Source organism: Paenibacillus tianmuensis, from assembly GCF_900100345.1.
GTDB classification, from domain to species: domain Bacteria; phylum Bacillota; class Bacilli; order Paenibacillales; family NBRC-103111; genus Paenibacillus_G; species Paenibacillus_G tianmuensis.
In genome coordinates, this window is sequence record NZ_FMTT01000005.1 from 64,184 (window position 1) to 179,526 (window position 115,343).

Genomic DNA, 115,343 nt, shown 5'->3' on the forward strand with positions numbered 1-115,343 from the left:
TCGCGCGGCATGAGACGCTGCGCACCGGCTTTGAAATGGTGAACGGCGAAGCGGTGCAGCGGGTTTACCCGCAAGCGGACTTTGCCGTGGAGCATGTGAAGGCGAGCGAAGAGGAAGCGGGAGAGGTTGTACGTCAATTCGTCCGCGCGTTCGATCTGTCGAAGCCGCCGCTGCTGCGGGTAGGTTTGATCGAGCTGGCGGAAGAGCGTCATATCCTGATGTTCGACATGCATCACATCGTTTCCGACGGCGTCTCGATGGACGTTCTGGTGGAAGAGTTCAGCCGATTGTACGGCCGGGAAGAGCTGGAGCCGCTGCGGATTCAGTACAAGGATTATGCGGCATGGCAGCAGTCCGAAGGGCAACAGGAGCTGCTGAAGCGGCAGGAAGCGTACTGGCTGGATCAGTTCCAAGGGGAGCTGCCGGTGCTGGAAATGCCGACGGATTATGCGCGTCCGGCGATGCAGAGCTACGAAGGACATGCGCTTCAATTTTTCATAGATGAGCAGAAGAGCGAAGGCCTGAAGCGGCTCGCGGCTGAAAGCGGATCGACGCTGTACATGGTGCTGCTTGCGGCGTATACGATCCTGCTGCACAAATATACAGGTCAGCAGGACCTGATTGTAGGGACGCCGATTGCGGGAAGAAACCATGGCGATGTGCAGCCGCTGATCGGCATGTTCGTCAATACGCTGGTGATCCGCAGCTATCCTTCCGGGGAGAAGACGTTCCTGGATTATTTGAAAGAGGTCAAGGAAACGACCTTGGGCGCGTACGAGCACCAGAACTATCCGTTCGAAGAGCTGGTGGACAAAGTACAGGTTGCCCGTGACTTAAGCCGCAACCCGCTCTTTGACACGATGTTTACTTTGCAAAACACGGAAAACAAGGAGATCCGACTCCCGGGACTTCAGTTAACTCCATATCCGAGTGAGGAAATCGTATCCCAATTTGACCTGAGCTTGGACGTGGCGGAAATCGGCGGCGGTCTGGCGTACATCCTTGAGTATGCGACTGCCTTGTATAAAAGGGAGACGGTCGAACGGCTAGCGAAGCACTTCGAACAGCTGCTCGAAGCGATCGTGAACGATCCGGGCGCTAAGATTGCGGCGTTTGGCCTGCTGACCGCGGAAGAGAAGGAGCACATTCAGCATGCGTTCAATCCGGCGCTGCCTGAGCTGCCGCCGGAGGAGACGTTCCACCGGTTGTTCGAAGAGCAGGCAGCGCGCACCCCGGAAGCGACGGCGGTCATGTATGAGGACAAGCAGCTGACGTACGGGGAGCTGAACGAGCGGGCGAACCGGCTGGCTTGCACGCTGCGCGAGGGCGGCATCGGCAGAGAATCGATCGTCGGCATTTTGGCCGACCGTTCGGTGGACCTGCTGGTCGGCGTCATGGCGGTCTGGAAGGCGGGGGGCGCATATGTGCCGCTCGATCCGGAGTATCCGTCCGATCGCATCCGGTTCATGCTGGAGGACAGCGGGGCTACGGTGCTGCTGACGCAAACCCATCTGCAGGACCGGGCCCAAACGTGGCTGGAAGAAGACTCAGCGCTGCAAAGCGTGCGCTGCCTGTGCCTTGATGACGAGCAGTCGTACAGCGGAGACGGAGCGAACGGGCCTGACACGAGCGAGCCGCACGATCTGGCGTACGTGATCTACACGTCAGGCACGACGGGACGGCCGAAAGGCGTCATGATCGAGCACCGCAGCCTAGTCAATACGGCAGCGGCCTATCGCCGGGAATACCGGCTGGATCAGTTCCCGGTGCGGCTGCTGCAATTGGCGAGCTTCTCCTTCGACGTGTTCGTCGGGGATATCGCCCGGACGCTGTACAACGGCGGAACGATGGTCATTTGCCCGAAGGACGACCGCATCGACCCGACTCGTCTGTATGGCTGGATTCGCGATCGGCAGATTACGATCTTCGAATCGACGCCTGCGCTGATCGTGCCGTTCATGGAGTATGTAGCGGAGCAAGGCTTGGATATGAGCTGGATGGAGACGCTGATTACAAGCTCGGACAGCTGCGGCGTGACGGACTACCGGCTGCTGCAGGAGCGGTACGGCTCGCAGTTTAGAATCATCAACGCATACGGGGTAACGGAGGCGGCGATCGATTCAAGCTTCTACGACGAGCCGCTGAGCAAGCTGCCGGAGGCGGGGAACGTGCCGATCGGCAAGGCATGGCTGAACGCCCGGTTCTACATTGTGGATGCTCACTTGAACCTGGTACCGGTAGGAGTATTGGGCGAGCTGTGTATCGGCGGCGGCGGCGTAGCGCGGGGGTATTTGAACCGTCCGGAGCTGAACGAAGAGAAGTTTGTCGACAGCCCGTTCGTTCCCGGAGAGCGGCTGTACCGCACGGGCGACCTGGCGCGCTGGATGGAAGACGGCAACGTGGACTTCATCGGCCGGATCGATTGCCAGCGGAAGGAAGCGGTCGTCGTCATCCGGGAGGACGGCAACGGACAAAAGGCGCTGTGCGCATACTTCACGGCGGACGAGGAGCTGCAAGCAAGCGGGCTGCGAAGCGCGATGGCACAGGAGCTGCCGGGGTACATGATTCCGTCGTACTTCGTGCAGCTGGAGCGATTGCCGCTGACACCGAACGGGAAGATCGACCGCAAGGCGCTGCCAGCGCCGGAAGGTGGCGCAAGCGGGTCGGAGTACACCGCGCCACGCACACCGCTGGAAGCGAAGCTGGTCCGTATATGGCAGGAAGTGCTGGCAGTTACAACCGTCGGGGTGAAGGACAACTTTTTCGATCTCGGTGGACATTCGCTGCGCGCAACGACGCTTGTCAGCAAGGTGCACAAGGAGCTGAACGTCGATCTGCCGCTGCGGGACGTGTTCCGCTGCGCTACGATTGAAGAGATGGCCCAAGCGATTGCCCAGATGGAGCAACAGGAGCACGTATCCATTCCGCTGCTTGAAGAACGCGATTATTACATGTTGTCCTCCGTACAAAGACGACTCTTCATCCAGCACCAGATGGAAGGTGCGGAGCTGAGCTACAACATGTCGGGAATGATGGTGCTTTCCGGGGCGTTGGACCGGAAACGGTTCGAAGAGGCGTTCCGTGGGCTGATTGCTCGCCATGAAACGTTGCGTACCGGATTCGAAATGGTGAACGGCGAACCGATGCAGCGGGTCTACCCGGAAGTGGATTTTGCGTTGGAGTATATGCAAGCGAGCGAAGAGGAAGCGGAAAAGGTGGCCGGGCGATTCGTCCGCGTCTTTGATCTGGAGCATCCTCCGCTGCTGCGGGTCGGTCTGATCGAGGTGATACGGGAACGGCACATTTTGATGTTTGATATCCACCACATCATTTCCGACGGCGTATCCACGGGCATTTTAATCGAAGAGCTGCTCCGTTTGTACAGCGGAGAGGAGCTGCCGCCTCTGCGCATTCAATATAAGGACTACGCCGCATGGCAGCAGTCCGAAGCGCGGGGTGAACGAATGAAGCGGCAAGAAGCCTATTGGTTGAACCTGTTGGATGGCGAGCTTCCTACGTTGGAGCTGCCAACCGATTTTGCCAGACCGGCCGTTCGCAGCTATGAGGGAGACGCGCTCGAATTCAGGATTGACAAGCAAAGAACCGAGGGGCTGCAGCGAATTGCAGAGGATACCGGATCGACGATCTATATGGTGCTGCTGGCGGTTTACTCGATCCTGCTGCATAAGTACTCGGGACAAGAAGACATCATCGTCGGCACGCCGATTTCAGGCAGAACCCACGCCGATATGGAACCGCTGATCGGGATGTTCGTCAACACGCTGGCGATCCGCAATTATCCGGCCGGAGAGAAGCCGTTCCTGTCTTATCTGGAGGAAATGAAGGAAACATTGCTGGGAGCTTACGAAAACCAAGACTATCCGTTCGAGGAACTGGTGGAAAAAGTAAGGGGAACCCGGGACTTAAGCCGCCATCCGTTATTTGACACGATGTTTGTCATGGAAACCAAGGAAGAGCGGGTTAACCGCTTCGGCGAGCTAAGCATCGAGCCTTTTATTCAAACGGAGACGGTGGCCAAATTCGATTTGACTCTGGAGCTTACGTTGGAAGACGAAGACATTCAAGGTCGTTTTGAATATTGCACCAAGCTGTTTGCCCGAAATATGATTGACAATTACGCCCAGGATTTACTGGAAATCATCTCCCGAATTTGCGAGCAGCCTTCTATCCTGCTGAAAGACATTTCATTAAGCGGTCATTCGGAGCAAGGAGAGGACTTGGTAGAAGCAATCGATTTTGTATTCTGACACGGACCGGCCGGAGTGTAGGTTAGCAGTCCATAGCATACACTCCGCCGGACTCGCTTTTACCGAATAGAGAGGAGAGAAGCAGGTGGCTTTTGAAAAGGAATCCTTATTTTGGAACGAAACATTCGGGGGTGAAGATTATACGCTAACGCTGCTGCCTTATAGTAAAACCCCGATCCATTCTACGCCCGACATTCAGTCGGTTTCCGGCTCTTTGTCGGCTGACGTAGGGCAGCGAATCTTAAAGATGAGCAAGGGTACCCCTTTGGCCGCATACATGATTTTATTGGCAGGAGTCCAATCCTTGCTTTATAAATATACCAACGAAAAAAATATATTGCTGGGCATGCCGGTCATCAAGAAACCGAATGAGTCGCGGCGGCCTATTAACCATGCGGTCGTTCTCAAGAATACGATCCATGCCGAGACTACCTTTAAATCCCTGTTAAACGAATTGAAATCGTCGGTTACGGATGCGATCCAGCATCAGAATATACCGTTCCTCAAAATGACGGAAAAGCTCCAGCTGCAGTATGCGGACGGGGTTCCTATCGTGAACACGCTTGTTTCATTGAACGAGCTGCATACCGTGGATATCGGCCACAACGTGGCATACGATTGTTTATTTCAATTCGGACTGGAAAACGATTCGATTCATTACCGATTGATCTATAACGAACATCTGTATAGCGCCGAGTTTATGAACCGGGCCGCCAACCATTTGGATCATTTGTTCTCCTCTTTGTTATCCCAGCCTGAGCTTGAGCTCTGGAAAGCGGACATGTTGACGGAGTCTGAGAAGCAGCAGCTTCATGCTTTCAACGATACGGATGCGGACTATGAACGGGAGAAGACGATCCATCGGCTAATCGAAGAGCAGGTGGAGCGTACCCCGGATCATGTGGCCGTGGTGTTCGGAAACGAGCGGTTGACGTACCGGGAATTGAACGAGCGGGCGAACCGGCTGGCGCGGACGCTTAGAGCCGAGGGCGTAGTGAAAGACAAGTTCGTCGGCATCATGACCGAGCGTTCGCTCGAAATGGTCGTAGGCATTTTCGGTACGTTAAAAGCCGGGGGCGCGTATTTGCCGATCGATCCGGAGTATCCGGAGGAGCGCATCAGCTATTTGCTGGAAGATTCGGGAGCGCAGCTGCTGTTGACGCAGCGCCGTTTGCAGGAGAAAGTGCCGTTTGCCGGGAAAGTGATCGCGCTGGATGACGAAGAAGCCTACAGCGAGGACGGCTCGAATCTGGAGCCGGTCACCGGGCCGAACGATCTCGCCTATGTGATCTACACGTCCGGAACGACGGGCAAGCCCAAAGGGGTTATGGTGGAGCATCACGGGCTGTGCAGTTTGAAGATGATGTTTAAGGAAACGCTGCAAATGACCGGGCAGGACAGAGTGATCCAATTCGCCAGTTTGTCATTCGATGCGTCGTGCTGGGAAATGTTCCAGACGTTATTTTTCGGCGCAGCTTTATATATCCCGACGGCCGAGACGATTCTGGATCAACATTTGTTTGAAAGCTTTATGAACGACCATGGCATTACGACGGCTACTTTGCCGCCGACGTATGCGGCCTACTTGACCCCGGAGCGTATGCCGAGCTTGAAAAGGCTGATCTCGGCCGGCTCCGCAGCCTCCTTGGAGCTTATTCAGCAGTGGAAAGACAAGGTGAAGTATTTCAACGCGTACGGTCCGACCGAGGATTCGATTTGCACGTCCATCTGGACAGCTTCCAAGAACGATAACATCGCCTTGGTTTCCATCGGTCGTCCTATTCATAATCATAAGATCTATATTGTAGATTCGCATCATCAATTGCTGCCTGTGGGTGTAGCCGGAGAATTGTGCATCGGGGGCGTAGGATTGGCCCGAGGGTACTTGAACCGTCTCGAATTGACAGCGGAGAAATTCACGGACAATCCGTTCGTGCCGGGCGAGCGGATGTACAAGACAGGCGACTTGGCAAGATGGCTGCCGGACGGCAATATCGAATATTTGGGCCGCATCGACCATCAAGTGAAAATTCGCGGTTATCGGATCGAGATCGGCGAGATTGAAGAGCAGCTCTTGAAGCTCCCGTCCGTTCAGGAAGCGATCGTGGTGGCGCGTGAGGATGCCGCCGGACAATATCAGCTGTGCGCGTACTTTGTGGCGGAGACGCCGCTGGCGGTCGGCGAGCTGAGGGGAGCCTTGTCGCAAAAGCTGCCGGGCTACATGATCCCGGCGCACTTCGTGCAGCTTCCGCGGATGCCGCTGACGCCGAATGGGAAGATCGACCGCAAGGCGCTGCCTGCGCCGGAAGGCCATGCGCTTGGAGGACGGGAATATGTAGCGCCCCGCTCCGAGACGGAGAAAGCTCTTGCCGCCGTATGGCAGTCGGTGCTCAGTGCCGAGCGTGTCGGGGTGACGGATCATTTCTTCGAGCTTGGCGGCGATTCCATCAAGTCGATTCAGGTGTCGTCCCGGCTGCATCAAGCCGGATACAAGCTGGAAATCAAAGATTTATTTAAATATCCGACCATTGCACAGCTCAGTCTGCACGTCCAGCCGATTGCCCGCACGGTGAATCAGGGCGAGGTGACCGGCGAGACCGTACTGACTCCGATCCAACGCTGGTTCTTCGAGCAGCAATTTGCCGACCCGCATCACTTCAATCAATCCGTCATGCTGTACCGGAAGCAAGGGTTCGACGAAGCGGCCATTCGCAAGGTGCTGCGGAAGATTACGGAGCATCACGATGCGCTGCGGATGGTATTCCGCAAGGGAGAAAACGGTTATGCGGCATGGAACCGGGGAATCGGGGAAGGCGAGTTGTACAGCTTTGAGGTGATTGACTTCAAGGGCTTGTCGGCGTACGGCCAAGCGGTCGAAGCTAAAGCGAACGAGATCCAGAGCAGCATCGATCTGGAGAAGGGGCCTTTTGTGAAAGCGGGCTTGTTCCAATGTGCGGACGGCGATCATTTGCTCATCGCAGTTCACCATGGCGTTGTGGACGGGGTATCGTGGCGGATTTTGATGGAAGATATTGCGCTCGGTTTCGAGCAAGCCGAGAAGGGAGAAGAGATTCGCTTTCCGGCGAAGACGGATGCTTACCGCACTTGGTCCGAACAGCTTGCTGCCTATGCGCAAGGTCCGGTCATGGAGAACGAGCGGGCCTATTGGCAGCGTATTACACAAACGCCGGTGCTGCCGCTGCCGAAAGATAGGCAGGCGGACGAATCCCTGCAGCTCGACAGCGAATTGATGATCGTACAGTTAAGCCGGGGGGAAACGGAGCAGTTATTGAAGCGGGTTCACCGGGCGTATAATACCGAGATGAACGACATCCTGTTAACGGCGCTGGGGATGGCTGTGCAGAAATGGAGCGGCTACGACCGCGTGCTGGTGAATTTGGAAGGCCACGGACGGGAGTCCATCTTGACCGATATCGACATCACGCGCACGGTGGGCTGGTTTACGAGCAAGTACCCGGTGGTGCTTGAGCCCGAGCGGGACAAAGATTTATCGTACCAAATCAAGAAGGTCAAAGAGAACCTGCGCCAAATCCCGAACAAGGGGATCGGATACAGCGTATGCCGGTATATGTCCGGGAATGCGGACGATTTCGATTGGGGCGCCGAACCGGAAATCAACTTTAACTATTTGGGGCAGTTTGATCAGGATTTGGAAAATAACGACATGGGCATATCGCCTTATCCGAGCGGCTTGCAGGCAAGCGACCGGCAAGCGCGCAGCTTCGTGTTGGACATGAACGGCATGGTGTTGGACGGCTCGCTGTCGCTTGAATTGAGCTACAGCCGGAAGGAATACCGCAGAGAGACGATGGAGCAATTGGCCTTATGGCTGCAGGAAAGTCTGCAGGAACTTATTGCTCATTGCGCGGCGAAAGAGCGGCCCGAATTGACGCCAAGTGACGTTCAGTACAAGGGATTAAGCGTGACCGATCTGGAGCAGATTGTGGAACAGACACGGCACAGCGGGGAGATCGAAAACATCTATACGCTCACGCCGATGCAGAAAGGGATGTGGTTCCACAGCGCGATGGACCGGCAGGCGGGCGCGTATTTCGAACAAGCGCGGTTTATGCTGCTGGGGGCGCTCGATGTCGACTTATTTTCCAAAAGCTGGGCGGAGTTGGCTGCGCGTCACGTGGTATTGCGGACAAACTTCTACAGCGGCTGGAAGGGGGAACCGCTGCAGATCGTGTACCGGGACAAGCCGGTCGGATTCGAATATGAAGATTTGCGTCATCTGCCGATAGACGAGAAGGCGGCGTACACGGAGAAGAAGGCGAAAGAAGACAAGCTTCGGGGATTCGATTTGGAGCGGGATGCGCTGGTCCGGGTAACAGTAATGCGTACGGAAGACGAAAAGTACCGCGTGCTCTGGAGTTTCCAGCACATTTTGATGGACGGCTGGTGCTTGCCGCAGCTTATGCAAGAATTGTTCGGGACGTACGCCGCTTATGTCGGGAACAAGCACCCGGAACGGGCAGCGGTATCGGCCTACAGCCAATACATCGAGTGGCTGGATAAGCAGGACGATGATGCGGCGGCACGCTATTGGTCCGAGTACTTGTCAGGGTATGAAGGCCAGACGGCCCTGCCGCTAAGGAAGACGGACTTGCCAAACGGAGGGTATGTTCCGGACCATGTCGTTTGCGAATTGGGCAAGAGCTTGACCGAGCGGATGGACCGAGTGGCGAAACAGCATCAGGTGACGATGAACACCTTGCTGCAGGCGGCGTGGGGCGTTATTTTGCAGAAGTATAACGGAACCGGCGATGTCGTATTCGGCAGCGTCGTATCGGGAAGACCTGCGGAAATTCCCGGAATCGAAGAAATGATTGGGTTGTTTATTAACACGATACCAGTTCGCGTCGCTTGCGAAGCGGGAACGGGCTTTGCCGACGTCATGGAAAGACTGCAGGAGCAGGCGCTGGAATCCGGCCGTTACGACTACTATCCGCTGTACGAGATTCAGGCCCGGAGCGCGCAGAAACAGGATCTGATCAACCACATTATCGCATTCGAGAACTACCCGATGGACGAGCAGATGGAGCAAGCGGGAGGCGCCGACAGCGGCGGTCTGGCGATCGCGGATGTGGACATGGCGGAACAAACGAACTACGACTTCAACGTGACGGTCGTTCCCGGAGAAGAAATGGAGATTCGTTTCGACTATAATGCCAACGTGTTTGATCGGTCGACCATACAGCGGTTGAAGGGACATCTGGTTTATGTGCTCGAACAAATCGTGGCGAATCCCCGAATTGCGGTGGAAGACCTGGAGCTGACGACGGCCGAAGAAAGCACCGAGATCATCGAACGGTTCAATGACACGACGACCGAGTTTCCGCGGGAGAAGACGCTTCATCAGCTGTTCGAAGAACAAGCGGAACGGATTCCGGATGCGGTGGCGGTTGTGTTTGAGCACAGGCAATGGACCTACCGCGAGCTGAACGAAAGGGTGAACCGGCTGGCACGGACGCTGCGGGCAAGCGGAGTGGACAAGGAACGTGTGGTGGGCATTATGGCGGAGCGCTCCTTGGACATGATTGTGGGCATTATGGCGGTTCTAAAAGCCGGGGGAGCTTATGTGCCGATCGATGCGGAGTACCCGGAGGAGCGCATCCGGTACATGATCGAGGATTCCGAAGCGCAAGTGATGCTGGTACAGCGCCACATGCAAGAACGGGTCCCGGTTCAACGCCTTATGGTCATCTTGGATGACGAGGCGTCTTATCACGCCGACGGATCGAAAGTGGGGCGGAGCAACGGGGCGACCGATTTGGCGTGCGTCATTTACACATCGGGAACGACCGGCAAGCCGAAAGGGAATTTGGTGACGCACTGCAATATCGTCCGAATCGTGCGGAATACGAATTACATTGACATTACCGATCAGGACCGGGTATTGCAAATGTCCAGCTATTCGTTCGACGGGGCGGTCTTCGATATTTTCGGAGCGCTAACCAACGGAGCGAGGCTTGTCCTTATCCCGCGGGAGATGATGCTGGAAATCGGGAAGCTGGCGGAATTGATCGAACGGCAGCAAATTACGGTCGCGCTGATTACAACGGCTTTCTTCAACGTTCTCGTGGATGTCAATGTCGATTGTTTGCGTCACATGCGGGCCGTTTTATTCGGAGGAGAGCGCGTTTCGGTCAGCCATGTTCGGAGAGCTCTTCAGCATATCGGGCCGGGAAAAATCATCCATGCTTATGGCCCGTCGGAGAGCACGGTCTATGCGACCTATTTCAACGTGAACGAACTGGCGGAGGATGCCGTCAACGTTCCGATCGGACGGCCGATCAGCAACACGGCGACCTATATCGTAAGCAGCAAAAACAAGCTGCAGCCGATCGGCGTGGCCGGGGAGCTTTGTGTCGCCGGCGAGGGATTGGTCCGAGGCTACTTAAACCGTCCGGAGCTGACGGCGGAGAAGTTTGTGGACAACCCTTTCGTGCCGGGGGAACGGATGTACCGGACAGGAGATTTGGCAAGATGGCTGCCGGATGGAACGATCGAATATGTCGGGCGGATGGACGATCAGGTGAAAATCCGCGGCTTCCGGATCGAGCTTGGCGAAGTGGAAGCGCACCTGTTGAAGGTGGAGGTTATCCAAAAAGCGACGGTCGTTGTCCGGGAAACCGCCAGCGGCGAAAAGCAGCTGTGCGCTTACTTCGTCGCGGACAGAGAGCTTCAAGCGCATGAAGTGCGAAGCGCGCTTGCTCAAGAGCTGCCGGCCTACATGATTCCGTCGTACTTTGTCCAACTGGAGCAGATGCCGCTAACGAATAACGGAAAGGTTGACCGAAGAGCGCTGCCCGCGCCGGAGGAAAGCTTGCATACGGAAGCGGAACACACTGCGCCAAGAACGCCGTTGGAATCAGAGCTATCCGATATATGGAAAAGCGTTCTTGGGCTTGAAAAGGTTGGCGTGACGGATAATTTCTTCGATGTCGGGGGACATTCCTTGCGCGCAACGACGCTTGTCAGCAAGATGCACAAAGAGTTGAACGTCGATTTCCCGCTGCGCGACGTATTCCGCTACCCGACGATTGAAGAGATGGCACAGGAGATTGCCCGGATGGAGGAAGGAGCATTTTCAGCCATACCGGTGGCGGAGGAAAGAGAACATTACCCGCTGTCGTCCGCACAGAAGCGGCTCTTCATCCTGCATCAGCTGGAAGGAGCGGAACAAAGCTACAACATGCCGGGCGCGATGCTACTCGAAGGGGCGTTGGAACGCGAACGGTTCGAAGAGGTGTTCCGCGGGCTGATCGCGCGGCATGAGACGCTGCGCACCGGCTTTGAAATGGTGAACGGCGAAGCGGTGCAGCGGGTTTACCCGCAAGCGGACTTTGCCGTGGAGCATATGAAGGCGAGCGAAGAGGAAGCGGGAGAGGTTGTACGCCAATTCGTCCGCGCGTTCGATCTGTCGAAGCCGCCGCTGCTGCGGGTAGGTTTGGTCGAGCTGGCGGAAGAGCGTCATATCCTGATGTTCGACATGCATCACATCGTCTCCGACGGCGTTTCGATGGACGTCCTGGTGGAAGAGTTCGTCCGCTTGTATGACGGAGAGACGCTGGAGCCGCTGCGGATTCAGTACAAGGATTATGCGGCATGGCAGCAGTCCGAAGCGCAGCAGGAGCAGCTGAAGCGGCAGGAAGCGTACTGGCTGGATCAGTTCCAAGGAGAGCTGCCGGTGCTGGAAATGCCGACGGATTATGCGCGTCCGGCGATGCAGAGCTATGAAGGACATTCGATTGAATTTTTCATAGATGATCAAACGAGCGAAGGTCTGAAACGGCTCGCGGCCGAAAGCGGAGCGACGCTGTATATGGTGCTGCTTGCGGCGTATACGATTCTGCTGCACAAGTATACGGGTCAGCAGGACGTAGTTGTAGGGACGCCGATTGCGGGAAGAAACCATGGCGATGTGCAGCCGTTGATCGGGATGTTCGTCAACACGCTGGCCATCCGCAGTTACCCGGCTGGCGAGAAGACGTTCCAGGACTATTTGGAAGAGGTCAAGGAAACAACCTTGGGCGCATACGAGCACCAGAACTATCCGTTCGAAGAGCTGGTGGAGAAAGTGCAGGTTGCCCGCGATTTAAGCCGCAATCCGCTCTTTGACACGATGTTTTCATTGCAAAACATGGAAAATAAAGAGTTTCAGCTTGAGGGACTTCGGCTGGCGCCGTATCCGAGCGACTATGCCATGGCGAAATTCGACTTGAGCTTGGACATGTCGGAAGACGGCGGCGGTCTGGAGTGCAGCCTCGAATATGCGACTGCCTTGTACAAGAGGGAGACGGTCGAACGGCTGGCGAAGCACTTCGGGCAATTGCTTGAAGTGATCGTTCACGAGCCGGGGGCTACAATTGCAGCGCTGGATATGTTGACTGTGGCTGAAAAGGAACAAATTCAGCATGCGTTCAACCCGGCGATGCCTGAGCTGCCGCCGGAGAAGACGTTCCACCGGTTGTTCGAAGAGCAGGCGGCGCGCACTCCGGAAGCGATAGCGGTCGTGTACGAGGACACGCAGCTGATGTATGGGGAGCTGAACGAGCGGGCGAACCGGTTGGTTTGCACGCTGCGTGAGGGCGGCATCGGCAGAGAATCGATCGTCGGCATTTTGGCAGACCGTTCGGTGGACCTGCTGGTCGGCGTCATGGCGGTCTGGAAAGCGGGAGGCGCGTATGTGCCGCTCGATCCGGAGTATCCGTCCGATCGCATCCGGTTCATGCTGGAGGACAGCGGAGCCACGGTGCTGCTGACGCAAACCCATCTGCAGGAACGAGCCCAAGCGTGGCTGGCGGAAGATTCGGCGCTGCAAAGCGTGCGCTGCCTGTGCCTCGACGACGAGCAGTCGTACAGCGGAGACGGAGCGAACGGGCCTGACGCGAGCGAGCCGCACGATCTGGCGTACGTGATCTACACGTCGGGCACGACGGGACGGCCGAAAGGCGTCATGATCGAGCACCGCAGCCTGGTCAATACGGCAGCGGCCTATCGCCGGGAATACCGGCTGGATCAGTTCCCGGTGCGGCTGCTGCAACTGGCAAGCTTCTCCTTCGACGTGTTCGTCGGGGATATCGCGCGGACGCTGTACAACGGCGGAACGATGGTCATTTGCCCGAAGGACGACCGCATCGATCCGACTCGTCTGTATGGCTGGATTCGCGATCGGCAGATTACGATCTTCGAATCGACGCCTGCGCTGATCGTGCCGTTCATGGAATATGTAGCGGAGCAAGGCTTGGATATGAGCTCAATGGAGCTGCTGATCACAAGCTCGGACAGCTGCAGCGTGACGGACTACCGGCTGCTGCAGGAGCGCTACGGCTCGCAGTTTAGAATCATCAACGCGTACGGGGTCACGGAAGCGGCGATCGATTCGAGCTTCTACGACGAGCCGCTGAGCAAGCTGCCGGAGGCAGGGAACGTGCCGATCGGCAAGGCATGGCTGAACGCCCGGTTCTACATTGTGGATGCTCACCTTAATCCGGTACCGGTAGGAGTATTGGGCGAGCTGTGCATCGGAGGCGTCGGCGTAGCGCGGGGGTATTTGAACCGTCCGGAGCTGAACGAAGAGAAGTTTGTCGACAGCCCGTTCGTTCCCGGAGAGCGGTTGTACCGCACGGGGGACTTGGCGCGCTGGATGGAAGACGGCAACGTGGACTTCATCGGGCGGATCGACAACCAGGCGAAAATTCGGGGGTACCGGATCGAGCTCGGCGAGGTCGAAACGCAGCTGCTGAAAGCGGACGGCGTCAAGGAAGCGGTCGTCGTCATCCGGGAGGACGGGAACGGACAAAAGGCGCTGTGCGCGTACTTCACGGCGGATGAGGAGCTGCAAGCAAACGGGCTGCGAAGCGCGATGGCGCAGGAGCTGCCGGGCTACATGATTCCGTCGTATTTCGTGCAGCTGGAGCGATTGCCGCTGACGCCGAACGGGAAGATCGACCGCAAGGCGCTGCCTGCGCCGGAAGGAGGCGCGAGCGGGTCGGAGTATACCGCGCCACGCACACCGCTGGAAGCGAAGCTGGTCCGTATATGGCAGGAAGTGCTGGGAGTTGCAAGCGTCGGCGTGAAGGACAACTTCTTCGATCTCGGAGGACACTCGCTGCGCGCGACAACGCTTGTAAGCAAGGTGCACAAGGAGATGAACGTCGATCTGCCGCTGCGGGACGTGTTCCGCTACGCTACGATTGAGGAGATGGCTCAAGCGATTGCCCGGATGGAAGAAGGGGCGTTTTCAGCGATACCGGTGGCGGAGGAGAGGGAGTACTACCTGCTATCTTCCGCACAGAAGCGGCTTTTCATCCTGCACCAGCTGGAAGGAGCGGAACAAAGCTACAACATGCCGGGCGCGATGCTGCTCGAAGGGGCGTTGGAGCGCGAACGGTTCGAAGAGGCGTTCCGCGGGCTGATCGCGCGTCATGAAACGCTGCGCACCGGCTTTGAGATGGTGAACGGCGAAGCGGTACAGTGGATCTATCCGTCGGTGGATTTTGCCGTGGAGTATGTGCAAGCGAGCGAGGAAGCCGCCGGGAAAGTGGTAGAGGACTTCGTCCGCGCGTTCGATCTGGCGAAGCCGCCGCTGCTGCGGGTAGGTCTGGTTGAGCTGGCGGAAGAACGCTATATTCTGATGTTCGACATGCACCACATCGTCTCCGACGGTGTCTCGATGGACGTTCTAGTCGAAGAGTTCGTCCACTTGTACGACGGAGAAGAATTGGAGCCGCTGCGGATTCAGTACAAGGATTACGCGGCATGGCAGCAGTCCGAAGCGCAGCAGGAGCAGTTGAAGCGGCAGGAAGCGTATTGGCTGGAACAGTTCCAAGGGGAACTGCCGGTGCTGGAAATGCCAACGGATTTTGCGCGTCCGGCCATGCAGAGCTATGAAGGGCATACGCTTCACTTCTTCATGGATGCGCAGAAGAGCGAAGGTCTGAAGCGGCTCGCGGCCGAAAGCGGAGCGACGCTGTATATGGTGCTGCTTGCGGCGTATACGATTCTGCTGCATAAATATACGGGTCAGCAAGACGTGGTTGTAGGAACACCTATTGCGGGAAGGAACCATAGCGATGTGCAGCCGCTGATCGGGATGTTTATCAACACGCTGGCGATCCGTAGTTATCCGGATGGCGAGAAGACGTTCCTAGCGTATCTGGAAGAAGTGAAGGAAACGATGTTCGGCGCTTACGAGCACCAGAACTATCCGTTTGAAGAGCTGGTGGACAAAGCGCAGGTTACCCGTGATTTAAGCCGCAATCCGCTCTTTGACACGATGTTTACCTTGCAGAACACGGAAAGCAAAGATTTTGAGCTTGAAGGGCTCCGGTTGGCTCCGTATCCGAGCGAATATGGGATGGCGAAATTTGATCTGAGCTTGGATGTGATCGAAGAAAACGACGGTCTGGAGTACAGCCTTGAATATGCAACTGCTTTGTACAAAAGGGAGACGGTGGAACGGCTGGCGAAGCACTTCGAACAACTGCTCGAAGCGATCGTGAACGATCCGGGGGCGACAATTGCAGCGCTGGAACTGTTGTCTGCGGAAGAAAAGGAGCAGCTTCACGCATTCAACCCCGCGGTATCCGAGCTGCCGCCGGAGAAGACGTTCCGCCGGCTGTTCGAAGAGCAGGCGGCGCGCACGCCGGAAGCGACGGCAGTCGTGTACGAGGACAAGCAGTTGACGTACGGGGAGCTGAACGAACAAGCGAACCGACTGGCTTGCACGCTGCGCGAGGGCGGCATCGGCAGAGAATCGATCGTTGGCATTCTAGCCGACCGTTCGGTGGACCTGCTGGTCGGCGTCATGGCGGTCTGGAAAGCAGGGGGCGCGTACGTGCCGCTCGATCCGGAATATCCGTCGGATCGCATCCGGTTCATGCTGGAGGATAGCGGGGCTACGGTGCTGCTGACGCAAACCCATCTGCAGGACCACGCCCAAGCGTGGCTGGAAGAAGACTCAGCGCTGCAAAGCGTGCGCTGCCTGTGCCTCGACGACGAGAAGTCGTACAGCGGAGACGGAGCGAACGGGCCCGACGCGAGCGAGCCGCACGATCTGGCGTACGTGATCTACACGTCGGGGACGACGGGACGGCCGAAAGGCGTCATGATCGAGCACCGCAGCCTGGTTAATACGGCAGCGGCTTACCGCAGGGAGTACCGGCTGGATCAGTTCCCGGTGCGGCTGCTGCAATTGGCGAGCTTCTCCTTCGACGTGTTCGTCGGGGATATCGCCCGGACGCTGTACAACGGCGGAACGATGGTCATTTGCCCGAAGGACGACCGCATCGATCCGACTCGTCTGTATGGCTGGATACGCGACCGGCAGATTACGATCTTCGAATCGACGCCTGCGCTGATCGTGCCATTCATGGAATATGTAGCGGAGCAAGGCTTGGATATGAGCTCGATGGAGCTGCTGATCACAAGCTCGGACAGCTGCAGCGTGACGGACTACCGGCTGCTGCAGGAGCGCTACGGCTCGCAGTTTAGAATCATCAACGCGTACGGGGTCACGGAGGCGGCGATCGATTCGAGCTTCTACGACGAGCCGCTGAGCAAGCTGCCGGAGGCAGGGAACGTGCCGATCGGCAAGGCATGGCTGAACGCCCGGTTCTACATTGTGGATGCTCACCTGAACCCGGTACCGGTAGGTGTGCTGGGCGAGCTGTGCATCGGCGGCGTCGGTCGGAGCTGAACGAAGAGAAGTTTGTCGACAGCCCGTTCGTTCCCGGAGAGCGGCTGTACCGCACGGGCGACTTGGCGCGCTGGATGGAAGACGGCAACGTGGACTTCATCGGGCGGATCGACAACCAGGCGAAAATTCGGGGGTACCGGATCGAGCTCGGCGAGGTCGAAACGCAGCTGCTGAAAGCGGACGGCGTCAAGGAAGCGGTCGTCGTCATCCGGGAGGACGGCAACGGACAAAAGGCGCTGTGCGCGTACTTCACGGCGGACGAGGAGCTGCAAGCAAGCGGGCTGCGAAGCGCGATGGCACAGGAGCTGCCGGGCTACATGATTCCGTCGTACTTCGTGCAGCTGGAGCGATTGCCGCTGACACCGAACGGGAAGATCGACCGCAAGGCGCTGCCGGCGCCGGAAGGAGGCGCGAGCGGGTCGGAGTATACCGCGCCACGCACACCGCTGGAAGCGAAGCTGGTCCGTATTTGGCAAGAAGTGCTGGGAGCTGTAACTGTCGGCGTGAAGGACAACTTCTTCGATCTCGGCGGACACTCGCTGCGCGCAACGACGCTTGTCAGCAAGGTGCACAAGGAGTTGCACGTCGATCTGCCGCTGCGGGACGTGTTCCGCTACGCTACGGTGGAAGAGATGGCCCAGGCGATTGCCCGGATGGAAGAGGGGGCGTTTTCAGCGATACCGGTGGCGGAGGAGAGGGTGTATTACCCGTTATCTTCCGCGCAGAAGCGGCTCTTCATCCAGCATCAGCTGGAAGGGGCGGATCAGCTGTACAACATGCCGGAAATTATGCGGCTGGAAGGGCCGGTGGATCTCGACCGCTTCCAAGAAGCTTTCTGGAAGCTGATCGCGCGTCATGAGACGCTGCGTACCAGCTTTGCGATGGTGCATGGCGAGCCTGTCCAGCAGGTGCACGACGAAGTCGAATTTGCCGTGGAGTACAGCAAGGCCGCTCAAGAAGAGGCCGCGGACATCGTTCGCCGTTTCGTCCGCGCGTTTGATTTGAAGACAGCGCCTTTGATTCGCGTAGAATTAGTTGAATTGGAGCAGGGCGTTCACATTCTGATGTTCGACATGCATCACATTGTCTCTGACGGCGTTTCGATGGCCATTTTGGTGGAAGAGTTTACCGAGCTCTATGCAGGCGAGGAGCTGCCGCCTCTGCGGATTCAGTACAAGGATTATGCCGTATGGCAGCAATCCGAAGCGTACAGGGAGCGGACAAGTCGGCAGGAGGCGTATTGGCTGCAGAAGCTGGAAGGCGACCTTCCTACGGTGGATTTGCCTACCGACTACGAGCGTCCCGCGACCCGGAGCTTCGACGGAGCGCACATCGAGTTCGAGGTCGACGCCGCTCTTACGAAGCAGTTGAACGAGCTGGCGGCCAAGCACGACAGCACGCTGTACATGGTTCTGTTGTCGGCCTATACCGTGCTGCTTTCCAAGTACAGCGGGCAAGAAGACATCATTGTCGGAATGCCGGTTGCTGGAAGAACGCATGCTGACTTAGAGCCGATCCTTGGGATGTTTGTCAATACGCTCGCGATCCGCAACAATCCGGCAGGAGACAAAACGTTCCTCTCCTACTTGGCGGAAGTCAAAGAGTCGGCTTTGGGGGCGTTTGAGCATCAAGACTATCCTTTCGAAGAACTCGTAGAACGGTTGAATGTCAAGCGGGACCCAAGCCGCAATCCGATATTCGACACGATGTTCGACTTGCAAAATATTGAGGAGCGCGAACCCGGTTTCGAAGCGTTGAAGCTGACTCCGTACGATCTTGACGAGGCGGAAGAAGCGAAATTCGATCTCACCTTGTTCATGTCCGAAGACAACGGAGTGCTCAACGGAGGCTTCCATTATTGCGCCAAATTGTTCAAAGCGGCGATGATCCAGACCATGGCTCAAGATTTACTGCTGGTGCTGGCTCAAATTTGCGAAGATCCCCACATCCAATTGAGCGGGGTCCAATTAAATAAACAAGCGGCAAGCCATAAGAACAAGAGCTCGATCGACAGCATTGAATTTGCATTCTAGACAAAGCTCTGCAAGGAACAGCTTGTTCATGCCTGAAAAAGAGTGTATGTCCGAATTCGTTCGCGACATACACTCCGGGCATGTTGTCATCACATCTTAGGGGAGGGGTACGAATGAAATCCTTGTTTGCAAAGGAAGAAATGTATTGGAACGAAAAGTTCGATGTCGAAGACAGCATGAGCTTCCTGCCCTACAGCAGCTCCTCCATGAAAATCAGCAGTGCGGATCTTTCGACAGCGCCCAACGTGATTCAGCGTACGCTGCCGAAGGAGCTGTCCGATCGCATCGGACGCCTCGCCAATGGATCGGATATGGCCGTTTTTATGATCGTATTGGCAGGGGTCAGCGCTCTGCTCTATGCCTATACCAAGAAAGAGAACGTGCTGGTAGGCATCCCCGCATCGGCGCTGAACGACGAGAATCCGCCGATTCAAGATGTTCTGCTTATTAAAAATAACATCCGCCGCGAAAGCACGTTTAAATCGCTGCTGGGCCAAATTAAAATGTCGGTCGGCGAAGCTTTGGAACATCAGCATATTCCGTTCAGAAAAATGGTTCATTCCATGAATTTCGAATATACTCCCGATGGTGTGCCTGTCGTGAACACATTGGTTTCCTTTAAAAAAATACACGGGTCTGATTTTGCAAAAGCCGTATCGGCCGATACCGTATTTGATTTTGATGCGGACCATGATTCCATCCGGTTGAGCGTAAGTTTTGACGGCAACCGATACGATCAACATTTCATGGCCGCGGCGGTCGATCATCTTGTGCGGCTGCTGTCCGTCGTCTTGTTTCAACCGGAGCTTGAGCTCGGCGCCGTGGACATGTTGTCGGAGTCCGAAAAGCATCAGCTGCTGTATGGGTTCAACGATACCGAGACGGAATACTCGCGGGATAAAACGATCCATCAACTGATTGAGGAGCAGGCGGAACGGGTTCCGGACGCGGTGGCGGTTGTTTTTGAGCAGGAGCGGCTCACCTACTCCGAGCTGAACGAGCGGGCGAACCGGCTGGCCCGGACACTGCGGGCTGATGGCGTGCAGCCGGATCAATTGGTAGGCCTGATGGTCGGGCGTTCGCTGGAGATCGTCGTCGGCATTCTGGGAATCTTGAAAGCCGGAGGCGCGTACGTGCCGATTGATCCGGAATATCCGGAGGAACGCATCCGCTATTTGCTGGAAGATTCGGGAGCGCGGCTGCTCTTGACGCAGCGGCACTTGCTGGAGCACGTATCGTTTGCCGGGAAAGCGATCGCGTTGGACGACGAGGCGGCCTACAGTGAGAATGGCTCGAATCTGGAGCCGGTCACCGGGCCGAATAATCTGGCTTATGTGATCTACACGTCGGGAACGACGGGTAAGCCCAAAGGGGTATTGGTAGAGCACCGTGGGCTGTGCAGCTTGAAAATGATGTTTGGGGAAACGCTGCAAATAAGCGAGCGGGACAGCGTGGTCCAATTCGCCAGCTTGTCGTTCGATGCGTCGTGCTGGGAAATTTTCAAAGCGCTATTCTTTGGCGCGGCTTTATATATTCCGACGGCCGAGACGATTCTGGACTATCGATTGTTCGAGAACTTCATGAACGAGAACGGGATTACGGCAACGATCCTGCCGCCGACGTATGCGGCCTATTTGAACCCCGATCGGATGCCGAGCCTCCAAAAGCTGATTACCGGAGGCTCTGCCGTTTCGGTCGAATTCGTTCAGCAGTGGAAAGACAAAGTGCAGTATTTTAACGCCTACGGTCCGACGGAAGCTTCGATCGTGACTTCGGTTTGGACGGCTTCAACGGGGGCTGTCGACCGGAAGTCGATTCCGATCGGCCGTCCGATTCAGAATCACCGGATTCATATCGTAGATTCGCATCAACAGTTGCTGCCGGTCGGTGTGCCGGGGGAGCTGTGCATCGCCGGGGTAGGATTGGCTCGCGGCTATTTGAACCGTCCGGAGCTGACCGCAGAGAAGTTTGTGGACAATCCGTTCGCGTCGGGCGAGCGGATGTACCGGACCGGCGACTTGGCAAGATGGCTGCCGGACGGCAACATCGAATATATGGGCCGCATCGATCATCAAGTGAAAATCCGCGGCTACCGGATCGAAATTGGCGAGGTCGAAGAGCAGCTTTTGAAGATCGCGTCCGTTCGAGAAGCGATCGTTATCGCGCGTGAAGACGCAAACGGACAAAATCAGCTGTGCGCCTACTTCGTGGCGCAGGCGAAGCTGAAGGCGACTGAATTGAAGGAAGCCATGGCGAGAGAGCTGCCGGGGTACATGATTCCGTCGCACCTTGTGCAGCTGGAGCGGATGCCGTTAACGCCGAATGGTAAAATCGACCGCAAGGCGCTGCCGGCTCCGGAAGCAAGTCATTACGAAACGGAATACGTTGCGCCGCGTACGCTGCTTGAAATGAAGCTGGTCCAAATTTGGCAGGAAGTGCTCGGTTTAGATAAGATAGGAATAAAGGACGATTTCTTCGAGCTCGGCGGAAACTCGATCAGCCTGATGCGGTTGATTCAACGAATCTACGACGAAACGGGAAGAGAAATTCCGCTGCATAAAGGATACCAGGATGTAACCGTCGAAGCGATGACGCTTGAGAATTGGGAATCCGGCTTTGAACAGGACGGCCATCATTTCATGCAGCTGAATAAGCATGGGGCGACAAACGTGTTCTGCTTTCCTCCGGGAAGCGGATTCGGCATAGGCTATCGCGGGTTAGCGGACAAGCTGGAGAACCGGTACGCGGTGTACGGGATTGATTTCATTGACGATTCCGATCGCTACGAGGACATGCTGAATCGTTATGTGGACGAGGTCATCCGCATTCAGGGTGAGGGGCCTTATGTGTTCCTCGGGTACTGCTTCGGCGGGAATTTGATGTTCGAAGTAGCCAAAACGATGGAAAAGAGAGGATACGAAGTATCGGATCTGATCATGGTAGATTCTTGGATTAAGGAAACCCTGACACCGACGGATACGACGGAAAACGAGCTGCAAGAAACAATGGAGGATTTGTCGGAAACGGAAAAAGAACTGCTGGACAACCCCTTGATTCGAGAGCGTGTCCAGCAAAAGGTGCGTGCGACCTTGACATACGAAGCGCAATTGATCAACACAGGCGCCGTTCAGGCGAACATTCACGAGTTAATCGCGGAAGACAGCGATGCTTTCCGAATGGAGCACCAGCTGCCGTTATGGCGCGGAGCCGCGGGGCAAGCTTACGCGGAATATAAGCTCGCAGGCGCTCACGAAAAATTGCTGGAACCCGAATGCATTGATGGAACGTCGCTTGTCATTCATCGCATCCTCGATCAAATCATGGAACAGAACGACGCATCCCGAAAGGTGCTGCATGGAGGCTGAGCGGCGCCCGCATGCTTTGAAGGGGGATAACACGGTGGCGCAAAAAGGAAATCAGGTATTCGCTCTATGGACAGCATTCCGTTGGTTATTATCATTTGTAAACAATCACAGGGGCTGGATGATCGTTGGAATCGCCTCTGCCATGGCCGCGGCCGTGATCGAGGTGTGGACGGGCAGCTTGATCGAGCAATTGACAACCCACGCCGAGAGTGGGGCGGGGGCGATCGTCACGAAAATCCTCTATACCGTTTTTTTCGTCATTTTGATCGGGGTGCCCGCCAAATTTTTTATGGTTTACGGTGTGGAGCGGAGCAGCGCCTTCGCTGTAAGAGATATTCGCAACCATGTGATGAGCCATGTAGGGAAGCTACCTATTCATTACATTGAAAAACAACATTCTGGCGACGTGCTTTCGCGGTTAAGCAATGACATTCAGCTCATCCATCAATTCATGATCCGGGATTTGGCGCAATGGTTTTATCATCCGCTGCTGTTTATCGGCTGTTTCATTTATTTAATATGGATTCAATGGGAGCTTATGCTGTACAGCTTGCTGCTGTTTCCCCTTTCTTTGCTGGTTTCGCAATGGATCGGGAAGCAGCTGCAGCAGCTGACGGAAGAAGCTCAGGCGAATATGGGACGGATGAACGTCAATTTGCAGGATACGCTCGGGGGAATGCCGATCGTTAAGAGCTATTTATTGTCGGGAATGATGTTCCGCTCTTATCAAAGGCTGCTGCAATTGACGGCGCAAAAAAAGCTGGCCGTGAAAAAGAGGGAGGCTTGGGTAAACCCTCTCTTGTCTACGCTGATGCTTAGCCCGATCATCTTTGCCGTAAGCTACGGAAGCTATTTGATTTCCAAAGGCTTGCTCGGTACGGGGGAATTAATCGCTTTCCTTTATTTGTTGAATTTATGTTTGGAGCCGCTTGATCACATTCCCGAGATGATTACGCATACGTTTGAAATGACCGGCGCTTTAAAACGGGTCTCGGCGATTCTGGAGCAGCCTGTCGAGAACCAAGAAGGGCATTCCATTCCGCTGACAAGCGCCCCGCCCATTGCGTTCGATAACGTTTCTTTTGCTTACGAAGGCAGTCCCCCCATTCTGCGGAACCTAATCTTTACGGTGCCGGAAGGGGCAACGATCGCTTTAGTCGGAGCAAGCGGCGGAGGAAAGAGCACGGTTTTTAAGCTGTTATGCGGCTTTTACCCTTTGGCTGCGGAGCAAGGGACGATAAAAGTATTCGGTCAATCGATCAACGGCTGCAATCCGGACAGACTGCGCTCCCATTTGTCCGTCGTTACCCAAGATTCGTATTTGTTCAGCGGCACCGTAGCCGAGAATATCTCCTACGGCTGGGAGCATGCGTCGATGGATGAGGTGATCGAGGCGGCAAAAGCGGCTCATGCGCATCCATTTATTATGGAGCTTCCCGAAGGATACCAAACGCACGTCGGGGAGCGGGGCGGATTTCTTTCCGGGGGACAGCGTCAGCGGATTGCCATTGCGCGCGCCCTGCTTAAGAACGCCCCGATTCTGCTGTTGGACGAGCCCACATCCGCATTGGACCCCGAGTCTGAAGGCTCTGTTCAGGAGGCGCTGACCGTGCTCATGAAACAAAGAACGACCATCGTTATCGCTCACCGGTTGTCGACCGTCCAGAACGCGGATGAAATCTGGGTCATGGAGCAGGGGGAAATTGTTGAGGCGGGCAGCCATGCCGAGTTATTGGAAAAGAAGGGATTATACGCTCAATCGTACTACCAGGAGTTTACCGATCTTGCGAAGCGCAAGGAGGCGGTTTATACGTGAAGACAGGCGGATTAATCTCATATGTTAAAGAGCTCGTGTACTTGATGAGGTTCATGAACCGAAGACGCAAAACGAAATACTACATCGGTCTGAGCGTAACGGCGATCACCCAATCGTTATTTCTCGTATCTTTTAGTTTTGTCGTCGAAAGTCTGGTTACTTTTGCCGAGTCCCGGGATACTTCGCTTCTGTTCAAAGCCTTTTATATTTTGGGCGGCGCCTTGCTGCTGGAAAACGTCGTTTCTCCTTGGTTTACTTACATGTATCAACGAAGCGTAGAGTTTACGGTACTTGAAATCCGGGAGAGGCTTTATCATAAGGTTTGCCGGCTTCGGGCGAAATATTTGGAGCAGACGCATAATGGTGATTTGCTCTCGCGGGTCAATAATGATGTAACTACCGTAGAGACGACGTACTCCACCATTTATTTCGTGATGCTGACGCAAATCATTTTCAGCATCGGCTCCATCGTGGCGATGCTGTCCGTTCATTGGCAGTTTGCCTGCGCCTCGCTAACGATCCTGCTGCTGTCCTTTTCGATCAGCATCCGGTTTGTCCGGCAAATTCGGAAGCTGTACGAACAATCGCTGCAAGGGCTGGCTAACATGACGGGAAAGTTTCTGGACTTTATCGGTGGCATTCAACTGGTCAAATTGTTCCAAATCCGTCCGATCTACGCTCAATATCGAGGCCTGAATGAGCAAGTGGCGCAGATTGCGGCGCAAACGGCCAAAAAAAGCGGGATGCTGGCTGCTGTGAACCATTTTGTCAGCTACGTTACGTTTTGCGGGATTATCGTCGTCGGCAGCTTGTTATATGCCTATGGCCTGATTGGAATGGGAAGCGTTGCGGCGCTAGCTGTGCTGCAAATCAACTTGACCCATGCCATCATGAATTTCGGTACCGTGCTGTCGCTCGCACAAAATTCGTTGGCCGGCGCGCACCGGGTTCAAGAAATATTAGAGGAAGAAGAAGAGCCGGAGCGGCTCGGCTCTCCGGTGAGCGAACTCGTTTCGGAGGCGATGGTGGAATTCCGGGACGTGGAGTTTTCTTATCAGGCGGATAAGCGGGTTCTGCACAAGCTTTCCCTCCAGGTTTATAAGGGCCAAGTCGCGGCAATCGTCGGGGCGAGCGGTAGCGGCAAGAGCACCTTGATCAAATTGCTGCTGGGCTTTTATCCGATCGACCGCGGAGAGATTTTGCTGCAAGGCAAGCCGTTCGGGCACTATACGCTGGAAGAGATCCGCGGCCAAATCGCCTATGTGCCGCAAGACGCCTTTCTATTCAGCGGAACGATCGAAGACAACATTCGTTACGGGAATCCGCAGGCGACAACGGAAGAAGTTATGGAGGCTGCCAAAGCTGCTTATGCCCATCATTTTATTCAGGAGCTGCCCGAGCGGTACAACACCCAAGTAGGGGAGCGGGGAGCATCGTTATCGGGCGGGCAAAGACAGCGTATTGCGATTGCCAGGGCGATCCTGAAAAATGCGCCGATCCTGCTGCTGGACGAGGCAACGTCGGCGCTCGATAACGAGTCGGAATATTGGGTGCAGCGAGCCCTGAACGAGTTGATGAAAGGACGTACGACCATTCTGATTGCCCATCGCCTGAGCACCGTGGAGAAAGCGGATTTCATTACGGTCATGAATCAAGGGACGATCGTGGAGCAGGGCACGCATCAGAATTTGCTTGAGCGCGAAGGCCACTACGCGAGGTTATACGGATAGCTGGCGGGGATAGGCACCGGTCAATTCCCGGCAACCAGCCGAAATGCAAAAACAGGCAGAAAGCCGCTAACGGCTGCTGCCTGTTTTTTTATGCGCTGATGCGCGGCTTACGTTTTATTTACCCTGCTTCACTTCGTTCAAGAGCGAGAGGTCGAGGAATTTGCTCAGGTCCAGCGCCTCTTTCTTCACGTCCTTGATATAGCCGGCCTCGATGGAGACGCGGGCCATTTCTTCGATCGCTTCCTTGCTGACGTCCGTCGTCAGATTCAGGTGGGAAATCGCCGCTTTAATCAAAGCGAGATCCATTCCTTTTCCGCTGAGCGTTTTCAACTGGTTGTTGATCAGTTCATATGCTTTGTCCGGATTTTTCTTGATAAAGTCGATCGCGTCTGTATTGGCTTGAATGGCTCCCTTCGCCAGCTCGCGGTTGTCTTTCAGGAACTTGTCGCCGGCAACGAGAATCGTGAGCGGATAATTGCCGTTATTCGGTGGAATTTGATCCCACGGCGCGATTACTTTGCCGATGCCTTCTTGTTCCATCTGCGTGCCCCACGGCTCCGGAATGAGCGTCGCGTCGATTTCTTTTTGGCGCATCGCCACGAGCGTATCGGCCGGGGCGCGGGCGATGATCTGTACGCCGCTCTTGTCGGTCGTTACGTTCAGATTGTTCTGCTTCAGCAGCAGGCGGAGCGAAATTTCGTTCGTGCTGCCTTTCGTCGGGATGGCGACGGTTTTGCCGACCAAATCCTTGACGCCGTTGATGCCGGAATCTTTGCCGGCTACAAGCACGGCGCCTCCGTTATTCGAACCGGAAATGACGCGGAAGTTTTTGCTTTTCAGGAACTGGTTCGTCGAAGGTCCGGGACCGACGAAGCCCAGGTCGATCTGATCGGTAGCCAGCGCAGTGGAGAAGTCGGATCCGTTGTCGAACGGCGTCACCTCGATCTTGACGTTCTCGCCCCAATATTTCTTGAACAAGCCCTGCTCCAGAGCGACATAGCCCGGCGCGTGGGTAACGTTCTTGAAGATGCCGAGCCGTACCGTTTTGGCTGCGGCCGGTTTGTTCGCTCCCGTGCCCCCGGCTCCGTCTTTCGGCGCTTCCGTTTTGCTTCCGCAGGCGGAAAGCGCAAGCGATGCGGTCAGAACGACCGCCAATAATGCAGACCACTTTTTCATCGTGCCGTTTCTCTCCTTTGTTTAGCACCGACCGTTTGGCCGTGCTGCCCCCGATTGATTATTTTTTGCCGCTGATCAGGCCGTAGCGCAGCAATAGTTTATCCTCAAGCCGCTTGAAGCAAAAATGGTCGGACATCGTGCCGAGCACGGCGATGATGATCACGATGCAGAGCATGAGCGCCGTATCCGCGAGATTGCGGCCGTCCTGCAGCAGCTGTCCGAGGCCGACGCCTTTGGCGATCAGCTCGCCCGCGACAAGCGCCCGCCACGCAAAAGCCCAGGCGACACGAACGCCGGTAATCAAATGAGGGAACGCCGCGGGGACCATAATTTGATAAAACATGCGCATGCCGTCGCCGGTTCCCATCGTTTGCGCGGCCTTGATATAAATGGAAGGGATGTTTTTGATCCCGGTCCGGCTGGCCATCGCCATCGTCCATGTGGCGCCTAGCGTGGTGATGAATATAACCGAGAAATCGTTCATGCCGAACCAGATGATGGCAAAAGGCAGCCAAGCAATACTCGGAATCGTCTGCAGCGCCACAACCAGAAAGCCGATCGTGTCGTCGATCAGGCGGTACCGGGCGAACAGGAAGCCGAGCACCGTGCCGATCAGGATCGAGACGGCGAACGCGAGCAGCAGCCGTTTCAGGCTTTGAAACGTCGCTTCAAGCAGTTGGCCGTGAACGAAGCCGTCGTAGAACGCTTGAACCGTCTGGGTGACGGAAGGGAACTTCCAGCCCCAGTCGAATATTCTAAATCCCGCTTCCCACGCTATCAAGAGCAGAACCAGGAAGAGGCCTCTTCTTAATGCTGTACTCATCGCCCATCTCCTCCTTTACCACTTTTTCCAGCTCGTCGGCCAGCGCATCCATAATGCTGGCTTCCACGTGATGCAGGACGGAGTCGGCGTAATCGCGCGGACGCGCCGCTTGAACGGCGAATTCCTTCTTGATCTTCCCGGGGCGGGTCGACATGACCAGCACGCGGTCCGACAAGATGACGGCTTCGCGGATGTTATGCGTAATGAACAGGATCGTTTTGCGCGTCCTCATCCAAATTTCTTCAAGCTCCTTGTGCAAAATGAGCCGCGTCTGTTCATCCAGTGCCGCAAAAGGCTCATCCATCAGCAAAATTTCCGGGTCCATCGCGAGCGCGCGGGCAATGGCCGCCCGCTGTTTCATGCCGCCCGACAGCTCGTGAGGATAGCGGTCCGCGAATTTGCTCAAATGCACCGCTTTGATCTGCTCCATCGCCAGCGCTTCGCGTTCCTTTTTGCCGATGCCCTTTTGCTTAAGTCCGAACGCGACGTTATCCAGTACCGTCAGCCACGGGAACAAGGCATGTTCCTGAAAGACGACGACGCGGTCGGACCCTGGCGCATTGCAGGGTTTGCCGTTCACCGTAATGGTTCCCTGTTCCGCTTGCTCCAGGCCGGCGACCAGATTGAGCAGCGTAGATTTACCGCATCCCGACGGGCCGAGCAGCGAGACGAATTCGCCCTTGCGGATCGTCAGGGAAGCGTTGTCAATGGCGGTAAAGCTGCCGCCGGTACGCTGATGGAACGTCTTGCTGACGTCTTTGATTTCAATCAATGGGTTCACTCTCCTCGAAGAGACATGAGAAAACGCATAATCAACTATACCAACTTATTTTATAGGAATTAGGTGTATTGTCAACTATAAATTTTGCAGGATTTTGCGGTCTTTTGTCGAATGGTAGAAGCAGACCACATTTTTCCTATTTTATAGAAAGGTATGGGTGTGAGATGAAGCGAATGAAGCGAGTCATGGTGCTTGCCGCGGTCATTAGCGGAGCGTTCGCCGCCGGCGTTTACGCCGAGGACGTTTTGCAGCGGGTAGACGCTTACCTGCGTCCCGATTTCAACCTCGTGCTGGACGGGGAGTCCGTCAAGCTGTCGGAATCGCCGCTGGTGTACAAGGACAAGAGCTACCTGCCGCTGGCCGATTTGACCCGGCTGCTTGGCGCCAACCTGCTCTGGCGGGAAGATACGAAGACGATTTACATCAACAGCCGGATCAATCCCGAGCAGAAGACGGAGGATTCAAATCAGGAATACGAATCGATCGAACTGTCCGACCCGTACTCGATCCGACTCAAATATCTTGGGGCCGAGTACCCGATGCTGCTCACGTACAACAAGAAGAACTTGTCCGCCTATGTCCCGTATTACCGGGAAGTCGACGTCAAACGGATGGGCATCGAGATGAGCGGCTTGAAGAAAGCGCGCGAGCGCCTGACCGGTGTGGTATACATCAGTGAGCAGGAGCTGAAGAAGCGCTGGCGGCAAAACCCGGAGCAAGTGTACGCCACCAATGGCGACAATTACATCATCAACGGGGAAGTCAGTCCGAAAAAGATCGAAACGCTGCGGACGTACATCAAAAATTCGCAGATGCTCAAGTATGGGGAAATGGTGTTCTATCAAAAAGCGGTGATCCTCGACAAGCGCGGGGAAGAGGACGAATACGACTATTTGTACCACGAAACCGTGCAGATCCCTATCGCTCCGAACAGCACTCCGCCCCCGAATGGAGGCATGGTCAAGCGGTTTATGCTGGGTCGTCTGAAGCTGACGAGAGACATCGCTTCCTCCGAGCTCAGGTACACGGTCAACATGGGCGACCGCATCGATTTGCAGGAGGAAGCTAATAAACGGGGCATTCGTTAGTCTTGTTGTTTCCAATAGAGAATGGCAATTTGCGTCCGGTCCCTCAGGCCGAGCTTGCTCAAAATCTCCGATATGTAATTTTTGATCGTCCCTTCGCTCAGGAACAATTCCTGGGCGATTTCTTTATTGGATAGTCCTTCTGCGATTTTCTCGACCACTTGCTTCTCCGTAGGGGTCAGGCCGTACGATTCGAACCTCGCGAAAGGGTCCTTACGGCTCTGCGTCACTTGTTCTAAAGCCGCCCCCGCTTGCGCGGAAGACTGGGGATGAATCCAGCTCGTCAGCTTGCGGGCAATATCCGGGTGGATGAGCCAGTTGCCTTGGTGGACCGTTTTAATGCCATGCACGATCCCATCCGGCGAAATATTTTTGAGCAGGTAGCCGCTTGCGCCATTGCGCAGCGCCTCGATAATATATTCGTCGTCGTCGAAGGTCGTCAAAATGAGCACGCGGGTATCGGGCGACGCCCGCTTGATGTTCAGCGTGCCTTCAACCCCGGAGCCGTTAGGCATGCGGATATCCATCAGCACGACATCGGCGGTTTGTCCGTCGGTAAAAAAGCGGTGGGCTTCGTTTCCGTCTCCGCACGCTCCCACAACGCGTAATTCCGGATCCAACTCCAAAATCATTTTCATGCTTTCGCGGATAAACGGGTCGTCGTCAACAATCAATACTCGAATCATCATCAGGTTTACCCGCCTCCTCATGGTTAAATCTTTGGTCGGTGTCCCTTACGAGCTGGGCGTCGGCACGCGGGTCGTGACGGCGAACCGGCCGTCGGTTTCGATGCGCAGCTCTCCGCCTACCAGTTGCGTCCGTTCCTCCATGCCGCTGAGACCGATTCCTTTGGTCATACTGGTCAAATCCGGCAGCGTCCCGTTATTGGAAACAGTCATGGAGACGTTGGACGCAGCGAAGCTCAGCTCGATGAGCACCTCGGTAGCCTGTCCGTGACGAAGGGCGTTGGTCACGGCTTCTTGAGCATTCCGGTAAAGCACGATTTCAAGACTCGGATAGAGCGGGCGCGGCATGCCGGCGATTTCGTAGCGAATTTGAAGCTGCGGATCGGCTGCGAAGTCCTCGATCAGCCGGGTTAGCGAGAAGCTCTGCTCCTCCTCCGCCGGCGGCTTCATCCGCCGGACTGTCCGCCTTAGCGTATCCATCGCTTCCGTCAGTTGATCCCGGACGATCCGGGCCATCTCCATGCCTTTCTCCGGCTGCCCGGGCGAAATCCGGATGATCGCTTCCAGCATCATTTTCAGCCGGATCAGCTTATGTCCGAGATCGTCGTGAATTTCGTGCGAGATGCGGGTCCGCTCCTCCGTCTGGGCCAACTGTTCCACCTTGCCGGCGTATTCGACAAGTCTTCTGCGGGCGGCATCGAGCTCATAGGCTTTGCTTCGCAATTCGTCGTACACCTGCTCCAGCTCCCGCTTCCGGTCGCCGGTTTCCGACCAACCGTACAGCAGCAGCGCTCCGGTGGCAAGCAGCAGATTGGCCGTGAGCTTCAGCTCCATGTTGGGATGCTCGGTCAGCGCAACATTTAAAAGAAGAGCCTGCAGCGCAAGCAGAAACCAACGCAGTCCCGAGCGCTCCTTCAGCATATAAGCCGTCAATGTGGAGTAGTGGCAAGCGAACATCATTCCTTCCATTTGCAGACTGAGCCAAGTGACGAACAGCATTTCGGCCGCAGCCGCCAAGTTCTGTGCCCGCCCCGGCAGCCACGAGCGGCTTATTTCCGCAACGGCAAGCAGGACCAGCGTATAGAAAGCGAGCTGTCCGCTTTGTTCGAGCGGCAGCATGTATGCCGTGCTGACGGCGGGAAAAAGAATCAGTATGTATCGGAGCAGTAACAGCATCCCTTATGCGCCTCCATATGCGATTATAACATAAGGTGGACCTTCATGACTTTCGTCATTTCCAACAAATGACGAAAGCGACCTGTTTTCGCACCTTGAAGGGCGGTACAATATAATCAAAGCATATCACCTTACAAGGAGCGTACGACCGTGTCATTTATCGAGATCAAAGATGTCGTCAAACGGTATGGCGGCAACATTTCCGTGGATCATTTGAGTTTAAGCATCCGGCAGGGGGAAATATTCGGTCTGCTCGGACCGAACGGCGCCGGGAAAAGCACCACAATCAAAATGCTCTGCGGGCTGCTCAAAATCGATCAAGGGGTAATGCGGATCGATGGTATTTCCGTTGCTGCCAATCCGCTGGAGATCAAGCGAAGGATCGGACTCGTGCCGCAGGAGCTCGCGATCTACGAAAACTTGACGGCGCGGGAAAACGTCACGTTTTTCGGCAAGCTGTACGGTCTGCGGGGGGAGCTGCTGCGCGAGCGGGTGCAGGAAGCGCTGGAATTCGTAGGACTATCGGACCGTCAGGGCGAGAAGTCCGGCGCTTACTCGGGAGGGATGAAACGGCGGCTAAACATCGCGTGTGCGATCATGCACCGGCCGAAGCTCATCATCATGGACGAGCCGACGGTCGGGATCGACCCGCAATCCCGCAATCATATTCTCGATTCGGTCCGCAAGCTGAATCAGATGGGCTCGACCGTCATTTATACGAGCCATCATATGGAAGAGGTTGCCGCGATCAGCACGCGGGTCGGGATTATCGATCACGGCCACTTGATCGCCTGCGGCACACAGGAGGATTTGCGGGCGCTCGTCTCCTCGGATGAGAAGCTGATCGTCAAAGTCGCGGAGGTCAAGGATGAGGCCGTGGCCGAGCTGCAGGCGCACCCGCGCATCCGGCAAGTGGCGAGGGACGACCGGACGCTCGAAATCTATCTGCCTTCCTCACCCAATTCGCTGCAGGACATTTTGTTTATTTTATCGAAGCATCAGGTCGTTATTCAATCGCTAACCCGCTTGGAACCGGACCTGGAGGCGCTGTTCCTGTGCTTGACCGGACGGACGCTTCGGGACTAGGGGGAGAGGATATGCGCATTTTATGGACCGTAGCCGGTTACCAGCTTCTGCAGTTTAGCCGCACCAAAGGGGTAATACTCGTTTTGTTTCTGCTGCCGCTGTTGCTCATCTTCATTCTGGGCACAGCGCTATCGGAGGAGATTAAAACGGGGGATGTTAAGCTGAGCCTCGTGAAGGTCGCCATGGTGAATCAGGGTCAGAGCCTGTGGAACGAGCGGCTCAAAGCCTATTTGGACTATCCGAAAACCAGGGAAATCCTCCAGGTGCAGGAATTGCCCAGCCGCGAAGAAGCGGTGCGCGCGCTTCAAGAGGGAAGAGCCGAATACGGGCTGATCGTGCCCGCGGGGTTCGGGGAAGCTTTGCTGCACGGACAACCCGCTTCATGGGAGCTTATTGCGGGGAAAGACCTGGGGAAGAACCTGATCGCCGAAACGGCGCTGGAAAGCTATCTTGCCTATGCGAACAGCGTGCAGGCCGCTGTCCTGACTTTGGGGCCGCAGGCCGCAAAGGCTATGCTGGCGGATGCATCCGGCTATGCCGGCGCTTCGGAATCGTTCGTCGCGACGGGCAAGCTGGGAAACAAGGGCAAGGAGTACACGGCGCTTCAGTATTATGCCGTATCGATGCTGGTCATGTTCATGATGTATGCCGGGATGATGGCACCCATCAGTCTGGTGAGCGAGCGCGAAGACCATACGATGCTCAGACTCCGGTCCATGCCTGTGACGATGAACCAGATCGTGTTCGGCAAAATGCTGGGGAACGGCCTGCTGACCCTAATGCAGGCGCTTGTCATTGTCGGGGTGACGCACTACGTCTACGGCGTCTACTGGGGAGACCGCCCGGTGATTATTCTGGCGATATGTCTGGCCGTCACGCTGGTTTCGATGGCGCTGGCGATGCTGGCCTCATTGTTCTACCGCAATGTAAAGTCGGTGTCGATGGCTTTGCAAATCGTCATTTTTCTCATGACCATTCTAAGCGGAGGATTCGACCTGGATGTGGACGGAGAGCTGGTACAGATCGCGAAATTCACCGTGAACCATTGGGCAAACCGAGGTCTGCTGGAATTGATGCTGGATGGAGATGTGCAGCTTGTCCTGCATTACGTAAAGGTTTTGGCTGCGATCGCAGCCGCGTTGGCAGCCGTTGCTTTCATGGCGTACCGGAAGGTGGGGTACCATGAATAGTTTGTTCATTGCCGTGAATTTAATCAAAAGGACGATCGGAAACTGGAGAGGTTTTCTGTTGTTTATTGTTGCTCCGACTCTGCTTGTTTCGCTCATTATCGGAACCGCGGAGCATCAAGACAAGCAGGTGGCTGTTAGCTATCTAAACTTGGACGAAGGTCCCGTCGGAGGGCATGTGGTGCGGGAGCTTGAGCTTACAGGCAGGTACCGGTTATCGGCGGCGGCCTCTCCCGAGTCGCTGAAGAAGGCGGTCACCGAACGCAAAGCGGTTGCTGCCTTTATTATTCCGGAAGGTTTCTCCCAGAGTTTAATGGAAGGCCGGACTGTTCGTGCGGAGCAGTTGGAGCTGGCGATGAGCGAAGCGTCCTTCACGCTGCGGATGAGCTTGGACCACACGATTCAGCGGGTGAAGAACGCGACCCAAATGCTGAAAGTTTCCGGTCAACCCGGCGATCGATTAGGTCAAATGCTGGAGCAGGCGGAGAAGCATCAGGTGCGTGCCATCCGTACCGATTTCGGCTCGTATGCCAGCCCGGCGCTTGGATTGGCCACGGGTATCCTGCTCATTTTTCTCATGGGGTTGGTAAACAATTCCGTTTCTTTTATGGTCGAAGACCGGAAACAAAAAACGATGACCCGAATCTTTACGGCTCCCGTCCGCGCCTACGAAATCATGCTCGGCAACTTCCTCGGCAGCTTCGCGGTTGGCACGCTGCAAATTGTGCTTGTACTGGGGTTTACCCGGTATGCGATGAACTTTTCGTTTGGGCTGCCTTCCATACCCCATCTGCTAGTGATGGAGTGCTTTCTGCTCGCAGTGATGGGTATCGGCAGCGCGGTGGCCGGATTGGTCCGCAACAGTGAAAATATCGGCGCCGTCAACGCGATGGTAACTACGCCGACCTGCATGCTGGGCGGCTGCTTCTGGCCGGTATGGATCATGCCCGAGTTCATGCAGAAGCTGGCCAATTTCGTGCCACAAACCTGGGCGATCGAGGCCATTCGCCGGCTCGGCTCGGGTCAAGGGCTGGGGGATGTCGCCATGCATCTGGGCGTGCTGGGACTCTTCGCTGTGGTGCTGCTCGGTATCGGCTCCGTCGTGATGAAGCCGGGCGAAACGGAAGCCGGCTAGCGGCGAGGGGCAATCGAAATTTACGTTATAACGTCTTCGCCTTGGAGCGAAGGCGTTGTTTCGTTTCGGAGGCAGCGTGGCCACAAAAAAATAGGTTTAAAAAACGTTAAAAAAATCAATAATCCAAGTTGCTAAATCATATGATTCATAATAAGATAGAACTAAGAAACAGAATAGTCAGAAAATTCTATCAAAGAAATAATCATGTTTGACTAGCGTTCACGCCAATACACACGCCGGCAGCAGCATGGACCGAACCAGAAGTCGTCGCTGTTCATTAAGCAAGCTATCATCAAGGAGGGGATTGCCGTGAGCAAGAGTCATGAGGTGGAATATTGCAACCTTGAGTTACGGTTTGACCGTCGGCTAATCCGTAACTTCATCAAAACGCTCATTCAAGAAGGCTATTCGCTCTATTGGAACGAGAGCGACCAACAGTTTATCGTCTCGATCCGGACCGGCCGCAAGCTGGTAAAGCTGCGGTTTCAGCGCATCGGCGAGCGATATAAAATTGTGGGCAATTATTCCTTCAAAGACGAGAAGCTGGCGGAGCTGATGGAGAAGATGATCGGCGATACCCGCGGACACGCGGTAGTAAAGCGCTTTAAAGACCGGCAGATTCTGATTGAAAACATCATGTTCGGCGAAATCATCCGTATGGTTGAAATTTCGGGGGTGGAACATAAGGTGTTATTCCAAAAGGAACCAGTGGTCACGATGGAGGAAATGATGCAGGCGTTCCGGTCCAGACGTCCGGACGAACGGATTCCGGTGCTGCGGATGGAGCTGGACTACGAATTGGCTACGCTGCATGAGGCGATTCAGGAGGAAGACCGGGAAGCGGTCGAACGATGTAAAGAGAGGTTGATGGAACTCCGGCATGAGATGCTACTGCTCGAAATGTAAAATACTACGGCTGCGGAAAGGCGTTGGCGGAACATACCGCAGCGCAGCGAACAGCCGCTGACGGCCTGTGCGGGATGGGGAGCATAGGCCGTTTTGACGTGTTCACAAAAAGTCCGGTTTTGTGCTGAATATGCGCAAGAAAACGGCATTGTTAACGTGTGCATTTCTATGTTATCATGAATGGGAGGTGGTCCCATGAGCAGTGTTACGATCAAAGACATCGCCAAACTGGCCGGCGTGTCGCATACGACCGTTTCCCGGGCATTAAACGATAGCCCGCTGATCAACCCGGAAACGAAAGAGCGCATCAAAGCGATTGCGGGAAGCGTGAACTACACTCCGAATTACAGCGCGCGAAGCTTGGTGCTGGATCGATCATACAATTTAGGGCTGTTTTTTACAACCCTGCATACCGGCACCTCCGCCGGATTTTTATACGAAGCCATCAAAGGCGTGAACGACGTCATTAAAGACGGCTATAACTTGATTGTCCGGGGGATTGACGATTACAAGAGCTTTCATAAGATGAACCGCAAAAATTTCGATGGCATCATCGTCATGAGCCAAAGCGATAGCGATCAGTCGTTCATCGAATATGCTTCGGACAAGGAGATTCCGCTTGTAGTGCTGAACCGGCCCGTCGAAAGTGTCCAAGTGATGAACTTCGTCCCGGACGACCAGAGCGGCGCTTACCGGCTAACGGAATACTTGGTGCAGCAGGGACACCGCCATATTGCCATCATCGAGGGGAAACAGGGGTTCAAATCGACGCAAGCCCGTCGCGACGGGTATCGCGAGGCGCTCCGCAAGCATGGGATCTCCGTGCCGGAAGCGTACTACGTAAGCGGCAATTACGATCTGGAAAGCGGCCACGCGGCCATGAGCAAGCTGCTGGAGCTGCCTGACCGGCCGACGGCCGTCTTTTGCTGCAACGACGATATGGCGCTCGGCGCGGTGAAAGCCGTGACGGAGCGGGGCTTGTCGGTGCCGGAAGACATCTCGGTGGCAGGCTTCGACGACAACCTGTTCTCGGCTTTCATGTCGCCTGCGTTGACCACGGTTCGCAGACCGATCGAAGAGCTGAGCCGGGCCGGGGCGGAGAAGCTTCTGAAGTTCATCGAGACGAAGCATTCGGAACAATCGCTCGTACTTTTCCATACGGAGCTGGTCATTCGCGATTCCGTCAAATCCATCTAATTCGTTTGGGGAGGCAACTAACATGAGCGTACTCAGAACGCTTCTGCAAGACATCCCGATTCCGCAAATGGTTCGTATCCGTCAAAAATTCGACGGAACCCGGCTGGAGCGCCCGACCGAGGATTTGGAGCGCGAGCTGGCGAAGCCCGGCGCCATCGACCGGATCAAGCCGGGCCAGCAGGTGGCCGTGGCGGTAGGCAGCCGCGGCGTGGCGAACATCGCCGCCTTCACGCGGACGACGATCGATGCGATCAAACGGGCGGGCGCCCATCCGTTCATTGTCCCCTGCATGGGCAGCCACGGTGGCGCGACCGCCGAAGGACAGAAGGAAGTGCTTCATCATCTTGGCGTAACGGAGGAAGCGATGGGGGTACTGATCCGTTCGACGATGGAGGTCGTGCAGATCGGCCAGCTGCCGAACGGACTTCCGGTATACGTAGACAAATACGCATACGAGGCCGACGCCATCGTCGTCATCAACCGGGTGAAGCCGCACACCGCCTTCCGCGGCAAAATCGAAAGCGGCATCATGAAAATGATTTCCATCGGGCTCGGCAAGCAAAAAGGGGCGGAAGCGTGCCACCAGCTCGGCTTCAAATATATGGCTGAAAACGTGCCGGCCATGGCGCGGATTATGCTCGAAAAGCTGCCGATCCTGTTCGGCGTGGCATTGGTGGAAAATGCATACGACGAAACGTGCATCGTCGAAGTGCTGCCCGCAGCTCAGATGGAGGAACGCGAGAGGGTGCTGCTTGAGATCGCCAAGTCCCGGCTGCCGAAAATTTTGTTCGATCAAATCGACGTGCTGGTCATCGATTACATCGGCAAAAACATCAGCGGCGACGGCATGGACCCGAACATTACCGGCCGTTATCCGACGCCGTACGCGCATGGCGGCCCCGACGTGTCCAAGATGGTCGTGCTCGACACGACGCCGGAAACGAAAGGCAACGCCAACGGCGTCGGCACGGCCGATTTCACGACGCAGCGGCTGGTCGACAAGATGGATCTGGCCGCGACCTACGCCAACGGGCTGACTTCCACGGTATGCGCGCCGACCAAAATCGCAACGACACTCGAAAACGACCTGTACGCCATCAAAGCCGCGGTCAAAACCTGCAATATTTTGGATTATACCCAATGCCGGCTTGTGCGTATACGGGATACGCTGCATTTGGGCGAAATCGAGATTTCGGTCAACTTGCTTGAGGAAGCCAAGCGTCATCCGGACATCGAGATTTTGTCCGAACCGTATAATCTGCCATTCAACAGCGAAGGGAACTTGGTATAAATGAGCGGTTTGTCTGTACCCAAGCCATACATCATCGCCGCGGATATCGGCACGACGAGCACCAAGACGCTGGTGATCGACCGAAGCGGCCGCGTGCTTGCCTCCCATGCGGTGGAGTATCCGCTTTACACACCCAAACCGGATATGGCCGAGCAGGACCCGGAAGAAATTTATCAAGCGGTGCTTACCGCCATTCGCGAAGTCGTCGGTAAAGCGGCCATTCTGCCCGGACAAGTGCTGTGCGTCTCGTTCAGCTCGGCGATGCACAGCCTGATTGCGGTGGACCGCGATTTGACTCCGCTGACGCGCTGCATCACGTGGGCGGACAACCGCAGCGTAGGCTACGTCAAAGTGCTGAAGGAAGAGCGGAACGGCCATGACATTTACCGGAACACGGGCACTCCGATTCATCCGATGTCGCCTCTGCTGAAGCTGATGTGGTTCCGGGACAATCGGCCGGACCTGTTCGAGCAGGCGTATAAGTTTATCGGCATCAAAGAATACGTATTCGGCAAGCTGTTCGGCAAGCTGGTGATCGACTATTCGCTGGCAAGCTGCACCGGTCTGTTCAACCTGCGGGAGCTGGCGTGGGATAAGCAGGCGCTCGAAGCCTGCGGCGTCCGGCCCGAGCAGTTGTCGGAGCCTGTATCGACCACGCATGTGCTGCAAGGGCTGACCGCCGGGGATGCGGCCTCGATGGGGCTCTCGGCGGATACGCCTTTTGTCGTGGGCGCGTCCGACGGCGTGCTGGCCAATCTCGGCGTCGGCGCTTTCGAGCCGGGCGTTTACACGGTGACGATCGGGACCAGCGGCGCAGTGCGCGGCGTCGTGCGCGAGCCAATGACCGATCCGAAGGGCCGGCTGTTCTGTTATGCGCTCAAGGAAGATTTCTGGGTCGTCGGAGGCGCGATCAACAACGGCGGCATCATGTTCCGTTGGGTTCGCGATCAGCTTGCCACGGCGGAAGCGGAAGAAGGACGCCGCAGAGACATGGACCCGTACGACTATTTGATGTCTCTGGCGCGTGAGGTGGCTCCCGGTTCGGACGGGCTCATTTTTCTGCCGCTGCTTGCCGGCGAGCGGGCGCCGTACTGGAACGCGAATGCGCGCGGCGTATTTTTCGGACTATCGCTCTATCATCAGAAGAAACATATGATCCGGGCGGTGCTGGAGGGCGTCATGTACCGGATTCATTCGGTCGTTTCCGCGCTGGAGGAGCTCAGCGGCCCGACCCGGGAGGTACGCGCCTCCGGCGGCTTTGCCCGTTCTTCGTTCTGGCTCCAGATGATGGCCGACGTGCTGAATGCGAACGTCGCCGTGCCAAGTACGATCGAAAGCTCCGGCCTCGGGGCGGCGCAGCTCGGTATGCTGGCGCTCGGCGAGATCAAGGATTTCTCCAGCGTTCACGATTGGATGCAGGTGGAGCAGTCGCTTCGCGCAAGCGAGCCGAACCATGAAGTATATCAACAGTTGACAAAAATTTATAATCGTGTGTACCATCAGTTGAAGGATGAGTTTGATGCCATCGCCGCCTTTCAACAGATTCACACGAAATCTTAGGGGGCGTCGGGCTATGAACTTATTCGATTTATCGGGAAAAACGGCAGTGATTATCGGAGGCAGCAGCACCTTAGGCGGAACGATGGGAGTTGCGCTTGGCGGACATGGGGCCGATGTCGCGGTGGTCGGGCGCAATATGGACAAATCCGAAGAAGTCGCAAAGCGGATCGAGGCGTCCGGCGGACGGGCCAAGTGCTTTTCGGCAGATGCGACGAAAGCCGAGGACTTGAAGCGGGTGCTGTCCGAGGTGCTTGCGTGGACGGGACGCTGCGATATTTTGATGAACTGTCCGGGCAAAAACAGCGCGACGCCGTTTTTTGACATCACGATGGACGAATGGGATTCGATTATGGAAGTGAATCTCAAGAGCGTCGTGTTGGCGTGTCAAATTTTTGGGAAGCATATGGTGGACAAGGGCGAAGGAGGCAGCATCATTAACATTTCCTCCGTATCTTCGGACCCGCCGCTGTCCAAAGTGTTCACGTACTCCGCTTCCAAAGCGGCGGTGAACAATGTCACCCAATTTCTGGCGAGCGAATTCGCTCCAGCGCGCGTGCGTGTCAATGCCATCATTCCGGGCTTCTTCCCGGCCGAGCAAAACCGCAAAATTTTGTCTCCCGAGCGTGTCGAATCGATTATGCGTCATACGCCGATGAACCGTTTCGGCGAAGCGGAAGAGCTTCAGGGCGCAGCCGTGTATCTGGCTTCGGAGAAAGCTTCGAGTTTCGTCACCGGCACGGTGCTGCGGGTGGACGGGGGCTTCGGAGCGATGACGATTTAAGCGGGCAGGGCCAGCTCCCAAACCGACTCCGGTGCAGCAATATCCATCTCCGGTCGCTCTTGAAAATGGATTCCTTGAACTTACCTGTTAGGTAAGAATCCATTTTTTCAAAGGCGACACGCAAGCTCTCCGATGGATATTCTGACCTCCTTCTCTTGGGAGAAGTTCCAAACCCTTAAACCGTCAAAATCTAAATAGACAAAAGGAAGGAAGAGAAACCACAATGTCCAAACAACAAGTCGGCGTTATCGGCCTTGCGGTCATGGGGAAAAACCTGGCTCTGAACATCGAAAGCAGAGGCTTCACCGTATCCGTCTTCAACCGTTCGCGGGAGAAAACGGATGCGCTGTTGGCCGAAGCGCAAGGCAAGAAGCTGGTCGGTACATATAGCATCGAGGAATTCGTAGCTTCGCTCGAAACGCCTCGCAAAATTTTAATCATGGTGCAAGCGGGCCATGCGACAGACGATACGATCAATCAGCTGAATCCGCATCTGGATAAAGGCGATATTATTATCGACGGCGGCAACGCATTTTTCCCGGACACTCAGCGCCGCAACAAAGAGCTAGAAGCGCACGGCCTCCGCTTTATCGGTACGGGCGTATCCGGCGGCGAGGAAGGCGCGCTGAAGGGCCCCGCGATTATGCCGGGCGGGCAAAAGGACGCCTACGAGCTGGTCGCTCCGATCCTGACGGCCATTTCGGCCAAAGTGAACGGCGACCCTTGCTGCACCTACATCGGACCGGACGGCGCCGGCCATTACGTCAAGATGGTGCATAACGGCATCGAGTACGGCGACATGCAGCTCATCTGCGAGGCGTACCACCTGCTCAAAGACGTGCTTGGCGTTAGCACGCAGGAGCTTCATGAGATTTTCGCCGATTGGAACAAGGGCGAGCTGGACAGCTACCTGATCGAAATCACAACCGACATTTTCACCAAATACGATCCGGAAACGGGCAAGCCGATGGTCGATGTCATCCTCGATTCCGCCGGCCAGAAGGGTACGGGGAAATGGACAAGCCAAAGCGCGCTCGATCTCGGCGTTCCGTTGTCCATCATTACCGAATCCGTTTTCTCCCGCTTCATCTCGGCCATGAAAGAAGAGCGCGTTGCTGCCAGCAAAGTGCTGAATGGACCGAAGCAAGCGGCGTTCGACGGCGACCGCGCAGCGTTTATCGAAGCGGTGCGGAAGGCGCTGTATGCGAGCAAAATTTGCTCTTACGCGCAGGGCTTCGCCCAAATGAGAGCAGCAAGCGAGGAATACAACTGGAGCTTGGACTACGGCAGCATTGCGATGATTTTCCGCGGCGGCTGCATTATCCGCGCCCGTTTCCTGCAAAATATCAAGGATGCGTACGACCGCAACCCGGAGCTGAAAAACCTGCTGCTTGACGAATACTTCAAAGGTATCGTAGAGCAGTACCAAGACGCTTGGAGAAACGTCGTCGCAACGGCAATCACCCGCGGCGTGCCGGTTCCGGCCTTCGCCTCCGCGCTGGCTTACTACGACAGCTACCGGACGGAGCGTTTGCCTGCCAACCTGCTGCAAGCGCAGCGCGATTATTTCGGCGCGCATACCTTCAAGCGGGTCGACAAAGAAGGCGCCTTCCACTTCCACTGGATGGAAAACTAAGCGGCTACAGGTGCCTTTTGATGCGGTCCGGCTTGACCGGATGCAGACCGAAGGACGCCTCGTACAGCCAGCTCTTGAGCCGGTCGGCTTCCATATCGTGGCCGCTCCGACGCTGAATGAGCATCAAAGCGATTTCGGCGAAATATCTAAAGTTTTTAAGCAGCCGTGGCTGGGAAAGATCCGTCAAGTTCGGGTCTTCCTCGGCCACCTTTTTTTTAATATACTCCAGCATCCAGACGATTTCCTCTCGGCATAAGGGCCTTGTGGGATCCATGATTTGTTCCAGCTTGAGCTCGGTCCAGTCCGGACCGGCCGCACGGGTTTGGGATAGAGCGCTTTGCGTCATATGACCGTGTTCTCCCTTCGGGAAATATGCATTAAACATCATGACTGATCTGGCTGGAATTTATTCACAATCATCTTATGATTTTGCCAACCTTTCTATTCACATGGTGTCGGCTATGATATGATAGGGTCAGTTGAATGATACGAAAGTCAGAGGTGCAGGAGAGTGGAATACCGTAACATCGTGTTGGTCGGTATGATGGGAACCGGAAAATCCTCCGTCGGACAAGCACTCGCTTCGAGGCTGAACTGGGTGTACGAGGATACGGACGCTTCCATTGAGCGGGCGCAGGGAATGAACATTACCCGAATGTTTGCGGAGCTCGGAGAGCTCTTCTTCCGCAAAGCCGAAAGCGAGACGATCGAACGGACGCTGCAAGGTCGGCATCAAGTGGTAGCGACCGGAGGCGGGGCCGTTCTTGCAGAGCAAAACCGGATTTTCATGAAACGCAGCGGCCTGGTTGTTGCGCTGAAAGCGTCCGCCGAAACGATCATCGAGCGGGTCCGGTCCGATCAGAGCCGTCCTTTGCTGCAAGGCGGAGTTGAAGACCGCGTACGCCACATCATGGAGAGCCGCAAGCACGCGTACGATTTTGCGGATCTCCATGTGGATACGGACGGCAAGACCGTCGGGCAGATCGTCGATGAGATTTACAGCCGTTTGGAGCGGGCTTAAAGCTGCTCCCACTCCAGCATACCGCCGGTCATGTTGACAAGCCCGGTGAAGCCTTGGGCTTCCAAGTATTCAAACGCCCGTCCGCTGCGATTGCCGCTGCGGCAGACGAGAATCGTTTCGCTGTGCTGCGGGATTTCGCCAAGGCGCTGAGGGATTTCCATCAAAGGAATATGCTTGGCGCCCGGAATCATGCCGAGCGCGACTTCTTCGGGTTCGCGCACGTCGATGATGGTAAGCTTTTCGCCGTTTTCAAGCCGTTGCTTGACTTCTTGCGGGGTAATCGTATGCATCAATATAGCCTCCTTCTCGTTCGGCTTGCGGCCGACTTGCCTTCATCATAAAAAGAAAACGGCAGCGTGTCAAACAAAGCGGAACGGCTGTCGTTGATAACGCTAATTTCGAATGGGGACGAAATCGGATGACCGTACTTTATATAGGTCTGGCGGGAATCGCCGGAGCGCTGGCACGGTACGGATTGTCTGTCGTGATGAATCCGCAGCAGGTCGCCTCGCTGCCGTGGGGAACGCTGTTATGTAACCTTGCCGGCTGCCTGGTGCTTGGCTTTTTAGCCTATTTGCCCGGTTTGAAGCGATATCCGGACCTTCGCGCCGCGCTGACAACCGGATTCATCGGAGCGTTTACGACCTTCTCGACATTAAGCTGGGAGCTCGTATCCATGCTCCAGCAGCAGCTTTGGACGATCGCGGCGCTCTATTTTATCGTTAGCCTGTGGGGCGGAATCGGCTGCATTCGTCTCGGACGCCGGTTCAGCTTAAATTTGACGGCGGTAAAAAGGGGTTCTGAGGAATGATGTCGAATACGTTAGGAACGTTGCTGCTCGTAAGCGCAGGAGGCTTTGCCGGCGCCGTGGCAAGGTATTGGATCGGCAGCCGGATCGCGGAACGGCTTAGAACTTCTCTGCCATACGGAACGCTGACGGTCAATCTGGCCGGTTCGTTCTTGTTGGGCGTCCTGTGGGGAGGAGGGGCGGACGGCCGATGGATGGCGCTCCTTGGCAGCGGATTTATGGGAGCATTCACGACCTTTTCGACGCTAAAGCTGGAAAGCGAAGCACTGCTTCGCCAAGGCGAAAGCCGGACGGCCTGGCTGTATATGGGGCTGTCGTATACACTCGGTTTGCTGCTTGCTTACGCAGGCTATATCCTTTCACTTACATATATAAAGCTCTGACGGACAAGGAGAGATACTTTACGATGAAAGCCATTGTCAAACCGACCCCGCGTCTGGGCGGGACGATTAACGCGCTGTCTTCCAAAAACTACACGACCCGCTATTTGCTCATCGCCGCGCTTGCGGACGGGACGAGCACGATTTACTATCCGGCTCACAGTGAGGATAGTGACGCGATGCGTCGCTGCATCCGGGACTTGGGCGCCGACCTGGAAGAGGACGACGAAAAGATGACGATCCGCGGCTTTGGCCGTCATCCGAAGCATGTGAGTGAGCTGAATGTCGGCAATGCGGGAGCGGTGCTCCGCTTCTTGATGTCGGTCGCCGCTTTTTGCCCGGAGGTGACGTTTATTAACGCTTACCCGGACTCCCTCGGCAAACGGCCCCATGACGATCTGATCGACGCCCTGAAGCAGATGGGAGTCGAGGTCGAGCACCGTGAAGGAAAGCTGCCGCTTACGATTCGGGGCGGTCATCCGCGGGGCGGCAAAATTACCGTTTCCGGGAACGTTAGCTCGCAATTTTTAAGCTCTTTGCTGTTCGTTGCTCCTCTGCTGGACGAGGATAGCGAAATTACGGTACTGCACGATCTGAAATCGAAAATTATCGTCGGCCAGACGTTGGAAGTCATTGCCCAAGCAGGCGTGAAAATCGAAGCGTCCGACGATTTGATGCATTATAAAATTCCCGGCAAACAGGAATACAAGCCCCAAAACTATACGGTTCAGGGCGATTATCCGGGCTCTGCCGCCATCCTGGCTGCTGCGGCCGTGACGCATTCGGACGTCACGGTGCTTCATCTGGCGGAGCAAAGCAAGCAGGGCGAGCGGGCCGTCGTCGATGTGCTCCGCGCGATGGGCGTCGATCTTACCCACGAGAACGATGCCGTTCGGATTCGCGGCAATCAGAAGCTGACCGCGGGCGAATTTGACGGGGATCATTTCACCGACGCTGTGCTGGCGATGGTTGCTGCGGCGGTGTTCGCGGAAGGCACGTCCCGCTTCTACAATGTAGAAAACCTGCGGTACAAGGAATGCGACAGGATTACGGATTTTGTCAACGAGCTGCGCAAAGCCGGGGCGGATGTGGAAGAACGACAAAGCGAGATTATCGTCCACGGGCGTCCGCAGGGCGTAACGGGCGGCGTCGAAATTAACGCGCACTACGACCACCGCGTCATCATGGCGCTTACCATCGTTGGCCTCCGCTCCGAGCAAGGCTTGATTATTAACGACGCGCACCATGTGGCCAAGTCTTACCCGCATTACTTCGAGCATTTGCTGTCGCTCGGGGCGCAGATCGATCTGGTTCAAGAGTAAGGCGCCGCACGTCGGCGTTGCTTAACCCATCATCATGATCGGCATGCTGATCGTAACAAGGCGGTGAAGGACGTGACCGTATTATGGAAAGGAATTCAGGTCACGCTTGCTTTATTTCTCATCACAGGGCTACTTTTTGCCAGCGGTGTATTTGGCGTACTGCTTTACGCTAAACTAACGGGACAGACATGGTACCGGGACCCGGCCGTCGCCTACGCGGAGCAAGAAGCTGCCGCAGCTAAGGCAGCCGCAACCGCTGCACCGCCTGCGGCGAAGCCTGTCGAGCGGCCGAAGAGCGTATTGCTGGAAGCGCCGCATATTCGGCAGCGGCCCGAGCTTCCTTCCGGATGCGAGGTGACGAGTCTTGCGATGCTGCTGCAATTTTACGGCGTAAACAAATCCAAGATGGATTTGGTCCCCGAGATGAAAAAAGATCCGACGCCGATCCGTTATAATAAAAACGGCTCAATCGCTTATTGGGGCAACCCGAACACCGGATTCGTCGGGGAAGTGACGGGTGCTGCCAAAGGATTCGGGATCTATCATACCGCATTGTTCGAGCTGCTTAAGGACTATGTTCCGACGGCGAAAGATCTGACCAAGGAGCCGTTCTCGAAGCTTGAAGACCAATTGATTCAGGGGATTCCGTCCGTCGTTTGGACGACGATCGATTATAAGGTTCCGGACAAATGGGTCGTGTGGGATACGCCGATCGGTCCGATCGAGACGACCTTTATGGAGCATGCGGTGCTGCTGGTTGGCTTTGACGAACAGTACGTATATGTCAACGACCCGCTTGCCGGTCAAAGCAACAAAAAAATCGACAAAGAAGCGTTTATCGCAACATGGGATGCCATGGGACGCCAAGCGCTAAGCTATACGAAGGCGAAATAATTCATGAAGCGAGGAGCGAAGCATCGTGGCTTTTGAAAATCCGCCCCGCGAACGAATCAAAGAACTATTGGCAGGAGCCGGCAACGTAGCGGTCGTCGGTCTGTCCGACAATCCCGATCGCATATCTTACATGGTTGCGGAGGCCATGCAAAAGAAAGGCTACCGCATTATTCCGGTCAATCCAACCGTAAGCGGAGCGATTTTGGGGGAAACTTGCTACGCTTCGCTCGTCGATATTCCCGAACCGGTCGATATCGTGAACGTCTTCCGCCGCAGCGAAACGGTCGTTCCCGTAGCCGAGGAAGCGGTGCGGATCGGGGCCAAGGTGTTCTGGCTACAGCAGGGCATCTTTAACGATGAAGCGGCGGATATTGCCCTCGCCGGCGGTCTTGAAGTGATCATGGACCGCTGCATCAAAGTAGAAGATTCGATTTTGCTGCCCGGAGGGAAATAATTTGTTCCAGCCAGACGTACGTCATTATTTATCGGTTTATTTGGTTATGGATCTTTCGGGCCACGAAGGGCGGTCGGCGCTTGATATTGCCCGGGCCGCACTGGACGGCGGCGTTACGATGATCCAACTTCGCGAAAAACAAGCGACTTTGTCCCGCGTCATCGAGAAGGGCAGAGCGCTGCGGGAGCTTTGTCGGGAATATGGCGTCCCGTTTCTGGTGAACGACCGGGTCGATGTGGCGCTTGCGCTGGACGCCGACGGCGTGCATGTCGGCCAAGACGATCTGCCCGGCTCGGAAGCCCGCAAGCTGCTTGGCGAGGATAAGATTATCGGCATCTCCTGCAGCACGATGGCTGAGGCGGAGTGGGCTATGGCTCAAGGCGCAGATTATTTGGGTGTGGGCGCCGTCTATTCCACCCTTACGAAAGGGGATGCCGGAGCGCCGATAGGCACCGGGTTGATTTCGGAGATCAAGCAGCGCTGGCCGCATATCAGCATGGTCGGGATCGGAGGCATTGACGTTTCCAATGCGACGCCCGTCATTCAGGCCGGCGCAGACGGAGTAGCCGTCGTATCGGCCATCGTTCGGCAAAGCGATCCTTGCTTGGCCGCCCGGCAGTTAAAGCAGGAAGTTTGTCCCGAATAATCCTAAAAAAAATAAGCGGCAAGTAATAAAATAAATCCTCCTTGAAGACAATAAGAAAGGCTTCTGGAATGGAACGGAACAACGACCCAGCACCGGAAGACTTCCTATAATAAACTTCGAGGAGGATTTTGTCGCATGTACCAACAAGGCTACCAAAGCAGCTTTCACAACCCATCGGGTACGGCCGGTCTTGCAAGCTCCCAATACACGAAATACCAGCCGGTCGGTTATGTACAATCCCAATACAACCAGTCCTTGAATCCATCCGGAATCGGCCAGCAATACGGAGCGGGACAGCAGTATTCCCAATTCCAAAACCCGCAATCGTACCATATGGCTAACTACCGCGGCAGCCAACAAGGCCATGACGCTTATCTTCGTTCCGATTCCACGCAGCCGGCTCAAAGCCAATTCGGCATCGGCGCAGCCCAATACGGTGTATCTTCCTTCGGCGCCGCACAACAGTACTCGCAGTATCAAAGCCCGCAATCGTACCATACGGCGAACTACCGCGGGGACCAGCAAGGCCATGACGCTTACCTGCGTTCCGATTCCACGCAGCCGGCGCAAAGCCAATATGGCATCGGTGCAGCTCAATACGGCGCGGCAAGCTTTGCAGGCCAAGCCCAATTTAGCCAGCCTTATGGTATTTCCGGGCAATCGTATTCCCAATTCCAAAGCCCGCAATCGTACCATACGGCCCACTACCGCGGCAATCAACAAGGCCATGACGCTTATCTTCGTTCCGACTCCAGCCAACCGGCTCAAAGCCAATTCGGCATCGGCGCAAGCGGCATGGGCTTTAGCAGATTCTAATTTTAATCGGCAAGCAGCCTCGAACAGGCGGGCCCGAGCGGCCCGTCTTCTTTGCGTTTTCCCTGAACTTACGGTTTGACAAAAAACGGTTATGAGCGTACCATCGTTAGTATGAAAGGGGGAACGGACCGATTTGAATTGGATGGGAAACTTGCAGCAGCTTGGCCGGTCGCTCATGCTGCCGACCATCACCCTTCCCGTTGCCGCTATCTTGCTGCGCCTGGGTACCTTGCCTTGGGATCAGATTCATATGCCCCGCGTCGGGGAAATTTTATTGCTATGCGGCACAACGATCTTTACGTATTTGCCGCTTATTTTTGCGGTTGGCGTCGCTCTCGGGTTGACGGAAAGCGCAGGAATCGCAGGCATGTCGGCGCTTATCGGGCATTACATGTTCAGCGAAGCGACGCAGCGTTACCTCGGCGATTCGTTTCAGCTCGGCGTTCCCGGTGGCATCCTGATCGGTTTGCTGGCCGCCGTCATTTATCATAGGGTAAAGCATATTCAGCTTCCCGAATCGATTCAATTTTTCGGCGGTCCCCGCCTGGTGCCGCTGCTGATGGGGCTTGCCATCTTTTTATTGATTTTACTGATGATCCAATTCGGCCCTGCGCTCGAAACCGGGATGGAGAAGCTCACGAATTTTATATTGGGGCTCGGCGGCTTCGGCGCATTTTTATACGGCATCATTCACCGACTCCTGGTCCCATCCGGACTGCATCACGTGTTTAACAACTTTTTTTGGTTTCAGCTCGGCGCGTACAACGATGCGCAAGGACAACCGGTATTCGGCGACTTGCCACGTTACTTCGCCGGAGACCCGACGGCGGGACTGTATATGGCCGGCTTGTATCCGATCATGATGTTCGCGCTGCCCGCCATTGCCTTGGCGATTATTCAGGAAGCGCGCGAGGATTTAAAGCCGAAAATTCGCACGACGTTCCTGACGGCGGCTTTTGCCTGCTTCTTGACCGGGGTGACCGAGCCGATTGAGTTTGCGTTTTTGTTCGTGGCGCCATATTTGTTTTTCGTTCATGCCATTCTTTCGGGATTGGCGATGTGGATCGCTTACATGCTCGACATTCACCACGGCTTCTCCTACTCGGCGGGAGCGATCGATTATTTGATCAATCTGCATTTGTCGACCCGCGGCCTGCTGCTGATTCCGATCGGGCTTGCTTACGGCTTCGTCTACTATGTGATGTTCCGCTGGGCGATCCGCCGCTTCCGCATCCCGACGCCCGGCCGCGAGGAGGGTTCGCAGCTCGAAGAATGGGCCGGGGACATTCCGTATCGTTCGCCATTGATTTTGCAGGCGCTTGGCGGCAAGGAAAACATCAACAACATCGAAGCGTGTATTACCCGCCTGCGGCTCACGCTAGTCAACGACCGGCAGATGGATGTGTCGGCGCTGCGGCTGCTCGGCGCGGCCGGCGTCATCCGTTTGGGCGGCGGCAACGTTCAGGTTGTGTTCGGAACGTATTCGGAATTGATCCGCGAAGAGATGATCAAGTCGATGCGCAAAGATATTCAGCAGGTGCTGTTCAGCTCGCCTATGCAGGGACGGATGATTCCGCTGGAGGAAGTGCCGGACAAAATTTTTGCCGGCAAGCTGGTGGGCAACGGCGTCGCCTTTTTCCCCGATAAAGGGGAGCTGGTGTCGCCGGTAACGGGTAAAATCATTCACGTGTATCCGACGCTTCACGCCCTCGGGATCGAAACGGAGCAGGGACTTCAAGTGCTCCTCCATATCGGAATCGATACGGCCGGCCTGCAGGGCAAATATTTTACCGCCTACGTGAAAGAAGGAGACCTGGTCGAACCCGGCCAGCTGCTCGTCAAGTTCAATCTGCAGAAGGTGAAGAAAAACTGCAAGTCGCTCGCGACGCCTATGCTCATCACGAACGTCGATATGGTGAGATCATGGAGCTTCGCGCCGTATAAAGCCGTGAAGAAAGGACAGGCGTCGGTCATGTCCGTCATGCTGAAAAATACCGCTACAACAGGAGTTACAGGGGGAGGGAACGCTTATGGTTGAGGGGATCGGAGCTTCGTCGGGGATTGCGATGGGAAAAGCTTTCGTTATTCCAACCTGGGAATGGGACTTTCCCGAGAAGCTGATCGACGTCACGGACTTGGCGTACGAATTCGAAAGGTTATATGACGGAATCCGCCATTCCAGGGATGAGATCGAACTGATCAAACAGGAATTCGTCAGCGTGCTGGGCGAGGAGCAGACGCAAATTTTCGATGCGCATCTGGCCATCTTGGAAGACCCGATATTCATGAACGAAGTGCAGGGGATCATGCAGCGGCAGTACAAAGCGGCCGAGGTCGCCGTCAAAGAAGCGATCGACAAGTTCGTAGGCATGTTCGATCTGCTTGACGATGGCTATATGAAGGAGCGCGCGCTCGATATTAAAGACGTCGGCAACCGGCTGCTCAAGCATCTGCTGGGAGCGCTCGAAGAGACGCTGCCGCCCAAGGATCAGCCTTATATTCTCGTAGCCAAAGAGCTGATTCCGTCCCAAATGGTGCATCTGGACGTGAATCTGGCGTTAGGGCTGGTCACGATGCTGGGCGGCAAAACGTCGCATGTGGCGATCATGGCCCGCGCGATGAGCGTTCCGTACGTTCTTGGGCTTGAGGGCAAGCTGCAAACGCCGATTCAAAACGGCGACTATCTGATTATCGACGGCGACGAGGGCGTCGTCTATGTAAATCCGGCCGACGATGTGATCGAGAAGTACAAGGCGCGCAAGGAAACGTGGAAAGCTGTTCAGGAGCAGCTGCAAAAGCTGGCCTATTTGCCTACCCGGACGGAGGACGGAAGGCAGATGCATTTGGCGGCCAACATCAGCTCGGTGAAGGAGCTGGAGCTGGTCATGAAGAACGGCGCTTCCGGCGTCGGCTTGTTCCGGACGGAATTTTTGTACATGGACCGCAGCAGTTTCCCCGAAGAAGAGGAGCAGTTTGCCGTATACCGCGAGGTGGCCGAGCGGATGGACGGCAAGCCGGTTGTCATTCGGACGCTGGACGTCGGAGGGGATAAGCATCTCGATTACCTGGCCTTGCCGGAGGAAGAGAATCCGTCGCTCGGCTATCGCGCGATCCGGATCATGCTGGACCGGACCGACTTGTTCAAAACGCAGCTTCGCGCTATACTGCGGGCCAGTCATTACGGCAGCGTGAAAATCATGTACCCGATGATTTCCTCGCTAGACGAGCTGCGCCGAGCCAATGAGGTGCTGGAGGACGCGAAACAGGAGCTTGCCGCGGAAGGTACCCCGTTCCGCTCCGACATTGAGGTCGGCATTATGATCGAGCTTCCGGCGGCGGTCATGATCTCCGATCTGCTGGCGCAAAAGGTCGACTTTTTCAGCATCGGAACGAACGATCTGGTCCAATACGTGCTGGCTGTCGACCGGATGAACGAGACGGTGGCGCATTTGTACGACCCGTTTCATCCGTCGGTGCTCCGCATGCTGAAGATTACGGCGGATCATGCCCACAAGCACGGGACGCATATCAGCGTGTGCGGCGAGCTGGCAGGGGATGTCCGCGCTTTGCCGATTTGGATTGCGCTCGGCATTACCGACCTGAGCATGTCGGTGCAATCGATATTGAAGGTAAAAAACAGCCTGCTCCAAAGCAGACACAGTGACGGCGAGAAGATTTGGGAGGAGTTGGCCGGCTGTGCCAGCAGCGCCGAAGTGATGACCATCCTTGCCAAATATTTGGAAACGGATATCACCGATCAGTCGGGCCGCACGCGACCCGCTTGCGGTTTCTCTTAAGCGCTGTTTATTTTATGATATGAACCATAGTTGGGAGAGAATAGGATGAATCTTTCGGGACATCGAGTGCTTGCGTTTGTCGACGAAGAGTTTGAAGATTTGGAGATGTGGTACCCGGTGCTGCGGCTGCGGGAATCCGGGCTTGACGTACATTTGGCCGGCCCTAAGGCGGGTACCGTCTATCACGGAAAATACGGCGTTCCTCTGACGACCGAATATGCCTTGGACGAAGTGAAGTCCGAAGACTATATCGGTCTTTACGTGCCGGGCGGCTGGGCGCCGGACAAACTGCGCCGCTATGCTTCGGTGCTGCGTCTGACCCGTGAATTTCACGAAGCGGAAAAACCGATTGCACACATTTGTCATGCCGGCTGGGTACTCGTATCGGCGAAAATATGTCAGGGCTACACCATGACTTCCACACCCGGCATTAAGGACGATCTTGAAAATGCGGGCGCGATTTGGGTCGATCAGGAAGTGGTCGTCGACCGGCACATAGTGTCCGGACGCAGACCTCCGGATCTTCCGGCGTTTACCAAAGCGTTCGTAGACCGTTTGGCGCAATATGCGGCTAACTAAAGTTTGTGCAAACAAGGAGCATATGGGATGAACATGATCGTCAGGTGGCTGCCTTCCGTCCTGTGGATGGCGGTCATTTTTTATTCGTCCTCGCGAACCGGCGACGATCTTGGGGGATGGCTGTCTGAAATCCGCCGGATTATCCCTGCGATGGAAGGGTTCGATTGGGGCCATTTCGTTTCGTACTTTATATTGGCTTGGACTTATTTATGGGCACTCCGTCCCAAGCGGCTGACCTTCCTGCCGAAGCTTACGGTCGTGCTGCTGTGCGTGCTTTACGGGGTGACAGACGAGTTTCACCAATCGTTCGTACCCGGGCGCACGCCGGATGTTATGGACTTGCGCAACGATGCGATTGGAGCTGCCTTGGCGATGCTTACACTGTCGCTGCCTTTTGTCCGACGCGCTTATGAGCGCCTGTGTGCTAAATATTACTAACCCCGCAGTGGCAGGAGTTTGTTCGCCAAGGTAGAATATTTGTACATAAGCAGGATAAACGAATGCGCCGTCCCAGATGACGGCTGCGCGTTTGTCGGGAACCTTCAGATATCATGGATTCTGATCGTTTTAGAAAGGTTTGGCGTTGCTGCCAAAAGGAGTGGTAGTTGTTGCATAAGCCGTGCAAGTGCGGAAAGGCTATGAGCATTCGTCTTCGTACCGTCATTTATCAGAACAAAGTCGAGATCGGGAACGTCCCGATTTTCTCGTGCGACACCTGCAACCGCAGCGAGGTGTTTGCGGAAGTGAAACCGGAATTGACCGGATTCATCAGCAAGATTGGCAGCAAACCGGAGAAGCAATCGCTTCAGTTTGACGATGTATGCGAAATCGCTCATTTGATGGTCAAAGTAACGGAGAAAAAAAGGGCAGCCGACCCTGTAGAGACAATCATCCAAGAAAGAATCAACGAACTGCTTGATCTGCTGCTGTTGGCCCAGTCGCTCGACGATGAAGTATGGATTGACGACGTCCGTAAAAGACTGTCGCAAATCGCCAAGCATTCGGTAACGGTACACGATTTTTGAAAGCCGCTGCTCCGCAGTTGGCTTTTTTTGTGTCTTTTTGATACTATATTCATAGGACTATGACCAATTCGTTGCGAAAACAAGCATTTTGTCGTATGATAAGGCTAAATGACATGATCGCATTATACTTTTTAAAACAATGGAGAGAATGGCCGTGACTGTGACAATTTATGATGTAGCCAGAGAAGCAGGCGTTTCCATGGCGACCGTTTCCAGGGTTGTCAACAATAACCCTAACGTGAAGCCGCAAACGCGCAAGAAGGTGTTTGAGGCGATCGAGCGTTTAGGCTATCGTCCCAATGCCGTGGCAAGAGGCTTAGCCAGCAAGAAAACGACAACGGTCGGCGTGGTCATTCCCGATATTTCCAACTCGATCTTTTCCGAGGTCGCACGCGGCATCGAAGATATCGCGAATATGTACCACTACAATATTATTTTATCCAATGCGGACAAGAAGAAGGAAAAAGAAATCCGCGTGATTAACACCTTGCTGGAGAAGCAAGTGGACGGACTGCTCTTCATGGGCGGGGCGATTACCGAGGAACACATTCAGGCGTTCAATACGTCTTCTGTACCGGTGGTGCTGTGTGCGACGGCGGATGAACAGCGGACGATTCCTTCGGTCGATATCGACCATGAGAAGGCAGCGTTCGACGCCGTGAACGTGCTGCTGGAAAACGGACACCGCGATATCGCCATGATTTCCGGCACTTTGCAGGACCCGGCCAACGGTTTCGCCCGTTACCAAGGATACAAGAAAGCGCTCGAAGCCGCGAACATTCCGCTGCGCGAAGAGCTGGTCCGCATCGGGAATTACCGCTATGAATCGGGCCTTGAAGTGACGAAGTACTTTCTGGAGCTGGACAACCGTCCTACGGCGATCTTTGCGGCAACGGACGAGATGGCGATCGGAGCGATTCACACGCTGCAGGATAGCGGCTTGAAGGTTCCGGAAGACATGTCTGTCATCAGCGTGGACAACATTCGGATGGCTTCGATGGTTCGTCCGCTGCTGACAACGGTTGCTCAACCGATGTACGACATCGGTGCCGTGGCGATGCGGCTGCTGACCAAGCTGATGAATAAAGAAACGAAGGATGCTTCGGAGCTGTCGCAGGTTATTTTGCCGCATGAAGTGCTTTATAGAAATTCGGTGGCTCATCGCTAATATGAGCCACTTTCTTTTGTAAAAAGGGGGATTCTGGATTGACGTACGGTAAACTAGGCGTCATCGGCGCGATGAAGGAAGAAATCGAGCTGTTCCACGAGCATATGGAGCAGGTGCGGGAATCCGCGAAGGCGGGGATTACATTCTACGAAGGCGTTTTCCACGGTAAAAGCATCGTTCTGTGCAAATCGGGCGTAGGCAAGGTGAATGCTGCCGTAACGACGCAGATTTTGATCGATACATACGGCGTAGAAGCCGTGATCTTCACCGGAGTGGCAGGGGCAGTCGACCCGTCGCTGAACGTCGGCGATATCGTGGTGTCGACGGAGTGCCTTCAGCACGATATGGATGTAACGGCCCTTGGATTTCCGCGGGGGACGATTCCTTACGAGGCGACGTCGGTTTTTGCTGCCGATACGGGACTGCGCAGCGCAGCGGCCGGAGCGAGTCGGGAGCTGTTCGGGGCGGTTAAGAAAGGACGGGTGCTTTCGGGCGACCAGTTTATCGCCAGCCGGGAGACGGTCCAAATGCTGCATCAGGAGCTTCAAGGCGCATGCGTCGAGATGGAGGGCGCGGCGGTCGCACAGGCTTGCTCCATGAACGGCATCCCGTTCGTCATCATTCGTTCCATGTCCGACAAGGCGGACGGATCGGCGCACGTCAATTTTGCGGAATTCACCGTGCAGGCTTCCGAGAACTCATACCGTATCGTGGATCAGATTGTCAAGCGTCTGACATAGGTCTGACGGACAATGGAAGGGGTCCAAACCAGAGAAATAGAAGGAGAGAATATAACGATGTCATCCGTATCGATGGAACAATTGGTCGCTTTGGCCAAGCACAGAGGCTTTATTTTCCCGGGCTCCGAAATTTACGGCGGTCTTGCCAATACATGGGACTACGGTCCGCTCGGCGTTGAGCTGAAGAATAACATTAAGCGCGCCTGGTGGAAAAAGTTCATTCAGGAATCTCCGTACAATGTCGGTATTGACGCGGCTATTCTGATGAACCCTCAAGCTTGGGTCGCATCCGGCCATGTGGGCAACTTCAACGACCCGATGATCGACTGCAAGCAGTGCAAAGTGCGTCACCGCGCCGACAAATTGATTGAGAACGCCTTGGCGGAAAAAGGCATCGAAATGATCGTCGACGGTCTGTCGTTTGCCGAGATGGAGAAGCTGATTGCCGAGCATAAGATCGTTTGCCCGGACTGCGGAGCGTTGGATTACACCGAAATCCGCCAGTTTAACCTGATGTTCAAAACGTTCCAGGGCGTGACCGAATCGAGTACGAATGTCGTTTACATGCGTCCGGAGACGGCGCAGGGCATTTTCGTCAATTTCAAAAACGTACAGCGCACCATGCGCAAAAAGCTGCCGTTCGGTATCGGTCAAGTCGGCAAGAGCTTCCGGAACGAGATTACGCCGGGGAACTTCACCTTCCGTACGCGTGAGTTCGAACAGATGGAACTCGAATTTTTCTGCAAGCCGGGCGAAGACCTGCAATGGTTCGAGTACTGGCGTTCGTTCTGCCGCGATTGGCTCTTGGGCCTCGGCATCACGGAAGGAAACATCCGACTGCGCGATCATTCGGACGACGAGCTGTCCCACTATTCCAATGCGACGACGGACATCGAATACAAATTCCCGTTCGGCTGGGGCGAGCTGTGGGGCATCGCCGACCGCACGGATTACGATTTGAAGCAGCATATGACGCATTCCGGCGAAGATTTCAACTATATTGAGCAAGAAACGAACGAGCGGTATATTCCATACTGTATCGAGCCATCGCTCGGTGCGGATCGGGTAACGCTGGCGTTCCTGATTGACGCGTTCGAAGAGCAGAAGCTGGAAGGCGACGACAGCCGGACGGTATTGCATCTGCATCCGGCGCTGGCGCCTTACAAAGCGGCGATTTTCCCGCTGTCGAAGAAGCTTTCCGAGGGAGCGAACCAAGTATTTGCCGATTTGGCGAAGCACTTCTTGGTTGACTATGACGAAGCCGGTTCGATCGGCAAGCGTTACCGCCGTCATGACGAGATCGGTACGCCGTTCTGCATTACGTACGACTTCGAGTCGGAGCAGGATGGTCAAGTGACTGTTCGCGACCGCGATACGATGGAGCAAACGCGGATGCCGATCAGCGAGCTTAAAGCGTTTATCGAGTCGAAAGTGCAGTTCTAATCTCCAAAACACGAAACAGCCCGCGCCAATATGGCCGCGGGCTATTTTGTATCTTCATAGAACGAACCTAGGTACTTGTACGGCAGTTATGCCGCAAAAATTGCGCCTCAAGCCAAAGGATTAGGCTAAATAAAGCGAGGCAATTTCTTTGGTGTGCCGGTTTTTCTCGGTTATTTCCTGTCGCCTCGGAATCGGAACCCAGGTGTGCGCCGCGTCCAGCCACGTAGTTGGAAGCGCTTCATCGAAATGCGGCTGCCAATTTGCTACCCAGTCGACCGGCAGGGCCATCTCCGGGTTCTGCTCCAGCTGTTGGAGCAAGGGATGCTCGCTCATCTCCAGCCACAGGAGGCTCCAGGCCCTCGGGACGACACGCCAAATATCGTAGCCTCCGCCGCCGAGCGCCACCCACCGGCCATGGCAGTGCTCATGTGCCAGTTGGTGGATGATGCGCGGCATCACCCGATAAATTTCCATGCTGCAGTGAATATGAGCCAGCGGATCGTAGGCATGGGCATCACAGCCGTGCTGGGAAATGATAAGATCCGGTTTAAACTGCGCCGCCGTCTTGACAAGCACCTCCTCGAAGCATTCCAGCCACGATTCATCCTCGGTAAAGGGCTCCATCGGCACGTTGATCGTCGTTCCGAAGCCCGTCCCGTCGCCGCGCTCGTTCACCGCTCCCGTACCGGGAAACAAATATTTGCCCGTTTCATGAATCGAGAACGTACAGGTGTCCGGATCGGTGTAGAAGCTCCATTGAACGCCATCGCCGTGATGTACGTCGGTATCGATGTACAGGACGCGCACGCCATACTTGCTCTTGGCATGCGCGATGGCTACGGATGCATCGTTGTAGACGCAAAAGCCCGCTCCTTTACTCGGCATGGCATGGTGCAGCCCGCCTCCCAAATGCAGCGCGTGCCCGGCTTCTCCGCCGAGCACGGCATCGACCGCCCGAATCGAGCCTCCGACCACAAAGGACGTGGCCTGGTGCATTCCCGGGAAAAAGGGCGTATCTTCCGTATCCAGCCCGTACTTTCCTGCCAAATGCAGCCACTCTTCCGCCGGCTGGTCAGCGCTTAATGCCTTGACGGCATTGACATATTCCTGCGAATGCACCGAGCAAAGCTGCGTTTCGTCGGCCGGCATCGGCCGGATCAGTCTGTCGCCGGGCAGCGCTTTCGCCTTGCGCAACAGATCGACCGTTAGCACCAGTCTTTGCTGATTAAACGGGTGACTGTCGTTGAACTTGTAGGCGACTTCATTCTCGTCGTAAACAAACAATGCTTTTGCACTCATGCTATTCGCGCTCCCATCAGTACATAAACCGCTGCCGGAATCGGACCCGGTCGAATTGCTCCACGGAAGACAGCGGCACGTTTTTGCCGATGCGCACCATCAGGCAGTTGGCCGGATGAGAGCAGATTTCCGGATCGTCGGTAGCATACCAGACCATATCGACGCTTTTCATCAACTTCTCCATCATATCCCGGTACTGCCAAACGTTAAGCCCGCTTTTTTCCAGGTCCCAATGCCAGTAATATTCGGTCGTAAACGTGATGACATTCTCAAGCTGCTCATCCTCAAAGGCCAAACGGATCAGCTTCTTGCCAAGGCCAAGCCCCCGATAGTCGTCCGCTACCTCGATCGCGCCAAGCTCGATCAAATCCTCCATATTTCCTTCCGACCAGCGTTCCATCTCGTCGGGATAATGGAATGTGACGTAGCCGACAATTTGCATCGAAATCCTCGCCAGAACGATTCGTCCCTCCGGCAGCCCGGCAATTTCGACAAGCGCCTCGAACTGCTCCTTGGGCCTTCGGAACGCATCCAGATCCGGATGCATCGTATAGTTGCGGAGCTGCTCGGGCGGCACGGGGCCTTCCAGGATGATTTCGCCGTCCTGATACGGAATAACCCGGGAATGATACAATTTAACATGCTCCATCTGCGGCGATTCACTCCCTTCCAGAACTTCACTTTAAGAATAACAAAAAAATAGTCGGATAAAAAGTGTTGTGGTATAATATGTTTTAGTGCGTATGAAAGCGTTTCATCAAAGTAAAAAAGAGAGCTTTGGGGAGGAAATGGTCATGGATCATACGAATGTCGAAATCATTGCACCCGTAGCAACATCGCCCAACATGAAAAACTACGAGGAAGAACGAGCCCAATTTCAATGGGCGGATATCGAGAAGGCATTCACATGGTCCCAAACCGGCAAGGTGAACGTCGCTTATGAAGCGATTGACCGTCATGCCGATTCGCAGCTCGGAGATAAAATCGCTCTGTACTACAGCGATGACCGCCGAGACGAAAAGTACACATTTAAGGACATGAAAGCCCAGTCCAATCGATTCGGCAACATTCTGCGCAAGCTTGGCGTAGGGAAGGGCGACCGGGTCTTCATCTTCATGCCGCGCTCGCCGGAGCTTTACTTTGCCTTGTTCGGCACGATCAAAGTCGGAGCCGTGGTCGGACCGTTGTTCGAAGCATTTATGGAGACGGCCGTCAAGGATCGGCTGGAGGACAGCGAGGCGGTGGCGATCATTACGACGCCTTCGCAGCTTTCGCGTGTGCCCGCTCAAGACCTCCCGCATTTGAAGCATGTAATCTTGGTTGGAGAAGATCTGTCTTTATCCGAAGGCCAAGTCGATTTTTATAAAGAAATGGCTGCCGCTTCCGAAGAGTTCGAGATCGAGTGGGTGGACCGTGAAGACGGATTGATTATTCACTATACATCCGGCTCTACCGGCAAGCCGAAAGGCGTATTCCACGTCCATAACGCCATGCTGCAGCATTATTATACCGGGCGTGTCGTGCTGGATCTTCAGGAGCAGGACATTTATTGGTGTACGGCGGACCCGGGTTGGGTCACCGGCACGTCTTACGGTATTTTTGCGCCATGGCTTAACGGTGCAACCAACGTCATCCGCGGAGGCCGTTTCTCTCCGCAGAACTGGTACGGCACGATCGAGAAATATAAGGTCACGGTATGGTATAGCGCCCCGACGGCTTTCCGCATGCTGATGGGCGCCGGCGACGATACGGTGAAGCAGTTTGATTTGAGCTCCCTTCGTCACGTGCTCAGCGTAGGCGAACCGCTGAACCCGGAAGTCGTCCGCTGGGGACTGAAGGTGTACAATCAGCGTATTCATGACACATGGTGGATGACGGAAACAGGCGGACATCTTATCTGTAACTACCCGAGCATGGCGATCCGTCCGGGCTCGATGGGCAAGCCGATTCCAGGCGTCGAAGCAGCGATTATCGACGATGCAGGCAACGTGCTGCCGCCATACCGCATGGGCAATCTGGCGATCAAGACGCCTTGGCCGTCAATGATGCGCAAAATTTGGAACAATCCGGCGAAATATGAAGAGTATTTCCGGATTACGGGCTGGTACATTTCGGGTGATTCCGCCTATATGGACGAGGAAGGCTACTTCTGGTTCCAAGGCCGCGTCGATGACGTCATCAATACGGCCGGGGAGCGTGTAGGCCCGTTCGAGGTGGAGAGCAAGCTGGTCGAACATCCGGCGGTTGCCGAAGCGGGGGTTATCGGCAAACCGGACCCGATGCGCGGCGAGATCATCAAAGCGTTCATTGCTCTGCGTGAAGGCTATGCGCCGTCCGAAGAGCTTAAAACGGATATTTCCAAGTTCGTCAAAGAAGGCTTGTCCGCCCACGCCGCGCCGCGTGAAATCGAATTCAAAGACAAGCTGCCGAAAACCCGCAGCGGCAAAATTATGCGCCGCGTGCTGAAAGCATGGGAGCTTAATTTGCCGACAGGCGACTTGTCGACCATCGAGGACTAGGAAGCTCGTCCGGTATTGGCTTTATATCGTTCAACAATGGAAAGGGAGGATTTCCGCTGCTTCAAGTGGCGGAGTTCCTCTCTTTTATTATCCAAAAAAGGATACGAACCGCGTAAGCGGTCCGCATCCCTTTTTTCAGTGCTGTTATTTCTTGAACTTCACTGCCGCCGAAGGCTTGGATTCGCCGATTTCATTTGTGGCGGAAATTTTGTAATAGCCGTCGTAGGAGACGGCATAGTATTTGAATTGCGTTGCATTCGCGACCGTACCAATTTTCTCGAACTTGCCGTTTTCTTTTTCGCTGTAGTATACCGTGTATTCCTTAACTTTTTCTTTGCTGGCATTATCCTTCCAGTTCAGCTCGACGCCTCCGCCGGTGGACTTGGCCGTCAATCCTGTAGGCGCAGCCGGAGGCGTCTTGACGGCCTTCTGATCACCATGGTCGGTGGAGCCGCTGCCGGCGCCTTGCTCCTTTTTCGGTTCAGAGCCGTTGCTGGTCTCCGAACCGCCTGCACCTTCGTTATTTTTTCCATCGCTCGGTTTGCTCTCCGGAGCGGTCTTCTGACCTCCATCCGGGGGGAGTGACGATAGATCGACGGACGTCCCGTCCGTGTAAGCCGCTTTGCTTGGTACGGATTCGTTACCGGCTACATCGACAGCGGTCACGTAATAACCGTACAGGTTTCCTCCGTTGACGGAATCCGTAAATTTAGCCTCGTCCCCGGCCATCACGACTTTGCTTATCCGCTGGTACGGTCCGTTATTGACGGAACGGTACAAACGGTAACCGACAGCATCGGCACTTGAGCTCGCTTGGAACGTGATGACGCTGGTGCTGCCTGTCTGGGTCGCTACGACCGTCGTAGGCGCTGCCGGCGGATTTCCGTCGTCCTTCCGCGGATCGGTCTCGGCAGGCGCATCGTCCTGGTAATCTTTCGGACGATAAAAATCTAAACTGCGGCGGCGGTCCGCTTTGACTCTGTTCATGGCGCTTGCCAGCTCTCTAAACAAAGGTCCGAGCGGTTTTTCCCGCTTGATCACGCTCTTCTGCTGAACAAATTCGCTTGGCGTTCCGTCTTGTGCGATATAATTGATTCCGTTATACGCAATAATCGGCAAGCTTACCATCACGTTATCTACTTCCGTCGGAATGAATTTTTTATTGAATACATCCGTGACGAGCTTGCCCGCCCTCGAAGCCGCTCCGCTGGGCAGCTTTCCGGAAAGGCTGGACACGGTCGCCGTGACGATATTGTCTGGCCGCTCGAACTCTTTTGTCGGGAACAGCTCAGGTTTTTTATTAATGGCATCATCCAGAACGAGCGCAAAAATATTTTTGGCCCGGTTTGTCCCACCGCTTTTCTTGGTCAGCTTATGAATCGGCTGGTCATATCCGGCCCAGACGCCCAGCGTAATATCCGGCGTGTAGCCCACAAACCAAGCGTCGGCGTCGTCCTGGGTCGAACCGGTTTTGCCGACGATCGGCATTTTGCCGTAGTGCTTGAAATTTTTCATCAGGTCGGTTGCCGTACCAGACGTAATGACGGTACGCATCATATCGGTCATCAAATAAGCCGTTTGCTCGGAAAAGGCGGTTGACGGGTTAAGCTGATGCTCGAAGACGACTTTTCCTTGGGAGTCCGTAATCTTGCGGATGAGGAACGTTTCGTTGAACACGCCTTTGTTGCCGATCGTCGCGTAGGCATTCGTCAACTCTTTGACCGTTACTCCGTTTTTCAAACCGCCGATAACGCCCGTCTGGGCGTGATAGTCGTCCTTGGTAATGGAGACGATCCCCATCTTTTTGGCAAATTCCCAGGCTTCTTTAATGCCGACGTCTTCAATGAAAAGCTTGATCGCCGGAATGTTGTACGACTGGTTTAACGCCCGTCTGACCGTGATGAGTCCATGGTAACTGTTGTCCCAGTTTTCCGGAATGTGAAAGCCTCTTCCGCCATCCTTGAGAATGATCGGAACATCGTCGATGACCGAGGCTGGCTGAATGGCGCCTATCTCCATGGCGGGCAAAAAAGCGGCAATCGGCTTCATGGCCGATCCGGGCTGGCGGAGCGCCTGTGTCGCGTGATTCAACTGCTCCTTGAAAAAGTCGCGGCCTTCCATCATGCCGAGAATGGCTCCGGTTTTGCTGTCCATTATGACGGCGCCGATTTGCTCAATTCCTTTGACTTTATCCTCAGGAGTAAAGTTATTATCATTCTGTGCGATGTTGCGCATCGACTCATAGATGTCTTTGTCGATCGTCGTATACACGTGATAGCCGCCCCGGGACAATTGGGCTTGTACGCTTTTCAGCGCCTCGCTGTACAACTCCGGATTGTCCTGCGGGTCCAGCTTCGGCTGTTGGACCGATAGCAGCGCCTTAGCCGCTTCCTTCTCCACCTCGATCATCAGGAAAGGGTAGGTGGAGTATGCTTTTTTGACTCGCTCGGCTAGCGAGCCCTTCAAGTCGAACTGCAGCGCCTCCTGGTACTGCTGCTCGTTGATTTTGCCTTCCTCCAGCATCCGCTTCAGCACGAGCTGCTGGCGCTGAACCGCGCGCTTGAAAGCCGCGCCGTCGATCTCGCCTTTGCCGGTGAAGGCCGAGAAATTGCTCGGCTGCTGAGGCACACCAGCCAGGTAGGCGGCTTGCGCGATATTCAACTTGCTGAGATCGTCGATGTTGAAGATCCCTTTGGCAGCTGCTTTAATGCCGTACACGTTATAGCCGGACGAGCCGTTGCCATAAGGAATTTTGTTTAAGTAGGCCAGCAGAATATCATCCTTTGGCATCAGGCGCTCCATGCGCATGGCAAGCAAAATTTCTTTGGCTTTGCGGCTGTCGGCTTTATCCAGCGTCAGAAAGACGCGTCTGGCAACCTGCTGCGTAATCGTGCTGCCTCCGGTCTGAACGTCATCTTTCAGCAGTTTTTGGAGCACCGCGCGGACGGTTCCTTTGATGTCCACGCCATGATGCTGATAAAAATCGTTGTCCTCGATCGCCAATACGGCGTCCAGCACCGGCTGGGGAATATCCTTCAAGCCCGCCATCCGCCGGTCTTCCTCGGTACGAAGCTGGCCGACGACCGCATCGTCGCGGAAATATACGAATCCGGTTAAGGCGTCGTCCTGCATTTGCGCCATCATCGTTTCCTTGCTCCGAATCGGATCATCTTTAATCAGTGCGCTGACATAACCGAAAGCGGCGCCGGCCCCCAGCAACCCCGCAAACAAACCGGCGATAAAAAGCCACTTGATCGTATGTAGAGTATATTTGCCAGTTCTAAGCAAGATGACTTGATATCTTGGCCTTTTCTGTGTTGTCTCCTTTTCCATGAAAGCGAGTTCCTCCTGATTGGAAAACATTCTTTAACATTATAGCATAAAAGCGCTCCGCTACACACCGCCGCAATATCGTTCTTCCATGACGATTTGCTGACGTCGGTCTGATTTGACGCTTCGAATCGAGGGGTTTGACAATCGTTTTGGCCATGTGATATAACTAGGGATAATTGTATACCGCTGAAATGCAGTGATGGACTTAGTAGGATAAGGAACTAAGCTTGCAGAGAGCCGGTGGATGGTGCGAACCGGCAGCTGACCTTAAACCGAATTACCGTCCGGAGCAGCGGAAGGGAACCGCGGAATGGCATGTTACAGCCGCCCGTCAGTAGCTTCCGATCGGGCAGCAGCCCGTTATCCGATGAAGTGAAAGCTTGGTAACGAAATTCAGTAAAGGGAGTGTATGTTCTCCTTATGATACCGTTTCGTTTGCCGGGCTTTAATTAGGGTGGTACCGCGAGCAAAGCCTTCTCGTCCCTTGGGATGAGAGGCTTTTTTTATTTTATTGCAAATTTAGAGATCAAGCAGGAGGAACGAACCATGGCAAAATGGGAGCAATTGACACCGCAGCAGCAGGAGGAGGTGAACCGTCAGCTGGAGACGATTCGCCGCGGAGTCGTCGAGATCGTGCCTGAGGAAGAATTGAAGCAGAAGGTCATCGACTCCGTCGCAACGGGAACTCCTTTAAAAGTAAAACTGGGGCTCGATCCTTCGGCTCCCGATATTCATGTCGGCCATACGGTCGTGCTGCACAAGCTGCGCCAGTTTCAAGAGTTCGGCCATCAGGTGCAGCTTATCATCGGCGATTTCACCGGGCGGATCGGGGACCCGACAGGCAAATCCGAGACGCGCAAGCAGTTGACGGAAGATGACGTCAAACGCAATGCGGAGACGTATCAGAAGCAAGTTTATAAAATATTGGACCCGCAAAAAACTCAGTTGTTCTACAACTCGGAATGGCTCGGACCGCTCACCTTCGTCGATGTCGTCGAGCTGTCGGCCAAGCTGACGGTGGCGCGCATGCTGGAGCGGGACGATTTCTCTAAGCGATATGCCGGCGGACAGCCGATTCATATCCACGAGTTTTTCTATCCGCTGATGCAGGGCTATGATTCGGTGGCGCTTAAGAGCGATATTGAGCTGGGCGGAACGGATCAGAAGTTCAATCTGCTGATGGGTCGTACTCTGCAAAAGGAATATGGCGTCGATGCGCAGGTGGCGATCATGAACCCGCTGCTTGAAGGGCTGGACGGCGTGCAGAAGATGAGCAAGAGCCTCGGCAACTATATCGGAATCGACGAAGAGCCGAATGAAATTTACGGCAAAGCGATGTCTGTGCCGGACGAGCTGATGCTTAAATATTACGAGCTGGCGACCGACATTTCGAACGAAGAGCTGCAGCAGCTTCGCGACGGGCTTGGCAACGGCACCGTTCATCCGCGTGATGCCAAGATGCGGCTCGCTTACACTTTTGTCCGGATGTATCATGGGCAGCAGGCTGCGGAGGAAGCGCAGCAGCATTTCGTGACCGTCTTCCAGCAGCGCGCGCTGCCGGAGGATATTCAGGAAGTGGATTTGCCGCAGGAGGCGCTGGAAGACGGTAAAATCCGTATTGTGAAGCTGCTTGTGACGCTTGGTCTGCAAAGCTCGGGCAGCGAGGCGCGCCGGAGCGTACAGCAGGGCGCGGTGAAGATCAACGAGGAGAAAATCGACGATCCGAACGCCGAGCTCGCACCGCAGGGCGGCGACATCGTGCAGGTCGGCAAACGCAAATTTGCCCGCATTAAGCTAGGATAAGCAAATAAGAAAAGGATGCTCCGCATGTCGTATCGACTTCGGCGGAAGCATCCTTTTTTCGGGATTCCGGCAGGGGAGAGTAGAGTTACGACGCAAAAAAGCTGCTTCGCAGCAGGTTTCCCTGTTTGCAAAGCAGCCCTTGTACGATTAAAAATTAGCGGCTGTAGAACTCGACGATTTGTTTTTCGTCGATTTCTTGAGCGAGCTCGGAGCGCTCAGGCCAACGAACATACTTGCCTTCCAATGCACCTTCGCTGAATTCGAGGTAAGCCGGCAGGTAGTTGCGGTTTGCCAAAGCTTCTTTAACGGAAGACTGGTTGCGGCTTTTCTCGCGAAGGCCGATAACGTCGCCCGTGCTTACCGTGTAGGAAGCGATGTCGACTTTCTTGCCGTTCACCGTTACGTGACCGTGGGAAACCAATTGACGCGCGCCGGCGCGGGAGTTGGCGAAGCCCAGACGGTATACGAGGTTGTCCAAACGGCTTTCAAGCAGGAACATGAAGTTTTCGCCCGCGATTCCTTGGAGCTTGGTAGCTTTGTTGAACAGGTTGCGGAATTGCTTCTCGTTCAAGCCGTACATGTGGCGAAGTTTTTGTTTTTCTTGCAATTGAACGCCGTAGCCGGACAGTTTCTTGCGTTGTCCCGGACCATGCTGCCCCGGAGGGAAAGGACGTTTCAATTCTTTACCAGTACCGCTCAAGGAAATGCCGAGGCGGCGGCTTAATTTAAATTTAGGACCAGTGTAGCGTGCCATAAGTTGGGAAGCTCCTTTTATCAATAATTTGGTTAAGTTAATAAACGGGTGAAGCGTGTGCCCGATTTTGCCTGAAGCGTTTCTTAACGATCCGCACCCGACAAGAAGAACCAGCCGCGGTCCTGTCGGCAGCAAAATCTTACAGAGGGTGACGCAAGCTTCCACCATAAGCACGGGCTGCCAGAGCAGTAATTCCGATGCTTATTCTCGACTTCTTATTTTATAAGATGAATATGTTCGTGTCAAGCGTAGGAATGCGAGAACCGGCATACGAAAAGCTGCTTTTGTTGCAAACTATCGCTCCAACAGGTTCGTGATCGGAAGCAATTTCTGGTACAATATGATATGCGAAGGGAGGCTTGACCATTGGCCAATTGGAATGTCCACCAGTTGTCGGAAGCGCTCCAATCTCTCGGATGGATAGGTCATGTTGCGGGGGCGCTGCTCGTTTTGCTGCAGACGCTGTTTCCCGTTGTGCCTTTTGTCTTGGTAGCCGGGGCTAACGTCTTGATTTTCGGGTTGTGGCGAGGGTTTCTGGTCAACTATGTGTTTGCTTGCCTTGGAGCGTTTATTGCGTATTATGTGGCAAGAAATTACGGAAGGGCATGGGTGCAGGGCAAGCTCGCGAAGTACGATTTCATCGAGCAATGGAGCGGGAGACTGGAGCGGCACGGACTTTGGTATATCGCAGCCAGCCGGATTATTCCGGTGATTCCTTCCTTCGGCATCAACCTGGGCGCTGCGGCCATGAAGGTCAAACCAAGGGATTTTGTGATCGGCACGCTGATCGGCAAAGCGCCGATGATCTTTCTTGAATCGGTAATCGGGCACGACCTGCTCCATCTCGGCCGGTATAAAGGAAGACTTTTTGCCGCATTAGCCTTGTTTTTCGTCCTGCTGATCATCGGAAATTATTACAAAAACAAATGGACCAAAAGCGGCAGCAAATTTTAACATTGCTATGGAAAAAGGAGAAGATTCGATGCGTGACCCCCGTTTAGAGCAACTGGCTCGTAATCTTGTAGGTTATTCTTTGAATGTGCAGCCCGGTGAAAGGGTGTTGATCGAGATGATCGGCTCCGAGCGGGAAATCGTCAAATGTCTCGTACAGGAGGTGCATGCCCGCGGCGGCCATCCTTACGTGGAGCTGACGGACTATGCGATTACGGCGGCAGTGCTGCGTTCTGCGACGACCGAGTTCCTGGAGCATTGGGCCGATATGCACCTGTCTCGAATGAAGGATATGGATTGCTACGTTGCGGTTCGCGCCGGCGAAAACGTAAGCGAGCTGTCTGACGTGCCTGAGGATAAGATGATGCTTTACAAACGAATTTACAGCCAAAAGGTGCACATGGAGCAGCGGATCAAGCATACGCGCTGGGTCGTGCTGCGTTACCCGAATGCTTCTATGGCACAGCTTGCCGGCATGAGCACGGAAAAATTCGAAGATTTCTACTTCGACGTCTGCAACCTGGATTACGCTAAAATGTCCGATGCGATGACTCCGCTTCAGGAGCTGATGAACCGGACCGACCGTGTGCGCATCGTCGGACCGGGAGAAACGGACATTTCCTTCTCGATCAAAGGCATTGGCTCCGTCAAATGCTGTGGCCGCCGCAACATCCCGGACGGCGAGCTGTATACCGCCCCGGTACGCGATTCCGTGAACGGCGTCATCGCCTATAATACGGTTTCCGAAAATTCCGGAATTACGTTCGAGAACGTCGTCTTCCGGTTCGAGAACGGCAAAATCGTCGAGGCAACCGCGAACGATACCGCCCGGCTAAACAAAATTCTCGACATGGACGAAGGCGCCCGCTATATCGGGGAATTCAGCCTCGGGTTCAACCCGCATATTTTATACCCGATGAAGGATACGTTGTTTGACGAGAAAATCGACGGCAGCCTTCACTTCACGCCTGGCCAAGCGTACGAGCAGGCGGACAACGGCAACCGATCCGCCGTTCATTGGGACCTGGTGCTTATTCAGCGGCCGGAATTTGGCGGGGGCGAGATTTATTTTGACGACCGGCTGATTCGCAAGGACGGACGTTTCGTCATTCCGGAGCTGGAAGGGCTTAACCCGGAAAATTTAAAGTAATCGACACGAAAATAGTGTTGCATGTTATTCCCTTCCACGGTATCATATTTGAAGAAAGCGATTTATTTTGTCCGTCACTAGACGCATGGAGGGATTTTGTATGTCAAACGCTAATAACGCCGCAATCGTTGAAATTTCTCAAACCGCCAATAAATTCAGATCTTCCATTGTTCTGCAGTATGATAACAAGTACATCGATGTCAAGAGCATCCTCGGCTTGTTTACGACGCTGCTCACATCCAGCAACTATGATCTTCATGTTCACGGTCCGGATGTCGACGAAGCGAAAAAAGCGATGGCCGAAGTGTTCGAAAAGCACGGTCTTAAGATCAACAGCATTCAAGACTAATTCATATGGTTTCCAGATAAAGGCATTTTCGCGCGGGCGAAGATGCCTTTATTTCATTTTTTTGAGAATAATTCTCAAGGGCGGCGTCTATCTTGGTCTATCGACTTGTGTATTGCGCCGTTTTCGACTAATATAAAACTATCGGCGTTTAAGCGCCTGCTTCGGATAAGAACCGGGGCCGCATGTTCGTCGGGTGAACCGCCGGTGAACGCAAATGGTTGGATTACAGGGGGGGAGCACCATGTCGTCGGATGTGCTGCTATGCTTGTCGCAGAAGGCCCTGCATCTGCTGCAAGAAGATGCGGACAAGATCGAGAAGCTAATCGAAGTGCAGATGGAAAACTTGACCACGCGCAAATGTCCTCTGTATGAAGAGGTATTAGATACGCAAGTTTACGGGTTGTCGCGGGAGATTGACTTTGCGATCCGGGCGGAGCTGGTTACCGAGACGGCGGGCAAACAAATCTTGATGAAGCTGGAACGGAATATGGCCCAGCTCTACGAGGCAATGAGTCAAAACAAAGAGTAACCTTCGTTGGGAAGGTTACTCTTTGTTTTTTTGTATCTTATGGCTTCTATACCAAGAAGAACGCAATGCCGAGAATGATATAGACAACCAGCAGCAGCACGCCCTCGAACCACGTTGTGGCTCCGTCTTTGGAGATTGATTTGGCGATAAACGCGGCTACGCCGATGGCTATGATCTCGTAGGTCGTAAAGACGAGATCCATCGTTTTCCCGAAAAGGAGCGAGAGCAGCACCAACACAGGCGCGACGAACAGCGCAATTTGCAGGCTGCTGCCGACCGCAATTTCGACGGCGGCGCCCATTCTGTTTTTCCGGGCCATGATAACGGCCGCGCTGTGTTCCGCGGCATTGCCGACGATGGCAATCAGGAAGGCGCCTACGAACAGCTCGGACAGTCCGTATTGACGGCTGAACGGCTCCAGCGTATGCACGAGCCATTCGCTCTGAAAGGCGACCATGGTGGTGGCGACGATCAAAAATACGATAGATAAGCCTTTGGACCATGCGGCTTCCCCGTGCTCGATGACTTCGTCTGAAAGCTCATTTTTGTGCGTGATCATGGAGAAAACGAGCCAGAGCAGGTAAGCAATGATCAGGATCACGGATACGATGATGCTCAGATTGGACGTTTCCTGAGTGGTGAAGCTCCGGGCGAAAGCCGCAGGAATGAACAGCGCGATAACGGCCAATAGCATGAGCGATCCGTTGTGACCGGCCAATTTTACGTTGAAGGTCTGTTCCTTGAATTTCAATCCGCCGAGCAGCACACTAAGTCCGAGCACCAGCAGCATATTCCCGATAATGGAGCCGGTGATGCTGGCTTTGACGATATCGAACATCCCGTCTTTCACGAGAAAGATGGCGATGATGAGTTCCGCGGCATTGCCGAACGTCGCGTTCAAAAAACCGCCCAGTCTTTCGCCGGCATAATGCGCCACGCTTTCCGTAGCTTTTCCCAAGAAACCGGCGACAAAGACGATCGCTACCGCCGAGATGAAGAATTGAACCGTTGGGCTAAATGTGGGAGCTCCGACATAGCGAGCCACTGTGCTTAGGGCGAAGCTTGCAAGCAGACCGATCGTAAAGCCGTAGCGTTTCAAAAGGATCACCTCATGTGGTAAAGTATACCTAACTCGAATAAAATCTATTCTAAATATAAACAATTTTCGGACGAAGCAAATACTTTAGGGAGGAGATTTTTATGGATCTATATTTAAAAGGTAAAAAAGCTGTTGTCACCGCTTCCAGCAAGGGATTGGGCCGGGCGATCGCCGAGCAGCTGGCGGCGGAAGGAGCCGATTTGTTGCTCTGTAGCCGGGATGAGCAGGCCGTATGCAACGTAGCCGCTCAGTTAGGGCAAAAATACGGAGTATCGGCTGCAGGTATGGCTGTTGATCTAAGCAGCCCCGAGCAAATCGGCTGGCTCGTCCAGCAGGCGGCCGACCGTTTCGGCCGGGTTGACGCTCTCGTGTGCAATGCGGGAGGGCCGCCGAGCGGCAGCTTCCTATCGCTGGACGAGGAAGCATGGCTCCATGCCATTCAAGTGAATCTCATGAGCGTTGTCAGGCTTGCCAAAGGCTTCCATCCGCTGATGAAGGAGCAGGGTGGACGAATCGTCACGATCGCCTCATCGTCGGTGAAAGTGCCGATTCCCGGTCTGGTGCTATCCAATACGCTGCGAACGGGGATTGTCGGTCTAATGAAGACGCTATCGGTCGAGTGGGGTCCCGACGGAATTTTGCTGAACACCGTATGTCCCGGCCGGATTAGCACGGATCGTCTGGTCGAGCTGGATTCGGCCAAAGCGGCCCGCGACCGGGTAACGGTTGAAGAGATACGGGAAAGCATGATCAAGGACATTCCGCTCAGCCGCTACGGCGAACCGGAGGAGCTGGCTGCCACGGCCGCATTCCTGCTTTCGCCGCGCAACAGCTACATGACCGGATCGGTCTTCTATGTCGATGGCGGGTCGGTCAAGGCCATTTAGAGATCATTTCCGGCGGGATGACGACGGCTTGTTACGTCTGGCAGCTCCTGTGAATTCAGTCGATGTCGAATGCTGTCAAATGGCTGCGCGGTACATTTGCATTCCAGCTTGGAAGTTATTACAATAGAGCTATAATCCTTGAAGGAGTGATCCTCATGAGCGAAGAAATTCAAACAGGTCTTATCCGCATTTCAGATGACGTCGTAGCGACTATTGCAGGATTGGCTGCGCTGGAGACTCCAGGGATTGCCGATATGTCGGGGGGCATTTCCGAAGGATTGGCGAAGCGTCTGAGCGGCAAAAACGTACAGAAGGGCGTTTCGGTGGAAGTGGGGCAAGTGGAAACGGCTATTGATCTTCGAGTCATTGTGAATTACGGAAGTAAAATCCATGAGGTTTGTCGAGATCTTCAAGAAAATGTACGCGATGCGGTGGAGAACATGACCGGTCTGACGGTCGTTGAAGTCAATATTAAGGTTGAGGGCGTCGCATTTCGCGAGGAAGAGAAAGCCATCGTGGAAGACCCGAATAACCGGGTCAAGTAAAAGCAAAAAAGAGAGCCTTGAATCAGGCTCTCTTTTTCGTTTCCCGTTCTTTTTCCGGCTTATTGTACTCTCTGGATATGCTGAGCAGAATACCGAGGCCGGCCAGTGTTGTCAGCATCGAGGTGCCGCCATAGCTGATCAGCGGCAGCGTGACGCCGGTCATCGGAATCGTATTGGTGACTCCGCCCATGTTGACGAACGCCTGAACGCCGATCATTCCGACAATCCCTACGCCAAGCAGCATGCCGAAGGGGTCCTGGCAGCGGAGCGCTACGATCAACCCGCGCCATAGAAAAGCGAGATAGACTAGCAAAAAGAGGAGGGTGCCAATGAAACCGAGCTCTTCTCCTATAATTGCAAAAATAAAGTCGTTGTGCGCCTCCGGCAAATAGTGCAGCTTCTGCACGCTTTGTCCGAAGCCGGCTCCCGTCAGGCCGCCGTGTCCGAACGCATACAGCGATTGCAGAAGTTGAAAGCCGGTTCCATTCGGATCTTTGGTTGGGTCCCAAAAAGCTGTGAACCGCGTGAAGTGATGGCTGTTCCCCTCTGTGGCGATGTAAAAAATCATGCCCACCATGGTCATGAACACGGCTCCGCCGGCGCCCAAATAAAATACATGCTTGAGCTGCGCCCCTCCGACAATGATAATTAACATGGCGCAAAGGAGCAGCACCATCGTGGAACCGAAATCGGGCTGCATCATAATCAGCGCGGAGATGAAACCGATCACGACGAGCGGCGGCATAAGTCCCCGTTTGAAGTCCTGGAACCGGTCGCCTTTTTTGCTGATAATCGAAGCCAAATAAACGATAATCAAAAGCTTGGCGAATTCGGTCGGTTGCAGGGAGAAGCCGGAGAACTTAAGCCAACTCGTAGCGCCGTTCTTATCTTTACCGACAAGCGGAACGAGCAGAAGAAGCCCCGAAACAACGAAAAGAGCCGGTATGACCCACTTCTGAAATTTCCGGAAATCCACATTCATGCAAAAAAACATGACGATCGTCCCGACACCGGCAAATATCGCCTGCTTTACCGCCAAGTGCCCGGGATCGTTAGCTCTATACGTCATGCTTGCGCTAAAAACAAACGCCAACCCGAAGCACACGAGCGAAAACGTCAAGAAGAGCAGCAGAAAATCAGGCGTTCCTCGTCGCGGGGCAGTCATAAGGCCTCCGTCTATTGAGTCAGCTTGACTTTTAGTTCAGCAAGCTTGCCGCTAACCGTTTTCATAATGTAATCCGGAATGGCAGCCTGATAGTTGAGGCCGTGCGGGAACGTCGCTTGGCCGATATAGACATCCTCGACATAAAGAATGGCATAAGGCGATTCCAGCTTTCCGGATTCTACGCGGGTATTGATGCGCAAGAAATAATCGCTCGTAGATTCACGATCCGGCAGTTGCAGATCGTACGTAGCGCGGTAATATTCCCATTGCCAACGCACGAAGCCGAGCTGCTCCATCACTTCGTCCAAATGCGCAAGGTCGCTTTTTATGCCTTTAATTCCGCTATTTTCAATGATCACAACAAAACCCTCCTAGATATATGTACCTCGACTCTACGGTTAACCCTTTATTCATGATAGTATGTTTCCCTTTCTTGTGCAAGCCTAATGCACGGAGGGAAAATTCCCGCCCGAATAAAGTTGTGAAATTCTTGTGACGCATGGATGAAACCGTTTAAAGGATTTGATAAAATGATATTACATTTCAGCGATCGCTAATTTGAATGTGCCGGACAGCGGCAAGAAGAGACGGAGGGGTACCCTATGAAATCGATAGAAGAAACGCTGCAAGCGTTAGTGCCCGATATGATCGCTTGGCGCCGCTATTTGCATCGCCATCCCGAGCTTTCGTTCGAAGAATCGGCGACCGCGGCTTTCGTTGCGGACTTGCTGAAGCAGTGGGGGCTGGAGGTTCGGACGGGCGTAGGCGGGCACGGGATCGTGGCAAAGCTGCGCGGAGCATCGGACGGGCCGACGGTGGCGCTGAGAGCCGATATGGATGCGCTGCCGATTCAGGATGAAAAAAGCTGCGAGTACGCCTCTTCGGTACCGGGAGTGATGCACGCCTGCGGTCATGATGCCCATACGTCCACTTTGCTCGGCGTCGCCAAGACCCTTAGCAGCCACCGGGAAACGCTGAGCGGCAGCATCATATTTATTTTTCAGCCGGCCGAAGAGATATCCCCTGGCGGGGCGTTAGGGATGATCGAGGAAGGCGCGCTCGACGGGGTCGATGTCATTTATGGCATTCATTTGTGGACATCGTTTGAGGTCGGAGCGGCTTATTGCAAGCCCGGTCCGATCATGGCGGCGGCGGATGAGTTTGTGATCGAGATCAAAGGAAAGGGCGGTCACGGCGGACTGCCTCATGAGACGGTGGACAGCGTATACATCGCCTCGCAGCTGGTTGTCAATTTGCAGTCGATTGTGAGCCGCAGTGTCGACCCTGTACAGCCCTGTGTCGTCAGCGTGGGATCGATACACAGCGGAACGAGCTTCAACGTGATTGCCGAATCCGCCGTGCTTGAAGGGACGGTACGGACTTATGACCCCGCCCTGCGCATGCAAGTGAAAGAGCGGCTGGAGACGATCGTAAAACAGACATGTCTGATGAACGGGGCAGCCTACACGCTCGACTACAAGCTTGGTTATCCTCCCGTTGTCAACGATGCGAAGGAAGCGGAACGGTTTTACCGCGCGGCTGCATGGGCTATCGGCACGGAAGCCGGACGGACGGCGCCGCTCATTATGGCTGGCGAAGACTATGCCTATTATTTGGAAAAAATTCCAGGTTGTTTTATGTTTGTAGGCTCGGCCAATAAAGCGAAGGGCATCGTGCATCCGCAACACCATCCTAGATTCGATATTGACGAAACGTCGATGGAACACGCCGCCCGGTTATTTATCGCCATGGTCCAAGATTATATGAAGGAAAATGGGACGAAAGCTTGACTCCGTCTCCCGGGAAGTAACAACGGGCGGGACGAATGGGAAGCCGGGGGAAAGGGGATTCTAAGTGTGCAGCGGCCTGGCGGAGAGTTTCGGCAACAGGCTGCCAATTCCTTTTCTCAGGAGGGTGTTTGCCATGAGTACCAGAACGCTTCGGGAAATTATGACGACCGATTGTTCGACGGTCACGTTGAAGGATAACGTATACGAGGCGGCCGTTAAGATGAAGCAGGAGGATACGGGCTTTATTCCCGTCGTCGAGGGGAAGAAGCTCATCGGGGTATTGACGGACCGGGATCTTGTCATCCGCGGCTATGCGGAGAAGCGGGAAGGGTCCGCGGCGATTAAGCAGGTAATGAGCGAAAGAGTTGTTTCCGTCCCGCCTGAGACAACGGTGGACGAAGCGGCCAAAGTTATGGCTAAAGAGCAAATCCGCCGGCTGCCAGTGGTGGAAAGCGGCGATCTGGTCGGGATCGTATCCATCGGAGACCTGGCCGTCCGCGACAAGTTCGAGGATGAAGCGGGCGAAGCGCTCAGTCAAATTTCCGAGCAAGATAAGCAAACGGTGCATTAATCAACAATCGTTCTTTCGTCCATAAGGCCGGAGGAACGATTTTTTTTATTGTTTTGTTCACGTGTGCATTATATAATGAAAGAGTCGAAAAGAAGGCTAACTATAGGTAAGAACATGTCATGAGAGGCGGGGAAACGATGAGCAAGGTGCGATTCGGACTTATCGGAATCGGCAATATGGGAAAGGGCCATACAAATTATTTTGCCAAAAATGAAGTGGCCGGAGGCGAGCTGACCGCCATTGTGGATACGAACCCGGAGCGGTTGGAATGGGTTCGCCAGCAGTACGGAGACCGGTTCCAGCTGTTTGATAATCCGGATTCGTTTTTCGCTTCGCAAGCTTTCGATGCCGTTCTCATCTGTACGCCGCACTATGATCACCCCGGCTTGGCGATTGCGGCATTCGAGCATGGCTATCATGTGCTGGTCGAGAAGCCGGCAGGCGTCTATACGAAACAGGTTCGCGAGATGAACGAAGCTGCCGCCCGGTCCGGAAAAGCATTCGGCATCATGTACAATCAGCGCACGAACCCGTTGTACCAAAAGCTGCGCGATCTCGTCTCCTCCGGAGAGCTTGGCGAAATTCGCCGCACCAATTGGATCATTACGAACTGGTACCGCTCGCAGAGCTATTACGATTCCGGTGGCTGGCGGGCGACCTGGGCAGGGGAAGGCGGAGGCGTTCTGCTTAACCAAGATCCGCACCAGCTCGATTTGTGGCAGTGGACGATCGATATGATGCCCAAACGGGTTCGCGCGTTTTGCCATTTCGGGAAATACCGCAATATCGAAGTGGAGGACGACGTGACCGCTTATGTGGAATACGAGAATGGAGCAACCGGCTTGTTCGTGACCACGACCGGCGAAGCCCCGGGTACGAACCGGTTCGAAGTGAGCGGCGACCGCGGCAAAATCGTCATCGAAGACGGCAAACTGACGTTCTGGCGGCTGCGGGTGCCGGAGTCTGAGTTCAATCGCGATTTCAAGGGCGGCTTCGGTGCGCCGGAATGCTGGAAATGCGAGATTCCGGTAAGCTCCTCGGAAGGATCGCAGCACAAAGGGATTACGCAAAATTTCATCGATCATATTTTGCAAGGCACACCGCTGCTGGCCCCTGGAGAAGAAGGGATCAAAGGACTGACTCTTTCGAACGCGATGTACCTGTCCTCCTGGACCGACAATTGGGTCGATCTTCCGATCGATGAAGACCTGTATTACGAAAAGCTGCAGGAACGGATTCAAAACTCCACGTATAACAAAGAAACCCGCAAGCTGGACCATATGGATGTCAGCGGTACTCATTAATCTAATAAAGTAGGTATCGGCCGGAAAAAACGAACGGTCCGGGCAAATGCGCCTGGACCGTTTTTTCAGTCAGCTTCGACTTCGTGAATTGACGGGCTCCCTTCCCGTAGTATTCGATGAGACTGTTCGGCGAATGTTTAAATCCCCCTTCCAACCCTCATACTAAAACTGACAGCTATATGTGGAGGGATCGGTATATGACATTTCATAAAGACCGCCCATTGATCGCGCAAACCGACTTTTGCGTGCTGCTGGAAGTACGGCACCCGTCTTTCGAAGAAGCGCGGGCCGGACTCGCCAAGTTTGCGGATCTCGTCAAGTCCCCGGAAAACATCCATACGTACCGCATGTCGTCGCTTTCTCTCTGGAATGCCGCGGCGGCCGGGCTGACGTCCGAGGAGATTATCGGCTTCTTGGACCGTCATGCGAAATTCGGCGTTCCGACCGGCGTAAAACAAGATATCCGGCGCTTCGTCGAGCGGTACGGTCTTGTTCGCATGGAAAGGCTGGGCGACGATCTGCTTCTCATCTCGAAAGACGTGGAAGCGATCAAGGAGATGGTTTCTTTCCGTTCCTTGCGGTCGTACGGGCTGTGTCAGGTCGATTCGCAGACGCTACGTTTTTCCGCCCGGTATCGGGGGCTTCTCAAGCAGGAGCTCGTTAAGCTTGGCTTTCCGGTTGAAGACCTGGCAGGCTACAGCCGGGGCGAATCGCTTCCTATCCGCCTCCGGACGGAGGAGGCTGGTGAGCAGGCGTTCGAGCTGCGGGAATATCAGAGGTCGGCGGTCGATTCCTTTTATCGGGAAGGGAGCCTGCATGGAGGCAGCGGTGTGCTAGTCTTGCCCTGCGGCGCAGGGAAAACGGTGATCGGCATCGCCGTGATGGGAAAGCTAAACTGCGCGACGCTTATTTTGACGTCGAATAGCACCTCGGTACGGCAGTGGAAACGGGAAATTTTGGAGAAAACGGACGTTACGGAAGACTTGGTCGGCGAGTACACGGGAATGCAAAAAGAAGTGCGCCCGATTACGGTGGCCACGTATCAAATCTTGACGTACCGCAAATCAAAAGATGATCCGTTCATCCATATGGACCTGTTCAACAAACGCGACTGGGGCTTGATCGTCTACGACGAGGTGCATCTGCTTCCGGCTCCGGTGTTTCGTGTTACGGCGGACATTCAGGCGACGCGCCGGCTCGGCTTGACGGCGACGCTGATTCGGGAGGACGGCCGGGAGGAGGATGTGTTTTCGCTGGTCGGACCCAAGCGCTACGAGATGCCGTGGAAGGAGTTGGAGACGCAAGGCTGGATTGCCTCGGTCGAGTGCGTCGAGATCCGGGTTCCGATGGCGGAGAAAGAGAAGGAAGCTTACTTCGCCGCGGCGCCAAGACATAAAATGCGGGAAGCCAGTGTCAACCCGGACAAGCTGAAGGTCGTCCGCGATCTGCTGAGCAAACATGACGGCGAGCAAATTTTAATTATCGGCCAATACTTGGAGCAGCTTCGCCAGCTTGCGGAAGCTACGAAGCTTCCGATGATAAGCGGTGAAATGCCTTATGAGGAGCGGGAAGCGCTGTATTCCGGCTTTCGCAGCGGGGCGGTTCCGGCGCTGATTGTATCCAAAGTGGCCAACTTCGCGGTCGATCTGCCCGATGCGACAGTGGCGATCCAAATATCAGGGAGCTTCGGGTCGAGACAGGAAGAAGCGCAGCGGCTCGGACGGATATTGCGGCCCAAGGCGGGCACGAACCGGGCGGTCTTCTATACGCTCGTCAGCGAGGATACGAAAGAGCAGGAGTTTGCGCTGAACCGGCAGCTGTTCTTGATCGAGCAGGGTTACCGCTACCGGATCGAATGGGCGGACGGATCGAAGGAGGCGGTCTCGATATGAATTACGCGCAGTTGCTGATGCGGATGCCCCGCGAGCTGAAGAGCCAGCTGGAAGCGGAAACGATCTACGCGCCATGGCTTGGACAAGGAGCCTCTCTTTGTCAAATATGGACCGATCCCGTCGTGATGGAGACCGTTTGCAACCGGCTGAGCCGTTCCGAGCGTACGGTGCTTGAGGCGGTTGTGCGGCGAATTAGCAGCGAGCCGTTCGACGATGCGGAATTGGAGCGGGCGGCAGTCGGCCCCTTGTCCGGGGCTGAGGTAAAAATGGGTCTGGCCGGATTGCTTCGCAAGGGCATCGTATTTTCATTTCTCAAAACATGGGGCGAGCCTTTGTATTTAATGCCGGAGGACGGATTTGCCTGCTGGCAGTCGGTTCTATTTCCCGAAATGTCCTCCGGGCTCGGCGAGTCGCCGGGAAGCGCAGGATTGAGCCCGGCACCGGCCCTGCCCGCCGAGCCGAATCTGGCCCGCGATTTGTTTTATACGATGGTGCTTGCCGCAGAACAGGGGCTAAAGCTGACCAAAAACGGAACTTTGCACAAAAAGCAGCTTCAGAAATTGTCCGAACGGGTGCGGCTCCGGGAAGAAGCTCTTGAGCCGCTTTCGCTGAAATATGCGTATGCCGATACGTATTCCCCGAAAATTGCGTTGGTGCTGGATATGCTTTTGCGGCTGCAGCTTGTCGTTTCGGAAGACGAGGAGCTTAAGCTGGGCGTCGAAGCAGTAGACGCTTTTCTGGACAAGCCGCTGGCTGCGCAGATGCGCCGTTTGTACTCTCTTTGGAAAACGCTGGCGCTTCCTGCCGCGGCGTGGCAGCAGCACGCCGTGTGCCTTCTGGAGCGCGTAACCGACGGGACATGGATAACGGCGGAGCAACTGCTGGAACGGTTGGAGACGTTCGGTCTACTGCCGGGGACGTTGGAGTGCGGGGAAAGAGCCGAGCGCACCCGGTATTTGCTCAGGCTGTGGCTGGAGCCGCTCGCTGCGCTGGGATTTCTGGAGCAAGGCTCCGATCCGATCGGCGGGCCGGTAACCTACCGATGGACGTTTCCACTCGGTTTGCGAGATGAGCTGGCTGGGGAGGACGAAGCAGAAGACGGCGGCTTAATGGTTCAGCCTGATTTTGAACTTCTGGTGCCCCCGGATGTCGCGGGCAAAGTGCGTTGGGAGCTTTGCTGCTTGGCCGATCTGGTGGCGCGGGATCAGGTAAGTGTCTATAAATTGTCGAAGGAAAGCGTCAAACGGGCTCTGGAGAATGGCCGCACGGCTGCGGAAATATGCGATTTTCTGGAGCGTCACGCGCTCTACGGCGTACCGGACCATGTCCGGTTAAGCATCGGGCAGTGGGCGAAGCCGTACGGCAAAACCGTCTTTACCCAAGCGCTGCTGCTTCGCTGCGCCGATGATGAAACCGCCCGAACGGTAGCCAAGCTGCCAGCCGCTTCCCCGTACGTGAAGGAAATGCTGAATGGGAGGGATTTTCTTATTGCGGCCGCAGACGCAAAGCCGCTTGCTGTTGCTTTGGAAAAAGCGGGCTTTATGCCCGGGCTGCCTGCTTTCCCGGCGGCTCAAACGGAAACGGATGGGGAAATGAGAGCAAGCCGCTTCCCGAAGCTGTCTGCCGAACAGACCGTATCCGTAAAGAAGCTGCATACCGTCGAGCCGCTGGACAAAGGGCTTATTTACTCGAGAAATTCCGTCGGTTTCCTCAGACTGCAGACACGGCTGCCGGAAACCTCCGACGTTTATCCTTCTTTGCAGGATATTCCGCCGACGTGGCTTCGAGATTATCGGAACTATCATGTATCGACCCGCAAAGAAATCGTTGAAAAGGCGATCGAGATGCGGTCGGTGTTGCAAATCCGCAAAAATGGCGCCGACTTTCGCATCGTTCCCCGCAAAGTGCAGGAAACGCGGGGAACCTGGTGCATGACCGGACTCGGTTTGTCAGGCGGCGCGCAGGACGAAACGTCGGAGGTACGCTGGCTGGCGGAGGAGTGGCAGGAAATGCGGCTGATTCTTCCCGGGATAAACGATAAATATTAATTCAGCACGACTGTCCTCGAGTATGGTATGATAAACATGTCTGACATGGTCTGACGCATCATACCCGAATGAAAGGACGGTGCTGCCGCATGGCGGTAACGGAGACGCATACGCTCGACATGTCTGCCATACTGCTTGGGTCATATGAGCTGGCTGACCGCATCAAGTTCTCCGCAGAAACAGCGGATTATTTATATTGGAAACAGCGCAAGGATGCAGACGAGGAAGTTCGGCAGTTGGTGAAGGAGTTTGCGAAAGCCAAGGAATTGTTCGAGGAGTGCGAACGCTTCGGACATTTTCATCCGAACTATCATGAGGCACTTGACCGGGTCAAGGCGGTTCAGGAACGGCTTGATGCCGTAGAATCCGTCCTGCGCTTCAAGGAAGCGGAGAAACGGTTGGATAACTTGCTGTACGACGTATCGGAGATCATCGCACGTTCCGTATCGGATACGATCAAGGTGCCTTCGAACGATCCGCTTGCAGCCGGTGTAGGCTGCTCCTCCGGAGGAAGCTGCAGTGGCAAGTGCGGTTAACAAGCGATAAAAAGGGCCCGGGGATATCCCGGGCCCTTGCTTTAGACGCGATGAAGACGGAAGACCGGTCGGACGATGCCAACCTGATCGCCGCGGCGATTGTTCACCGCCGGATGGTGGAAGCTGGCAAGCTGCGCGGCCTCTTCGGCGTTAAGCAAACCGAGTTGGAGCAGCGTTTCGGCTGCGGCGGGATAGATTGCGCGTTCGGCGCCGTCTTCGATTTTGACCGCAATGCCGATGCCCTGCTCCGGCACGGTGGCCGCATATAGGCCCTCGGCCCCCATCTTGCCAATGATGCGGCCTTGTGTCAGCTCGACGAGGCGGGTATCGAATCTTTCGCTGCCGGCTACATAGAAAGGCGCTTGCCGAATCGCTCCGATCATCGTACGGCAAGCCTCCGCCCGCTCCGGAGAAAGGCCGTCCGGCCGCCCGAGCCGCGCGTAAGCGAATGCGAGCGAGGCCAGCGGGACGGCGAATACGGGGACTCCGCAGCCGTCGGTTCCAAGCGTGATGCTTTCCGGCGGGACCCCGCACATATCGGCGACCGTTCGGAGCATTTTTTGCTGGACAGGATGCTCGGGTGCGATATACTGTTGTATAGGAACATTCATGAGCTTGGCAAGCGCCAGCATACCAGCATGCTTGCCGGAGCAGTTGTTATGAAGCTGTCCGGGTTCGCGCCGCTCCCGCTTTATCGCATCGGCCGCGGGCTTATACATCGGCTCCTGCGGGCCGCAGCCTAGAGCGCTTTCATTCAGTCCCAGCTTTCGTAAAATCTCCAGAGCGGTTGCCGCATGCTCCGGTTCCCCTCCGTGCGAGGCGCAAAGCAGCGCAGTCTCCGATGACGTCAGCCCGAATCGCTCGCTTCCGCCGGCTTCCAGCAGCGGGATGGCTTGCAGCAGTTTGGCCGTCGAGCGGGCAAACGTGTAAAATTCCGGATTCCCGGCATACGCCAACAGTTTCCGCTCGTTATCCACCACGGCGATATGGCCACGGTGTACGCTTTCGGTCATTGATCCGCGGGAGATTTCGACTAACAATTCATTTTCCGGTGCAACCATCGTTCATCCGTCCTTTCCTGATTCTATAGCAAACAGAAAGAAGGTCATTGTCCATGTTTACCGAGCGAAGCGGCATTATTGTCTGGGTAAGCGATTTGAAAGCGGCCGGCAAGCATTTGGAGAAATATGGTAATATCCATTTTATTTCCAAAAGACTGCACTATGCCGCGATGTACGTTTATTCCAGCCGTCTGGACGAAACGGTGAAGCAGCTTCAAAAGCTGCCGTTTGTAAAAAAAGTGGAACGCTCGTATCGAAACGAGATCAAAACTGAGTATAACAGCAACGTTCCGGATAAGACAAGGTTCTATTCCCTATAATCTCGGAGCGAATATACGATCATAGCTTACGATAGGAAAGGAGCTTCTGTGCGCAGAAGCTCTTTTCTTTTTTTGGCATGCGCACCCTAGGCAAGCAGCAAGTTCTGGCTCCGGGTTTCTAAAGTTTTTTTAATTTGATTCTCGAGTTGGAATAAGGCAAAATAATAGGTGGCTTGATGTGTACATAGGGTAACGGAACTATTTTTGTAGGAAAGGGGTTGGGAAGTTGAACGGAGGGAAAGTCGACGGCCGGGAACAAAAAAAAGTATCGCGCAACGGGCTGCTTAGAGGCAAGCCGATTGCGGATATCGTCGTCACCCATCACGCTCGCAGTCGATGGGTCGATCGAGTGGAAACGGAGAAGACAGGCTTTCACGACATTACGGCTTTTTTGTGGAGCAAGCTGAAGTCGAACTCGATCCAACCCTACTACAAAAACGAGCAGGATGTTTACCTGATCGATGAGGATTTGGTCATGGTCGCAGAATTTGTCAAGCTGGACGCTTCGGAATCGGCGGTGGAAGCGGAGGCGTATAAAATGATCGTCGTCACGTTCCTCGGAAGGATGTCGGAGACGATGGAGCTGCGGGATTTGCGCTCCTATTATTCCTGGCTTCGCCATTCGCGGCGCATGACGCTGATCAAGAACAGCCGTAAACGAAGATAAGATGCAAAGATTCGAGCATGCCGGGAATCCGGCATGCTTTTTGGCGCTTTCCCGCCCACAAGAAAACCTACCGCTGATTTTCGGTCGCGCATCCTTGAATAGCTTCGATTAAGGTTTTCTTATATAATGGGGCTACAACGCTTGTGGAGGAATCGTTATGGCGCTTAACTTTCACCAGCTTCATATTTTTCATACCGTTGCGGAGAAGGGGAGCTTCTCCTATGCCGCGCAGGCGCTGCACATGACACAGCCGGCGGTGACGATGCAGGTACAGTCGCTTGAGGACTATTTCGGGACGAAGTTGTTCGTGCGGTCGACCAAACGGGTCGAGCTGACCGAAGCTGGCCGGACGTTGCTGCCGTTCGCGTCTCGCAGCATTGAGCTGATGAGGGAAACCGACATTCGGATGTCCAAATTCACGCATATGCTGGAAGGCCGGCTGCATCTGGGCGCGAGCTTAACGGTGGGGGAATATGTTTTGCCCCGGCTGCTCGGACCGTTCGGGCAAGAATACCCGAGCATCTCCGTCAGCATGAAGGTCATCAATACGAAGCAAATTTTGGAGGAAGTGCTCAGTCATCAGTTGACCTTCGGCTTAGTGGAGGCCGAGGTGAATCATCCGGACGTGCATACGGAAGCTGTGTTGAATGACGAATTGAAGCTGATCGTGCCGAGGCTTCACCCGCTTGCCGAGCGTGAGCAGATCGGGCTGGAGGAGCTTGCAAAGTATCCGTTTGTTTTGCGGGAGCAGGGGTCGGGAACGCGCAAGGTGATGGAGGAGGAGCTGGCCCGGGCCGGCTGCGATGTGTCCGCCTTGAAAATTGTGATGGAGCTTGGCAGTACAGGGGCGGTGAAATCGGCCGTAGAGGCCGGACTCGGCATCTCGATCGTATCTCAATCCTCCGTTAAGCATGAAGCCGCGCTCGGCGTATTGCAGGTAAAGAACGTCGAAGGGGTTTCCTTCGCCCGCAGCTTTCATGCCATATATTTAAGCTCTACGCTGCTCCCCATCTCGGCCGTGACCTTCATGACCTTTTTGCGGGAGCGCGATTTAAGCCAGTGGTTATAAAAGACTTTTATGAGAAAAAAAGGGAGGTCTGTGGTTCTATGGCATTTGCAGATTTACATACGCATACGTTGGCCTCGGACGGTACGAGGCCGCCCGCCGACAATGTCAGGCTGGCTGCCGAGGCGGGGCTCGCAGCGGTAGCAATCACCGACCATGATACGGTCGGCGGACTCCGGGAGGCGATGGAAGCGGGCTTGAAGTACGGTATCGCCGTCGTGCCGGGCGTGGAGATCAGCACTGTCCATGCCGGACAGGACATTCATGTGCTCGGTTACTGGATCGACGATACGGACCCTCGGTTTCTGTCGAGGCTTGCGGAGCTGAGAGAAGTGCGCAATCGGCGCAACGAAATGATCGTGAACAAGCTTCAAGAGCTGGGGCTGTCCGTCTCGATGGACGACGTGCTCGAATCGCTGCGGACCTCGAAAAAAGCGGGCGACACCGTAGGCCGTCCGCATATCGGGGATGCTTTGGTGCGCAAAGGGTATGTAAACTCGATGGCCGAAGCGTTTGACCGTTATTTGGCCAAAGGGGCGGCAGCCTATGTGAATCCGCCCCGCATCACGCCGCAGCAGGCGGTGGAGTGGATTCTGGAGGCCGGGGGAGCCCCGGTGCTGGCGCATCCGGGGCTGTACGGGCAGGACGAGCTGATCCCGCTGCTTGCAGAAGTGGGACTCGTTGGTGTGGAAGCATTCCATTCCGACCATACGCCGGAGCAGGAAGCGCATTATGAAGCGCTGGCTGCCGAACACGGTTTGTTGGTAACGGCGGGGTCGGATTACCATGGCGAACGGGGCGGCGTCGTGTTCCATGCGCCGATCGGGGCGCGCCGCGTCGCTGCGGACATCGTAGATCGGCTATTCGAACGAAGGGGGATGCGGTCATGACCGTACGCAAAGCGATTATTCCGGCTGCGGGCCTCGGTACCCGATTTTTGCCGGCCACCAAAGCGCAGCCGAAGGAGATGCTGCCGATCGTCGACAAGCCGGCGATTCAATATATCGTAGAGGAAGCCATTTCGTCCGGTATTGAAGACATCATGGTCATTACCGGGCGCAACAAGCGGGCCATCGAGGACCATTTCGACAAATCGGTGGAGCTTGAGGCCATTCTCGAAGAAAAAGGAAATCAGGAGCTGCTCGGCATCGTACGGTCCGTATCGAATCTGGCTGACGTTCATTACATTCGTCAGAAGCAGCCGCTCGGGCTCGGTCACGCGGTGCTCTGCGCCCGCAAGTTTATTGGCAATGAGCCGTTTGCCGTGCTGCTTGGAGACGATATCATTCAATCGGAGCCGCCTTGTCTGAAGCAAATGATCGACCTGCATGAGGCGACGAACACGTCGGTGATCGCTTGCCAGGAAGTGCCTTGGGACGACGTGGACAAATACGGGATCATCTCGCCCTTGGCGGGGCAGCATTCGCATCGTTATATCGACGGCTTGATCGAGAAGCCGGAACGCGGGCAAGCCCCGTCCAACTGGGCGATTATCGGGCGGTATATTCTGACTCCGGATATTTTCAATATACTCGAGCACAGCGAGCCTGGCCGTGGCGGCGAGATTCAATTGACCGACGCCCTGCAGGCGCTGAACCGGCAGCGGCAAATGGTGATGTTTCCAGTACCGGGCCGGCGCTTTGATGTTGGCGACAAGCTGGGTTACCTTGAAGCGACGATCGAGATGGCACTGGAACGGGAGGAGCTGCGCGGACCGTTCGAAAGTTATTTGCGCAAGCGCTTAGGCTTGTAGGAACCTCATCTTTACCTTTTAAACGACAGACCGTCCTTCTAGCGGAACCGTATCCGCCGAAGGGCGGTTTTTATTTTGGGAAAACTATCGTTATTGAATTTCCGGCACTGCCTAAATGAAAAAGCACCTGTCCGCAAGACTGCGGATTCAGGTGCTCTTGCTCGCTGCACGGGCTTACTTTATGGCTACCGGCATCTGTTTGATATTCCCCTGGTCGGGCGTGACGAACAGCGTTTTTTGATGATCATAGATCACGAATCCCGGCTTGGCGCCGCCAGGCTTGCGCACGTGCCGGATGAGCGTATAGTCGACCGGTACTTGGCTCGATTCCTTGGCTTGACTGAACCAGGCGGCAAGTTGAGCCGCTTCGTGCAGCGTCGCATCGCCGTACTCGGCGCTGCGAATGACGACGTGAGAGCCCGGAATATCTTTCGTATGCAGCCATGTATCGCCGGAATGGGCGAGCCGGTTCGTTAAGTACTCGTTCTGCGTGTTATTTTTGCCGACATAGATCGGGATGCCTTCGCTTGAAGTGTAGCAGGCCAGAGCCGGCTTTTGGTTCGGCTTTTTTTTGCGTCCTTTTTTGCCGCGGTCCCGCACGTAGCCTTGCTCCGTCAGCTCCTCACGGATTTCCTGGATATCGGCCAGTCCTGCGCTGGCAAGCTGCTGCAGCAAATTGTCCAAATAACGGATTTCCTCGCGAGCCTCGGTCATCTGCTGCTGAACGGCGATCAGACTGTTTTTGCTTTTGGTATACTTTTTGAAATACCGTTGGGCGTTCTCGGACGGCGTTAACAGCGGATCAAGCTCGATCGTGACGGGACGCTGCTCTTCATCGTAATAGTTCACAACCTCGATTTGCTTGTCGCCTTTACGGATTTGGTGCAGCGAAGCGGTAAGCAGCTCGCCAAGGATGCGGAAGCGGTCCGCTCCGCGGGCGCCCTCCATCGTATCTTCCAGTTTTTCCATTTTTTTGATGTTTTTGCTGCGTTCGTTGCTGAGCAGCCGGAACAGATCGGCTACACGCTGCTTCACGGTATCCCGCTCCGCCTTGTCTCCGTAATACGCTTCGAGGCAGACGCTGATCGAAGCGAAGCGCTGCGTCTCGCCCTGCACGTGGCTCAGCTCCGTAATGGAGAAGAACGTTTTGCCCGTCGACGCTTCTTCGACAATAACCGTCTCCGTCGCTCCGGCTTCCAGCTTTTCGGTGAGCTCCCGGAACGGAGCCCACAGCTTCGCGGACATTTCGGACGGCAGAGGCAGGCCTCCATTGGCGGCGCGGTATACAAGTTCGCGGGCGACGAGCGGGCTGAACCCGCTAAAATGCCCGACGAGCGCCTGCTCCCAGAAGCGCGTGGAAGCGGGCTCATCGGCCGCCTCGGCCGCTTCGGCAAGGAGAGCGGTGAAACGCTCCTCGCTCATTCCGAACGGAAGCAGCTTGTGCTGCTCCGGCGGCGGCGTGTAGACGCTGCCCGGCATGACGATGCGGTAGCTGCTGATCGCCGGCGTGACGTGATGAATGCCGTCGGTAATGATCCCGGTCACCGGATCCTTCAAAATAATATTGCTGTGGCGGCCCATAATCTCCACGACGATCGTTTTGAGACTGAGGTCCCCGAGCTCGTCGCGCTGCCGGATGTTCAGCTGCAATATCCGTTCGAGACCAGGCTGCTCGATCGCTTCGATGATGCCTCCCTCGCAGTGCTTGCGCAGCAGCATGCAGAACATGGGCGCTTCCAGCGGATTCAGGAAGCTCTGCTCAGTGAGGTGTACCCGGGGGTAGGTGGGATTGGCGGACAGCAGCAGCTTCAGGTTGCGGCCGGCCGCGCGGATTTGCAGGACGATATCGTTTTCCGATGGCATCTGCACTTTATTGATTCGGGCCCCGACGCAGCATTGCAGCTCGCGGGCCAGACTGTGAACGACGAGACCGTCGAAAGACATGTGGGACAACTCCATTCTTCATGCGCAAAAGCGATTTTTGAGTGCTACCCTCTATCATGCCATATTTTAAAGCAAATTTTAAGTCGTCGGGTCTGCATGCGTCTGCCGCTCCGATAGGAGGCGGCCCCGGCGTTCCTTTCCAGGTGCTAATTTCCAGCTTGTCTGAATACATTTAACATAGACAACCTTTTGGGAGGGAAAAAGCAGATGAGTCAGAAGAAGTGGTATCAAATGTCGACGGAAGAAACCCTGCAGTCGTCCGGGACAGAGCCTTCAAAAGGGCTGACTATGGAGGAATCGGAAAAGCGTCTGGCCGCATACGGCAAAAACGAGCTGGCGGAAGGGCAAGGCGTGTCTCCAGTAACGCTGTTTTTGAACCAATTCAAAGACTTCATGGTGCTCGTGCTCGCCGGAGCGACGCTTGTCTCGGGTTTGCTGGGCGAATATTTGGACGCGGTCGCGATCATTGCGATTATTATCATGAACGGCATTCTCGGCTTCGTGCAGGAATTCCGGGCGGAACGATCGCTGCGGGCGCTGAAGGAGCTGTCGGCGCCGAACGCCAAGGTGCTGCGGGAGGGCCAGGTGGAACTCATACCGGCACGATGGCTGGTTCCCGGGGATATCGTCGTGCTGGAAAGCGGCGATCGGATGCCGGCGGACGTCCGGTTCATTGAGACGAACGGCCTTTATGCGGAAGAGTCCGCGCTGACCGGGGAATCCGTACCGGTCGCCAAACATACGGAGTCGCTGGAGGGAGAAGATATTCCTCTGGGGGACCAGCGCAATGTAGGCTTTATGGGGACGATGCTGACGCGAGGAACGGCCAAAGGGATCGTGGTCCGTACCGGCATGGCGACGGAGATGGGCAAGATCGCCGACCTGATCCAAAATACCGATGCTACTGAGACGCCTTTGCAGCACCGGCTCGAGCAGCTCGGCAAAATATTGATCGTCGTCGCGCTGGTGCTGACAGTGATGGTCGTGGTTGCGGGCATTCTGCATGGACAAGAGCCGTACGGCATGTTCCTCGCGGGGGTGAGCCTGGCGGTCGCCGCGATTCCGGAAGGGCTGCCTGCGATTGTAACCATTGCACTGGCGCTTGGGGTACAGCGGATGATTCAGCGCAAGGCGATCGTCCGCAAGCTGCCTTCCGTCGAGACGCTCGGCTGTGCTTCCGTCATCTGCTCGGACAAAACCGGCACGCTGACGCAAAATAAAATGGCCGTGACGCACTTGTGGGCGGGCGGCGAGCTGCTTGAGGTGTCGGGGAACGGCTACGACCCGCGCGGTGAAATTTTGAAGCAGGGGCAGCACGTCGATGTGCGGAAAAACCAGATGCTGCGCCGGCTGCTGCAGGTTTCCGTGCTCTGCAACAATGCGGAGCTGCGGGAGGAGCGGGCGGAATCCAAGAAAAAGCAGCCGGACAACGAGACGGAGGGCGTGTGGAGCATCAAGGGCGATCCGACGGAGGGAGCGCTTGTCGTGCTCGGGGCCAAAGCCGGCGTCACGCAGCAATCGCTCGGAGGCTTGTACCGGCGCGTCGTGGAGTTCCCGTTCGATTCGGAGCGCAAGCGGATGTCGGTCATCGTCGAGCATCAGGGCGGCCGGATGGTCTGCACGAAGGGGGCGCCCGACGTTCTGGTGCAGCAGTGCGCCTACGTGCTGTGGGACGATAAAATCATCCCGTTTACTCCGACGCTCAAGCAGAAGGTGATGGCCGCGAACGAAGGGATGGCTAAAAACGCGCTCCGCGTGCTCGGTCTGGCTTACCGCGATTTGAAACCGACGGAACGGAGCGAGGAAGAGACGGCGGTGGAAAACCAGCTTGTTTTCGTCGGTCTGACCGGGATGATCGACCCGCCGCGCAAAGAAGCGCGGGAAGCGATTCTCAAATGCCGCAAGGCGGGCATCAGAACGGTCATGATCACCGGCGATCACCAGACGACGGCGGAGGCCATCGCCAGGCAGATCGGGATTCTGCCGCAGGATGGCCTTGCTCTGAACGGCCAGCTGCTTAGCGCGATGACCGACGACGACCTCGATAAGCGGGTCGGCGAGGTGTACGTCTACGCTCGAGTGTCTCCGGAGCATAAGCTGCGCATCGTCAAATCGCTCCAGCGCCAAGGCCACGTCGTGGCGATGACCGGCGACGGCGTGAACGACGCGCCGGCGATCAAGGCGGCGGATATCGGCATCGCGATGGGGATCAGCGGGACGGACGTATCGAAGGAAGCGTCCGCGCTCGTGCTCAGCGACGATAATTTTGCCACGATTGTCTCGGCTATCGAGGAAGGTCGGGGGATTTACGAAAATATCCGCAAATTTATCCGCTACTTGCTCGCTTCGAATGTCGGCGAAATTTTGACGATGTTTCTCGCCATGCTGGCCGGGCTGCCACTGCCGCTCGTGCCGATTCAGATTTTATGGGTCAATCTCGTGACGGACGGCTTGCCGGCCATGGCGCTTGGCGTGGATCAGGCGGAGAAAGATTTGATGCAGCAGAAGCCCCGCCTGGCCAAAGAAAATATTTTTTCTCGCCGCCTCGGGTGGAAAATTATTAGCCGCGGCATTCTGATCGGACTATGCACCTTGGCGGCATTCTACATTACGCTCAAGCAGGGCGGGGACGGCCCAGGCGCGCTTGTGAAGGCGCAGACGGTCGCTTTCGTCACGTTGGTGATGGCACAGCTCATCCACGTGTTCGACTGCCGCAGCTCGCGCTCGATTTTCCACCGGAACCCGCTTCAGAACAAGTGGCTTGTGATGGCGGTCGTGTCTTCGCTGCTGCTGATGCTGCCGGTGCTTTATGTCGAGAAGCTTCAGCCGATTTTCAAGACAGTGCCGCTCGGTGTTGCGGATTGGGTGCTTGTGCTCGTATTTGCGGGTATTCCGACATTCCTGATGGGTATCGGAAGCCTGATGAGCAAACCGCGGAAGCGCAAGCCCGCGTCGTACGGAGGAGGCGGGACGAAGGCGATGAAGCCGGTCGTCCGGTAAAGGGTATGGGAGCCGGACCCCTGCGAAAGCAGAGGGTTCGGCTATTTGCATTTTCGCCCAAATTCGGATAAAATTTTGCGGAGTCGCTATGCATAGCTGCGAATTTGCGATATAGTAGGGTGTAAAACGCTGAAATGGGAGCAATAACGATGAATTTCACGAAAATGCAAGGGTTAGGCAACGATTTTATCGTCTTGCACGGCCACAAGGAGCTGCCTGCGGACGCATCGGAGCAAGCGATCCGGTTGTGCGACCGCCATTTCGGCATCGGCGCGGACGGTCTTGTCTACCTGCTTCCTTCGGCAAAAGCCGACTATATGATGCGAATCATCAATTCCGACGGCTCGGAGGCGGAGCAATGCGGCAACGCCATCCGCTGTGCGGCCAAATATATTTACGATCACGAGCTTGTTCCCCGGGACAAAACCGAGCTGACGATCGAAACGATCGGAGCCGGTGCGCTGGCGGTGCAGCTGACGGTCGAGGAAGGGCGCGTCGCTGCGGTACGCGTCGATATGGGCGCGCCGGTATTGAACGGGCTCGAAATTCCTACGACGATCGACGAGCCGCAGGTCATCGGGTATCCGGTCACCGTCGATGGACGCGAATTCCGCTTCACCGCCGTGTCGATGGGCAACCCTCACTGCGTCATTTTTGTCGAGGATGCGGTCGGAGTGGATTTGTATGCTTGGGGCCCGAAACTCGAAACGCACGCGCTGTTTCCACGTAAAATGAATGTAGAGTTCGCGACGGTCCAGAGGCGCGATTATGCCGATATGCGGGTATGGGAACGCGGCGCAGGTCCGACGCTCGCCTGCGGAACGGGCGCCTGCGCCACGCTGGTGGCCGGGGTACTCACCGGACAAATGGACCGGGAAGCGGTCATTTCCTTAAAAGGCGGCGATCTTCGGATCGAATGGAATGAATCAGATAATCGTGTTTACATGACGGGACCGGCGGAAATCGTGTTTAAAGGAACGCTGTAAGGTCCATCATGGAGAGAAGGGAGATGCCGTTAGTGAAACCGGATTTGCGAGAAGCGCTCAGACGTCAAGTGCTGGTAGGGGACGGGGCCATAGGGACGTACCTGTACCAGATGGGTTTTCCTGTCGGCATTTCTTATGAAGAATTAAATTTGCTGAAGCCCGATGTCATTATGGACGTGCATCGGCGCTATTACGAAGCGGGCGCGCGCTTAATCGAAACCAATACGTTTTCGGCGAACCGCGAAAAGCTGTCCAAATACGGGCTGGAGCAGGAGATGGAGGCGATCAACCGCGCCGGCGTCGAGCTGGCCAGAAAAGCGGTTGGGGACGATGCCTATATCGTCGGCGCCATCGGCTCGATCCGGGCGGGCAAGCGCAAAAATGTCCGCACGGCCAAGATCAAGGATGATTTCTGCGACCAAATTGAGGTGCTTGTCGATACGCCGGTGGATGGGCTGCTGCTCGAGTCGTTCTACGATCTGGAGGAAATGTTGATCGCGCTGAAGCTGATCCGCAAGGTCAGCGAGCTCCCGGTCATTTGCCAGTTTGCCACCGAAGGCACGGGCTCGACGCATGACGGCATCCTGCTGACGGAAGCGCTCCGCATGCTGACGGCGGCCGGGGCGGACGTGGTCGGCTTTAACTGCCGGAGCGGTCCGAACGGGCTGATGCGTTCGCTCCAGCGAGTCGCCAGCATGGAGGGTGCGCCGCCGATTTCGGTATTCCCGAACGCAGGGATCGCCGACTACGTGGACGGACGATACACTTACGCGGCGACTCCGCAATATTTTGGACAAACTGCCCGGAAATTCGTCGACCTGGGGGCGCGGATCGTCGGCGGCTGCTGCGGCACGACGCCCGAGCATATCGCCGCCATGGCGCAGTCGCTTCAGAACTATACGCCCGATCCGAATGCTTTGCGCTTGCTGCAGGAAGTCGGCGGCAGAAGCGAGACCGGCCGCAATGTGCCGCTCCTGCAGCCCGTATCGTCGCCTCCCGCTCCGGAGCCGAATCTCGTGAAGCTAGCGAAGGAACGCTATACCGTCATCGTGGAGCTTGACCCGCCACGCGATCTGGACATCGAGAAGTTCATGCAGGGTGCGCAGGCGCTCAAAAATGCCGGGGTCGACGCGCTGACGATGGCGGACAATTCGCTGGCCGTCACACGGATGAGCAATTTGGCGCTCGGCAGTCTGGTGAAAGAGAGAATCGGCATGAAGCCGCTCATTCACATCGCCTGCCGGGACCGCAACATGATCGGCACCCAATCGCATATGATGGGGCTGCACGCGCTCGGCATCGACCATGTGTTGGCCGTGACGGGCGATCCGGCCAAGTTCGGCGATTTGCCGGGTTCGAGCTCCGTTTACGATCTGACGTCGTTCGAGATCATCCGGATGATCAAGCAGTTAAACGAGGGAATCGCTTTTTCCGGCAAGTCGCTTAAGAAGAAAGCGAATTTCGTCGTCGGCGCCGCCTTCAATCCCAACGTCAAGCACTTGGATAAAGCGGTGCAGCGGCTTGAGCGCAAAATCGAGTCCGGCGCCGATTATATCATGACTCAGCCTGTCTATAATGCGGAGCTGATCGAGAAGGTGTACGAGGCGACAAAGCATCTGGATGTTCCGATCTTCATCGGCATTATGCCGCTCGCCAGCGGGGGCAACGCCGAATACCTGCATAACGAGGTTCCGGGCATTCAGTTATCGGACGAAGTCCGGCAGCGGATGAACGGGCTCAAGGGCGAGGAAGGACGGGCCATGGGCGTGCAGATCGCCAAGGAACTTCTCGATGCGGCAATGTGTTATTTTAAAGGAATTTACCTGATGACGCCGTTCCTTGCCTACGAGATGACCGTACAGCTGACGGAGTACGTTTGGGAGAAAGCGCAGCGGCTTGATTCCCACTTGTACCCACTATCAAAATGAATTAGAATAGGATAATGGATGTGAAGGCCATGGTCATCAGTATGACCGGCTTCGGACAAGCCGCACGTATGACGGACGGCTTCCGGATCCAGATTGACCTTAAATCGGTCAATCACCGTTACTGCGAGATCGTGGTACGGATGCCCCGGGAATTTGCCCGTTACGAGAACGCGGTTAAAGCCGCCGTTCAGCAGCATGTAAGGCGCGGGCGTGTCGATGCGTTCGTTACGATGGAACGCGACCGCGACGTACCGCAAGCCATCGAGATCGATTGGAGCTTGGCGATGGGCTACGTCCAGGCGGCCGAACAGCTGCGGGAGCGGTTATCCCTTAAGGACGAGCTGCGCCTGCGCGACTTGCTTGCCATTCCCGGCTTGGTTGAGATCGGGCAGAATCAGGAGATGGCCGAGGAGCGGATGGAAGCGGAGCTTGTTGCCTGCGCAGCGGAAGCGGCCAGGGAGCTTTCGGACATGCGCGAGAAGGAAGGCGCCTTTCTTCAGAGCGATCTGATGCAGCGTATCGGGACGATGGAGCAATATTGCAGTGCTGCGTCGGGAATCGCGCCTCAAGTGGTGCAAGATTATGCCGGCAAGCTGCGCGCCCGGATCGAAGAGCTTTTGCAGCAAGCGCCTCCGGACGAGCAGCGGCTTGCGATGGAGATCGCCGTCTTCGCCGACCGCGCCAGCATCGCCGAAGAGCTGACCCGTCTGCAAAGCCACTGCAAGCAGTTCCGGGAACTGCTGAAATCTTCCGAGCCGGTGGGCCGCAAGCTCGATTTTCTCGTTCAGGAGATGAACCGGGAAGCGAATACGATCGGTTCTAAAGCGAATCACGCCCAACTGGCCGCCGTGGTGGTCGACATGAAAGCGGAGCTTGAAAAAATGCGGGAGCAGATTCAAAATATCGAGTGATTTTAGTAATTAACTCTTTCTTTTGAAATGATTTTTGTTTGTTGCGGGTGGCGGAGGCAGATGCTGCTGATTCGCAGCCTCTGACGAACAACCTCTCATTTTAAAAGAAAGTTCCAGGGGGAACCTATAACATGGCGATCAAACTAATCAACATCGGTTTCGGGAATATCGTATCTGCGAATCGAATTATTTCCATTGTCAGCCCGGAATCGGCACCGATCAAACGGATCATCCAAGAAGCGCGCGACCGCCATATGCTGATCGATGCGACTTACGGTCGCCGCACCCGCGCCGTCATTATCACGGACAGCGATCATGTCATTTTGTCCGCGGTACAGCCGGAAACGGTGGCGCATCGACTTTCCAATAAGGACGATGATCATGACGAGTAATGTAGGATATACCCCTGCGGATAAAGGAATCTTGATCGTGCTTTCCGGCCCTTCCGGCGTCGGCAAGGGTACCGTCTGTAAAGCGCTGCGGAGCTGCACGTCGGATATCGTGTATTCGGTCTCCGCGACAACGCGGGCTCCGCGGCAGGGCGAAACGGATGGGGTCAATTATTTTTTTAAGACCAGGGAACAATTCCGGCAAATGATCGAGCAAGACCAGATGCTGGAATGGGCGGAATACGTAGGCAATTATTACGGGACGCCGCGCAAGTTTGTAGAAGATACGCTGAACACAGGCAAAGACATTATTTTGGAAATCGAAGTGCAGGGTGCGCTAAAGGTGAAGCAGAAGTTCCCGGAAGGGGTATTCATTTTTTTGCTGCCTCCGTCGCTGCCGGAGCTTGAAAGCCGTATCGTCGGACGCGGCACGGAATCCGAGGAAACGATTCGCAATCGAATGTCGGTGGCGGTCGATGAGATTGCGATGATGGAGCATTACGATTATGCGATCGTCAACGATCAAGTAGACCTTGCGTGTTCCCGCATCCGCAGCATTTTGACGGCGGAGCACTACCGCAAGGACCGGATGGTTTCCAAAATTCAACATTGGATGGCTGAGGTGAAAAAATAACATGTTGTATCCTTCAATCGACAGACTTTTGGACAAGGTAGACAGCAAGTATTCGCTCGTAGTAGCGGCCTCTAAACGGGCGCGCATGCTGCGCGACGGTTCCAAAACCGAAATGAAACAGAAGAAATCTCACAAATACGTAGGGCTGGCGCTGGAAGAAATCTACGAAGACCATATTTCCTACGAGAAATTGCAAAACAAAGAATCCTCAAAGTAAACAACAACCCTCGCGGTTGTTATTTTTTTCGCAAGGATACGATTTATTGCCCGTAAGGGAAAGGAGCGAAGCCCCATGTTGAACGGAAAAACAGTCTTGCTCGGGGTCAGCGGCGGCATTGCCGCTTACAAAGCGGCGGCGGTGTGCAGCAAGCTGGCGCAGGCGGGAGCCGACGTGCGGGTGATCATGACGGAATCGGCGACCCAATTTGTGGCGCCGCTAACGTTCCAAACGTTGTCGAGACACGACGTCATCTTCGATACGTTCGACGAAAAGGACGCTTCCGTCGTATCGCATATCAATCTGGCCGACAGGGCGGACGTCGTCGTGATCGCCCCGGCCACCGCCAACGTTATCGGCAAAATCGCGCTGGGCCTTGCCGACGATATGCTCAGCACGACGCTATTGGCCACCACGGCGCCGATTCTCGTAGCTCCCGCCATGAATGTACATATGTACGCGCATCCTGCGGTGCAGGTGAATATGCAGAAGCTTGCGGAACGCGGCGTCCGGTTCATTGAGCCGGGTACGGGTCAGCTGGCTTGCGGCTACGTGGGCAAAGGCCGCTTGGCGGAGCCGGAAGAGATCGTGGCTGCGATCGAACGTTTTTTCCAAGAGAAGCGGCTGCTTGAAGGCAAGCATGTTCTGATTACGGCTGGCGCGACAATGGAACGGATCGATCCCGTCCGGTACTTGACCAACGATTCTTCGGGCAAAATGGGGTATGCGATCGCTGAGGAAGCGCAGCGGATGGGGGCGAACGTGACGCTCGTCACGGGCAAAGTTTCAATTGCTGCGCCCGCCGGCGTGACTGTGGTTAAAGTCGAATCCGCACTGGAGATGATGGAAGCGGTCCTTTCCCGGCTGCCCAAGCAGGATGTAATTATCAAGGCGGCGGCTGTGGCCGATTACCGGCCCGTCGAGCAGGCGGAGCACAAAATCAAGAAAAACGAAGACGAAATGATGATGCGGCTGGTAAAAAATCCGGATATCGCGCAAGCGGTCGGCGAACGGAAGAAGCCGTCGCAGCTTCTCATCGGTTTTGCGGCCGAAACGCAGCATTTGGAGACGTTTGCACAGGAAAAGCTGAAGAAGAAGCACTGCGATCTGCTGGTAGCCAACGACGTGACGATGGAAGGGGCAGGCTTCGGCACGGATACGAACGTCGTACGGATTTATGATTCCGCGGGGCTGGTTGAAGCGCTGCCTCTGATGTCGAAAGGACAAGTGGCGGCCAGATTGCTCACGCTAGTTGCGGATCGTCTCGGAAAGGGGAGATGACCGACGAATGTACGCCAAAGTCATTGTGGATGTCCCGGCCCGACCTACGAACCGGGCATTTGATTATATTGTGCCGGAAACGATGCGGGACTACATCACCGTGGGGAGCCGCGTAGGCGTTCCCTTCGGTCCGCGCACCGTACAAGGGTTTGTCGTGGAGCTTCACGACGGAACGGACCTCGACCCGGAGAAGCTGAAGCCGATCCACCAAACGTTGGACGTCACTCCTCCGCTAACCCCCGAGCTGGTGAAGCTGGGCCGCTGGATCAGCCGCACGTACCTTTGCCACGAAATGATTGCGCTGCAAGCGATGATCCCCGGCGCGCTGAAGGCCAAATACGAACGGCATGTGAAGGCGGCCGACGACCAAGAGACCAAAGAAAAGCAGCCGGAGCTGCTGCCTCTGCTCCTCCCCGAGCAGGAAGAAATCCTCGCTTATGTCCGCAAGCACGAATCGGTCGAGCTGGAATCGCTGCTGCAAACCTTCCCGGAACAAGGCGCACTGATCAAGCAGCTGATGGAAGACGGCCGGCTGACGGAAATTCAAATGGTCAAAGACCGGATGTCCACGAAAAAAGCGCTTTATGTGTTTCCGCCGAACGATCCCGACCAACTGGAAGCGTGGCAAGCCGAGCTGCCGGCCCGTGCGGCCAAGCAAAAGCAGGTGCTCGCTTTTCTGCAGGAGTATCCCGAGCCGATCAAGCTGACGGAGCTGCTGACGAAGCTGCAAATCACCGCCGCGGCGGTCAAGGGGCTCGCCGAACGAGGCTGGCTTCGGCTGGAGGAGACCGAAGTGCAGCGCGATCCTTATGCGTCGCGCACCTTCAAGCCGACCACGCCGCTTCCGCTGACGCCCGAGCAGCAAGCGGTGTTCGAACGGATCAGAGAGGCGGTGCAAGGACGGACGCCGCGCGTCTTTTTGCTGCACGGAGTGACCGGCAGCGGCAAGACGGAGGTGTATCTCCAGTCGATCCAATCCTGCTTGGATCAAGGCCGCGAAGCGATCGTGCTCGTCCCGGAAATTTCGCTTACGCCTCAGATGGTCGAGCGGTTCAAAGGAAGGTTCGGCAACCGGGTCGCCGTGCTGCACAGCCGTCTCTCTAACGGCGAACGCTATGACGAATGGCGCAAAATCGTGCGCCGGGAAATCAGCGTCGTGATCGGCGCGCGCTCGGCGATTTTCGCGCCTTTTACGAATATCGGACTCATGATTATCGACGAAGAACACGAATCGACCTATAAGCAAGAAGAAAGTCCGAAATATCATACCCGCGACGTGGCGATCGCCCGGGCGGGCGAACACGGGGCCTCGGTCGTGCTGGGCTCCGCTACCCCATCGCTGGAAAGCATGTACCGGACCTCCGTTGAAGCCGCCGCATCGGCAACCCCGGATCGGCCGGCATTCGAATTGCTTTCCATGCCTTCGCGCGTCGAGGGAAGGCCGCTGCCGCCGGTGAACATCATCGATATGCGTGAGGAACTGAAAAGCGGCAACCGGTCGATGTTCAGCCGCGCCTTGTATAAAGCGATCGAAGATCGGTTACACAAGAAGGAACAGGTCGTCCTGCTGCTGAACCGGCGCGGGTACGCCACGTTCGTCATGTGCCGCACCTGCGGCTATGTTGCGGATTGTCCGCATTGCGATATCTCGCTGACCTACCATCAAAGCTCCAAGGCGATCCGCTGTCATTACTGCGGCTACGCGGAGCGTGAATTGGCCGTCTGCCCGGACTGCGGCAGCGAGCATATCCGCCATTTCGGCACGGGAACGCAGCGGGTCGAGGAGGAGCTCGGCAAGCTGTTTCCCGGCATTCGCGTCATTCGCATGGATGTGGACACGACGACGGAGAAGGGCTCGCACGAAAAATGGCTCGGGATGTTCCGGAATCGTCAGGCTGATGTGCTGCTCGGCACGCAGATGGTCGCCAAGGGGCTTGATTTCCCCTATGTGACGCTCGTCGGCGCGCTCGCTGCCGATTCCGTTCTGAACCTGCCCGATTTTCGCGCGGCCGAACGGTCATTCCAACTGCTGACGCAGGTGGCGGGACGCGCCGGACGGCACGAACTGCCCGGCGAGGTGTTCGTGCAAACGTACACGCCGGAGCATTACAGCATTATGAGCGCGAGCAAGCATGATTATATGGGCTTTATGCGCAAGGAGATGCTGATACGCAAGCTGCATAATTACCCGCCGTTTCACCGGCTCGTCTTGATGACGCTGTCGCACGAGCAGGTGCAGCTGCTGCTGCGCGCGGGCGAAATGCTGGCTTCCCGTCTGAAGGAGCTGGCGCAGACGATGCAAGCGGACGGAACCGAGCTGGAGGTGTTGGGGCCCGTCGCTTCGCCGATTTCAAGGATTAAAGATAGATATCGGTTTCAATGCATGATAAAATATCGGGGGGAGACGGACATTTCCGCCTTGGTCCAGAAAGCGGCCGCCGTGCTTGACGATACCGTCAAGCAGCACAAGCTGACGGTGGCGATCGACGTCGATCCCCAAGTGTTAATGTAACGAAGCTGTCAACCGGTCCATGCGGCCGGAATATACATAATGTGTCAGGCGGCTGCAGAAGAGCCGATTCATTCTCTTGAAATGAAAAGGAAGGTGCTTTTACATGGCAATCAAAATCATCGTGAAGGACCCGGACCCGGTGCTGCGCGAAAAATGCAAGCCCGTTCCTAAAATTACGCCGAACATTCATAAGCTGCTGAATGACATGGCGGATACGATGTATGATGCGGAGGGCGTAGGATTGGCCGCGCCGCAGATCGGCATTCTTAAGCGGGTCATCGTCATGGACGTCGGCGACGAGCACGGCTTGATCGAGCTGATCAATCCAGAGATCATCGAGCGGGAAGGGGAGCAGTTCGGACCGGAGGGCTGCTTAAGCATTCCCGGATTTACGGGCGATGTAAAGCGGGCTGCCCGTGCGAAGGTGAAAGGTCTGAACCGCAACGGCGAGGAGATCGTCATCGAAGGGACCGAACTGCTGGCCCGCTGCATTCAGCATGAGGTGGATCATTTAAACGGGGTGCTGTATACGGACTTGGCGGAAAAAATGTATCGCAGCGAGCAACAGGATCGTGATGACGCATGAGAGTGATTTTTATGGGCACGCCGGATTTCGCCGTGCCGTCTCTGCAGACGCTGCTGGACGATAAGAAGCTGGAAGTCGTCGCTGTCGTCACACAGCCGGATCGTCCGGTCGGGCGCAAACGCGTACTGACGCCGACCCCCGTCAAGGTCGAGGCGGAGAAGCACGGCCTGTCCGTGCTTCAGCCGGAACGGCTGCGCCGCCCGGAGTCCGTCGAGGCGATCCGCGCTCTGCAGCCGGATCTGATTGTGACGGCGGCCTTCGGACAGATTTTGCCGAAATCGGTACTCGAACTGCCGAAGCTGGGCTGTATTAATATTCACGCGTCGCTGCTTCCCAAATACCGCGGTGGGGCGCCGATCCATTACGCCGTGATGAACGGCGACGCCGTTACCGGCGTCACGATCATGTACATGGCGGAAGGTTTGGATACCGGTGACATGATCAGCAAGATCGAGGTGCCGATCGAGGACAGCGATACGACCGGCACGATGTTCGATGAGCTGGGCTTGGCCGGAGCGAAGCTGCTGGAGGAGACGCTGCCGGATTTGCTGGCGGGCTGCGTGCAGCCGGTGCCGCAGAACGATGCGGAGGCGGTATATTCGCCGAACATCACCCGCGAGCTGGAGCGGATCGATTGGATAAAGCCGGCGATGCAGCTGTGGAATCTGGTGCGGGGGCTGCATCCCCGGCCGGGAGCTTATACGCTGTGGAACGGCGAAGTATTGAAAATATGGACGTGCGCCAAGCCCGCCGAGTCGGATCGGGCACCTGACGGCGTACAGCCGGGCACCGTGCTGGAAGCGGGAGAACGGGGAATCGCCGTGGCTGCCGGACAAGGCGTGCTGCGGATCACGGAGCTGCAGCCGGCTGGCAAGAAGGCCATGGACGCCGCCGCGTTCGCGCGAAGCGGACAGCTGGCGCCGGGCACTGTGCTTGGGACATAGTCGGGCGCTTGAGCTATGAGATGCTGTGAGCTATAGAAGAAAAGCGGAGGAATTATGAGCGAAACGAATCAACCGTCCTCCGGACGGACCAAGCAGGCGGGAGCGGCAGGAGGCAAACGTACCAGCGGCGCGGCTTCGGGTGGAGCTCGTGGGAGCCGTCAGGGGAATGTTCCCCGGGCAAGCAAAGGCCCGACTCAAGGCTCGGCCAGGGAAGCGGCCCTTGACGTACTGGTGCGGATCGAGCAGGACCTTTCGTACAGCAATTTGCTGCTCAACCAGACGCTGCAAAAGTACAAGCTGGACAAGCCGGACGCGGGGCTCACGACCGAAATCGTATACGGAACGGTGCAGCGGCTCGGCACGATCGACTTTTTTCTGGAGCGGTTCGTCAGCAAAGGGCTGGCGAAGCTGCAGCCGTGGGTTCGCAACCTGCTGCGGCTGAGCTTTTACCAGCTGCACTATTTGGACCGGATTCCGGACCATGCGGTCGTCAACGAAGCAGTCAATATCGCGAAGCGGCGGGGCCATCAAGGCATCTCCGGCATGGTTAACGGCGTGCTGCGCAGCGTGCTCCGCAGCAAAAGCGAGCTCGTCCTGCCCGCCGGGCTACCGGCCGAGCGGCGCATCGCGCTTGCGCAGTCGCACCCGGAGTGGCTGGTGCGGCGCTGGGTTCGCGAGTTCGGCGAGCAGACGGCCGAACGGCTCTGCGAGGCCAACAACACGCCGCCGCGCGTGAGCCTTCGCGCGAATGCGCTGAAGCTCGGCCCGGGCGAGCTGGCCGAGCGGCTGCGGCAAGGAGGGCTCGAAGCGGAGCCCTCCGCCGTTGCGCCCGCCGGCGTGATCGTGCGCGGCGGCGGCAACATGGCCCTCGCGCCGGACTATGCGGCGGGCCTGTATTCGGTTCAGGACGAGAGCTCCATGCTCGTCGCGGAATGGGTGGACCCGCAGCCGGGCGAGCGGGTGCTGGACTGCTGCGCCGCGCCCGGCGGCAAGACGACGCACCTTGCGGAGAAGATGGGCGACCGCGGCGAAATCGTCGCTTGCGACGTGCACGAGCATAAGCGGAAGCTCATCGAGGAGCAGGCGGAGCGCCTCGCGCTGCGTTCGATTCGGACGCTGACGGCCGATGTGCGCCGGTTGGCGGAGCATTTTGCCCCGGAAAGCTTCGACCGCATCCTGCTCGACGCCCCCTGCTCGGGGCTTGGCGTCATCCGGCGGAAGCCGGATATGAAGTGGAGCAAGAGCGAAGCGGACCTGACGGAGATCTGCGATATTCAGCGGGAGCTGCTGGAAGCGGTACAACCGCTGTTGAAGCCGGGCGGCGTGCTGGTATACAGCACGTGCACGGTGGAGAAAGCCGAGAACGAAGACATGATCCGCGAATTTTTGGAGCGTCATCTTTCGTTTGCGCCGGATCTGCCCGAAGTGTCGGGGACGCTCAAGGACCGGTTGGACGAGGAGCTCGCTGCGGTGCGGATCATGCCGTACGATTACGGCTCGGACGGATTTTTTATCGCCCGGCTGCGCAAGCGAGCATAGAACCGCAAAATGTGGTAAAATAAAACGTGGCTTTTCGGCGGAATGTCCCCCGTAAGGGCTTCACTATAGACTAAACAGGTTGTGATGCATACATGAATGAAATAGAAAGCAGATGGCAGCCGAAAAACGAAAAGCCGTATGTCTACGACTTTACTCTGGAGGATTGGCAGCAATGGGTCAAGGACAACGGTGAGGCGGGCTTTCGAGCCGGCCAAATTTTCGATTGGCTGTATGTGAAAAGAGTTTCAAGCATCGACGAGATGACGAATCTGCCGAAAACGCTCCGGGACCGGCTTAAGGAGCAGTTTGACTTCGTCACGCTCACGGAAGTGGCGCATTACCGTTCGAAGGACGGGACCGTCAAGTTTTTGTTCGAGCTTAGCGATGAGAATGCCATCGAAACGGTGATCATGAAGCACAGCTACGGCAACAGCATCTGTGTAACGACGCAGGTCGGCTGCCGGGTCGGCTGTACGTTCTGTGCCTCGACGCTTGGCGGATTGAAGCGGAATTTGACGTCCGGCGAGATCATTGCCCAGGTGGTCAAGGCGCAGCAGCTTTTGGACGAAACGCAGGAGCGGGTCAGCAGCATCGTCATCATGGGAATCGGCGAGCCGTTCGAGAATTACGACGCGGTGATGAAGTTTCTCAAGGTGATGATTCATCCGAAGGGGCTGAATATCGGCCAGCGGCACATTACGGTGTCGACGAGCGGCATCGTTCCGAACATTTACCGGTTTGCCGACGAAGATACGCAGATCAATCTGGCGATTTCGATTCATGCGCCGAACGATACGCTGCGTTCCAAGCTGATGCCGGTCAACCGCCGGTACCCGTTTGCCGAGCTGATCGAAGCCTGTCAATATTACGTCGCAAAAACCGGACGGCGTATTACGTTCGAATACGCACTGATGGGCGGCGTGAACGATCAGGCCGAGCACGCGGAGGAGCTGGCAAAAGTATTAAAAGCATTTCCGATGGCGCACGTGAACTTGATTCCGGTCAATTTCGTTTCCGAGCGCGACTTTGTGCGTACGCCCCGGAATGATATCTTCACGTTCCAACGCATTCTGGAACGAAACAAAATCAACGCCACCATACGCCGGGAGCAGGGCAGTGATATCGCGGCCGCCTGCGGGCAGCTGCGGGCGAAGCATATGGAGTCGGGTGCGAGGTGAAGCAAGCGATGCTGAGATTGGCTTATCAATCCGATATCGGCCGGGTGCGTGCGGTCAACGAGGACCGCGCAGCCGTTCAAGAGGGCTTGAACGGCTGGACCCTCGCCATTGTCGCAGACGGCATGGGAGGCCATCAGGCCGGAGATATCGCAAGTCAGATGGCGGTGGAGCTTATCCCGCTGCAGGTGAAGTCCTTGGACCCGAACCGGTCGTCCGAGGAGAGGCAGCATAAGTTGAAGGAAGCGGTCGAAGCCGCCAACGATAACATTTTCGAATTTGCGTCCGGACGCGAAAATTACCACGGGATGGGGACGACCGTCGTTGCCGTGCTGGCGAACGACGATCGGGCCGTTATCGCGCATATCGGCGACAGCCGCGTATACCGGATTCACGACGGGCAGATCGAGCAGCTAACGGAGGATCATTCGCTTGTCAACGAGCTAGTCAAAAGCGGCCAGATCACCCGCGAGGAAGCGAGCCACCATCCGCGGCGCAACGTCTTGACGCGGGCGCTCGGAACCGAGCCGACGATCGAGGTGGACGTGCAGGAAATCGGTTGGGGCACCGGAGACTTGCTGCTGCTGTGCAGCGACGGACTAAGCAGCCTGGTTGAACCGGGCCAAATGCTCCAAACCGTGAAGGAGACGGACGGCTTGGAGCACAAGGTAGACCGCTTGGTCCAGGCTGCGCTGGATGCCGGGGGCGACGACAACGTAACGGTGCTGCTGATCGAGAACGGGCCGGGTTCGGCGGTACATGACGACGGGGAAGCGGGGTGAGGAAGGAATGATCGGTAAGCAGCTAGGAGGACGCTACGAGATTTTGGGACGCGTCGGCGGCGGCGGAATGGCCATCGTATACAAAGGACTCGATATTTTATTGCATCGGCATGTCGCCGTGAAGGTGCTGCGCCAGCAGTACGTGCACGATGAAGAATTCATTCAGCGTTTTCGCCGCGAAGCGCAAGCCGCCGCCTCCTTGTCGCATCCGAACGTGGTCAGCATATACGACGTCGGCCAAGAGGAAGACATCCATTACATCGTGATGGAGTATATCGAGGGAACGAACTTGAACGAGCAGATTAAGGAAAAAGCTCCGCTGCAGGTGGAGGAAGCCGTTCATATTGCGAGCCAGATTTGCGACGCCCTCGATCATGCGCATCATAATCAGATCATTCATCGGGATATTAAGCCTCACAATATTTTGATCGGCAAAAACGGCCGCGTCAAAGTGACCGACTTCGGGATCGCCCGCGCCGTCACTTCTTCCACGATTACGCAGACCGGCTCCGTCGTCGGCTCGGTTCATTATTTTTCACCCGAGCATGCCAAAGGGACGCCGACCGGCGAGCAATCGGACTTGTATTCTCTCGGGATTGTCATGTACCAGATGCTGACAGGCCGGCTGCCGTTTCTCGGCGAAAGTCCGATCAGCGTAGCATTGAAGCATTTGCAGGAGGATGTCGAGGAGCCCCGCAAGGTGAATCCGCTCATCCCGCAAAGCGTGGAAAACATCATTCTGCGAGCGATGCGCAAAAGCACGTCCGAGCGGTATCGTTCGGCCAAAGACGTGCTGAGCGACCTTGAGTCGTGCCTGCTGCCGCACCGCCGCAACGAGCCGAAAGTCAACTTTTTGGACGACGATGAGCTGGATGAGGAAAAGACGCGGGTCATGCCTGCGCTGCGGCCGGGACAATACGCCGTTGTGGAGGATGACGACGATGCGCCCCGTGCGAAGGAGACGGCGCCGCTCGAGAAGCAGAAAAAGGGCTGGGTCAAGCCGTTGGTCTGGTTCGTGGTGCTTATGGCGCTTGTTGGTGGGATGTGGTATGCGGTCCAGTACGTGCAGGAGAAATTGTCGGTGCAGCGGGTCGATATCCCGAATGTGGTGGATAAGCCGCTTGCTGAAGCTAAGAAAATATTAGAAGACAGCAAGCTTCAAGTGGAAGCGGATTATCAGAATGATGATGTAAAGCCGAAAGATATTGTCATCCAGCAAAGCCAGGCGAATAATCAGGTTATCGTGGGCACGACGATCAAGCTGACTGTCAGCGCAGGGCCTACAAGCAAAAAAATTCCGGATGTTACAAACCTAAAGCTGGCGGATGCCAAAACGAAGCTGATCTCCTCCGGCTTCGATTCGAAAAATATCTCCATCGTTCAAAAGTTTCTGGAAGCCGAGCCAGAAACGGTGACGTCTCAGAAGCCTACGCCCAATGAGGAGTACACGATTCCGGGCGATGTCAAGGTCGAGCTGACCGTTAGCAAAGGCCGGGAAACGTTCAAGATGCCGAACCTGATCGGCAAGACGGAAAACGAAGCGAAAACGCTCCTTAGCGTCAACAATCTGAAGCTTTCCAAGGACGGGACTGTCCGCCAGCCGAGCTACAAGCAAAGCAAGGGCCGTGTAACGAAGCAATTTCCGTTCGAGCCAGACGACGATGTGATGCCGGGTACGGAAATTACGCTGACCGTCAGCTCCGGTCTTCCGCCGGAAGCGGGACAGATGACCGTGCCCGTGCAGATTAAGCCATCCAAGGAAGGGCAGGCAGGTACGGCCAAAGTCATCCTGAGCGATGCGGCGGTCGAAAACTCGGAATACCAGAAGCTTACGAACGTGACCAAGACGGAAACGCTTGAGGTGAAGCTGGTCGTTTCGCCGGACAAAGATGCGACGATCCAGATTCGCGGGGATAACATTCAGAACGATTCGATAACAATCACCTATAAGAATTATCAGGATCAAAAAAGCGGCAACAATCAGTCGAACGGGGCCGGTACGCCACCTAATGCGGATACTGGGACGAACGGCGGCGGGAAGACCGAACAGCCAGCGACTCCGGCTTCCGGCACGGGCGGCGCGAGCGGCAAGCCGGCGAAACAGGGAAGCGGCGGAACGACGCCACCGCCGACCGGACAGAACGGAGACGCAGCGACGGCTCCGGCCGGGAATACGACAGGTACAGGAGGCAAGAATCCATAATGCCAACCGGGTTAATCGTTAAGGCGCTAAGCGGATTTTACTACGTGCTTGCCGATGACACGCAAACGACCGAATCGGTGCAATGCCGGGCGAGAGGCATTTTCAAGAAGCGCGGCATTTCGCCGCTCGTCGGCGACCGCGTGGTGTTCGGGCTGACGGAGAACGGGGAAGGAACGGTTGACGAAATTCTTCCCCGCTCCTCCGAGCTGATCCGGCCGCCGGTGGCAAATATCGATTTGGCCGTACTGGTGTTCTCGGTGACCGAGCCGGCGCTTAATTTACCGCTGCTGGACAAGTTTCTAGTTCATACGGAAAGTGCCGGACTCGATACGCTGATCTGCTTGACCAAGCATGATCTCATGTCCGAAGGAGGTTCGCCTGACAGCGTTTCCGATCGATTGGCGTCAGCGATCCGGCTCTACGAATCGGTCGGTTACCCGGTGCTTGTGACAAGCGCCAAGGAAGGCATTGGCGTGAGCGAAGTATATGATCGGCTGGCGGGCCGCATTGGGGTGTTCGCAGGGCAGTCTGGCGTCGGGAAGTCGTCGCTACTCAACGCCATGGTGCCGGGGCTGTCGCTGGAAACGAACGAAATCAGCATGAAGCTCGGACGGGGCAAGCATACGACGCGCCATGTCGAGCTGATCCGGCTGCAGAACGGCGGACTTATCGCCGATACGCCGGGCTTTAGCCAGCTTGACTTTTTGCAGGTGGATGCAGAGGGGCTCAGCGGGGCTTTCCGGGAATTTGCGCCTTATGCCGCAGCGTGCCGCTTCCGCGGCTGCCTGCATCTGCACGAACCGGGCTGCAAGGTTCAGGAGGCCAAAGAAGCGGGCCATATCGCCGTATCAAGGTACAACCATTACATTCAATTTTTGAACGAGATCAAAGACAAAAAGAGGAGGTACTAGGATGCTGCATATCGCTCCTTCGATCTTATCCGCCAACTTTTCCAAGCTGGGTGAAGAAATTGCCGACGTCGAGCGCGGCGGGGCCGACTGGATTCACGTCGACGTAATGGACGGACATTTCGTGCCGAATATTACGATCGGACCGCTGGTGGTGGAGGCCATCCGGCCGATAACGAAATTACCGCTCGACGTGCATCTGATGATCGAGCAGCCGGACCGCTACATTGCCTCGTTCGTTCAGGCAGGCGCAGACCTCATTTCGGTTCACGCCGAGGCATGCGTCCATCTGCACCGGACACTTCATTATATCAAGGAGCAGGGCGTCAAAGCAGGCGTCGTGCTGAATCCGGCCACTTCGCTCCATGCTTTGGAGCATGTGCTTGAGGAAGGACTGCTCGACTATGTGCTGCTGATGACGGTTAACCCCGGCTTCGGCGGGCAGAAGTTTATTTCCGCGACGTTGCCCAAAATCGCCGGACTGCGCCGCATGCTGGACGAGCGGGGACTTCAGCACGTGGACATCGAGGTCGACGGCGGCATCAATACCGAGACGGCCAAGCTCGTTGCCGAAGCGGGCGCCAATGTGCTCGTTGCCGGGAATGCGGTGTTCAACCGGCCGGACCGCGCCGAGGCGATCCGCGCGATCCGGGAAGCCGGGAGCGGCCGGTAAAATGCGGGCGCTGCAAATTTTTGCCTTCAGTTTGCTATGCGCCGCCCTGCTGTTTGTGTTTTCCATTATCGACGGCGTGGTGAAGTTTGCCTTTTCGCTGGGGGCTATATACGTCGGTATCCTGTTTTTTAAGCGATACGAGACGCGCGGCCCGCGCATTGCATTCGTCTTGATCACGATCTTATTTTACTTTATTTATTCGGTGTTCTACGCGTTGTATTTGGCTATTCAGCAGCAGCAGGCTGCGGTTTGAGAAGAAAGAAAAAGAACCCGGACGTGCATAACCGGCGCTGGGGTCGCATACACATGGTTACAAAAGTACGGTTTCCGGCTTTTGTAGCCTTTTTTGTTTTTTCGGTGCCCGGAATTTGCATGGCACGTTTTGGGGAGCAGCGGAATATACTTATAACGAGGTGGTTTACTGCGCGCATGGCTCGAGGTCGGCTTTGCGTCGTAAAGTCTGGAGGGAGGGTGCAAAATGAAATTTTACACTATCAAGCTTCCGAAGTTTTTGGGTGGGTTTGTGAAAGCTGTACTTAATACATTCAGCAAAAACTGAAGGTACGCTTGTCCATACTTTGGCGCCGGCTGCCGGGCTAGGGCAGGCGCCACACCCAGGATCAACGGCTCAGTCGTCCTTGTCTTGCAAGACAAGCGCGTTTGTCAAGGATTCATTCTTGTCAACTAAAAAAAGCACCTGAGCCAGGTGCTTTTTGTCTGCAGACGCAGATTACACGCGAGTTACTTTTCCGGATTTCAGAGCTTTCGTGCTCACCCAAACGCGTTTCGGTTTGCCGTCGACCAGAATGCGAACCTTTTGAACGTTGACACCCCAAGTGCGTTTCGCTTTGTTGTTCGCATGGGATACGTGGTTGCCGGTACCCGGGCCTTTACCTGTGATAAAACATTTGCGGGACATTGATTACACCTCCTTAAAGCATACACGCTTCAAAAACACACTTAAACATCATATCACAGCGGCCTAAACGCCGTCAACGCAGCTTCTTCGTTTTCTTCCCCTGCAGCCCCTTGCAGCCCGTGTTTTATTTTATTTCTTGCGGCGAATATAGTACAATGATTCGTAGTCCATGCTAATTTTGGGATCGAAGGAGCTGTATGGAGATGACAATCGAACTGGCTTCAGAATATGGAAAAATCTATGTTACGGACGAAGTAATCGCCGCACTTGCGGGTTCGGCGGCGTTAGACTGCTACGGACTTGTTGGGATGGCTTCGCGCAATCAACTCAAGGACAATATTGCCGAACTGCTGCGTGTCGACAATTTACGGCGGGGAGTCGAGGTTCACCGCAACGAGCAGGATGTCCTGACCATTGATTTATATATCATCGTCAGCTACGGCACGAAAATTTCGGTCGTTGCGCATAACGTGCAGAGCAAAGTAAAATACATGCTTGGGGAAGTCGCGGGCCTGCAAGTGGCGAACGTGAACATTTTTGTCCAAGGCGTGAGGATTACTGAATGAGACCTGTGACGACAGCGGTTGTGGCCGAAACATGTTATGGATCGCCGACAGGGTTATAGCGAAAGGGGAACGGTCTTTTTGGGTAAGCGCTTAAAAGAAATGAATGGACAAGATTTCATCCGAATGGTAGAAGCGGGAGCGCATAGGCTGACGACGAACGCAGAGCGGGTCAATGCGCTCAACGTCTTTCCGGTACCGGACGGCGATACGGGCACGAATATGAATTTGACCTTGACTTCCGGGGTGGAAGAGCTTCGCCGCCGTCCGTCGGACCACTTGGGTAAAACAGCAGAAGCGCTTGCCAAAGGCTTGCTGATGGGCGCTCGCGGCAACTCGGGCGTGATTCTGTCGCAGTTGTTCCGCGGTTTTGCCAAAGCCGTATCCGACCTGCCTTCGGCCAATGCCCAGCAGGTGGCTGCGGCGTTTCAGAACGGCGTGGATATGGCCTACAAAGCCGTTGTTAAACCTGTGGAAGGTACGATTCTGACCGTAGCCAAGGAAGCGGCGAGGCAGGGCGTACAGACCGCCAAGCGGCAGCTGGATGTCGCTGTCGTGATGGCGGAACTGCTGGATAAAGCGAAAGAGGCGCTGGCCAAAACGCCGGACATGCTTCCCGTGCTGAAGCAGGTGGGCGTCGTCGATTCGGGCGGACAGGGGCTTGTGTATATCTACGAGGGCTTTGTATCCGTTCTGGACATGGAAGTGGAAGCTCCTGCGGAGGAGCCGGCCGATATGCCGTACGTCGCTTTTGGCGCGGTGCTGCCGCTGGAGGAGACGCTAGAGTCGGTTGCGACGATGTTTGATTTTACAGGTCACGAGCGTGTGCAAGCGAAGCTGGCGACGGAGGATATCGAGTTCGGGTATTGTACGGAGTTTATGGTGACGCTGAATCCGGGCAAGCCGAACGGCTGCAAATTTGACGAGGCTCTGTTCCGCGAGGAGCTGTCTGCCTTCGGCGATTCTCTGCTTGTCGTGGCCGACGACGATCTGGTCAAAGTGCATATCCATGCCGAATTCCCGGGCAGCGTTATGAATCTGGCCCAGAATTACGGGGATCTCAGCCGGATCAAAATTGAAAATATGCGCGATCAGCATACGCATCTTCTGATGGAGGAGGCCGGACCGTCCGGCGCGGTCGCGGCATTGGCCAAGGCGACGCATTTGCTGGACGCGGCCAGAGAGCTCGAACTCGGCAGGCCGACCGTCCATGCGGCGAACGGTCCGTCCCGCGAGCTCAAGCCGTACGGCTTTGTTGCCGTATCCGCTGGGGAAGGCATCTCCGGTATTTTCGGCAGTCTGGGCGTCGATCGGATTCTGCACGGCGGACAAACCATGAACCCGAGCACCGAAGATATCGTCCGCGCCGTAAGCGAGGTCGAAGCGAGAATCGTGTTCGTGCTTCCGAACAATTCGAACATCATCCTGGCTGCGCAGCAGGCCGTGGAGCTTGTGGAGGATAAGCAGGTTGTCGTTGTTCCCAGCAAGTCGATTCCGCAAGGCATTGCCGCTGTCATCGCATTCCAGGAGGAAGCGGCTCCCGAAGAAAACATCGGCGAAATGCAGAAGGCGCTGCAGCAAGTACAGGCCGGTCAAATCACCCATGCCGTACGCGACACGCAAATGGACGGGATCGATATTAAAGAGGGCGACTATATCGGCATTCATAACGGCCGCATCGTTTCCTCGGCTCCGGACCTCGTCGATTCCTGCAAAAAGCTGATTGACTCCATGCTGGATGCGGGTGCGGAGATCGTGACCTTGTATACCGGAGCGGATGCGGTGCAGGAGCAGACCGAGGAGCTTGTCGGGTATGTCGAACAAACGTATCAAGAGGTGGAAGTGGAAGTGCAGAACGGCGGACAACCGCTCTATTACTACATCATTTCCGCGGAATAAGCGGTTCGTTTTCGACCCTATGTCTATAGATCAAAACTTTGCAAAGAATTGAGGGAGGCTATTGAGCCAGGTTCGTATTGTAACGGACAGCACGGCGGATATTCCGGCCGACCTGCGGGAGCGGCTCGGCATTGAGATGGTGCCGCTTAAAGTATTGTTCGGCTCGGAGGCATTTCGCGACGGGGTCGATATGGGTCCGGAGCAATTTTATGACAAGCTGGCCTCATCCGGTATTTTTCCAACCACATCGCAGCCGTCGCCGGCCGATTTCATCCAAGTGTATCAGAGGCTTGCGGCGGAAGGCGCCGACTCGATCATCTCGATTCATTTATCATCGCAGATGAGCGGCACGTACCAGTCCGCCCTCGTGGCGAAATCGATGATCGACGAGAAGGCGGATATCGAGGTGGTGGACAGCCGTTCGGCTTCCTTTGGCCTCGGCATGCTCGTCGTAGCTGCCGCAGAGGCGGCAAAGCAGGGGAAGAGCAAGTCGGAAATTTTGGAACGGATTGCGGCGCTGCGCCAAAACATCGGGCTTTATTTTTTGCCGGATACGCTCAAGTATTTGCACAAGGGCGGACGGATCGGCAAGGCTGCGGCGCTCTTCGGCTCCTTGCTTAATATTAAGCCAATCCTTTCGGTCAACGATGACGGAGTCGTGTTCTCCGTCGATAAGGTTCGCGGACAGAAGAAAGCGATGAACCGGATCATCGAGCTGCTGCAGCAGGATTTTGCAGGCAAACCGATCGATTTGGTCGTGGCTTATACGACCGAACGCGAGACGGCGGAGCAGTTTTGCACTCTGCTGCAGCAGCATTTTGAAGTAAAAAGCGTGCACTACACGCATATCGGGCCTGTCGTTGGAGCGCATGTCGGACCCGGAACCGTAGCGGCCTTTGCCGTACCGGTCTGATATGACCTTGGATCTTTATTCGCTTCCGGTCACGAAGGTGTCCGGCGTCAAAGGCAAGAAGCCCGAGGAGCTGCTTGCGCTCGGCATCTCGAGCGTTGGAGAGCTCCTCGATTATTATCCTTTCCGCTACGAGGATTACACGCTTCGCGATTTGACGCAGGTGAAGGACGGAGACCGTATTACGGTGCAGGGCACGGTCGCGGGGGTTCCCCAGGTGCAAATGTACGGGCGTACCAAATCGCGCATGACCTGCAAAATCGTGGTTGACCCGCTCTTCATTACGGCCGTCTGGTTCAACCGCCATTTTTTGAAGGACAAGCTGACAGCCGGTACGGATATCGTCTTGACCGGAAAATGGGACCAGAAGCGGCTGCACTTGACCGTGACGGAGGTAGAATTCCCGGGCCGCGGTACGTCGCAGACCGGTACGCTGCAGCCGGTTTATTCGGTGACGGGATCAATTACGCAAAAGTGGTTTCGGCAAACGACGAAGCAAGCGCTGCTGCAATTCGGCGATCTCATTTCCGAGGTGCTCCCGGGCAAGCTGCTGCGCAAATACAATCTGCTGCCCCGCAAGCAGGCGGTCGCCCTGCTGCATCTGCCGGGCAGTATGGAGCAGGGGCAGCGGGCGAGACGCCGGATGGTGTACGAGGAGCTGTTCTTGTTTCAGCTCAAGATGCAGGCGTACCGCTCGCTGAATCACGACCGGGCGGACGGGGTCGCGCACCCCGTAGATTTGCCGGCTGTCCGCGCGTTTGTACGCGCGCTGCCGTTCACGTTAACGGCTTCCCAGAAAAACGTGCTGGCCGAAATTCTTCATGATCTGCAGCAGCCTTTCTGCATGAACCGCCTGCTGCAGGGCGATGTGGGCGCAGGAAAAACCGTCGTTGCGGCGGTGGCGCTTTTTGCCGTCGTCAAAGCCGGCTATCAAGGCGCGCTGATGGTGCCGACGGAAATTCTTGCGGAACAGCACAAGCGCTCGCTCGACCGTTTGTTCGAGCCGTACGGCATCCAGACGGCGCTGCTGACCGGCAGCTTGACGGAGCGGCAGCGCCGGGATGTGCTCGGCTCGCTGCAGATGGGGATGATCGACATCATTGTCGGCACGCATGCGCTCATTCAAGAGGATGTGTTCTTCCGTCGGCTCGGACTCGTCGTTACAGACGAGCAGCATCGCTTCGGCGTACAGCAGCGCAGCATTTTGCGCCGTAAAGGGATGAATCCGGACGTGCTCACGATGACGGCGACGCCGATTCCGCGGACGCTCGCGATTACCGCTTTTGGCGATATGGACGTCTCGACGCTGCGGGAGCTCCCTAAGGGACGCAAGCCGATTCAGACGTATGCGGTGACGCACAATATGCTGGAGCGCGTCCTTGGCTTTATTCGCCGCGAGGTGGCCGCAGGGCGGCAGACATATGTCATTTGTCCGTTGATCGAGGAATCCGAAAAGCTCGACGTGCAGAACGCGATTGACGTGCACGCGCAGCTTCAATTTGCTTTTC

91 protein-coding genes and 1 other annotated feature (1 of these 92 cut by a window edge) are annotated in these 115,343 nt (G+C 55.6%); of the genes, 74 read left to right on the plus strand and 17 right to left on the minus strand.

The window, feature by feature from the left end:
* The 6 genes from BLO51_RS05095 to BLO51_RS05115 form a co-directional block, all read left to right on the plus strand.
* The coding region (locus BLO51_RS05095; protein ID WP_143006825.1) for a non-ribosomal peptide synthetase at nt 1–4,268 on the plus strand (4,268 nt) is incomplete at its 5' end.
* A gap of 85 nt (nt 4,269–4,353) precedes the next feature.
* Nucleotides 4,354–16,998, plus strand: a complete 12,645-nt coding sequence (locus tag BLO51_RS05100; RefSeq protein WP_281180326.1) for an amino acid adenylation domain-containing protein — start codon at nt 4,354–4,356, stop codon at nt 16,996–16,998.
* A complete protein-coding gene (locus BLO51_RS30730) occupies nt 16,971–19,031 on the plus strand; it encodes a condensation domain-containing protein (RefSeq protein ID WP_281180327.1) in 2,061 nt (686 codons plus the stop codon). The genes BLO51_RS05100 and BLO51_RS30730 overlap by 28 nt, the downstream gene beginning before the upstream one ends.
* Before the next feature lie 113 nt (nt 19,032–19,144).
* Nucleotides 19,145–22,396 carry a non-ribosomal peptide synthetase gene (locus BLO51_RS05105; RefSeq protein ID WP_090667767.1) on the plus strand — a complete coding sequence of 1,084 codons (3,252 nt, stop codon included), beginning with the start codon at nt 19,145–19,147 and terminating at the stop codon, nt 22,394–22,396.
* Complete coding sequence (locus tag BLO51_RS05110) at nt 22,386–24,212, plus strand: ABC transporter ATP-binding protein (RefSeq protein ID WP_090667770.1); 1,827 nt, start codon at nt 22,386–22,388, stop codon at nt 24,210–24,212. The genes BLO51_RS05105 and BLO51_RS05110 overlap by 11 nt, the downstream gene beginning before the upstream one ends.
* Nucleotides 24,209–25,942: an ABC transporter ATP-binding protein gene (locus BLO51_RS05115; RefSeq protein ID WP_090667774.1), complete on the plus strand. Its 1,734-nt coding sequence runs from the start codon at nt 24,209–24,211 to the stop codon at nt 25,940–25,942. Before BLO51_RS05110 ends, BLO51_RS05115 begins: the two co-directional genes overlap by 4 nt.
* A gap of 114 nt (nt 25,943–26,056) precedes the next feature.
* Here the strand turns inward: BLO51_RS05115 and BLO51_RS05120 are convergent, their stop codons facing one another.
* The 3 genes from BLO51_RS05120 to BLO51_RS05130 are packed head-to-tail and all read right to left on the minus strand — an operon-like array spanning nt 26,057 to nt 28,713.
* Entirely contained in the window at nt 26,057–27,118 is a 1,062-nt protein-coding gene (locus BLO51_RS05120) for an ABC transporter substrate-binding protein (protein WP_090667777.1), read from the minus strand.
* A 58-nt stretch (nt 27,119–27,176) separates the two neighbouring features.
* On the minus strand, nt 27,177–27,941 hold the full coding sequence (locus BLO51_RS05125; RefSeq protein ID WP_090667780.1) for an ABC transporter permease: 765 nt from the start codon (nt 27,939–27,941) through the stop codon (nt 27,177–27,179).
* A complete protein-coding gene (locus BLO51_RS05130) occupies nt 27,874–28,713 on the minus strand; it encodes an ABC transporter ATP-binding protein (protein WP_090667783.1) in 840 nt (279 codons plus the stop codon). Before BLO51_RS05130 ends, BLO51_RS05125 begins: the two co-directional genes overlap by 68 nt.
* A gap of 182 nt (nt 28,714–28,895) precedes the next feature.
* Between BLO51_RS05130 and BLO51_RS05135 the strand changes: the two genes are divergently transcribed.
* Nucleotides 28,896–29,810, plus strand: coding sequence for a stalk domain-containing protein (locus BLO51_RS05135; protein WP_245719536.1), 915 nt, complete (start codon nt 28,896–28,898; stop codon nt 29,808–29,810).
* On the opposite strand, the gene BLO51_RS05140 is transcribed toward BLO51_RS05135, so the two are convergent.
* On the minus strand, nt 29,807–30,493 hold the full coding sequence (locus tag BLO51_RS05140) for a response regulator transcription factor (RefSeq protein ID WP_090668135.1): 687 nt from the start codon (nt 30,491–30,493) through the stop codon (nt 29,807–29,809). The genes BLO51_RS05135 and BLO51_RS05140 overlap by 4 nt on opposite strands.
* Before the next feature lie 48 nt (nt 30,494–30,541).
* Nucleotides 30,542–31,669, minus strand: a complete 1,128-nt coding sequence (locus BLO51_RS05145; RefSeq protein ID WP_090667790.1) for a sensor histidine kinase — start codon at nt 31,667–31,669, stop codon at nt 30,542–30,544.
* A gap of 150 nt (nt 31,670–31,819) precedes the next feature.
* On the opposite strand from BLO51_RS05145, the gene BLO51_RS05150 reads away from it, so the two are divergent.
* From BLO51_RS05150 to gndA, 9 genes are all read left to right on the plus strand, one after another.
* Complete coding sequence (locus BLO51_RS05150; protein WP_090667793.1) at nt 31,820–32,755, plus strand: ABC transporter ATP-binding protein; 936 nt, start codon at nt 31,820–31,822, stop codon at nt 32,753–32,755.
* 11 nt (nt 32,756–32,766) lie between these two features.
* Nucleotides 32,767–33,945, plus strand: a complete 1,179-nt coding sequence (locus BLO51_RS05155) for an ABC transporter permease (protein WP_090667796.1) — start codon at nt 32,767–32,769, stop codon at nt 33,943–33,945.
* Nucleotides 33,938–35,077: an ABC transporter permease gene (locus BLO51_RS05160; protein WP_090667800.1), complete on the plus strand. Its 1,140-nt coding sequence runs from the start codon at nt 33,938–33,940 to the stop codon at nt 35,075–35,077. Before BLO51_RS05155 ends, BLO51_RS05160 begins: the two co-directional genes overlap by 8 nt.
* A gap of 309 nt (nt 35,078–35,386) precedes the next feature.
* Nucleotides 35,387–35,983, plus strand: coding sequence for a hypothetical protein (locus tag BLO51_RS05165; RefSeq protein WP_090667804.1), 597 nt, complete (start codon nt 35,387–35,389; stop codon nt 35,981–35,983).
* 195 nt (nt 35,984–36,178) lie between these two features.
* Entirely contained in the window at nt 36,179–37,180 is a 1,002-nt protein-coding gene (locus BLO51_RS05170; protein ID WP_090667808.1) for a LacI family DNA-binding transcriptional regulator, read from the plus strand.
* Between the two features lie 22 nt (nt 37,181–37,202).
* Entirely contained in the window at nt 37,203–38,471 is a 1,269-nt protein-coding gene (locus BLO51_RS05175; protein ID WP_090667811.1) for a nickel pincer cofactor-dependent isomerase, group 22, read from the plus strand.
* Nucleotides 38,472–40,031, plus strand: coding sequence for a gluconokinase (locus BLO51_RS05180; protein ID WP_090667815.1), 1,560 nt, complete (start codon nt 38,472–38,474; stop codon nt 40,029–40,031).
* A 13-nt stretch (nt 40,032–40,044) separates the two neighbouring features.
* A complete protein-coding gene (locus BLO51_RS05185) occupies nt 40,045–40,812 on the plus strand; it encodes an SDR family oxidoreductase (protein WP_090667818.1) in 768 nt (255 codons plus the stop codon).
* 223 nt (nt 40,813–41,035) lie between these two features.
* Nucleotides 41,036–42,448: an NADP-dependent phosphogluconate dehydrogenase gene (gene gndA / locus BLO51_RS05190; protein ID WP_090667822.1), complete on the plus strand. Its 1,413-nt coding sequence runs from the start codon at nt 41,036–41,038 to the stop codon at nt 42,446–42,448.
* Between the two features lie 4 nt (nt 42,449–42,452).
* On the opposite strand, the gene BLO51_RS05195 is transcribed toward gndA, so the two are convergent.
* On the minus strand, nt 42,453–42,794 hold the full coding sequence (locus tag BLO51_RS05195; RefSeq protein WP_090667826.1) for a hypothetical protein: 342 nt from the start codon (nt 42,792–42,794) through the stop codon (nt 42,453–42,455).
* 165 nt (nt 42,795–42,959) lie between these two features.
* Between BLO51_RS05195 and BLO51_RS05200 the strand changes: the two genes are divergently transcribed.
* Nucleotides 42,960–43,469 carry a shikimate kinase gene (locus BLO51_RS05200; protein WP_090667830.1) on the plus strand — a complete coding sequence of 170 codons (510 nt, stop codon included), beginning with the start codon at nt 42,960–42,962 and terminating at the stop codon, nt 43,467–43,469.
* Here BLO51_RS05200 and BLO51_RS05205 read toward each other — a convergent pair.
* A complete protein-coding gene (locus BLO51_RS05205) occupies nt 43,466–43,759 on the minus strand; it encodes a rhodanese-like domain-containing protein (RefSeq protein ID WP_090667833.1) in 294 nt (97 codons plus the stop codon). The genes BLO51_RS05200 and BLO51_RS05205 overlap by 4 nt on opposite strands.
* 128 nt (nt 43,760–43,887) lie before the next feature.
* On the opposite strand from BLO51_RS05205, the gene crcB (BLO51_RS05210) reads away from it, so the two are divergent.
* The 15 genes from crcB (BLO51_RS05210) to BLO51_RS05280 all read left to right on the plus strand — a co-directional run bounded on the left by crcB (BLO51_RS05210) (nt 43,888) and on the right by BLO51_RS05280 (nt 57,541).
* On the plus strand, nt 43,888–44,280 hold the full coding sequence (gene crcB / locus BLO51_RS05210; RefSeq protein ID WP_090667836.1) for a fluoride efflux transporter CrcB: 393 nt from the start codon (nt 43,888–43,890) through the stop codon (nt 44,278–44,280).
* Nucleotides 44,280–44,660, plus strand: coding sequence for a fluoride efflux transporter CrcB (crcB, locus tag BLO51_RS05215; RefSeq protein WP_245719537.1), 381 nt, complete (start codon nt 44,280–44,282; stop codon nt 44,658–44,660). The genes crcB (BLO51_RS05210) and crcB (BLO51_RS05215) overlap by 1 nt, the downstream gene beginning before the upstream one ends.
* A 23-nt stretch (nt 44,661–44,683) precedes the next feature.
* Nucleotides 44,684–45,979: a 3-phosphoshikimate 1-carboxyvinyltransferase gene (gene aroA / locus BLO51_RS05220; RefSeq protein ID WP_090667842.1), complete on the plus strand. Its 1,296-nt coding sequence runs from the start codon at nt 44,684–44,686 to the stop codon at nt 45,977–45,979.
* Between the two features lie 72 nt (nt 45,980–46,051).
* Entirely contained in the window at nt 46,052–46,873 is an 822-nt protein-coding gene (locus tag BLO51_RS05225) for a C39 family peptidase (protein ID WP_174551197.1), read from the plus strand.
* Between the two features lie 25 nt (nt 46,874–46,898).
* On the plus strand, nt 46,899–47,327 hold the full coding sequence (locus BLO51_RS05230; protein ID WP_090667848.1) for a CoA-binding protein: 429 nt from the start codon (nt 46,899–46,901) through the stop codon (nt 47,325–47,327).
* A 1-nt stretch (nt 47,328) separates the two neighbouring features.
* Nucleotides 47,329–47,973, plus strand: a complete 645-nt coding sequence (gene thiE / locus BLO51_RS05235; RefSeq protein WP_090667852.1) for a thiamine phosphate synthase — start codon at nt 47,329–47,331, stop codon at nt 47,971–47,973.
* 135 nt (nt 47,974–48,108) lie between these two features.
* Nucleotides 48,109–48,789 carry a hypothetical protein gene (locus BLO51_RS05240; protein WP_090667853.1) on the plus strand — a complete coding sequence of 227 codons (681 nt, stop codon included), beginning with the start codon at nt 48,109–48,111 and terminating at the stop codon, nt 48,787–48,789.
* 133 nt (nt 48,790–48,922) lie between these two features.
* The gene (locus BLO51_RS05245) at nt 48,923–50,827 is read left to right on the plus strand and encodes a glucose PTS transporter subunit IIA (RefSeq protein WP_090667855.1); all 1,905 of its coding nucleotides are present in this window, start codon (nt 48,923–48,925) and stop codon (nt 50,825–50,827) included.
* Nucleotides 50,820–52,586, plus strand: coding sequence for a phosphoenolpyruvate--protein phosphotransferase (gene ptsP / locus BLO51_RS05250; RefSeq protein ID WP_090667858.1), 1,767 nt, complete (start codon nt 50,820–50,822; stop codon nt 52,584–52,586). Before BLO51_RS05245 ends, ptsP begins: the two co-directional genes overlap by 8 nt.
* 45 nt (nt 52,587–52,631) lie before the next feature.
* Nucleotides 52,632–53,165: a type 1 glutamine amidotransferase domain-containing protein gene (locus tag BLO51_RS05255; protein ID WP_090667861.1), complete on the plus strand. Its 534-nt coding sequence runs from the start codon at nt 52,632–52,634 to the stop codon at nt 53,163–53,165.
* A 27-nt stretch (nt 53,166–53,192) separates the two neighbouring features.
* On the plus strand, nt 53,193–53,603 hold the full coding sequence (locus BLO51_RS05260; RefSeq protein WP_090667864.1) for a VanZ family protein: 411 nt from the start codon (nt 53,193–53,195) through the stop codon (nt 53,601–53,603).
* A 170-nt stretch (nt 53,604–53,773) separates the two neighbouring features.
* A complete protein-coding gene (locus tag BLO51_RS05265; RefSeq protein WP_090667868.1) occupies nt 53,774–54,190 on the plus strand; it encodes a hypothetical protein in 417 nt (138 codons plus the stop codon).
* Nucleotides 54,191–54,329: 139 nt separating this feature from the next.
* Entirely contained in the window at nt 54,330–55,358 is a 1,029-nt protein-coding gene (gene ccpA / locus BLO51_RS05270) for a catabolite control protein A (protein ID WP_090667871.1), read from the plus strand.
* 38 nt (nt 55,359–55,396) lie between these two features.
* Entirely contained in the window at nt 55,397–56,098 is a 702-nt protein-coding gene (locus BLO51_RS05275) for a 5'-methylthioadenosine/adenosylhomocysteine nucleosidase (protein WP_090667874.1), read from the plus strand.
* Nucleotides 56,099–56,155: 57 nt separating this feature from the next.
* Entirely contained in the window at nt 56,156–57,541 is a 1,386-nt protein-coding gene (locus tag BLO51_RS05280) for a glycine--tRNA ligase (RefSeq protein WP_090667877.1), read from the plus strand.
* Nucleotides 57,542–57,661: 120 nt separating this feature from the next.
* Here the strand turns inward: BLO51_RS05280 and BLO51_RS05285 are convergent, their stop codons facing one another.
* Nucleotides 57,662–58,840 (minus strand): acetoin utilization protein AcuC, encoded by a 1,179-nt coding sequence (locus BLO51_RS05285; RefSeq protein ID WP_090667880.1) that lies wholly within the window; start codon nt 58,838–58,840, stop codon nt 57,662–57,664.
* Between the two features lie 16 nt (nt 58,841–58,856).
* Nucleotides 58,857–59,489, minus strand: coding sequence for a GNAT family N-acetyltransferase (locus tag BLO51_RS05290; RefSeq protein WP_090667884.1), 633 nt, complete (start codon nt 59,487–59,489; stop codon nt 58,857–58,859).
* Nucleotides 59,490–59,634: 145 nt separating this feature from the next.
* On the opposite strand from BLO51_RS05290, the gene acsA reads away from it, so the two are divergent.
* Nucleotides 59,635–61,359 (plus strand): acetate--CoA ligase, encoded by a 1,725-nt coding sequence (gene acsA / locus BLO51_RS05295; protein WP_090667887.1) that lies wholly within the window; start codon nt 59,635–59,637, stop codon nt 61,357–61,359.
* A gap of 144 nt (nt 61,360–61,503) precedes the next feature.
* Here acsA and BLO51_RS05300 read toward each other — a convergent pair whose 3' ends face one another.
* On the minus strand, nt 61,504–64,692 hold the full coding sequence (locus BLO51_RS05300; protein ID WP_174551198.1) for a transglycosylase domain-containing protein: 3,189 nt from the start codon (nt 64,690–64,692) through the stop codon (nt 61,504–61,506).
* A gap of 187 nt (nt 64,693–64,879) precedes the next feature.
* Nucleotides 64,880–65,180: a binding site (T-box leader), on the plus strand.
* Nucleotides 65,181–65,238: 58 nt separating this feature from the next.
* Between BLO51_RS05300 and tyrS the strand changes: the two genes are divergently transcribed.
* On the plus strand, nt 65,239–66,495 hold the full coding sequence (tyrS, locus tag BLO51_RS05305) for a tyrosine--tRNA ligase (RefSeq protein ID WP_090667894.1): 1,257 nt from the start codon (nt 65,239–65,241) through the stop codon (nt 66,493–66,495).
* A 154-nt stretch (nt 66,496–66,649) separates the two neighbouring features.
* On the opposite strand, the gene rpsD is transcribed toward tyrS, so the two are convergent.
* The gene (rpsD, locus tag BLO51_RS05310; RefSeq protein ID WP_090667897.1) at nt 66,650–67,249 is read right to left on the minus strand and encodes a 30S ribosomal protein S4; all 600 of its coding nucleotides are present in this window, start codon (nt 67,247–67,249) and stop codon (nt 66,650–66,652) included.
* 366 nt (nt 67,250–67,615) lie between these two features.
* Here rpsD and BLO51_RS05315 point away from each other — a divergent pair, with 366 nt between their 5' ends.
* The 4 genes from BLO51_RS05315 to BLO51_RS05330 all read left to right on the plus strand — a co-directional run bounded on the left by BLO51_RS05315 (nt 67,616) and on the right by BLO51_RS05330 (nt 70,228).
* Entirely contained in the window at nt 67,616–68,203 is a 588-nt protein-coding gene (locus tag BLO51_RS05315; protein ID WP_090667900.1) for a TVP38/TMEM64 family protein, read from the plus strand.
* A 28-nt stretch (nt 68,204–68,231) separates the two neighbouring features.
* Nucleotides 68,232–69,350: an aminopeptidase gene (locus tag BLO51_RS05320; RefSeq protein ID WP_090667904.1), complete on the plus strand. Its 1,119-nt coding sequence runs from the start codon at nt 68,232–68,234 to the stop codon at nt 69,348–69,350.
* Nucleotides 69,351–69,450: 100 nt separating this feature from the next.
* Nucleotides 69,451–69,699 (plus strand): HPr family phosphocarrier protein, encoded by a 249-nt coding sequence (locus BLO51_RS05325; RefSeq protein ID WP_090667907.1) that lies wholly within the window; start codon nt 69,451–69,453, stop codon nt 69,697–69,699.
* Nucleotides 69,700–69,940: 241 nt separating this feature from the next.
* A complete protein-coding gene (locus BLO51_RS05330) occupies nt 69,941–70,228 on the plus strand; it encodes an Fpa/YlaN family protein (RefSeq protein ID WP_090667910.1) in 288 nt (95 codons plus the stop codon).
* A gap of 46 nt (nt 70,229–70,274) precedes the next feature.
* On the opposite strand, the gene cax is transcribed toward BLO51_RS05330, so the two are convergent.
* The gene (gene cax, locus BLO51_RS05335; RefSeq protein ID WP_090667913.1) at nt 70,275–71,327 is read right to left on the minus strand and encodes a calcium/proton exchanger; all 1,053 of its coding nucleotides are present in this window, start codon (nt 71,325–71,327) and stop codon (nt 70,275–70,277) included.
* 101 nt (nt 71,328–71,428) lie between these two features.
* On the opposite strand from cax, the gene BLO51_RS05340 reads away from it, so the two are divergent.
* Nucleotides 71,429–72,214: an SDR family oxidoreductase gene (locus BLO51_RS05340; RefSeq protein WP_090667916.1), complete on the plus strand. Its 786-nt coding sequence runs from the start codon at nt 71,429–71,431 to the stop codon at nt 72,212–72,214.
* Nucleotides 72,215–72,369: 155 nt separating this feature from the next.
* A complete protein-coding gene (locus tag BLO51_RS05345; RefSeq protein WP_090667919.1) occupies nt 72,370–72,759 on the plus strand; it encodes an Asp23/Gls24 family envelope stress response protein in 390 nt (129 codons plus the stop codon).
* Nucleotides 72,760–72,781: 22 nt separating this feature from the next.
* On the opposite strand, the gene ftsW is transcribed toward BLO51_RS05345, so the two are convergent.
* Both ftsW and BLO51_RS05355 read right to left on the minus strand, forming a co-directional pair.
* Nucleotides 72,782–73,924 (minus strand): putative lipid II flippase FtsW, encoded by a 1,143-nt coding sequence (ftsW, locus tag BLO51_RS05350; RefSeq protein WP_090667923.1) that lies wholly within the window; start codon nt 73,922–73,924, stop codon nt 72,782–72,784.
* Between the two features lie 11 nt (nt 73,925–73,935).
* Nucleotides 73,936–74,283, minus strand: coding sequence for a YugN family protein (locus tag BLO51_RS05355; RefSeq protein ID WP_090667928.1), 348 nt, complete (start codon nt 74,281–74,283; stop codon nt 73,936–73,938).
* A 243-nt stretch (nt 74,284–74,526) separates the two neighbouring features.
* On the opposite strand from BLO51_RS05355, the gene BLO51_RS05360 reads away from it, so the two are divergent.
* The 6 genes from BLO51_RS05360 to BLO51_RS05385 all read left to right on the plus strand — a co-directional run bounded on the left by BLO51_RS05360 (nt 74,527) and on the right by BLO51_RS05385 (nt 82,065).
* Complete coding sequence (locus BLO51_RS05360) at nt 74,527–75,714, plus strand: M20 family metallopeptidase (protein WP_090667931.1); 1,188 nt, start codon at nt 74,527–74,529, stop codon at nt 75,712–75,714.
* A 133-nt stretch (nt 75,715–75,847) separates the two neighbouring features.
* Nucleotides 75,848–76,285: a CBS domain-containing protein gene (locus BLO51_RS05365; RefSeq protein ID WP_090667933.1), complete on the plus strand. Its 438-nt coding sequence runs from the start codon at nt 75,848–75,850 to the stop codon at nt 76,283–76,285.
* A 137-nt stretch (nt 76,286–76,422) separates the two neighbouring features.
* A complete protein-coding gene (locus tag BLO51_RS05370; protein WP_090667936.1) occupies nt 76,423–77,589 on the plus strand; it encodes a Gfo/Idh/MocA family protein in 1,167 nt (388 codons plus the stop codon).
* Nucleotides 77,590–77,786: 197 nt separating this feature from the next.
* Entirely contained in the window at nt 77,787–79,481 is a 1,695-nt protein-coding gene (locus BLO51_RS05375) for a DNA repair helicase XPB (protein WP_090667939.1), read from the plus strand.
* The gene (locus BLO51_RS05380; RefSeq protein WP_090667943.1) at nt 79,478–81,529 is read left to right on the plus strand and encodes a helicase-associated domain-containing protein; all 2,052 of its coding nucleotides are present in this window, start codon (nt 79,478–79,480) and stop codon (nt 81,527–81,529) included. The genes BLO51_RS05375 and BLO51_RS05380 overlap by 4 nt, the downstream gene beginning before the upstream one ends.
* A gap of 89 nt (nt 81,530–81,618) precedes the next feature.
* Nucleotides 81,619–82,065 carry a YlbF/YmcA family competence regulator gene (locus tag BLO51_RS05385; RefSeq protein ID WP_090667946.1) on the plus strand — a complete coding sequence of 149 codons (447 nt, stop codon included), beginning with the start codon at nt 81,619–81,621 and terminating at the stop codon, nt 82,063–82,065.
* Between the two features lie 41 nt (nt 82,066–82,106).
* On the opposite strand, the gene BLO51_RS05390 is transcribed toward BLO51_RS05385, so the two are convergent.
* The gene (locus BLO51_RS05390; protein WP_090667949.1) at nt 82,107–83,126 is read right to left on the minus strand and encodes an asparaginase; all 1,020 of its coding nucleotides are present in this window, start codon (nt 83,124–83,126) and stop codon (nt 82,107–82,109) included.
* A gap of 53 nt (nt 83,127–83,179) precedes the next feature.
* Here BLO51_RS05390 and BLO51_RS05395 point away from each other — a divergent pair, with 53 nt between their 5' ends.
* From BLO51_RS05395 to galU, 5 genes are all read left to right on the plus strand, one after another.
* Nucleotides 83,180–83,446 (plus strand): YlbG family protein, encoded by a 267-nt coding sequence (locus BLO51_RS05395; RefSeq protein WP_090667952.1) that lies wholly within the window; start codon nt 83,180–83,182, stop codon nt 83,444–83,446.
* A gap of 226 nt (nt 83,447–83,672) precedes the next feature.
* Nucleotides 83,673–84,113, plus strand: a complete 441-nt coding sequence (locus BLO51_RS05400) for a hypothetical protein (protein ID WP_090667957.1) — start codon at nt 83,673–83,675, stop codon at nt 84,111–84,113.
* Between the two features lie 157 nt (nt 84,114–84,270).
* The gene (locus tag BLO51_RS05405; RefSeq protein WP_090667960.1) at nt 84,271–85,182 is read left to right on the plus strand and encodes a selenium metabolism-associated LysR family transcriptional regulator; all 912 of its coding nucleotides are present in this window, start codon (nt 84,271–84,273) and stop codon (nt 85,180–85,182) included.
* A 38-nt stretch (nt 85,183–85,220) separates the two neighbouring features.
* Nucleotides 85,221–86,069 (plus strand): PHP domain-containing protein, encoded by an 849-nt coding sequence (locus BLO51_RS05410; RefSeq protein WP_090667963.1) that lies wholly within the window; start codon nt 85,221–85,223, stop codon nt 86,067–86,069.
* On the plus strand, nt 86,066–86,932 hold the full coding sequence (galU, locus tag BLO51_RS05415) for a UTP--glucose-1-phosphate uridylyltransferase GalU (protein ID WP_090667966.1): 867 nt from the start codon (nt 86,066–86,068) through the stop codon (nt 86,930–86,932). Before BLO51_RS05410 ends, galU begins: the two co-directional genes overlap by 4 nt.
* 174 nt (nt 86,933–87,106) lie before the next feature.
* On the opposite strand, the gene BLO51_RS05420 is transcribed toward galU, so the two are convergent.
* Nucleotides 87,107–88,876: an Rqc2 family fibronectin-binding protein gene (locus tag BLO51_RS05420; protein ID WP_090667968.1), complete on the minus strand. Its 1,770-nt coding sequence runs from the start codon at nt 88,874–88,876 to the stop codon at nt 87,107–87,109.
* 207 nt (nt 88,877–89,083) lie between these two features.
* On the opposite strand from BLO51_RS05420, the gene BLO51_RS05425 reads away from it, so the two are divergent.
* From BLO51_RS05425 to spoVM, 19 genes are all read left to right on the plus strand, one after another.
* Nucleotides 89,084–91,876 (plus strand): calcium-translocating P-type ATPase, SERCA-type, encoded by a 2,793-nt coding sequence (locus BLO51_RS05425; protein WP_090667972.1) that lies wholly within the window; start codon nt 89,084–89,086, stop codon nt 91,874–91,876.
* A 149-nt stretch (nt 91,877–92,025) separates the two neighbouring features.
* Entirely contained in the window at nt 92,026–92,862 is an 837-nt protein-coding gene (gene dapF, locus BLO51_RS05430; RefSeq protein WP_090667975.1) for a diaminopimelate epimerase, read from the plus strand.
* A 32-nt stretch (nt 92,863–92,894) separates the two neighbouring features.
* On the plus strand, nt 92,895–94,790 hold the full coding sequence (locus tag BLO51_RS05435; RefSeq protein ID WP_090668138.1) for a bifunctional homocysteine S-methyltransferase/methylenetetrahydrofolate reductase: 1,896 nt from the start codon (nt 92,895–92,897) through the stop codon (nt 94,788–94,790).
* Nucleotides 94,791–94,804: 14 nt separating this feature from the next.
* The gene (locus tag BLO51_RS05440; RefSeq protein ID WP_245719538.1) at nt 94,805–95,701 is read left to right on the plus strand and encodes a YicC/YloC family endoribonuclease; all 897 of its coding nucleotides are present in this window, start codon (nt 94,805–94,807) and stop codon (nt 95,699–95,701) included.
* A gap of 131 nt (nt 95,702–95,832) precedes the next feature.
* A complete protein-coding gene (remA, locus tag BLO51_RS05445; RefSeq protein WP_009672664.1) occupies nt 95,833–96,093 on the plus strand; it encodes an extracellular matrix/biofilm regulator RemA in 261 nt (86 codons plus the stop codon).
* Complete coding sequence (gmk, locus tag BLO51_RS05450; RefSeq protein ID WP_090668142.1) at nt 96,083–96,724, plus strand: guanylate kinase; 642 nt, start codon at nt 96,083–96,085, stop codon at nt 96,722–96,724. Before remA ends, gmk begins: the two co-directional genes overlap by 11 nt.
* A 1-nt stretch (nt 96,725) precedes the next feature.
* Complete coding sequence (gene rpoZ, locus BLO51_RS05455; protein ID WP_090667983.1) at nt 96,726–96,941, plus strand: DNA-directed RNA polymerase subunit omega; 216 nt, start codon at nt 96,726–96,728, stop codon at nt 96,939–96,941.
* 75 nt (nt 96,942–97,016) lie between these two features.
* Nucleotides 97,017–98,222: a bifunctional phosphopantothenoylcysteine decarboxylase/phosphopantothenate--cysteine ligase CoaBC gene (coaBC, locus tag BLO51_RS05460; RefSeq protein WP_090667986.1), complete on the plus strand. Its 1,206-nt coding sequence runs from the start codon at nt 97,017–97,019 to the stop codon at nt 98,220–98,222.
* Between the two features lie 7 nt (nt 98,223–98,229).
* Complete coding sequence (gene priA, locus BLO51_RS05465; protein WP_090667989.1) at nt 98,230–100,734, plus strand: primosomal protein N'; 2,505 nt, start codon at nt 98,230–98,232, stop codon at nt 100,732–100,734.
* A gap of 103 nt (nt 100,735–100,837) precedes the next feature.
* Nucleotides 100,838–101,320: a peptide deformylase gene (gene def, locus BLO51_RS05470; protein ID WP_090667992.1), complete on the plus strand. Its 483-nt coding sequence runs from the start codon at nt 100,838–100,840 to the stop codon at nt 101,318–101,320.
* Entirely contained in the window at nt 101,317–102,264 is a 948-nt protein-coding gene (fmt, locus tag BLO51_RS05475; RefSeq protein ID WP_167670108.1) for a methionyl-tRNA formyltransferase, read from the plus strand. Before def ends, fmt begins: the two co-directional genes overlap by 4 nt.
* 54 nt (nt 102,265–102,318) lie before the next feature.
* Nucleotides 102,319–103,803 (plus strand): 16S rRNA (cytosine(967)-C(5))-methyltransferase RsmB, encoded by a 1,485-nt coding sequence (gene rsmB, locus BLO51_RS05480; RefSeq protein WP_090667994.1) that lies wholly within the window; start codon nt 102,319–102,321, stop codon nt 103,801–103,803.
* A gap of 92 nt (nt 103,804–103,895) precedes the next feature.
* Nucleotides 103,896–104,981, plus strand: coding sequence for a dual-specificity RNA methyltransferase RlmN (gene rlmN, locus BLO51_RS05485; RefSeq protein WP_090667997.1), 1,086 nt, complete (start codon nt 103,896–103,898; stop codon nt 104,979–104,981).
* 8 nt (nt 104,982–104,989) lie between these two features.
* Entirely contained in the window at nt 104,990–105,760 is a 771-nt protein-coding gene (locus BLO51_RS05490; protein ID WP_090668148.1) for a Stp1/IreP family PP2C-type Ser/Thr phosphatase, read from the plus strand.
* 7 nt (nt 105,761–105,767) lie between these two features.
* A complete protein-coding gene (pknB, locus tag BLO51_RS05495; RefSeq protein ID WP_245719539.1) occupies nt 105,768–107,963 on the plus strand; it encodes a Stk1 family PASTA domain-containing Ser/Thr kinase in 2,196 nt (731 codons plus the stop codon).
* Entirely contained in the window at nt 107,963–108,874 is a 912-nt protein-coding gene (gene rsgA, locus BLO51_RS05500) for a ribosome small subunit-dependent GTPase A (RefSeq protein WP_090668004.1), read from the plus strand. The genes pknB and rsgA overlap by 1 nt, the downstream gene beginning before the upstream one ends.
* A gap of 1 nt (nt 108,875) precedes the next feature.
* Nucleotides 108,876–109,544 (plus strand): ribulose-phosphate 3-epimerase, encoded by a 669-nt coding sequence (gene rpe / locus BLO51_RS05505; RefSeq protein ID WP_090668007.1) that lies wholly within the window; start codon nt 108,876–108,878, stop codon nt 109,542–109,544.
* Between the two features lies 1 nt (nt 109,545).
* Complete coding sequence (locus tag BLO51_RS05510; protein ID WP_090668010.1) at nt 109,546–109,797, plus strand: hypothetical protein; 252 nt, start codon at nt 109,546–109,548, stop codon at nt 109,795–109,797.
* 225 nt (nt 109,798–110,022) lie between these two features.
* Entirely contained in the window at nt 110,023–110,103 is an 81-nt protein-coding gene (gene spoVM, locus BLO51_RS05515; protein WP_014652194.1) for a stage V sporulation protein SpoVM, read from the plus strand.
* Nucleotides 110,104–110,274: 171 nt separating this feature from the next.
* Here spoVM and rpmB read toward each other — a convergent pair whose 3' ends face one another.
* Entirely contained in the window at nt 110,275–110,463 is a 189-nt protein-coding gene (gene rpmB, locus BLO51_RS05520) for a 50S ribosomal protein L28 (protein WP_010498258.1), read from the minus strand.
* 203 nt (nt 110,464–110,666) lie between these two features.
* On the opposite strand from rpmB, the gene BLO51_RS05525 reads away from it, so the two are divergent.
* The 4 genes from BLO51_RS05525 to recG all read left to right on the plus strand — a co-directional run.
* Nucleotides 110,667–111,029, plus strand: coding sequence for an Asp23/Gls24 family envelope stress response protein (locus tag BLO51_RS05525; protein ID WP_090668013.1), 363 nt, complete (start codon nt 110,667–110,669; stop codon nt 111,027–111,029).
* A 99-nt stretch (nt 111,030–111,128) separates the two neighbouring features.
* The gene (locus BLO51_RS05530; RefSeq protein ID WP_090668152.1) at nt 111,129–112,925 is read left to right on the plus strand and encodes a DAK2 domain-containing protein; all 1,797 of its coding nucleotides are present in this window, start codon (nt 111,129–111,131) and stop codon (nt 112,923–112,925) included.
* Between the two features lie 61 nt (nt 112,926–112,986).
* Complete coding sequence (locus tag BLO51_RS05535; protein ID WP_090668016.1) at nt 112,987–113,838, plus strand: DegV family protein; 852 nt, start codon at nt 112,987–112,989, stop codon at nt 113,836–113,838.
* Nucleotide 113,839: 1 nt separating this feature from the next.
* Nucleotides 113,840–115,343, plus strand: the 5' portion of a protein-coding gene (gene recG / locus BLO51_RS05540; RefSeq protein ID WP_090668019.1) for an ATP-dependent DNA helicase RecG. 551 nt of this gene lie beyond the right edge of the window; 1,504 of the gene's 2,055 nt are visible here — the first part of the coding sequence; it begins with the start codon at nt 113,840–113,842; the stop codon falls past the right edge of the window.

Coding starts and splice junctions, on each gene's coding strand:
- tyrS (WP_090667894.1), top strand. CDS start 65,239: ATGGCAAAATGGGAGCAATTGACACCGCAGCAGCAGGAGGAGGTGAAC.
- BLO51_RS05490 (WP_090668148.1), top strand. CDS start 104,990: ATGCTGAGATTGGCTTATCAATCCGATATCGGCCGGGTGCGTGCGGTC.
- remA (WP_009672664.1), top strand. CDS start 95,833: ATGGCGATCAAACTAATCAACATCGGTTTCGGGAATATCGTATCTGCG.
- BLO51_RS05360 (WP_090667931.1), top strand. CDS start 74,527: ATGAAATCGATAGAAGAAACGCTGCAAGCGTTAGTGCCCGATATGATC.
- BLO51_RS05410 (WP_090667963.1), top strand. CDS start 85,221: ATGGCATTTGCAGATTTACATACGCATACGTTGGCCTCGGACGGTACG.
- crcB (WP_090667836.1), top strand. CDS start 43,888: ATGACCGTACTTTATATAGGTCTGGCGGGAATCGCCGGAGCGCTGGCA.
- ftsW (WP_090667923.1), bottom strand. CDS start 73,924: ATGACTGCCCCGCGACGAGGAACGCCTGATTTTCTGCTGCTCTTCTTG.
- BLO51_RS05345 (WP_090667919.1), top strand. CDS start 72,370: ATGAGCGAAGAAATTCAAACAGGTCTTATCCGCATTTCAGATGACGTC.
- BLO51_RS05325 (WP_090667907.1), top strand. CDS start 69,451: ATGTCAAACGCTAATAACGCCGCAATCGTTGAAATTTCTCAAACCGCC.
- BLO51_RS05320 (WP_090667904.1), top strand. CDS start 68,232: ATGCGTGACCCCCGTTTAGAGCAACTGGCTCGTAATCTTGTAGGTTAT.
- BLO51_RS05420 (WP_090667968.1), bottom strand. CDS start 88,876: ATGTCTTTCGACGGTCTCGTCGTTCACAGTCTGGCCCGCGAGCTGCAA.
- BLO51_RS05110 (WP_090667770.1), top strand. CDS start 22,386: ATGGAGGCTGAGCGGCGCCCGCATGCTTTGAAGGGGGATAACACGGTG.
- crcB (WP_245719537.1), top strand. CDS start 44,280: ATGTCGAATACGTTAGGAACGTTGCTGCTCGTAAGCGCAGGAGGCTTT.
- rsgA (WP_090668004.1), top strand. CDS start 107,963: ATGCCAACCGGGTTAATCGTTAAGGCGCTAAGCGGATTTTACTACGTG.
- priA (WP_090667989.1), top strand. CDS start 98,230: ATGTACGCCAAAGTCATTGTGGATGTCCCGGCCCGACCTACGAACCGG.
- BLO51_RS05185 (WP_090667818.1), top strand. CDS start 40,045: ATGAACTTATTCGATTTATCGGGAAAAACGGCAGTGATTATCGGAGGC.
- BLO51_RS05330 (WP_090667910.1), top strand. CDS start 69,941: ATGTCGTCGGATGTGCTGCTATGCTTGTCGCAGAAGGCCCTGCATCTG.
- BLO51_RS05370 (WP_090667936.1), top strand. CDS start 76,423: ATGAGCAAGGTGCGATTCGGACTTATCGGAATCGGCAATATGGGAAAG.
- rlmN (WP_090667997.1), top strand. CDS start 103,896: ATGAATGAAATAGAAAGCAGATGGCAGCCGAAAAACGAAAAGCCGTAT.
- fmt (WP_167670108.1), top strand. CDS start 101,317: ATGAGAGTGATTTTTATGGGCACGCCGGATTTCGCCGTGCCGTCTCTG.
- pknB (WP_245719539.1), top strand. CDS start 105,768: ATGATCGGTAAGCAGCTAGGAGGACGCTACGAGATTTTGGGACGCGTC.
- BLO51_RS05155 (WP_090667796.1), top strand. CDS start 32,767: ATGCGCATTTTATGGACCGTAGCCGGTTACCAGCTTCTGCAGTTTAGC.
- BLO51_RS05145 (WP_090667790.1), bottom strand. CDS start 31,669: ATGCTGTTACTGCTCCGATACATACTGATTCTTTTTCCCGCCGTCAGC.
- dapF (WP_090667975.1), top strand. CDS start 92,026: ATGAATTTCACGAAAATGCAAGGGTTAGGCAACGATTTTATCGTCTTG.
- BLO51_RS05195 (WP_090667826.1), bottom strand. CDS start 42,794: ATGACGCAAAGCGCTCTATCCCAAACCCGTGCGGCCGGTCCGGACTGG.
- BLO51_RS05385 (WP_090667946.1), top strand. CDS start 81,619: ATGGCGGTAACGGAGACGCATACGCTCGACATGTCTGCCATACTGCTT.
- rsmB (WP_090667994.1), top strand. CDS start 102,319: ATGAGCGAAACGAATCAACCGTCCTCCGGACGGACCAAGCAGGCGGGA.
- BLO51_RS05120 (WP_090667777.1), bottom strand. CDS start 27,118: ATGAAAAAGTGGTCTGCATTATTGGCGGTCGTTCTGACCGCATCGCTT.
- gndA (WP_090667822.1), top strand. CDS start 41,036: ATGTCCAAACAACAAGTCGGCGTTATCGGCCTTGCGGTCATGGGGAAA.
- BLO51_RS05300 (WP_174551198.1), bottom strand. CDS start 64,692: ATGGAAAAGGAGACAACACAGAAAAGGCCAAGATATCAAGTCATCTTG.
- BLO51_RS05290 (WP_090667884.1), bottom strand. CDS start 59,489: ATGGAGCATGTTAAATTGTATCATTCCCGGGTTATTCCGTATCAGGAC.
- BLO51_RS05340 (WP_090667916.1), top strand. CDS start 71,429: ATGGATCTATATTTAAAAGGTAAAAAAGCTGTTGTCACCGCTTCCAGC.
- BLO51_RS05375 (WP_090667939.1), top strand. CDS start 77,787: ATGACATTTCATAAAGACCGCCCATTGATCGCGCAAACCGACTTTTGC.
- rpmB (WP_010498258.1), bottom strand. CDS start 110,463: ATGTCCCGCAAATGTTTTATCACAGGTAAAGGCCCGGGTACCGGCAAC.
- BLO51_RS05280 (WP_090667877.1), top strand. CDS start 56,156: ATGTCATCCGTATCGATGGAACAATTGGTCGCTTTGGCCAAGCACAGA.
- BLO51_RS05170 (WP_090667808.1), top strand. CDS start 36,179: ATGAGCAGTGTTACGATCAAAGACATCGCCAAACTGGCCGGCGTGTCG.
- BLO51_RS05180 (WP_090667815.1), top strand. CDS start 38,472: ATGAGCGGTTTGTCTGTACCCAAGCCATACATCATCGCCGCGGATATC.
- rpsD (WP_090667897.1), bottom strand. CDS start 67,249: ATGGCACGCTACACTGGTCCTAAATTTAAATTAAGCCGCCGCCTCGGC.
- BLO51_RS05205 (WP_090667833.1), bottom strand. CDS start 43,759: ATGCATACGATTACCCCGCAAGAAGTCAAGCAACGGCTTGAAAACGGC.
- galU (WP_090667966.1), top strand. CDS start 86,066: ATGACCGTACGCAAAGCGATTATTCCGGCTGCGGGCCTCGGTACCCGA.
- BLO51_RS05125 (WP_090667780.1), bottom strand. CDS start 27,941: ATGAGTACAGCATTAAGAAGAGGCCTCTTCCTGGTTCTGCTCTTGATA.
- aroA (WP_090667842.1), top strand. CDS start 44,684: ATGAAAGCCATTGTCAAACCGACCCCGCGTCTGGGCGGGACGATTAAC.
- ptsP (WP_090667858.1), top strand. CDS start 50,820: ATGGTTGAGGGGATCGGAGCTTCGTCGGGGATTGCGATGGGAAAAGCT.
- BLO51_RS05405 (WP_090667960.1), top strand. CDS start 84,271: ATGGCGCTTAACTTTCACCAGCTTCATATTTTTCATACCGTTGCGGAG.
- spoVM (WP_014652194.1), top strand. CDS start 110,023: ATGAAATTTTACACTATCAAGCTTCCGAAGTTTTTGGGTGGGTTTGTG.
- coaBC (WP_090667986.1), top strand. CDS start 97,017: ATGTTGAACGGAAAAACAGTCTTGCTCGGGGTCAGCGGCGGCATTGCC.
- BLO51_RS05390 (WP_090667949.1), bottom strand. CDS start 83,126: ATGGTTGCACCGGAAAATGAATTGTTAGTCGAAATCTCCCGCGGATCA.
- BLO51_RS05260 (WP_090667864.1), top strand. CDS start 53,193: ATGAACATGATCGTCAGGTGGCTGCCTTCCGTCCTGTGGATGGCGGTC.
- BLO51_RS05530 (WP_090668152.1), top strand. CDS start 111,129: ATGAATGGACAAGATTTCATCCGAATGGTAGAAGCGGGAGCGCATAGG.
- def (WP_090667992.1), top strand. CDS start 100,838: ATGGCAATCAAAATCATCGTGAAGGACCCGGACCCGGTGCTGCGCGAA.
- BLO51_RS05440 (WP_245719538.1), top strand. CDS start 94,805: ATGGATGTGAAGGCCATGGTCATCAGTATGACCGGCTTCGGACAAGCC.
- acsA (WP_090667887.1), top strand. CDS start 59,635: ATGGATCATACGAATGTCGAAATCATTGCACCCGTAGCAACATCGCCC.
- gmk (WP_090668142.1), top strand. CDS start 96,083: ATGACGAGTAATGTAGGATATACCCCTGCGGATAAAGGAATCTTGATC.
- BLO51_RS05135 (WP_245719536.1), top strand. CDS start 28,896: ATGAAGCGAGTCATGGTGCTTGCCGCGGTCATTAGCGGAGCGTTCGCC.
- BLO51_RS05395 (WP_090667952.1), top strand. CDS start 83,180: ATGTTTACCGAGCGAAGCGGCATTATTGTCTGGGTAAGCGATTTGAAA.
- ccpA (WP_090667871.1), top strand. CDS start 54,330: ATGGAGAGAATGGCCGTGACTGTGACAATTTATGATGTAGCCAGAGAA.
- BLO51_RS05240 (WP_090667853.1), top strand. CDS start 48,109: ATGTACCAACAAGGCTACCAAAGCAGCTTTCACAACCCATCGGGTACG.
- BLO51_RS05525 (WP_090668013.1), top strand. CDS start 110,667: ATGACAATCGAACTGGCTTCAGAATATGGAAAAATCTATGTTACGGAC.
- BLO51_RS05160 (WP_090667800.1), top strand. CDS start 33,938: ATGAATAGTTTGTTCATTGCCGTGAATTTAATCAAAAGGACGATCGGA.
- BLO51_RS05425 (WP_090667972.1), top strand. CDS start 89,084: ATGAGTCAGAAGAAGTGGTATCAAATGTCGACGGAAGAAACCCTGCAG.
- BLO51_RS05175 (WP_090667811.1), top strand. CDS start 37,203: ATGAGCGTACTCAGAACGCTTCTGCAAGACATCCCGATTCCGCAAATG.
- BLO51_RS05255 (WP_090667861.1), top strand. CDS start 52,632: ATGAATCTTTCGGGACATCGAGTGCTTGCGTTTGTCGACGAAGAGTTT.
- BLO51_RS05510 (WP_090668010.1), top strand. CDS start 109,546: ATGCGGGCGCTGCAAATTTTTGCCTTCAGTTTGCTATGCGCCGCCCTG.
- BLO51_RS05140 (WP_090668135.1), bottom strand. CDS start 30,493: ATGATTCGAGTATTGATTGTTGACGACGACCCGTTTATCCGCGAAAGC.
- BLO51_RS05380 (WP_090667943.1), top strand. CDS start 79,478: ATGAATTACGCGCAGTTGCTGATGCGGATGCCCCGCGAGCTGAAGAGC.
- BLO51_RS05365 (WP_090667933.1), top strand. CDS start 75,848: ATGAGTACCAGAACGCTTCGGGAAATTATGACGACCGATTGTTCGACG.
- BLO51_RS05285 (WP_090667880.1), bottom strand. CDS start 58,840: ATGAGTGCAAAAGCATTGTTTGTTTACGACGAGAATGAAGTCGCCTAC.
- rpoZ (WP_090667983.1), top strand. CDS start 96,726: ATGTTGTATCCTTCAATCGACAGACTTTTGGACAAGGTAGACAGCAAG.
- rpe (WP_090668007.1), top strand. CDS start 108,876: ATGCTGCATATCGCTCCTTCGATCTTATCCGCCAACTTTTCCAAGCTG.
- BLO51_RS05105 (WP_090667767.1), top strand. CDS start 19,145: ATGAAATCCTTGTTTGCAAAGGAAGAAATGTATTGGAACGAAAAGTTC.